Source organism: Algoriphagus locisalis, from assembly GCF_900116615.1.
Classification (GTDB): domain Bacteria; phylum Bacteroidota; class Bacteroidia; order Cytophagales; family Cyclobacteriaceae; genus Algoriphagus; species Algoriphagus locisalis.
Map to the genome: position 1 here is coordinate 346,028 of NZ_FPBF01000002.1, position 115,343 is coordinate 461,370.

General features: G+C 39.6%; 108 protein-coding genes, 1 tRNA gene and 1 pseudogene (1 of these 110 cut by a window edge). 32 read left to right on the plus strand and 78 right to left on the minus strand.

What is annotated here, in order from left to right:
• Positions 1–61: 61 nt before the first annotated feature.
• The 9 genes from BM386_RS06425 (at position 62) to BM386_RS06465 (ending at position 6,615) form a co-directional block, all read left to right on the plus strand.
• A complete protein-coding gene (locus BM386_RS06425; RefSeq protein ID WP_091692246.1) occupies positions 62–754 on the plus strand; it encodes a formylglycine-generating enzyme family protein in 693 nt (230 codons plus the stop codon).
• A 2-nt stretch (positions 755–756) separates the two neighbouring features.
• The gene (locus BM386_RS06430; protein ID WP_211482887.1) at positions 757–1,458 is read left to right on the plus strand and encodes an SCO family protein; all 702 of its coding nucleotides are present in this window, start codon (positions 757–759) and stop codon (positions 1,456–1,458) included.
• Between the two features lie 224 nt (positions 1,459–1,682).
• The gene (locus tag BM386_RS06435) at positions 1,683–2,117 is read left to right on the plus strand and encodes an RrF2 family transcriptional regulator (RefSeq protein WP_091692247.1); all 435 of its coding nucleotides are present in this window, start codon (positions 1,683–1,685) and stop codon (positions 2,115–2,117) included.
• Positions 2,118–2,207: 90 nt separating this feature from the next.
• Positions 2,208–4,013 (plus strand): cbb3-type cytochrome c oxidase subunit I, encoded by a 1,806-nt coding sequence (locus BM386_RS06440; RefSeq protein ID WP_091692248.1) that lies wholly within the window; start codon positions 2,208–2,210, stop codon positions 4,011–4,013.
• Between the two features lie 11 nt (positions 4,014–4,024).
• The gene (locus tag BM386_RS06445; RefSeq protein ID WP_091692249.1) at positions 4,025–5,023 is read left to right on the plus strand and encodes a cbb3-type cytochrome c oxidase subunit II; all 999 of its coding nucleotides are present in this window, start codon (positions 4,025–4,027) and stop codon (positions 5,021–5,023) included.
• Positions 5,024–5,033: 10 nt separating this feature from the next.
• Positions 5,034–5,306, plus strand: a complete 273-nt coding sequence (locus BM386_RS06450; protein WP_091692250.1) for a hypothetical protein — start codon at positions 5,034–5,036, stop codon at positions 5,304–5,306.
• Positions 5,303–5,725: a cytochrome C gene (locus BM386_RS06455; RefSeq protein WP_091692251.1), complete on the plus strand. Its 423-nt coding sequence runs from the start codon at positions 5,303–5,305 to the stop codon at positions 5,723–5,725. The genes BM386_RS06450 and BM386_RS06455 overlap by 4 nt, the downstream gene beginning before the upstream one ends.
• Positions 5,725–6,117, plus strand: coding sequence for a group III truncated hemoglobin (locus BM386_RS06460; protein ID WP_091692252.1), 393 nt, complete (start codon positions 5,725–5,727; stop codon positions 6,115–6,117). The genes BM386_RS06455 and BM386_RS06460 overlap by 1 nt, the downstream gene beginning before the upstream one ends.
• Positions 6,118–6,138: 21 nt before the next feature.
• Entirely contained in the window at positions 6,139–6,615 is a 477-nt protein-coding gene (locus BM386_RS06465; RefSeq protein ID WP_091692253.1) for a hemerythrin domain-containing protein, read from the plus strand.
• On the opposite strand, the gene BM386_RS06470 is transcribed toward BM386_RS06465, so the two are convergent.
• From BM386_RS06470 to BM386_RS06545, 15 genes and pseudogenes are all read right to left on the minus strand, one after another.
• Positions 6,599–7,243, minus strand: coding sequence for an HPP family protein (locus tag BM386_RS06470; protein ID WP_091692254.1), 645 nt, complete (start codon positions 7,241–7,243; stop codon positions 6,599–6,601). The genes BM386_RS06465 and BM386_RS06470 overlap by 17 nt on opposite strands.
• A 48-nt stretch (positions 7,244–7,291) precedes the next feature.
• The gene (locus BM386_RS06475; RefSeq protein ID WP_091692255.1) at positions 7,292–8,575 is read right to left on the minus strand and encodes a chloride channel protein; all 1,284 of its coding nucleotides are present in this window, start codon (positions 8,573–8,575) and stop codon (positions 7,292–7,294) included.
• A 227-nt stretch (positions 8,576–8,802) separates the two neighbouring features.
• On the minus strand, positions 8,803–9,900 hold the full coding sequence (locus tag BM386_RS06480; protein ID WP_091692256.1) for a hypothetical protein: 1,098 nt from the start codon (positions 9,898–9,900) through the stop codon (positions 8,803–8,805).
• Complete coding sequence (locus tag BM386_RS06485) at positions 9,878–11,104, minus strand: hypothetical protein (protein WP_139235856.1); 1,227 nt, start codon at positions 11,102–11,104, stop codon at positions 9,878–9,880. Before BM386_RS06485 ends, BM386_RS06480 begins: the two co-directional genes overlap by 23 nt.
• A gap of 138 nt (positions 11,105–11,242) precedes the next feature.
• The gene (gene ric, locus BM386_RS06490; RefSeq protein WP_091692258.1) at positions 11,243–11,968 is read right to left on the minus strand and encodes an iron-sulfur cluster repair di-iron protein; all 726 of its coding nucleotides are present in this window, start codon (positions 11,966–11,968) and stop codon (positions 11,243–11,245) included.
• Between the two features lie 46 nt (positions 11,969–12,014).
• Entirely contained in the window at positions 12,015–12,440 is a 426-nt protein-coding gene (locus tag BM386_RS06495) for an RrF2 family transcriptional regulator (RefSeq protein WP_091692259.1), read from the minus strand.
• Positions 12,441–13,323: 883 nt separating this feature from the next.
• On the minus strand, positions 13,324–15,105 hold the full coding sequence (locus BM386_RS06505) for an efflux RND transporter periplasmic adaptor subunit (RefSeq protein WP_091692261.1): 1,782 nt from the start codon (positions 15,103–15,105) through the stop codon (positions 13,324–13,326).
• Positions 15,106–15,161: 56 nt separating this feature from the next.
• Positions 15,162–15,608: a heme-binding domain-containing protein gene (locus BM386_RS06510; protein WP_091692262.1), complete on the minus strand. Its 447-nt coding sequence runs from the start codon at positions 15,606–15,608 to the stop codon at positions 15,162–15,164.
• Positions 15,605–16,213 carry a DUF3347 domain-containing protein gene (locus BM386_RS06515; RefSeq protein ID WP_091692263.1) on the minus strand — a complete coding sequence of 203 codons (609 nt, stop codon included), beginning with the start codon at positions 16,211–16,213 and terminating at the stop codon, positions 15,605–15,607. Before BM386_RS06515 ends, BM386_RS06510 begins: the two co-directional genes overlap by 4 nt.
• A 72-nt stretch (positions 16,214–16,285) precedes the next feature.
• A pseudogene (locus BM386_RS06520) lies at positions 16,286–18,325 on the minus strand (copper-translocating P-type ATPase).
• Between the two features lie 30 nt (positions 18,326–18,355).
• The gene (locus BM386_RS06525; RefSeq protein WP_244545486.1) at positions 18,356–20,704 is read right to left on the minus strand and encodes a multicopper oxidase domain-containing protein; all 2,349 of its coding nucleotides are present in this window, start codon (positions 20,702–20,704) and stop codon (positions 18,356–18,358) included.
• Between the two features lie 54 nt (positions 20,705–20,758).
• The gene (locus BM386_RS06530) at positions 20,759–21,217 is read right to left on the minus strand and encodes a DUF305 domain-containing protein (protein WP_091692265.1); all 459 of its coding nucleotides are present in this window, start codon (positions 21,215–21,217) and stop codon (positions 20,759–20,761) included.
• Positions 21,218–21,219: 2 nt separating this feature from the next.
• A complete protein-coding gene (locus BM386_RS06535; RefSeq protein WP_091692266.1) occupies positions 21,220–22,449 on the minus strand; it encodes a TolC family protein in 1,230 nt (409 codons plus the stop codon).
• 2 nt (positions 22,450–22,451) lie between these two features.
• Entirely contained in the window at positions 22,452–26,270 is a 3,819-nt protein-coding gene (locus BM386_RS06540; RefSeq protein WP_091692267.1) for an efflux RND transporter permease subunit, read from the minus strand.
• 100 nt (positions 26,271–26,370) lie between these two features.
• Positions 26,371–26,787, minus strand: coding sequence for an HYC_CC_PP family protein (locus BM386_RS06545; RefSeq protein ID WP_139235857.1), 417 nt, complete (start codon positions 26,785–26,787; stop codon positions 26,371–26,373).
• 216 nt (positions 26,788–27,003) lie between these two features.
• Between BM386_RS06545 and BM386_RS06550 the strand changes: the two genes are divergently transcribed.
• The 10 genes from BM386_RS06550 to BM386_RS23910 all read left to right on the plus strand — a co-directional run bounded on the left by BM386_RS06550 (position 27,004) and on the right by BM386_RS23910 (position 38,671).
• A complete protein-coding gene (locus BM386_RS06550; RefSeq protein WP_139235858.1) occupies positions 27,004–27,396 on the plus strand; it encodes a hypothetical protein in 393 nt (130 codons plus the stop codon).
• Positions 27,397–27,528: 132 nt separating this feature from the next.
• On the plus strand, positions 27,529–31,899 hold the full coding sequence (locus BM386_RS06555; protein ID WP_091692270.1) for a CusA/CzcA family heavy metal efflux RND transporter: 4,371 nt from the start codon (positions 27,529–27,531) through the stop codon (positions 31,897–31,899).
• A 98-nt stretch (positions 31,900–31,997) separates the two neighbouring features.
• Entirely contained in the window at positions 31,998–33,188 is a 1,191-nt protein-coding gene (locus BM386_RS06560) for an efflux RND transporter periplasmic adaptor subunit (protein WP_091692271.1), read from the plus strand.
• 38 nt (positions 33,189–33,226) lie between these two features.
• The gene (locus BM386_RS06565) at positions 33,227–35,191 is read left to right on the plus strand and encodes a heavy metal translocating P-type ATPase (RefSeq protein ID WP_091692272.1); all 1,965 of its coding nucleotides are present in this window, start codon (positions 33,227–33,229) and stop codon (positions 35,189–35,191) included.
• A gap of 68 nt (positions 35,192–35,259) precedes the next feature.
• Complete coding sequence (locus BM386_RS06570; RefSeq protein ID WP_091692273.1) at positions 35,260–35,616, plus strand: SpoIIAA family protein; 357 nt, start codon at positions 35,260–35,262, stop codon at positions 35,614–35,616.
• A gap of 10 nt (positions 35,617–35,626) precedes the next feature.
• Positions 35,627–36,466 carry a cation diffusion facilitator family transporter gene (locus BM386_RS06575; protein ID WP_091692274.1) on the plus strand — a complete coding sequence of 280 codons (840 nt, stop codon included), beginning with the start codon at positions 35,627–35,629 and terminating at the stop codon, positions 36,464–36,466.
• Positions 36,467–36,519: 53 nt separating this feature from the next.
• Positions 36,520–37,314 (plus strand): cation efflux transmembrane domain-containing protein, encoded by a 795-nt coding sequence (locus BM386_RS06580; RefSeq protein ID WP_091692275.1) that lies wholly within the window; start codon positions 36,520–36,522, stop codon positions 37,312–37,314.
• 171 nt (positions 37,315–37,485) lie between these two features.
• Positions 37,486–37,860: an ArsR/SmtB family transcription factor gene (locus BM386_RS06585; RefSeq protein ID WP_057938480.1), complete on the plus strand. Its 375-nt coding sequence runs from the start codon at positions 37,486–37,488 to the stop codon at positions 37,858–37,860.
• A complete protein-coding gene (gene merTP / locus BM386_RS06590) occupies positions 37,857–38,456 on the plus strand; it encodes a mercuric transport protein MerTP (RefSeq protein ID WP_091692276.1) in 600 nt (199 codons plus the stop codon). The genes BM386_RS06585 and merTP overlap by 4 nt, the downstream gene beginning before the upstream one ends.
• Positions 38,457–38,461: 5 nt before the next feature.
• On the plus strand, positions 38,462–38,671 hold the full coding sequence (locus tag BM386_RS23910; RefSeq protein WP_091692277.1) for a GDCCVxC domain-containing (seleno)protein: 210 nt from the start codon (positions 38,462–38,464) through the stop codon (positions 38,669–38,671).
• Between the two features lie 227 nt (positions 38,672–38,898).
• Here the strand turns inward: BM386_RS23910 and BM386_RS06600 are convergent, their stop codons facing one another.
• The 10 genes from BM386_RS06600 to BM386_RS06645 form a co-directional block, all read right to left on the minus strand.
• Positions 38,899–40,095: an IS256 family transposase gene (locus tag BM386_RS06600; RefSeq protein ID WP_091692278.1), complete on the minus strand. Its 1,197-nt coding sequence runs from the start codon at positions 40,093–40,095 to the stop codon at positions 38,899–38,901.
• Between the two features lie 114 nt (positions 40,096–40,209).
• Positions 40,210–40,452, minus strand: coding sequence for an ankyrin repeat domain-containing protein (locus BM386_RS24115; RefSeq protein WP_091692279.1), 243 nt, complete (start codon positions 40,450–40,452; stop codon positions 40,210–40,212).
• Positions 40,453–40,461: 9 nt separating this feature from the next.
• On the minus strand, positions 40,462–40,767 hold the full coding sequence (locus tag BM386_RS06610; protein WP_091692280.1) for a hypothetical protein: 306 nt from the start codon (positions 40,765–40,767) through the stop codon (positions 40,462–40,464).
• 429 nt (positions 40,768–41,196) lie between these two features.
• On the minus strand, positions 41,197–41,634 hold the full coding sequence (locus BM386_RS06615; RefSeq protein WP_091692281.1) for a hypothetical protein: 438 nt from the start codon (positions 41,632–41,634) through the stop codon (positions 41,197–41,199).
• Positions 41,635–41,645: 11 nt separating this feature from the next.
• Positions 41,646–43,298, minus strand: a complete 1,653-nt coding sequence (locus BM386_RS06620) for a hypothetical protein (protein ID WP_091692282.1) — start codon at positions 43,296–43,298, stop codon at positions 41,646–41,648.
• 39 nt (positions 43,299–43,337) lie between these two features.
• On the minus strand, positions 43,338–44,441 hold the full coding sequence (locus BM386_RS06625) for a hypothetical protein (protein WP_091692283.1): 1,104 nt from the start codon (positions 44,439–44,441) through the stop codon (positions 43,338–43,340).
• A gap of 9 nt (positions 44,442–44,450) precedes the next feature.
• Positions 44,451–47,102, minus strand: coding sequence for a restriction endonuclease (locus BM386_RS06630; RefSeq protein ID WP_091692284.1), 2,652 nt, complete (start codon positions 47,100–47,102; stop codon positions 44,451–44,453).
• A complete protein-coding gene (locus BM386_RS06635) occupies positions 47,099–48,112 on the minus strand; it encodes a PDDEXK nuclease domain-containing protein (RefSeq protein WP_091692285.1) in 1,014 nt (337 codons plus the stop codon). The genes BM386_RS06630 and BM386_RS06635 overlap by 4 nt, the downstream gene beginning before the upstream one ends.
• A 3-nt stretch (positions 48,113–48,115) precedes the next feature.
• Positions 48,116–50,077, minus strand: coding sequence for a site-specific DNA-methyltransferase (locus BM386_RS06640; protein WP_211482888.1), 1,962 nt, complete (start codon positions 50,075–50,077; stop codon positions 48,116–48,118).
• Between the two features lie 24 nt (positions 50,078–50,101).
• A complete protein-coding gene (locus BM386_RS06645; protein ID WP_091692286.1) occupies positions 50,102–50,311 on the minus strand; it encodes a helix-turn-helix transcriptional regulator in 210 nt (69 codons plus the stop codon).
• 288 nt (positions 50,312–50,599) lie between these two features.
• On the opposite strand from BM386_RS06645, the gene BM386_RS06650 reads away from it, so the two are divergent.
• Entirely contained in the window at positions 50,600–51,367 is a 768-nt protein-coding gene (locus tag BM386_RS06650; protein WP_139235859.1) for a hypothetical protein, read from the plus strand.
• Between the two features lie 103 nt (positions 51,368–51,470).
• The gene (locus BM386_RS23440; protein WP_139235860.1) at positions 51,471–51,671 is read left to right on the plus strand and encodes a hypothetical protein; all 201 of its coding nucleotides are present in this window, start codon (positions 51,471–51,473) and stop codon (positions 51,669–51,671) included.
• A gap of 253 nt (positions 51,672–51,924) precedes the next feature.
• Here the strand turns inward: BM386_RS23440 and BM386_RS06660 are convergent, their stop codons facing one another.
• A complete protein-coding gene (locus tag BM386_RS06660; RefSeq protein WP_091692289.1) occupies positions 51,925–52,833 on the minus strand; it encodes an ArdC family protein in 909 nt (302 codons plus the stop codon).
• A gap of 800 nt (positions 52,834–53,633) precedes the next feature.
• Between BM386_RS06660 and BM386_RS06665 the strand changes: the two genes are divergently transcribed.
• Positions 53,634–54,200, plus strand: coding sequence for a DUF6933 domain-containing protein (locus tag BM386_RS06665; RefSeq protein WP_091692290.1), 567 nt, complete (start codon positions 53,634–53,636; stop codon positions 54,198–54,200).
• Positions 54,201–54,273: 73 nt separating this feature from the next.
• On the opposite strand, the gene BM386_RS06670 is transcribed toward BM386_RS06665, so the two are convergent.
• The 28 genes from BM386_RS06670 to BM386_RS06805 form a co-directional block, all read right to left on the minus strand.
• A complete protein-coding gene (locus tag BM386_RS06670; protein ID WP_091692291.1) occupies positions 54,274–54,744 on the minus strand; it encodes a JAB domain-containing protein in 471 nt (156 codons plus the stop codon).
• Positions 54,745–55,044: 300 nt separating this feature from the next.
• Positions 55,045–58,797, minus strand: a complete 3,753-nt coding sequence (locus tag BM386_RS06675; protein WP_091692292.1) for a hypothetical protein — start codon at positions 58,795–58,797, stop codon at positions 55,045–55,047.
• Positions 58,798–59,045: 248 nt separating this feature from the next.
• Positions 59,046–59,267, minus strand: a complete 222-nt coding sequence (locus BM386_RS06680) for a hypothetical protein (protein ID WP_091692293.1) — start codon at positions 59,265–59,267, stop codon at positions 59,046–59,048.
• Between the two features lie 254 nt (positions 59,268–59,521).
• On the minus strand, positions 59,522–60,016 hold the full coding sequence (locus BM386_RS06685) for a hypothetical protein (protein WP_091692294.1): 495 nt from the start codon (positions 60,014–60,016) through the stop codon (positions 59,522–59,524).
• A 57-nt stretch (positions 60,017–60,073) separates the two neighbouring features.
• On the minus strand, positions 60,074–60,733 hold the full coding sequence (locus BM386_RS06690) for a hypothetical protein (RefSeq protein ID WP_139235861.1): 660 nt from the start codon (positions 60,731–60,733) through the stop codon (positions 60,074–60,076).
• The gene (locus BM386_RS06695; RefSeq protein WP_091692296.1) at positions 60,711–61,640 is read right to left on the minus strand and encodes a DUF4099 domain-containing protein; all 930 of its coding nucleotides are present in this window, start codon (positions 61,638–61,640) and stop codon (positions 60,711–60,713) included. Before BM386_RS06695 ends, BM386_RS06690 begins: the two co-directional genes overlap by 23 nt.
• Positions 61,641–61,644: 4 nt before the next feature.
• Positions 61,645–62,274, minus strand: coding sequence for a M23 family metallopeptidase (locus tag BM386_RS06700; RefSeq protein WP_091692297.1), 630 nt, complete (start codon positions 62,272–62,274; stop codon positions 61,645–61,647).
• A gap of 12 nt (positions 62,275–62,286) precedes the next feature.
• On the minus strand, positions 62,287–64,278 hold the full coding sequence (locus tag BM386_RS06705; RefSeq protein WP_091692857.1) for a type IV secretory system conjugative DNA transfer family protein: 1,992 nt from the start codon (positions 64,276–64,278) through the stop codon (positions 62,287–62,289).
• Positions 64,279–64,287: 9 nt separating this feature from the next.
• Positions 64,288–65,124, minus strand: coding sequence for a conjugative transposon protein TraN (traN, locus tag BM386_RS06710; RefSeq protein ID WP_244545470.1), 837 nt, complete (start codon positions 65,122–65,124; stop codon positions 64,288–64,290).
• A gap of 6 nt (positions 65,125–65,130) precedes the next feature.
• Positions 65,131–66,354 (minus strand): conjugative transposon protein TraM, encoded by a 1,224-nt coding sequence (traM, locus tag BM386_RS06715; RefSeq protein ID WP_091692298.1) that lies wholly within the window; start codon positions 66,352–66,354, stop codon positions 65,131–65,133.
• Positions 66,344–66,781: a hypothetical protein gene (locus BM386_RS06720; RefSeq protein WP_139235862.1), complete on the minus strand. Its 438-nt coding sequence runs from the start codon at positions 66,779–66,781 to the stop codon at positions 66,344–66,346. The genes traM and BM386_RS06720 overlap by 11 nt, the downstream gene beginning before the upstream one ends.
• Positions 66,759–67,367, minus strand: a complete 609-nt coding sequence (gene traK, locus BM386_RS06725; protein ID WP_091692300.1) for a conjugative transposon protein TraK — start codon at positions 67,365–67,367, stop codon at positions 66,759–66,761. The genes BM386_RS06720 and traK overlap by 23 nt, the downstream gene beginning before the upstream one ends.
• A gap of 2 nt (positions 67,368–67,369) precedes the next feature.
• On the minus strand, positions 67,370–68,524 hold the full coding sequence (locus BM386_RS06730) for a TraJ family protein (RefSeq protein WP_091692301.1): 1,155 nt from the start codon (positions 68,522–68,524) through the stop codon (positions 67,370–67,372).
• On the minus strand, positions 68,521–69,303 hold the full coding sequence (locus BM386_RS06735; RefSeq protein ID WP_091692302.1) for a TroA family protein: 783 nt from the start codon (positions 69,301–69,303) through the stop codon (positions 68,521–68,523). The genes BM386_RS06730 and BM386_RS06735 overlap by 4 nt, the downstream gene beginning before the upstream one ends.
• Entirely contained in the window at positions 69,300–69,968 is a 669-nt protein-coding gene (locus tag BM386_RS06740; protein WP_091692303.1) for a hypothetical protein, read from the minus strand. Before BM386_RS06740 ends, BM386_RS06735 begins: the two co-directional genes overlap by 4 nt.
• Entirely contained in the window at positions 69,965–70,618 is a 654-nt protein-coding gene (locus BM386_RS06745) for a hypothetical protein (RefSeq protein ID WP_091692304.1), read from the minus strand. Before BM386_RS06745 ends, BM386_RS06740 begins: the two co-directional genes overlap by 4 nt.
• Positions 70,615–71,280 carry a hypothetical protein gene (locus BM386_RS06750; RefSeq protein ID WP_091692305.1) on the minus strand — a complete coding sequence of 222 codons (666 nt, stop codon included), beginning with the start codon at positions 71,278–71,280 and terminating at the stop codon, positions 70,615–70,617. Before BM386_RS06750 ends, BM386_RS06745 begins: the two co-directional genes overlap by 4 nt.
• Entirely contained in the window at positions 71,277–73,784 is a 2,508-nt protein-coding gene (locus BM386_RS06755) for a TraG family conjugative transposon ATPase (RefSeq protein WP_244545471.1), read from the minus strand. Before BM386_RS06755 ends, BM386_RS06750 begins: the two co-directional genes overlap by 4 nt.
• Positions 73,781–74,065 carry a DUF4133 domain-containing protein gene (locus BM386_RS06760; protein WP_091692306.1) on the minus strand — a complete coding sequence of 95 codons (285 nt, stop codon included), beginning with the start codon at positions 74,063–74,065 and terminating at the stop codon, positions 73,781–73,783. The genes BM386_RS06755 and BM386_RS06760 overlap by 4 nt, the downstream gene beginning before the upstream one ends.
• Entirely contained in the window at positions 74,065–74,370 is a 306-nt protein-coding gene (locus BM386_RS06765) for a DUF4134 domain-containing protein (protein ID WP_091692863.1), read from the minus strand. The genes BM386_RS06760 and BM386_RS06765 overlap by 1 nt, the downstream gene beginning before the upstream one ends.
• Before the next feature lie 60 nt (positions 74,371–74,430).
• A complete protein-coding gene (locus BM386_RS06770) occupies positions 74,431–74,751 on the minus strand; it encodes a DUF4134 family protein (RefSeq protein ID WP_091692307.1) in 321 nt (106 codons plus the stop codon).
• The gene (locus BM386_RS06775; RefSeq protein WP_091692308.1) at positions 74,748–75,119 is read right to left on the minus strand and encodes a hypothetical protein; all 372 of its coding nucleotides are present in this window, start codon (positions 75,117–75,119) and stop codon (positions 74,748–74,750) included. The genes BM386_RS06770 and BM386_RS06775 overlap by 4 nt, the downstream gene beginning before the upstream one ends.
• Positions 75,116–75,466 (minus strand): hypothetical protein, encoded by a 351-nt coding sequence (locus BM386_RS06780; RefSeq protein WP_091692309.1) that lies wholly within the window; start codon positions 75,464–75,466, stop codon positions 75,116–75,118. The genes BM386_RS06775 and BM386_RS06780 overlap by 4 nt, the downstream gene beginning before the upstream one ends.
• Positions 75,445–76,092 carry a ParA family protein gene (locus BM386_RS06785; protein WP_091692865.1) on the minus strand — a complete coding sequence of 216 codons (648 nt, stop codon included), beginning with the start codon at positions 76,090–76,092 and terminating at the stop codon, positions 75,445–75,447. Before BM386_RS06785 ends, BM386_RS06780 begins: the two co-directional genes overlap by 22 nt.
• A 10-nt stretch (positions 76,093–76,102) precedes the next feature.
• Entirely contained in the window at positions 76,103–77,422 is a 1,320-nt protein-coding gene (locus tag BM386_RS06790; RefSeq protein WP_091692310.1) for a relaxase/mobilization nuclease domain-containing protein, read from the minus strand.
• Positions 77,419–77,784, minus strand: a complete 366-nt coding sequence (locus tag BM386_RS06795; protein ID WP_091692311.1) for a plasmid mobilization relaxosome protein MobC — start codon at positions 77,782–77,784, stop codon at positions 77,419–77,421. The genes BM386_RS06790 and BM386_RS06795 overlap by 4 nt, the downstream gene beginning before the upstream one ends.
• A 152-nt stretch (positions 77,785–77,936) precedes the next feature.
• On the minus strand, positions 77,937–78,857 hold the full coding sequence (locus BM386_RS06800) for a helix-turn-helix domain-containing protein (protein ID WP_091692312.1): 921 nt from the start codon (positions 78,855–78,857) through the stop codon (positions 77,937–77,939).
• A complete protein-coding gene (locus BM386_RS06805) occupies positions 78,854–79,423 on the minus strand; it encodes a GNAT family N-acetyltransferase (protein ID WP_091692313.1) in 570 nt (189 codons plus the stop codon). Before BM386_RS06805 ends, BM386_RS06800 begins: the two co-directional genes overlap by 4 nt.
• A 622-nt stretch (positions 79,424–80,045) precedes the next feature.
• Between BM386_RS06805 and BM386_RS06810 the strand changes: the two genes are divergently transcribed.
• Positions 80,046–80,432, plus strand: coding sequence for a helix-turn-helix domain-containing protein (locus BM386_RS06810; protein WP_091692314.1), 387 nt, complete (start codon positions 80,046–80,048; stop codon positions 80,430–80,432).
• Positions 80,433–80,572: 140 nt separating this feature from the next.
• Here BM386_RS06810 and BM386_RS06815 read toward each other — a convergent pair whose 3' ends face one another.
• The 11 genes from BM386_RS06815 to BM386_RS06865 all read right to left on the minus strand — a co-directional run bounded on the left by BM386_RS06815 (position 80,573) and on the right by BM386_RS06865 (position 94,270).
• The gene (locus BM386_RS06815) at positions 80,573–82,345 is read right to left on the minus strand and encodes an ATP-dependent nuclease (RefSeq protein ID WP_211482889.1); all 1,773 of its coding nucleotides are present in this window, start codon (positions 82,343–82,345) and stop codon (positions 80,573–80,575) included.
• A 73-nt stretch (positions 82,346–82,418) separates the two neighbouring features.
• A complete protein-coding gene (locus BM386_RS06820) occupies positions 82,419–85,775 on the minus strand; it encodes a DEAD/DEAH box helicase (protein WP_091692315.1) in 3,357 nt (1,118 codons plus the stop codon).
• On the minus strand, positions 85,772–86,602 hold the full coding sequence (locus BM386_RS06825) for a Hachiman antiphage defense system protein HamA (protein ID WP_091692316.1): 831 nt from the start codon (positions 86,600–86,602) through the stop codon (positions 85,772–85,774). The genes BM386_RS06820 and BM386_RS06825 overlap by 4 nt, the downstream gene beginning before the upstream one ends.
• Before the next feature lie 162 nt (positions 86,603–86,764).
• Positions 86,765–87,763 carry a hypothetical protein gene (locus BM386_RS06830; RefSeq protein WP_091692317.1) on the minus strand — a complete coding sequence of 333 codons (999 nt, stop codon included), beginning with the start codon at positions 87,761–87,763 and terminating at the stop codon, positions 86,765–86,767.
• A gap of 244 nt (positions 87,764–88,007) precedes the next feature.
• Positions 88,008–89,021 carry a toprim domain-containing protein gene (locus tag BM386_RS06835; protein WP_091692318.1) on the minus strand — a complete coding sequence of 338 codons (1,014 nt, stop codon included), beginning with the start codon at positions 89,019–89,021 and terminating at the stop codon, positions 88,008–88,010.
• A 199-nt stretch (positions 89,022–89,220) separates the two neighbouring features.
• Positions 89,221–90,243 carry an AAA family ATPase gene (locus tag BM386_RS06840; protein ID WP_170857050.1) on the minus strand — a complete coding sequence of 341 codons (1,023 nt, stop codon included), beginning with the start codon at positions 90,241–90,243 and terminating at the stop codon, positions 89,221–89,223.
• A 268-nt stretch (positions 90,244–90,511) separates the two neighbouring features.
• A complete protein-coding gene (locus BM386_RS06845) occupies positions 90,512–90,820 on the minus strand; it encodes a hypothetical protein (protein ID WP_091692320.1) in 309 nt (102 codons plus the stop codon).
• A 148-nt stretch (positions 90,821–90,968) separates the two neighbouring features.
• Positions 90,969–92,027: an alpha/beta fold hydrolase gene (locus tag BM386_RS06850; RefSeq protein WP_091692321.1), complete on the minus strand. Its 1,059-nt coding sequence runs from the start codon at positions 92,025–92,027 to the stop codon at positions 90,969–90,971.
• Positions 92,028–92,063: 36 nt separating this feature from the next.
• Positions 92,064–92,753, minus strand: a complete 690-nt coding sequence (locus BM386_RS06855) for a hypothetical protein (RefSeq protein ID WP_091692322.1) — start codon at positions 92,751–92,753, stop codon at positions 92,064–92,066.
• A 2-nt stretch (positions 92,754–92,755) separates the two neighbouring features.
• Positions 92,756–94,012, minus strand: coding sequence for a tyrosine-type recombinase/integrase (locus tag BM386_RS06860; protein WP_170857051.1), 1,257 nt, complete (start codon positions 94,010–94,012; stop codon positions 92,756–92,758).
• Between the two features lie 185 nt (positions 94,013–94,197).
• Positions 94,198–94,270: transfer RNA gene (locus BM386_RS06865), tRNA-Met, on the minus strand.
• Between the two features lie 330 nt (positions 94,271–94,600).
• Between BM386_RS06865 and era the strand changes: the two genes are divergently transcribed.
• The 4 genes from era (at position 94,601) to BM386_RS06885 (ending at position 97,774) form a co-directional block, all read left to right on the plus strand.
• The gene (era, locus tag BM386_RS06870) at positions 94,601–95,494 is read left to right on the plus strand and encodes a GTPase Era (RefSeq protein WP_091692324.1); all 894 of its coding nucleotides are present in this window, start codon (positions 94,601–94,603) and stop codon (positions 95,492–95,494) included.
• A gap of 2 nt (positions 95,495–95,496) precedes the next feature.
• Complete coding sequence (gene der, locus BM386_RS06875) at positions 95,497–96,810, plus strand: ribosome biogenesis GTPase Der (protein WP_091692325.1); 1,314 nt, start codon at positions 95,497–95,499, stop codon at positions 96,808–96,810.
• A gap of 77 nt (positions 96,811–96,887) precedes the next feature.
• Entirely contained in the window at positions 96,888–97,085 is a 198-nt protein-coding gene (locus BM386_RS06880) for a hypothetical protein (protein WP_091692326.1), read from the plus strand.
• A 65-nt stretch (positions 97,086–97,150) separates the two neighbouring features.
• Positions 97,151–97,774 carry a SprT-like domain-containing protein gene (locus BM386_RS06885; RefSeq protein WP_091692327.1) on the plus strand — a complete coding sequence of 208 codons (624 nt, stop codon included), beginning with the start codon at positions 97,151–97,153 and terminating at the stop codon, positions 97,772–97,774.
• Here the strand turns inward: BM386_RS06885 and scpB are convergent.
• From scpB to BM386_RS06900, 4 genes are all read right to left on the minus strand, one after another.
• Positions 97,771–98,331 (minus strand): SMC-Scp complex subunit ScpB, encoded by a 561-nt coding sequence (gene scpB / locus BM386_RS06890; protein WP_091692328.1) that lies wholly within the window; start codon positions 98,329–98,331, stop codon positions 97,771–97,773. The genes BM386_RS06885 and scpB overlap by 4 nt on opposite strands.
• Before the next feature lie 3 nt (positions 98,332–98,334).
• On the minus strand, positions 98,335–98,718 hold the full coding sequence (locus tag BM386_RS06895; RefSeq protein WP_091692329.1) for a TraR/DksA family transcriptional regulator: 384 nt from the start codon (positions 98,716–98,718) through the stop codon (positions 98,335–98,337).
• Positions 98,719–99,085: 367 nt separating this feature from the next.
• Positions 99,086–99,256 (minus strand): hypothetical protein, encoded by a 171-nt coding sequence (locus tag BM386_RS23600; RefSeq protein ID WP_170857052.1) that lies wholly within the window; start codon positions 99,254–99,256, stop codon positions 99,086–99,088.
• A gap of 70 nt (positions 99,257–99,326) precedes the next feature.
• The gene (locus tag BM386_RS06900) at positions 99,327–101,822 is read right to left on the minus strand and encodes a lamin tail domain-containing protein (RefSeq protein WP_170857053.1); all 2,496 of its coding nucleotides are present in this window, start codon (positions 101,820–101,822) and stop codon (positions 99,327–99,329) included.
• A 201-nt stretch (positions 101,823–102,023) separates the two neighbouring features.
• Between BM386_RS06900 and BM386_RS06905 the strand changes: the two genes are divergently transcribed.
• Together BM386_RS06905 and BM386_RS06910 are read left to right on the plus strand one after the other, a co-directional pair.
• Positions 102,024–103,013: an aspartate-semialdehyde dehydrogenase gene (locus tag BM386_RS06905; protein WP_091692331.1), complete on the plus strand. Its 990-nt coding sequence runs from the start codon at positions 102,024–102,026 to the stop codon at positions 103,011–103,013.
• The gene (locus tag BM386_RS06910) at positions 103,013–104,206 is read left to right on the plus strand and encodes a class I SAM-dependent methyltransferase (RefSeq protein WP_091692332.1); all 1,194 of its coding nucleotides are present in this window, start codon (positions 103,013–103,015) and stop codon (positions 104,204–104,206) included. The genes BM386_RS06905 and BM386_RS06910 overlap by 1 nt, the downstream gene beginning before the upstream one ends.
• A gap of 81 nt (positions 104,207–104,287) precedes the next feature.
• On the opposite strand, the gene BM386_RS06915 is transcribed toward BM386_RS06910, so the two are convergent.
• Both BM386_RS06915 and carB read right to left on the minus strand, forming a co-directional pair.
• Positions 104,288–104,554 (minus strand): DUF4834 family protein, encoded by a 267-nt coding sequence (locus BM386_RS06915; RefSeq protein ID WP_091692333.1) that lies wholly within the window; start codon positions 104,552–104,554, stop codon positions 104,288–104,290.
• Positions 104,555–104,577: 23 nt separating this feature from the next.
• Positions 104,578–107,397, minus strand: coding sequence for a carbamoyl-phosphate synthase large subunit (carB, locus tag BM386_RS06920; RefSeq protein ID WP_091692334.1), 2,820 nt, complete (start codon positions 107,395–107,397; stop codon positions 104,578–104,580).
• A 282-nt stretch (positions 107,398–107,679) separates the two neighbouring features.
• Between carB and BM386_RS06925 the strand changes: the two genes are divergently transcribed.
• Both BM386_RS06925 and BM386_RS06930 read left to right on the plus strand, forming a co-directional pair.
• Entirely contained in the window at positions 107,680–108,675 is a 996-nt protein-coding gene (locus BM386_RS06925) for a sugar kinase (RefSeq protein WP_091692335.1), read from the plus strand.
• A gap of 28 nt (positions 108,676–108,703) precedes the next feature.
• A complete protein-coding gene (locus tag BM386_RS06930) occupies positions 108,704–109,339 on the plus strand; it encodes a beta/alpha barrel domain-containing protein (protein WP_244545472.1) in 636 nt (211 codons plus the stop codon).
• 86 nt (positions 109,340–109,425) lie between these two features.
• Here BM386_RS06930 and BM386_RS06935 read toward each other — a convergent pair whose 3' ends face one another.
• From BM386_RS06935 to BM386_RS06950, 4 genes are all read right to left on the minus strand, one after another.
• A complete protein-coding gene (locus BM386_RS06935) occupies positions 109,426–109,932 on the minus strand; it encodes a GNAT family N-acetyltransferase (protein WP_091692337.1) in 507 nt (168 codons plus the stop codon).
• 81 nt (positions 109,933–110,013) lie between these two features.
• Entirely contained in the window at positions 110,014–110,451 is a 438-nt protein-coding gene (locus BM386_RS06940) for a UPF0158 family protein (protein ID WP_091692338.1), read from the minus strand.
• Between the two features lie 95 nt (positions 110,452–110,546).
• Positions 110,547–111,194 carry an alpha/beta hydrolase gene (locus BM386_RS06945; protein ID WP_091692339.1) on the minus strand — a complete coding sequence of 216 codons (648 nt, stop codon included), beginning with the start codon at positions 111,192–111,194 and terminating at the stop codon, positions 110,547–110,549.
• A 166-nt stretch (positions 111,195–111,360) separates the two neighbouring features.
• The gene (locus tag BM386_RS06950) at positions 111,361–111,843 is read right to left on the minus strand and encodes a cytidine deaminase (protein WP_091692340.1); all 483 of its coding nucleotides are present in this window, start codon (positions 111,841–111,843) and stop codon (positions 111,361–111,363) included.
• Between the two features lie 120 nt (positions 111,844–111,963).
• On the opposite strand from BM386_RS06950, the gene BM386_RS06955 reads away from it, so the two are divergent.
• Complete coding sequence (locus BM386_RS06955; RefSeq protein ID WP_091692341.1) at positions 111,964–113,295, plus strand: saccharopine dehydrogenase family protein; 1,332 nt, start codon at positions 111,964–111,966, stop codon at positions 113,293–113,295.
• A 124-nt stretch (positions 113,296–113,419) separates the two neighbouring features.
• On the opposite strand, the gene BM386_RS06960 is transcribed toward BM386_RS06955, so the two are convergent.
• From BM386_RS06960 to BM386_RS06970, 3 genes are all read right to left on the minus strand, one after another.
• Positions 113,420–114,127 carry a tRNA1(Val) (adenine(37)-N6)-methyltransferase gene (locus BM386_RS06960; RefSeq protein ID WP_091692342.1) on the minus strand — a complete coding sequence of 236 codons (708 nt, stop codon included), beginning with the start codon at positions 114,125–114,127 and terminating at the stop codon, positions 113,420–113,422.
• On the minus strand, positions 114,127–114,729 hold the full coding sequence (locus tag BM386_RS06965; protein WP_091692343.1) for a DUF2179 domain-containing protein: 603 nt from the start codon (positions 114,727–114,729) through the stop codon (positions 114,127–114,129). The genes BM386_RS06960 and BM386_RS06965 overlap by 1 nt, the downstream gene beginning before the upstream one ends.
• Positions 114,730–114,798: 69 nt before the next feature.
• Positions 114,799–115,343: the final stretch of a CynX/NimT family MFS transporter gene (locus tag BM386_RS06970; RefSeq protein ID WP_091692344.1), read on the minus strand. Its footprint extends 622 nt past the window's final position; only the last 545 of its 1,167 coding nucleotides appear in the window; the start codon falls outside the window, past its right edge — the gene reads right to left on this strand; it ends in the stop codon at positions 114,799–114,801.

The window sequence follows — 115,343 nt, forward strand, 5'->3', positions numbered from 1 at the left end:
ATATTGGACACTCGTTCTATGCCTATTTTCAAGCTGCATTACCTTATGTGCTCAAAATGCCATGAAAACTGTAAAAGGGGGCTATATCCGTCCCCTTTACAGCCTGGATAGCAGTCAAGTATATGTGGATGATTTTTTATTGGACGAACATGCTGTAACTCAGGAGGAGTACTTGGCTTTTGTCAAAAACTATCCAGAGTGGCAAAGAGAAAACGTCAAATCCATTTATGCTGATGAAGCTTACTTACGGACTTGGGAAAACTCAACAAAACTAGGGGCAACAATTAATCCCCAAGCACCAGTCACAAATATTTCCTGGTTTGCAGCTAAGGCTTATTGTGCATGCATAGACAAAAGACTCCCAACTGTAGACGAATGGGAACTAGCAGCAAGAGCTGATGAAACCAAACCAAACGCTCAAAATGACAGCTTGTTTAATCAGCGAATCATTCAAAGCTATGAAACCCCCAAAACCTATTTATTGCCGGTAAAAAGCACCTACAAAAATTACTGGGGAATCTATGATATGCACGGACTGGTCTGGGAATGGACCAGCGATTTCAACAGTGTCCTGATCAGTGGTGAGTCGCGACAGGATGGAGAGGCAAATAGAGACTTGTATTGTGCCGGAGCTGCAATCAACGCTACCAATCTACGAGATTATGCTTCATTTATGCGCTATGCATTTCGGGGCTCTATTAAAGCAATCTATTCCATTCAAAATCTTGGCTTTAGATGTGCTAAAACCCTTTAACTATGAACAGGCTTCTATCAAATATCTTCTATCTATTGCTTATCCTTTTTGTAGTCAGCTGTTCCCAATCTGCCAAAGATTCCCACGAAGATCACTATGTATGCCCTATGAGATGCGAGGGTTCTAAAACTTATGAACAGGCAGGGACCTGTCCTATTTGCAAAATGGAACTTGTAAAAACAAGTGATCTAGAAGTTCCTCTAATGGCAGAAGGGGAAGTATCTGAAGCATCTATTTTCAATTTAGAATCTCAATGGGTCACTCAAAATGAGGACACCCTCCAATTAAAGGATTTTAAAGGCAAACCCTTTGTTGCTGTGATGGTATATACTAGTTGCCAGGCTGCATGTCCCCGATTGGTAGCTGATATGAGAAATATCAAGTCAGCTGTGAATCAATCAAATGTACAGTATGTCCTCATCAGTATTGATCCTGAGACTGACACGCCAGAAAGACTCCGGGAATTTGCCCAAGAAGAGCAATTAGATGGTGATCAATGGACACTTCTCCAGGGTCAACTGGACGATGTGCGGGAGTTCTCCAATGTAGTGTCGGTCAAATACAAAAAAATATCACCTATAGACTTCGCACATACCAATATCATTTCAGTATTCGATCAGGAAGGCGTTCTTCAATTCCAACAAGAAGGCTTAGGAGCAGATTATTCACAATTTATTGAAGAGGTAAAATCTTTAGTTAATTAAAGTCGCATAAACCTTCAGGGCCTTATTTAAGTCAATCAAAATAAGGACTTTTCAATAGCCCAACTTTGTGTTAGGTCACATAAAATCTAACTTTTCTCTTTATTCGTCATTGAGGCAAAGGAAAATGGCCATCTAGTTTACGGCTACTTCAATCATATTTTTTATTTCCGATATATTTGTCGGAAATAAATTTTCTCATACTTTTACTCCCACATACTTTCAAGATGTTTTCTAAGGCGTGCGAATATGGAATTAAAGCAATGATCTACATTGCAACCCAATCCCTTAAAGGAGATCGGGTTAAAATCGGTGATATCGTAGAAAAGGTTGGATCACCAGAGGCATTTACAGCCAAAACCCTTAGCATACTGGTAAAGAATAACCTAGTCGAATCTTTAAAGGGACCCTATGGAGGATTCTTTATCCAACCAGAAAATATGAAAAGCATCAAAGTCATCCACATCTTATCTGTAATTGATGGCGACTCTATTTTCAAAGGATGTGGTTTGGGATTAAGTGAATGTAATGCCAAACAACCTTGCCCCATGCACTCAAAATTTGTCAAAATCCGTGCTGAGCTAAAATCTGCTTTAGAATCAACCAACTTACTGGAATTAGCTAAAGGAATCAAATCAGGTGAGACCTTCCTCCTGCGTTGATCCCTTTTTTTGAATCTATTTCCGATAATTTTATCGGAAATAGATTCAAATATAATTTAAATGATCTAACACTTAGTTATTGATATTCAAATGAATCGAACTGTTTACATCACTCTTGGGCTTCTATTACTTTCCATGAAAGTTGAAGCTCAAACTGTTCCAAATCCGAATATCGACCAATGGTGGTCAAGCCCCGGAGTCATAGGAACTGCATTATTAATAGCTATTATCGCATTTGTCGCCTTGCTGATAATTGGCTCAAAACTTTCAGCATTCATCCAGCGAATTCAAAGTCATACCAATCGAAAAGAAAAAGAAGAGATAAAATCTGATTTGATCAATTGGGAAGAGGAAGACTTAGACTGGATTTTGGAAAGACGTAAAGCTGCCAAAAAATATAAACTTTCAGGAACTGAACACTCTGGAACTAGTTCTTTTGAAGATCAGCGTGGCTTGGTGTCAAAAGTCACAAGAGATCCTGAGAACCCTATTGTAGATGAAAAGAAACACGAAACGATTCGGCTAGAAACTCCACAGCCACTCCGAAACATAATGATCTGGTATCTAGGGTCCGCCGTATTTTGGTTGGTCTTTGGGACCTTAATCGGTCAGTATGTCGGCATGAAATTTATATGGCCAGAAATGGATCAAAGCCCTTGGCTTTCATTTGGTCGCCTACGCCCTGTGCACACCAATACTGTCTTCTGGGGATGGGCTTCATTTGCAATGGTGGGATTAGGATATTTTGTCATTTCCCGGACTTCGAACACGAGGGTTTTCTCCTATTCCCTTGCCAAAACAGGCTGGTATTTGATGAATCTAGCTCTAGTTTCTGGCAATTTACTTCTAATGAATGGTGTTAATAACGGTGGCGGTGAATACCGTGAATACATTTGGCCAGTCATCGTATTATTTGGATCAGGTCTCATCCTCACTTTATACAATTTTTATAAAACTGTCGCAACCCGAAAAGTCTCCGAAATCTATATTTCGAATTGGTACCTCTTGGGAGGATTAATTTGGACAGTGACTTTGATCCTAATCAGCTACCTTCCCTCCTTCCAGGATGGACTTGGAGAAACAGTCATACAAGGGTATTACATGCATCAGGGTGTCGGGATGTGGTTTATGACCTTTACTCTTGGTCTCATATATTATTACCTCCCCACTTCACTGAACAAACCTATCTATTCCTACTCCTTGGGAGTTCTTGCCTTTTGGACGCAAATGCTGTTTTATACACTAATTGGCACTCATCATTTCGTGTTTAGTCCTTTGCCGTGGTGGTTACAGACGGTCGCCATTGTCTTTAGCGCGGGGATGTTTATTCCAGTGCTATCTGGCACGACCAACTTTTTGATGACGATGAAGGGAAGTTGGAGTGCCATATCCAAGAGCTATGTACTTCCTTTCTTTCTAGTCGGGGTAGTTTTCTACTTCGTTGGATCAACACAAGGCAGTCTCCAGGCATTCCGGTTGACCAATTTCATCTGGCATTTTACAGACTTCAATGTGGCTCATTCCCACATGACAATGTATGGTATCATCACCTTTATTCTATGGGCTTGCATCTACTCCATCCTTCCGAAAGTTACAGGTAACGAACCATCATCATTGGCTGTTGGCATCCACTTTTGGTTGGCCTTTATTGGGCTTTTCGCATACATGATTTCACTAATGACCGGAGGAACACTTCGAGGCCTAAGTTGGATTGAGGGCGAATCATTCATCAATTCCGTCATATTAATGCAACCCTATTGGGTTTGGAGAGCAATCGGAGGTTCACTGATGTTTGTATCACATTTAGTCTTCGCCTACAATTTCATGGTCATGGCTAAAAAGAAAAAAGTCAGCGCTAAGAAAATCTCACCCGCTTTTACCCCTGTTCACTCCTAATAGAATCTCTCATGTTTGACTTTCATAAAAACCACAAATTACTTGTAAGTACTGCATTCTTAGGTTTTGCGATACTCAGTACAGTGATCGCTATCATGCCAGCCATGAAACTTCAGGAAGTTCAACCTTTGCCCGGTATGGAGGAAATGAGTCAGGAAGAATTGAAAGGGCTACAGATTTATGTCTCAGAAAACTGCATGGCATGTCATACCCAGCAGGTAAGGAACATTGAAATGGATCAGGTATGGGGACAACGCCCCTCCTTGGCCTCAGATTATTTCTATAGCAAGCAACGTCTAGACCTTTGGCGACAATCCCCTTCTCTTCTTGGTAGTGAGCGGACGGGACCTGATTTGACCGAGGTCGGAAAAAGACAGCCAGGAAAAGAATGGCATCTGCTCCATCTATTCAATCCACGAATCGTTGTCAAGGAATCAATAATGCCAGGTTATCCATGGCTTTTTGAAGAAAAGTCTCCGGCCATGGTGACCAAAAAGGACATCATTGTACCTGTTGCAACCGAACTTCTAAAAAATCCTGATCATAAGCTCGTTGCAAAACCTGAAGCACTGGCTCTCGTGACCTATCTTCAGTCCCTTTCCCAGACTAATCTAGGAGCGGAACTGAGTCCCGGATTCATCCCATCGACTCGCAATAAATCTGATGACAAATCCGACAATATCTCATCAGAATTAGATGGACTACAATTGTACAGCGAGACATGCTCCGCTTGCCATCAGCCAAGAGGTGAAGGAATCACCGGGGCGTTCCCGCCATTAGCGGCAAGTGAAATAGTTAATGACCCCGACCCAAACATCCTTATCCAGATTATACTTTCCGGTTATGATGCAAGAGCAGAATTCGGAGTCATGCCAGCCTTCGGGGACATTTTAAATGATGAAGAAATCGCTGCCATAGCTACCCATGAAAGAAGTAACTGGGGCAATAATGCTTCGGAGGTAACAGCAGAGCAAGTGGCAGAAATCAGAAAGTTCATCCAAAACCAATAATCCAAATGCCATGAAAAAAGCATTTCTAATTCTCTTGGCCTTTTCTTTTTCGACCTTACAGGCATTGGCTTGTGATGTTTGCAAAAGAAATCAACCAGAACTCTTGCAGGACATCAGTCACGGAACTGGCCCTCAATCCAATGCTGAATATTACATCATTGGAGGAGCTATTCTAATTGTACTATTCACACTATTCTATAGTCTGAAATTTCTTATCAAACCAGGTGAAAGAAGCCCTGAACATATTAAAAAGCTAATCCTCAAACCTTATCTAGAAATATGAAAGACAATCGAAAAATCAGGGTATTTCTAGATGAAGACCCGGTCCCATTTGCTGAATTTAGTCCACCTGTCAAGTTTGTTCTCGACACCACCAAAATACCAGATGGTCAACATCAATTACGAATCGTAGCCCAATCCACTATAGGTAAAGAAGGCGTAAAAACGGTCCCTTTTGAAGTTAGAAATGGGCCGTCAATCGCAGTAGTCGGATTAAAAGAAGGAGACATCGTTACCGATCAGATTCCCGTGACGATCAATTCATATGGAAGTGAGCGCAATGACTTCTTCCTAATCCGTGGTTCAGAAACTCCCAAAGGAATCCCTGTTTGGGTATGGGCAACTCTGATCTCATTTGTAGGATTTGCCTTATTCTATATCACCATGTACTGGAATCCCGACAATTACCAATCTTTCTTCTAATGGAAAAAACAGACATAAAAAACCTGAAAGATATTCAACATTTAGTTGACACATTCTACAGCAAAATCAGAAAGGATAAACTGTTAAAAGGAATCTTTGAGGGGGTCATACAGGATCGCTGGCCGGAGCATCTGGAGAAGATGTACCGATTTTGGCAAACAGTGCTTTTGGATGCCCATACTTATCAGGGAAGCCCATTTGCACCACACGTCCATCTACCAGTTGAAAAAAAGCATTTTGATCGCTGGGTTCAACTTTTTTTTGAAACTGTCAACTCTAATTTCAGCGGAGAAAGAGCCGACCGAGCCAAATGGCAAGGCGAACGAATGGCCGAAATGTTTTATATTAAGATAAATTACTACAACAACTCCTCTGTCTCCCCTCTTGTTTAATCAATATAAACTCAAACAACCATGGAAAAGAAAAAGCCTCTCAAGCGTCACCCAGCACTTCAACCTCTTAGCCATGACCACCATCAAGGATTGCTACTATGTTGGAAGATCAGACAAGGATTTAAGCTGGGAATCGAGCCCTCTCGAATCAAAACTTATTGCGAATGGTTTTGGGAAAATCATCTGCAATCTCATTTTGAGGAGGAAGAAAAAGTTATTTTCCCTGTGCTGTCCGCACAAAACTCGTTGGTTAAGCAAGCACTGAGCGAACATAAACGTCTTCGTAATCTTTTTTCCAATTGGGAAAATCTGGAACTAACACTTGGACAGATCGAAGAAATACTGGAGAAGCATATCCGTTTTGAGGAGCGAATATTTTTTCCAGCTGTTCAGGAAATAGCCACACAATCGCAGTTAGAAGAAATAGCTGAATATGGTCAAAAGAACAAATTTGTGGAAAACGAAACAGATCCGTTTTGGATTAATTCCAGTCTTTAGTTCTTGACGAATCCAGACTTGCTTTTGAAGTCCGTTCCAATCTCCCCCATAGCTTTTTGGTTTTGAAGTATTTGGTAAATCTGGAATTGGTAGGATATACTCTATTTCTGGTCATGTTATTAAAAACCATAGCAACCAAAAGTAGGATGAGACTACCGCTCAATACCGGAGAAACAACATACAAAAATCCCAATGCCTTGATTTTTTCTGTTCCGATGACAGCGATTAGTGCTGTGGCACCTCCTGGAGGGTGAAGTGTCTTGGTCACTTGCATGAGCACTATGGAAAATGCAACCGCCAATGGGGCTGCAAGCCATAATATTTCAGGAAACAACTTATACATCACCACGCCGACAAACGCAGAAATCACATGCCCACCTACCAAATTTCTAGGCTGGGCAAGCGGACTCTGTATAGCTCCATAAACCAAAACTGAAGAGGCTCCAAATGACCCGATCAAAAAGATATTCTCCTCCCTTGTCAAAAAGCTCGTCTGATAAAATGCAATAGCACCAATCCCCACAAATGCCCCGAGAAAAGACCATAACTGTTCTTTAAAGTCGACAAGTGTTTCCCGATAAATAATATACTGAGAAATCCGAAACGCGCGCTGGATATGTTTTTTCAATACAGAATTGATTTAAAGCCAAAAACAATGTTTTCTAAATAGGATTGGTTAAGGCCGCTGGGATTCTATTTTTTCCATCTGCGAATGAATAAAGGGAATGCGAGGTGCTAAAAAGTAACCGGTCAAACTTGCTATCAAAATGGGCACAAAGTGACCGAAACCTGTCAATACACTCAAAAGAATTGTGGTGCTCACAGGTGTACGTGTCACACAGGCATTAACTGCCGCCATGCAGCTCACCCAAGTCAATGTTGGATTAAGTCCTGGAAACAATTCACAGAGAACCAACCCTAAGCAGGTACCAACAAAAAACAAGGGAATGATAAATCCACCCCTCCAACCGGAAGTCACGGTAATGGAAATGGCTATGACTTTCATAACCAATATCAAAAGCAATGCATCCCAGCTTAGGTTTAGACCAATCAATTCATTGATTTCATGATGCCCAAAATAACGGGTGATCGGAAACCCGAAGCTAATCACTCCCAAAATTAAGCCTCCAATTGTGGTTTTGACATAAATAGGCATGGGCACCAACTCAAAGACTTTTTTACATGTCTTGGTGCAATAGATAAAAATCCAGGCAATTGCAGATCCTACTACTGCGATTCCAAAAGCATATCCGAAATCAAATACCCCCTCGTAACTGTACTGTGGAAAATCCCATGTGGGTCCCAATCCTAAATGAATGATCAAAGCAAAAACAATGTAGCTAAAACAACTTGCTACCAAGGCAGGAATTACAGCCCGGTAGTATTCCAGCATATGTTTGTGATGAAGTATTTCCACTGCAAACAAGCTACCTCCCAGAGGAGCACCGAATAAAGCGGTGAATCCGGACGCCATTCCGGCAATACTGAATGTTCGCAATTTCTCTCCTTTGAGCCTGAATATCTTACCTAACCAGGTACCCGTAGATCCAGTCACTTGTACTAGAGGTGCCTCCGGCCCCAGACTTCCTCCTGCCGCTACGCAAAGAAGCGAGGATAAAATCATGGATGGATTATTCTTGGGGTTAAGCTTTCCTTTGTTGAATCGGATATTGTTGACAATGAGATGAATCTCTCCTGGATCTCCTATCCAATGAATAATCAAGCCAGCTGCCAAACCCGAAAAAGTCATCAAGGGGATAACCATCAATCCATCGAACCCTTTCATCCAGTGAATTATTGACTCTAATGAGATCCAATAAATCCCTGCAATTCCCCCTCCAATCAATCCCAATAGGGCCCATAACCAAAAGTCTCTCCCAAACAAAAAAGGATTAAAGCGGATTTGTTGATCCAAAAGGTTTGAATAACCTATAATTTTACGTTTCTGTTTGAGCTTCAAAACCCCTTCAATTTAATCAGGCTGGCAAAGTAACAGGATAAATAGGCCAAAATAAAGGAAAATCATCCTTATTTGTATACTGATGTCGCTTAGTATAATGGCATGTAAAACTGTGTCTCCTCGGCCAAGTGACACCAATTCAAAAACTGTCGTCACATCCGTTAATACGGTCTCATATCCCCTTTTTTAAATCATTTCTTCCAAAAAGAATGGCTCCAATAGAGTCTTCAATATTTGCGAATCTGTTTGGGAAATGATTTGATAGCTTTTTTCCTCTTCACATCTAAAAGCATCAGACCCATCACATTCAATATAAAAATCAAGATCACTACTCCATTGATAATCCCACCCAACTGTTTCCAATAGAAAAATGAAAGAAAATCCCCCAAGATTCGCACAACTAAAGACAGTTGAAAAATTCCAACCCAGATGTACAATATTGAATGATAAGGCTTTGAAGCCTGTCCCAAAACTCCTGGCAAAATAATCGGAGCGTGAGCAAAAATCATCGAAAACACAAAACCCAAAAAGAAGGTATGGATCAAAGCATCATAAGAGACTCCCCACATAGCATCCATCAAATAACAAAGTCCTGAAACCACCAGCCAAACATAACCACACCCCAATGTAACAGCAGTAAACCGATGGATTCCTGGCTTTTTGACTGACTTTCTTATCATATCAAAAAGCAACAGCCACAAAGCTGTTAAACACAAAGAGATCCCGGTCAACCACTGTCCTCCAAAATGAAATGGAAGCATGTAGGAAATCACAAAAAGAACAAGAAATAACACGAGAAAACTTCTAATTAACCGACTCAAGGGCAGGAATCTTGTCAACTCCAGCCTTTCACCTACTATGGTCAACAGTAAAAATCCCATCCACCAAAGAATGGAATTGGCATACATCTGAAAAATGAGAAGATGAACATTTCCGATCAGCCACATTGCGGCGCCTATCCACATCACTTGATGAGCCAAGTCTGATTGCTTCAGATTGATCAGATAAAAGACATAAACCAACCCCAAGGCTCCTACCACCAAGCAGTAGAGCGCAAATTGACCCCATCCGAGGTAAAAAAATAAGATACTGAAAGCATTAATTGCAGGAAAGACAAACAACCAATTCTTTTGAAAGGTGACAATACGCTCAATCAGAATGACGGTCCCTAAAAAGCTCCCGGTCATGATAGCACCGTGGTTCAGGTAGATTTTGGATACCGGAACATCATACCCCAATCGAAACCATCCGGTTGATATTCCCGATATAAGGCAAAAGAGTACCAAAACAAAGAAGGGAGCTTTATTGAGCCAATGCCTTTTCATGGGAAGTCATTTTTTCACTTTGAAATGAAATGAAACAAATTCCAGCGACTTGAATCAATGCCAATAAAAAAAGCATGAGATGCGATTGAGGCAACAAACTCTGGAGGACCAAAATCAACTCTGTCGCCACAAAAGCACTTAAAAATATCCCAAATCCAGCTTTAGATAGAGCTGTCAAACGAATTAATCCTAATTTCAGAAAATGAAAAAACAACCAAGAAGATATAAAACCGATCAATACCAAATGCAAATAGGCGATGACTATCGGTCTGGAAAAGGCCAAATCACCGACATTGGGAATCGACGACAAACACAGTAAAATATGCTGAACAATAACTGCCAAGGTTCCACACCAAAAAAGAAGCTTTTGCCAGACCAAATCACTAGTAACGAGCGAATCCAAATGGCGAAGTATAAACACCAAGAAACAGCCCAACCCGACTAGCTGAATAATCGCTGCGACACTAGCTAGGAAATACCAAATAGACTCTGGCTCCATCCATAAAGTTGAAAGAACATATGCAGGAAAAACTGCCACTAATTTGAGATAAAAACCATACTTCACTAAAGTTGTTTGAGTTTTCACCCCATTTCTCTCCAAATGCCATAGCAGCAGTCCCATTGTTGCAAAAATAAACCAACCGTTATATTGGAAATGCAGGTAAAAATATATCAACGAATGGTAAAGGTCTGACTTTCCATAAATTGATGAAACAGGCCCCAAAGCAAATGGCGCAAGATTAGATATCAACATCAGTATCAGAGCACATTTCACAAAAAGGAAAGAAGCTCGATGCGCATCAGGCAAATCAGGCTTCACCTCGCGAATAAACACCCACGAAAAGTACATCGCAGAAAGAGCGTGAATGGCAGTAAAAATGATTGACCAAAGTGCGTAACCAGTCAGGGGAAATGCCACCAGCATTCCTAAATTGGCAAACTGTAACACAAAAAACAGCCGTACATATTTTCCTGATTTATATCGATTAGCAGGCAAATAAGTATAGACAAGCAGACTGAACAGTCCCATAAAAACCCATCCCAAAAATGCTAAATGGGAATGTCCATGAAGGACAAACAAGTAGTTGAAACCAGGTATGGGTTGCAAAAAATGGAAACGCAATAAACTGCCAATCACCCCAACGATCAGCAAATTGAATAATGCTATTTGAGCTCCCCTCCTCAAGTCCAATTCATTTTTCATGTGAATCCAGTTTACAACCAATATTTCCAGATATGGGCCTATAACCTTCTGTTGAATATTAATACTTACTACCAGTTTTGGAATCATAAAAGGTAATCCAGACACAATTCTGGACTACCTTTTCAAGCAATTCTTATATCAATCTTGAAATTGAATTTCGTCAAATAACTTTTTGGCAGATGGGAACAAGATATTGTTTTCCAGATGGATATGCTTGTGAAGATCAGCTTCAAACTCCTGCAAAATAGCGTAAGTGACTTTAAAAGTCTGACATCCGTCTGGAGGGCATAGGTAGCCATTAGTGAGCTCCGCTATTTTGGCAAATCTTTCACCCTCAGCCTCATGATCATCCTCCATCATAGCAATTGGGTTTGCAATATCATTGAAATGAGGTTTGGAAATCGGAAGTCCAGAATTCTTGGATTCCACCATTGTCTTGATATATGGGAACAAAATCAATTCCTCTTTTTTCATGTGGACAGTCAAAGCCCCTGCACCTTCCAAAAACAATTGTTTAATCTCAAATAGCTCTGGATGTCTATCCCCATGTACATTACAAAGTTTCTCTAAATAGAGTTTTAGAGTAGGAATTGTCGCTTCCACATACTGATGATGAACCTGGATAATCAACGCTATCAGCTGATCTAATTCCATAGCTTCCCAATTTTGGCTGTCTTTGATTTTGAAGGTTTCCTCCAACTCAGCGATAACCACTTCCAAATTTTGGTTCTTGTTTTTGCACGCCTCTTCCAGGGTGATTCCACCCCCACAACAAAAATCAATCTGATGTGAGGTAAAAACAGCTGATGTTTTAAAATTGGAAGCTACAATTTTTCCGACTTTGGTTTGCGCTAGATTTTTCATATTTAAGATATTAAGACCTTTTTATCCTTTATTAAATTGTTTTTTTTTACACTTTTAAGAAACTATTTCCGGAAATCACACCATCCTTCAAATCAGCCAGTTGGGTATTGACCAGAACTCCTTTTAACTGTTCTCGAATTACAACGAAATTATTATGAGCAGGGCATGGATGTACAGAACTACATTCATCCAAACCTAAAACACAACCTCTGATTATCCTGTCACCATCAATTGCATTGACTACTTCCAGCATTGTGATAGGCCTATCCACTACCCTAAAGCCACCATTAGGACCTCTCAATGACTGCAATAGGTTAGCCCTTACAAGTTGCTGTAAAATTTTGGCAGTAAAAGCTTCGGGAGAATCAATGGAACTTGCCACTTCTTTCAGCCCCGCAAGCCTCCCTTCACTCTGTACTGAGCTTAAATAAATCATGATTTTTAAGGCGTACTCACAAGCCTTTGAGAACATAACTTTTGTCTTTTGTTATGTAAAAATACGAAAATGAAATATTTTCGGACAATTTTATCCTTATTTATTTTTTTACCGAACTGTTGATCTTCCAAAGCCTGGAAGGCTTGCCAAGAGTTCACCTGTAACAAGGACTAAGGGGATAACGCAGATTTGATCAATTCCCTTTAATTTTTACCCGCCTATTATTGCTTACATTTCATCAAATTCGAATCGATTTGAGTGCTTTCGAATTTGTTTTCGCATCTGTCAACATCCAAAAAGTACAAATATCCAACCCATGCCCTTCAAAAATTGGAGGACAAATTAGCCTTGAAACTGGGACAAAAAGGGGGACAGAAAGAGGGACAAATTTGAGTTATTTGGGAGTGATTGGAATCGATTTGAATTGACAACCTGCAACAGTACCCATATAAAACACAAAAAGTTGACCGTAAAACTATCAACTAATTGCTTAGTAGCGGGAACAGCGCTACAAACTTAGTCTGTTTTTCAGTCAGTTATAGAAAAACTGGGACAAAAACTGGGACAGGTTCATTTTGCTTTTACTATTTTAAATTTATTTGAATCGTATCATTTTGAACCCCTTCAAATGTAGCCCTAATCGCCGTATAACCCCATTTTGTGTTTTTGGTTTTTGAATGATCTTTTTTCTTTTTGATGTGAAAAGCAGAAAACGAACCTGTTTTCTGTATGGTCTAAATCAGAAAATGAACCTTTGAAATTTCTGCATATTTGAATGTTTTAGCGTTTTTCAGAATTGAATTCATTTGAATGGTTTTGACTCTCATTTCCACCTCGTAAAATTCGTACGGTTCGAGGGGTACGAGGTGTACGAGGTGTACGAATAAAAATTGATTTTTAACAAGTTGGATTCGTGCAATTAGTCGATTATTTTAATTACTTCCCCACAGCTAAGCATGGAAGGGCCGAAATATGGGTTGACTACTTTATCCTGGAGACTTAACCAATCTGCGCCTCTATTACTATCTGCCATAGGACAATGTTGAACATATATTTTTGAAGGATAGGGATGGAATTTCTCTGCCATTGATACCATTTCATCAGAAATATTAAGGAAGTTTTTTCTCACCTCATCAAGTGATTTTTGCTCAACAAACTTATCAAGATGGGTTTTAAGATTGTTTTCATATTTCATCCAACTCATATGGGATTCACCTTTGAATTTGCTCATGTTTACTTTTGAAATGATCGATTTCATTTTCCTTGCGGAGTTCAAAGAGGCTGTTAACTTATCTTGGGTCAAGGCATCTTTTAACTCAAAATAGCTATCAAAAAGAGGCTTTAACACATTTTTAGCATCTTGAGATATGAATTCGGGATTTGCAGTAGCTGAGGTAATTGAAACAGGCATTGCCATACCGCCATGATTATGCCCAGACATTGCTGAACCTCCATCAGGACTCATCATGCTTGGTTTTCCTGCCAATTGGGCAGCGGCATCTATACTGAATGTGCCATTCACTGCTATTTCTTCTCCTGGCAACAACCCCGATTCTATTTGATAATGATCCCCCAGAGCCGGGCCTAGAGTCACTTCTCTCAGTTGGAAGGTTACGGACTGATTGGTAGCTGTCTTAACGTATACTACTGAACGGGTTCCAGTCCACATTACCGCAGTTTTTGGCACCACAATGCTATTATCCTTTGAGGAACCTTCACTCTCAACTTTTCCTGAAACAAACATCTCCGGCTTGAACTTCAGGTTAGAATTGCTCAGTTCCAGCCTTGCTTTCGCAACTCTAGTCTGAGGATTGACCATGGGGTCTATGTAGCTAACCTTTCCTGTAAAAGTCTCTCCTGGAAGTGACTGCACAGTAAATTCAATCTCATCACCTTTATTAATCCATTGTAATTCTGACTCATAGACATCAAATAGCACCCAAACTTTGCTGAGATCAGCGATCTGATAGATAGGCTCTCCACGGTTTACATAATCACCCAGATTCACCATTTTCTCAGTTACGTATCCAGAAACATTAGCTAAAATTGGTACCTGTTCAGTTACTTTTCCTGTTGCCAGAATTTGATCAATTTGACCATCTGTTAATTTCCAGTTTTTCAGTTTTGATTTTGCAGCAGCGAAAAGTGCAGGCTGAGAATCCTTAATTTTCTGAGCCTGAAACAATTCCTCCTGAGCTGTAGCCAATTCCGGAGAATAGAGTTGTCCTAAAGTCTGACCTTTTTTAACATACTCTCCTGTAAAGTTGACTGTCAGATTTTCTATTCTCCCAGAAATATGGGCTGACTGGGTATAGTTTTGGCGTTCATCAGTTTGGATCTTTCCATTGAGCCTTATTGACTTGTCACTTGAAGAATTTCCAACGACCAATGATTGGATTCCTGCCAATTGCATAGCAGTAGGAGACATTGTGATAGCCATTGGGTCAGCTTCTGCATTTTCATTTTCCAGAGGGATCAAATCCATTCCACAGATAGGGCAATCACCTGGTTCATTCTGTCTTATCTGAGGATGCATGGAGCATGTGTACGTAATAGGGATTCCTGCAATCGATTCTACATGATCATGTTCATCCGCTTCCATGTTCGGAGCTGTATCTGGTTTAGTCAGCCAGCCTACAGCTATTCCTACCACCAATACGGTGACAAGCATTACAAGCTTGTTGTTGAGTATATTTTTCATTTTTGCGATCTATTTTTAATCTACCCAAGAGGCCTCTCCATATGTAGATTTTAGGGTTAATTCAGAGTTTTTAAATAAGTTGTAAGCTCATTCCGTTCAGAATCAGACAATATTGCCTCTCTGTGAATCAGTGTATAAGAAGGGATAGGCATTTTTTCTTGCTCAATTTGTTTGATCATACTTTCCAATTTCATCTTTTTCATCCGCCCAGATAGACTACCAAATTCTGAGAAATTTAACTCTGCCATTCCCTCTCGGATATGCTTATCTAATAGCCAGCCTGCTGGCTGAAAATTACTGTACCAAGGGTAGTTGATCTGTTCACTATGACAGTTGTAGCACGATGTTTTAAGCATCTTTCCTATCTGGACTGGGGTATTATTTAGAATCAGAAAGTCATCGGGACCTGCAGGTAGGTTTGGATTGTGGTTGGTGGGAATGAATTGAATTCCCACCAATACAATTATGAGTATAAACAAGGAAACCCAGATTACCTTTTTCACCCGACTTCAATTACTTTTTTGACAGAACCACAGGTTTGCATCTTTCCAGCAAACAAAGGATTAACAATTTCTTCTGAATCACTCAGCCACATGCCCCCCTCATTATTATTGTACATTGGGCAGTATTGCTCATAAAGTTTTCTGTCCGAACCTACAATGGCCAGTAGCTCTTCAAAATCCTTACCCATGGCCTGAAAATGTTCAATCTGATGATCCATTTCGCTTTTAGCAATGTGCTCGCTGTGTTCTTGAATAACTTCAAGAATTTCAATCACAGTTGTTTTATTATCCGTAGATACCTGATCGAAAGAGATCATTTTGGCGTTTTCAGCAAGTTTGGAGGCTGCTTTGGCAGCATCCTCTTTGTTGTTGGCACTTAGAGCTTTCTTAATTTCCAAGTATTCGTTAATAAGTTCTGTTTTAGAAGCAGTTCCGGCCATGGTCATTTCTTGATCCATATTTTCCATAGTTTCAGACATAGCCTCATGATCATGTTCTTCTGATCCTTCAGCGTGGTCATCTAGTTTTTTCTCTCCACAGGCGATAAGGGAAATTGCCAGTCCGGCAATGAGTGCCAGCGATAAAATTGATTTTTGAGTTTTCATAATTTTGAATTTTAAATTGGTTACTTAATTGATTTAGATGCTCACAGGGAATTATAAGTAAAGCACGTTTATTTAGGATTTAATTTGTCTTTTTAATAATTGTGCGTTAAGTGCTACGATCACAGTACTGAGGCTCATCAAAGCTGCACCGATTGCAGGGCTAAGAATAATTCCTACACCTGCTAATACTCCTGCAGCCAGAGGTACTGCCACGATATTGTAGCCTGCCGCCCACCAGATATTCTGCATCATTTTTCTGTAAGTGGCCGTCCCGAAAAGGATTAAATTGGCAATGTCTTTTGGATTACTATTGACCAAAATGATATCGGCAGTTTCAGCAGCAACGTCAGTTCCTGAGCCCACTGCGATTCCCACATCTGCCTGAGCCAAAGCAGGTGCATCATTCACTCCATCTCCGGTCATTGCGACGAATTCACCTTTCCCCTGAAGGTTTTTAATAATCTTTTGCTTGTCTTCTGGCATTACCTCGGCATAGTAGCCATCCAAACCCAGCGTTTCACTTACAGCCTTTGCAACTATTTCATTGTCCCCTGTTGCCATAAGAACTTTTATCCCTTGCTTTTTGAGGGTATCTATTGCCTCTTTGGATTCCTCTCGAATTTCATCTGCCAATGCGATGAAGCCGATTAGTTTTTCATCCGAAAGAACAAAAACCACAGTTTCGTCTTCTGTTTTAAAAGCTCCTTCTGGTTGTTCGATTCCTTTTTGTTTTAATCCTCCAGGGCTTAAAATGCTGATTTCTTTTTCATTGAGATTAGCTTCTATACCCATTCCAGTGATATTCTAGAAGTTTTCTGCCTTGTCAAGTTTCAGATCTAGTTCTTTGGATTTCCTAACTATTCCAGCAGCTATAGGATGCTCAGAATTATTTTCAAGAGCAGCTGCGATGGCAAGTAATTCTTGATCGTCAGTTTCTGCATTTACACTTTTGAATCGAGTCACTCCAAATTCCCCCTTTGTCAAGGTTCCAGTCTTATCAAATATGATGGTGGTCAGTTTTCTAGAGTTTTCAAAAGCTGTCCTGTTGCGAATCAATAAGCCATGCTTGGCCGATACAGAGGTGGAAATCGCAACGACCAATGGTACTGCCAGTCCCAATGCGTGGGGACAGGAGATTATCATAACAGTTACCATTCGCTCCAGCGCATAATTGAAGTCTTTTTCTAAACTTAACCATACTACCAGCGTGATAATCCCTGCTGCCAAAGCGATGTAAAATAACCATCCCGCTGCTTTATCTGCTAAATTTTGGGTGTTTGACTTTGTCTTTTGCGCTTCTGTCACCAACCCGATTACTTTGGACAGATACGAATCTTCACCGGTGTGCTTCACCATTATTTTCAGCGCACCGTTGTCATTTACTGACCCACCTATTACTTCATCGTCTTTTTGCTTGGCTACAGGCTTGGACTCCCCGGTAAGCATGGATTCATTTACATGACTGCTTCCTTCGAGAACCTGTCCGTCAGCTGGGATTTTCTCACCTGGCCTCACCAGAATGGTGTCTCCAGACTTTAGCTCTGCAATGGGTACATCTTCGGATTCTCCATTGTCCTTAATTCTCCTTGCTTCGGAGGGCATCATCTTTGCAAGTTCTTGCAAGGCATTTGATGCGCCCATAACAGATTTCATTTCTATCCAATGCCCCAGCAACATGATGTCGATTAAACTGACGAGCTCCCAAAAGAACATTTTTCCTGATAAGCCAAATACCACTGCGGAGCTATAGAAGTAGGCTACCGAAATAGCCAATGCTATCAGGGTCATCATACCTGGTTTCCTCTTTTTCAATTCATCGACCATGCCGATTAAGAAAGGCCAGCCACCGTAAAAAAAGACTATTGATGAAAGTGCAAACTGTAGGTATCTATCACCGTCAAATCTGAATTCATACCCTACAAGGCTCTGAATCATCGGTGCAAGGACTACTATTGGTAAGGTGATCACTAATGAAATCCAAAATCGTTTTTTGAAATCTTCGATCATATGCATATGATGCATGCTGTGATCATGTCCTTCCATTCCTTTCATTTCTTGCTTTTCCTTATGAGGAGAGGCATGTTGCGTACTGCTGTGATGTGAATGATCCATAGTGTAGCTCTTTTAGTTTTAATTGAATGCTTAAAATCTGACAGTTAAGCCCCCACCAGCACCGAAACGGTTATCATAAAGTCCCATCAATGAGAAATTTCTGGAAAGGATATAGCTAGCTCCGGCAGACCAAGTAGTTTCTCCCTTATAATTTGAGTTTTCTCCGGATTCAGGAAGGGTATCAGTCCACCCAAAATCCATTTGATATTCATAATTTGCGAAGATGGTGGTGCGAGGGAAGACCATAATCTCTCTGCTTATCCGGAATTCTGGTCTCAGCTTACTGTCCATTCTTACATCGAGATTGAATAGGTATGGAGTTAGGAATCGAATACCGATCACGGCCGTTGTGCTGATTTCATCCAGGCTTTTTTCGATTTCATTTTCCATGTTTACCCCGGCAAAGACTCTGAAATAATCATAGAGGTATCGCTCGTAACTTACTTCTGCCTCAAAATTCTGGTTGTATCCATATTCTAAGTTCAGGTTCAGTTGATTTCTGATATTGGATGACATCAGGTTCAGTCCGAGCATTTGAGAAGAAACTTCTGCCGTCCCCCAATTAAATAGGTCGTCTGTTTCATGGAGGAGTTTTTTTAAAGGAAAGCCTTTCAATCTTGGATCACGTGGGGTGTCGTAAGAGAACACGCGTGCCATACCACCCATCATGTGATAGAGAACATGACAATGGAAAAACCAATCACCTTCCTCAGTCCCTTCAAATTCTATAGTGATCTTTTGCATTGGAGGTACATTTACGGTATGCTTTAGCGGTGAATATTCTCCTTTATCATTGATCACCCGGAAGAAATGCCCGTGTAGGTGCATGGGATGATGCATCATCGTAAGATTGTTTAAAGTAATTCGAGTTACTTTTCCACTTTCAATTTTGATCTTATCAGCTTCTGAAAGAGGGACTCCATTCATACTCCATATATATCTCCACATATTTCCTGTAAGATTCAGTAGTACTTCATTAACAGGTCGGCCGGTGGGAAAGCTGGTCTTCTCAGGGGACTTGAGGTAGTCATAATTGTACTCAGCAAACATGTCCATGCCCGGTGTTTTATCCATTGATGTCCCCATTTCTATCTTGTCATTCATCTGCATCGAATTATCCATGGGATCATTATGGTTCATGTTGGAATGGTCCATGCTTTTCGTAGAAGGTTTACTAGTAGAATCAGTGCGATTTTTCTTGTCCATCATTTGGGAATGATCCGTGCCCATGTCTGTGGAATTCATTTTTGAATGATCCATTTCACCCATATTCATTTCATCACCCATCTGCATTCCCCACTTGTCCATCATTTCTTTGGGATCCTCCTCAGATGGCTTAAATTTCATAGCAGGAGCACCCATTTTCATGTCCATTTTCGCCATTTTCATCATCATATCTATTTTATCGGGTCGGGGAACATCAGGAGCAGAAATAATATCTCCCTTTCCTAAGAAGGTGGAAGTTTGTCCAGAACCATCTTGCACAGTAGCACGGATTTCCAATTTGCCCTGCTGTGGGATCGTAACTATAAAATCATAGGTTTCTGCTATAGCGATAAAAGTTTTATTGTGAGCGATAGGCACCACGTCCAGGCCATCGGCTGAGACAAGTAATGGATCCTTACCTCCGAAAGTCAGCCAGAACTGAGAGGAAGCTGAACCATTGATGAAACGCACACGCACTTTTTCTCCAGGGCTAAAATCTGGATATTCAGTAGTGGTTTCCCCATTATTCAAGAATGCATTGTAATAGATATCTGCGATATCCGCACTTTCCATTCGTTGTTTCCAAAAATTAAGCTGGGCACCAAATCCGCCTCGACTAATCACCTGATTCAAAGGAGTTGCAGTTCCTTTTTTGATATTGTACCATTCGTTACCGCGCTTGAGATTCCGTAATACGTTTTGGGGTTTTTGATTAGTCCAATCAGAAAGAACAATCACTAATTCTGAATCATAGGATAATGTTTCCTCCTTAGGTTCAATCACAATAGAACCATACACTCCACTTTGTTCCTGGAGCATGGTATGGGAATGATACCAATAGGTGCCAGCTTGTTTCAGTGGGAACTCATATTTCTGAGTTTCACCCGGCTTGATGGGGGGTGTTGTCAAATAGGGTACTCCATCGAAGAAATTTGGCAATAAGATGCCATGCCAATGCACAGAAGTCTCTTCGTCCATTTCATTCTTGACATAGATTACAGCATAGCCTCCTTCTTTAAATCGCAGAGTTGGCCCGGGAATTCCATCATTTACCGTCATTGCAGCGACAGGCTTTCCTGCCTTCGAGACCATTGCTTGCTTTAAAGTAAGTGTATAGGTCGAAGTATCCGTCGGTATCTCTTGGGAATAACCAGTCGCAATGGTTACAACCATAAGGGAAAGCAATGTGATTAGATGAGGTAATTGGTTTAGCTTTATCATATCTTATTACTTTTTAGCCTCCAGTCTTTTGATCATATCCTGCATCTGGGCTATTTCCCGCTTTTGGGCCTCAATGATATCTTGCGCCAGTTTCTGAGCCTCTGGATCTTGAAGATTCGCTTTTTGGCTTACCATGATTGCTGAAGAGTGATGTGGGATCATTGCTTTCATCCACTGCACATCTGCGATCAAAGTCTGATTTCTTAGCATAGTCAATGTGCCTATGAAGATGATCAGCGCGGAGCCTAGGATCAGGTAGTTGACTTTTTTGTTCTCGTACATTCCCCACATAAATAACATCATAGAGATGGCCATGGGCGCCACCATCAAAATAGTCATGTAGGTTCTGGTGGTGCTGAGCATCACATGCTCGAAAAGATCTGCATTCAAAAACATGACTGCATACATAATGACGAATGAAACTGCCATCATTGCTGCGAATTTTACATAGCTTTTGCTTTTCATAATTAGTAGGTTTTAGCGGTTAGATAATTGATTTGTGCCAGGGAAGTCTTGTATGTCACTATGGCTTTTAATTTCATTTTTTGGAATTCCAGCAGCTGCTGCTGTACTCGTAATACCTCTTCGAAGTCCTTTCCAGAATTGCTATAGCCATTGTAAAGCAGCTCCAGTGTTTGTTCAGAAGTCACCACTTGCTTACCATAGAGGCTGATTAAATCTTTCTGGATTTGCATATCGGAAGAATAGCGGTAATAAGAACCATAGAGCTTGTTGCTCAGCTCTGCCATTTCCAGTTTGTAAGATTCCTGCATAAGTTCTGCCTCCTTCTGAGCTCCCTTGTATTTTGCTCTGAAAATCGGAAGACTCATCGTGATCATAGGCATCAAGACATTCTTGCCATTATCTGCCATAACGACATCTGTTCTTTCTCCGACCAGGACATAATCCACTCCAGCTCCCAGCTTCGGCATTCCTTGTTTTTGGGCAACCAACACAGAGGCTTCACTGGCTTGAATTTTCAGATCAATGCTTTCCAGCAATGGATTTGTTTGAATAGAATCAGGGGAAAGCATCTCGTCAGCATCCCATATTTCCAGCTTTTCTGAAATCTCTACCGGAGAATCATGAGACCTGGCAAGAAGGGAATTGAGCCAGGAATTGCTTCCTTTTATTTTCATCTTAAGTACCTCCACGTTTGTTTTTGATGCCTGAATCATGATATCTACTCGTAGTGCATCGGCTAGCGAACCTTGTCCATTTTCAAATTTTGAAGTAGCAAGTGAATAGTAGGTTTCTAAAATTCTCAGATTTTCTTCCTCAATAGCTATTAACTCGTGGGTCTCAAGCAGAGGATAATAGACTGCCGCCAATTGATTGTATAGCTGGTTTTTAGCATCCAAGAATTCCTGATACTTCGCTTCAGCCATTAAGGATGCTACATCTTCTTGTGCACGTAAGGTGCCAAACCAAGGGAACATCTGAGTTAAGGAAAAACGGGCTTGTTGCGGCCCCACACGGGTTTCCACTGGTGATACAAAATATCCAAATGACAGATTAAGATCTTGTAATGAGCCAACTTGTGATATTTTTTCCATGGCAGCTTCGAATGCCTTGTATTTGGCTTGAAGCCCTGGATTGTTTTCGGCTGCCACTAGAAAATAGTCTTCTAAGCTTTGCGAAGCAGCTGAGAAACTCATCCCCAGAAGCAAAAGAAAGGAAAGTGTGAAAGTTCTCATGTTCAGCTTTTTTTAAGTTTTCGTTCTTCCCGAATGGAGTAAAGAACTGGTACAATAAAGTAGGTGATAGCTGCTACGATCATTCCTCCAAAGGCTGGAATAGCCATAGGAATCATGATGTCCGATCCCCTTCCAGAAGAGGTTAAAATCGGAAGCAATGCAATGATTGTGGTAGCTGAAGTCATCACGGCGGGCTTGATTCTTCGCTGACCAGCTTCCACAATAGCCATTCGTATTCCTTGTGGAGTATCAGTTTTATTTCGTTCAAAACTTTGATCCAGATATGTGGCCATTAACACTCCATCATCAGTGGCAATACCAAATAGTGCAATGAATCCCACCCAGACTGCTACACTTAGATTGATCTGGTGAACTTGGAACAGGTCTCGCATATTGGTACCGAAGAGATCAAAATCAGCAAACCATCCTTGTCCATAAAACCAAAGTGTGATAAATGCACCACTGAATGCCATGGCTATTCCAGTGAATACCATCAGGGAAGTAGTGACTGATTTGAATTGGAAATACAGAATCAAAAAGATAATAGCCAATACTGCCGGAACGATGATACTCAGCCGTTTCTCAGCACGAACCTGATTTTCATAGCTACCAGAAAACTTGTAGGTGATTCCTGCGGGCACATCCAGCTCCCCTGAATCAATTTTGCTTTGAATCAATTGTCGTGCATCTTCAACCACAGTCACCTCAGAGTTCCCATCTCTTTTGTCAAAAAGCACATAACCTACCAAGAAAGTCTCCTCGCTTTTGATGGCTTGTGGGCCACGTTTGTACTCAAAATCCACGAGTTGTCCTAAAGGGATTTGAGCTCCGGTAGGAGTTGGAACAAAGATCTTAGCCAAACTTTCGGGGTCATCGCGCAATTCTCTTGGATAGCGGACACGCACAGGAAAACGCTCTCTGCCTTCCACTGTAGTGGTTATGTTCATTCCACCAATAGCTGTTTCTATAGTCTGCTGCACATTTTCTATAGTCAGTCCAAATCGCGCGATTTTTTCCCGGTTGATATTAAGGTGCAGGTAAGGTTTTCCAACGATTCTATCTGCGAAAACTGCTTCCTCTTTGACGGATGGAACTTGCTTCAGGATGTTTTCCAGTTGTATTCCAAAGTTCTCGATAGTCTGCAAATCAGGGCCATATACTTTAATACCCATAGGTGCTCGCATGCCGGTTTGAAGCATGACTAGTCGAGTTTCAATAGGCTGCAATTTAGGAGCGGAGGTGATACCCGGTATTTTGGTAACTGCGATGATTTCTTTCCATATATCATCAGGAGATTTGATATGTTCCCGCCAGTTTCTGAAATACATGCCATCCTCGTCAGGAATTAAGTTTTTGGCAGGCTCATTTTGTGCGATTGCGTCTTGGTTGGAAAGGGTGTCTCCCGTAGTAAAAATGAATCGGTCTTCCTTGTCAATTTTAAACCGCTGTTTATGGCCCTTTGCATTGAGAAGATATTCTGGTTTATAATTAATAATATTCTCATACATAGAGATCGGTGCCGGATCCAAAGCTGATTCAGCTCTACCAAGTTTTCCGACCGTGAGATCTACTTCAGGAATATTGGTCAGCAGCATATCCAGTTGGCCGATGATTTTTCTGTTATAAGCAATGCCGGAATGCGGCATGGCGGTTGGCATCAGCAGGAAGCTACCTTCATTCAGGGAAGGCATAAATTCCTTTTGCATACCTGGGAAAGTATGCGTTAGACTAGACCAAGGCTTACTGGATTGAATATCCCAGCCAACCAGATTGGTGGTCTTTGGGATTAATCCAAAAGTGGTATTAAACCCAAGCCAAACCGTAGCTCCAAAGAGAATCAAGACTGCCGGTATAGTCAGGAAGATTGCTTTGTGATCCAGGCACCAGGTTAATACACGTTTGTAATTGTTTTCCAAAAGGGTGAATGCCCCCAATATCAAACTCACTAGAATGGCGACGAACAAGACATTGGAGAATAGAGAACGTGAAGCACCAAGTGGCAACCAATACGTCGCTAATAACCAAACCACACCACCTATTGCCAGAATAATTTCCAGTTGGTTATATATAGGACGGATGCGCTTTGGAAACACTATCGCCTCTTTCTCTACATATAATTTGGCGAAGGAAATAATGCCAAATAGTAACAAAATAATTCCTGCCCAAGTGTAGCCGTAAATCAGTGCGCCTACTCCTAGAATTAGTAATAATCCATTTCCTAGAAGCTTATATCGCTGATTTTTGATTTTGAAACCAAAGAACACATGAGCCAACATGGGCAGAATAAACAAGGATACGATCAATGCTGCTATAAGTGCAAAAGTCTTGGTATAGGCTAAAGGTCCAAATAATTTCCCCTCGGCAGCCTCCATTGTGAAAACCGGAATAAAACTCACAATAGTGGTGGACACAGCGGTAAGGATTGCAGTGGCTACTTCTGATGATCCTTTGTAAATGGTCGTGACCAACTTCTGCTCTGGAGGAGCTTCATCGATGTGCTTGATAATGTTTTCTGAAAGGATTATCCCCAAATCCACCATCGTACCGATGGCGATAGCTATTCCAGAAAGAGCTACAATATTTGCATCTACCCCAAAATAGCGCATCGCTATAAAAACCATCAGAATTGCAATTGGTAATAAGCTTGAAATCAGAATAGATGCTCGCAGGTTATAGACCATCACAATCACAACCAGAATAGTAATCAGAATCTCCAAAGAAAGCGCCTCCTCCAAGGTGCCTAGGGTTTCCTGAATCAGTGTAGATCTATCGTAAAATGGAACAATGGTCAGCTGGCTAATACGACCATCGGCTAAGGTCTTTTTTGGGAGGCCAGGAGCTATTTCTGTGATTTTCTCTTTCAGATTGTTGATGACCTGAAGAGGATTAGATCCGTATCGCGCGACTACTACACCGCCGACTACCTCAGCTCCGTCTTTATCTAAAAGTCCTCTTCTGTTGGCTGGTCCTAGGCTTACCACGCCAATGTCTTTTATCCGGATCGGAACGTTTTGTTCCACGGCAACCACCGCCTCTTCTAAGTCCTCTACCTTTTTGATATAGCCCAAACCGCGCACTAAATATTCTGCTTGGTTGATTTCTATGGTTTTGGCACCTACGTCCCTATTGGATTGCTTAACTGCCTCCATGACTTTCATCAAGGGAATATTATAGGCTTTAAGCGCGTCGGGATTTACATCTACCTGATATTCCTGTACAAATCCACCGATTGAAGCCACTTCCGAAACGCCTTCCACGGCGTTTAAGCCATACTTAACAAAGAAGTCCTGAACAGTCCTTATCTCGTGAAGATCCCATCCTCCGGTCGGATTGCCTTGCTCATCTCTTCCTTCCAGTGTGTACCAATATACCTGGCCTAAAGCAGTGGCGTCAGGACCCAGTCCCGGCTGAACTGCCTCTGGAAGCAATCCTGCAGGTAATGAACTGAGTTTTTCCAGGATTCTTGATCTAGACCAATAGAATTCTGTGTCTTCATTGAAGATGATGTATATGCTGGAAAAGCCGAAAATAGAAGAGCTACGGATGGACTTTACTCCAGGAATTCCTAATAGATAGGTAGTAAGTGGGTAGGAGATTTGATCCTCAATATCCTGTGGAGATCTACCTGGCCATTGGGTGAAAACAATTTGTTGGTTTTCGCCAATGTCAGGAATGGCATCAACGGGGACAGGATCTGATGGAAGAGAACCTACTTTCCAACCGAAGGGAGCTGTCACAATTCCCCAAGCTATCAAAGCGATAAGCAAAAGAACTGTAACTAATTTGTTTTCAAGAAAATACTTGATAATTGAGTTAAGCATGAAATAATCCTAAGAAAATGGAATACTGGATAAACTTTGCTACAAGCAATTGAGCTCATAGAAAAAGGCGGTCTGTAAGACCTAAGTTTACCTATCCGGATTAAATCAAGAAAGATTGAAAAAAAACAGTATAGTCCTTATCAATCGCAGGGGGAGAAATAAATACGTTGGAATATTCAGTTGTAGGAACTGGATCTATTCCAAAAATGAATGTTTGTGTGAAAGCTGCTACAAAAATAAGTTGGGCAGCGTCGAGGTTTATTACTTTAAGATTCTGATCACTGTCATTGTGAATGAGTTCAAAACTATTTTGGCAGCATTCATCAGCATTGCTTAAATCTCCTTGATCACTCGAAGGAGATTCCGATTGATGTTTCATTCCGCAATCCAAATTTTTTGCTGAAAGGCCAATTGCATTTAACATCTCAGATCCCATGCATATATGGCTGCTCTTCGCCAAACCGATGTTTGCGAAAAGAAGTAAGAATGCTAAAACTATGGAAAATGATTTCTTCACTATTACAATTATAGGCTTTTCACATGAGAATGAAAATAAATCCAATTGAATTCTAGGACACGTAATAATCCAGATAAGGTTACCGCTTATAAAAAAAGACAAAAAAAATTCCTCCCTTGCTCAGATTGGGTCGTAGCTATACCTCATCACTTGAATCTGGGATTAGCGATTTTGTGCAATAGCCTTGCACTACTTTATTTCATAGATTTGCAGAATATGAAACTGATAAGAAACAGATCTTTTATTGCTTTGCTCCTTTTGGGGATGCTATCGATGAATTTCGATCTATGTTGTCAGATTCAGAAAATCCCGTTTTTGCTTTCACATTTTGGAGAGCATAAAGTTTTGCATGACGACTCCGTATTTGAATTCGTAGTAGAAGATTATATTGATCATGGATCAAACAATACCAGCCATGATGAAGAAAGTCATGAAAATTTACCTTTTCATGGCAATCATACCTGTTCACACGCTCCCATCTATTTCTCTTCAATAAATGATTTTTCTGTAGTCCGGACTTTTAATGAGAAAGTAGAGCCAGAAACTTACTATACCTTTCTTTTTACTTCACCAGTTTTAGGTGAACTCTTTCAACCTCCTCGGAGCTAAATTTCCCGCTTTACACCATATTTACCCTTTTCGTTCAGCTCTTTTCACTAAACTGATTAGGTCTGTTGTGCGCGGTTTTTTCTAAGGGCCCCTGAGCCCATTTCCATTTTATTACATAAAAATTAATTCCTTATGCTGGATAATATAATCCGGTTTTCAGTTAAAAATAAACTGATTATCGGGCTACTTACCATAGGATTGGTCATTGTGGGAGTGTATTCACTCACCAAGCTTCCCATCGATGCAGTTCCTGATATTACCAATAATCAAGTACAGGTAATCACCACCTCTCCCTCACTGGCTGCTGAGGAGGTAGAGCGTTTAATTACCTTCCCCATTGAAATCACGATGGCCACAATTCCTGATATCGAAGAGATCCGAAGCTTTTCCCGTTTCGGGCTTTCTGTAGTTACTATCGTATTTGAGGAAAATGTGGATGTCTATTGGGCAAGACAACAGGTCAATGAACGAATGTCCGAAGTCAAAGAGCAGATTCCTCCGGATATTGGAGCTCCCGGGATGGCTCCTATCACTACAGGTCTTGGTGAGATTTATCAATACGTAGTCGGTGTAGAACCTGGCTATGAGGATAAGTACGATGCACGAGAGCTCCGGACTATTCAGGATTGGATAGTAAGAAGACAGCTGCTTGGGACACCTGGTGTTGCAGATGTGAGCAGTTTCGGGGGATACCTCAAGCAATACGAAATAGCGATTGAACCTGATAGATTGAAATCTTTGAATGTCTCGATAGCTGATATTTTTAAGGCGCTTGAAGATAACAATGAAAATACCGGAGGTGCATACATTGAGAAAAACCTAACAGCCCTATTCATACGAAGTGAAGGCCTTGTTGGATCTTTTGAAGATATCAATAATATCCCAGTGCGAGTGAACGAAAACGGTATTCCCGTCCTGATAAAAGATGTAGCTAAAGTACAGCTAGGGAATGCTGTCCGCTATGGAGCGACTACCAGAAATGGTGAAGGTGAAGTAGTCAGTGCCATAGTAATGATGCTGAAAGGTGAAAATTCTGCAGAAGTCATTGATAATGTTAAAGCTAAAATTGATGAGATCAGAAAAACACTTCCTGAGGGGGTTACCATTGAGCCTTTCCTAGACCGTTCCAAGCTGGTTATTAACGCAATAGGTACTGTGAGCAAGAACCTCATCGAAGGGGCACTGATCGTTATTTTTGTCCTTTTGCTGTTACTGGGCAATCTGAGGGCGGGTTTGATTGTGGCTTCAGTAATTCCTTTAGCCTTATTATTTGCTTTCACCCTGATGAATTTGTTTGGGGTTTCAGGAAACTTAATGAGTCTGGGTGCTATAGATTTCGGGCTGATTGTGGATGGGGCTGTTATCATTGTTGAGGCGACGATGCATCATCTTGGGTTAGTCAAAAAGGAAAGAAAACTGACACAGTTAGAGATGGACGATGAGGTATTTCTTTCGGCCAGCAAGATCCGAAATTCTGCCGCTTTTGGGGAGATCATCATCCTCATTGTTTACTTGCCCATCTTGGCATTAGTTGGCACAGAAGGAAAAATGTTCAGGCCTATGGCGCAGACAGTAGCCTTTGCTATATTGGGTGCTTTTATTCTGTCTCTTACCTATGTACCGATGATCTCAGCTCTTTTTCTGAGTAAAAAGCTGAGTAACAAGCCGAATATTTCTGACAAAATCATGAGTTTTTTCCATGGTTTTTATGATCCTTCTATCCGTTGGGCTATGCATCATAGAGGGGTTGTACTAAGTGTGGCACTGGTATTATTGGTGGTATCAGGTTGGGTTTTTTCAAGATTGGGAGGTGAGTTTATTCCTACCCTGGAAGAAGGGGATTTTGCAGTGGAAACCCGTGTGGTTACCGGTTCCTCCCTTCAGAATACCATTAAGGCAACCACCCAGGCTGAAAAGATACTTTTGGATCAGTTTCCTGAAGTAGTAGAGGTAGTCTCCAAAATAGGAGCTGGTGAAATTCCAACAGATCCAATGCCTGTAGAGGCAGCTGATATGATGATTATCCTAAAAGATAAAGGCGAATGGACATCTGCCACGAACCGGGAAGATCTGGCGAATAAAATGTCTGAAGCATTAGCTGTTTTGCCGGGAGTGAACTTTGGGTTTCAACAGCCAATACAAATGCGGTTCAATGAATTGATGTCCGGTGTCCGGCAAGATGTTGCCATAAAAATTTATGGGGAGGAATTAGACCAGCTTTCTCAATATGCCAATCAGATAGGTCAGATAGCCAGAGGAGTGGAAGGAGCAGAAGATATTTACATAGAGGAAGTGACAGGTGTGCCCCAGATTGTCATCGACTATAAACGGGCACAATTGGCAAAATATGGCTTAAGCATCAAAGAAGTAAACCGCTCGATCCAGGCAGCTTTTGCCGGGGCTTCCGCTGGGAAAGTTTACGAAGGCGAAAAGAGATTTGATTTAGTGATCAGACTTGACCAGAACAAAAGAAATGAACTGGAGGATGTCCGGAACCTATTTATAGCCCGGGCAAATGGGGATCAGATCCCGTTATATCAAGTTGCAGAAGTCTCCGTGAAAGAAGGACCTTACCAGATTCAGCGGGACGATACCCAGCGGAGAATTGTGGTGGCATTCAATGTGAGAAATAGGGATGTGGAAAGTATCGTCGACGAAATTGAAAGCAAAATAGCAAATGCTGTTACTTTTGAATCTGGTTATTTTGTGACGTTCGGTGGGCAGTTTGAGAATCTGATTGAAGCGAAAGAGCGGTTGGGGGTTGCGGTTCCACTGGCACTATTGCTGATCTTTGTATTGTTATTTTTCACCTTCGGGTCAATAAAGCAAAGTATTCTGATTTTTACTGCGATACCGCTTTCTGCCATTGGGGGAATTTTTGCTTTGACGTTGCGAGGGATGCCTTTTAGTATTTCAGCAGGAATAGGATTTATCGCACTTTTCGGTGTAGCGGTACTCAATGGTATTGTGCTGATAGCTGAGTTTAACCATCTGAAAAAAGAAGGCATCACGGACGTATTTGAGCGGATCTATTCAGGTACACGCACCAGACTGAGACCCGTGATTATGACTGCTTCTGTAGCATCCTTAGGCTTTTTGCCTATGGCGCTCTCTTCTTCAAGTGGGGCAGAGGTTCAGAAACCATTGGCTACAGTAGTTATCGGAGGACTGATCACTGCCACGATTCTGACTTTGGTGGTTCTGCCTGTTTTGTATTACTATTTTGAAAAAGGATTCAGGAAATCCACCCGAAAGATAGGATTGCTCACTATCACCTTGCTAGCTTTTATAAGTATCCCAACTTTAGCACAGGAAATCCAACAGGTTTCTTCCCTGGATCAGGCAATAGATCTGGCGCTTGAAAATAATCCCAACGTAAAAGCAGAAGCACTAAGGCTGGAGCAGAAGCGGGCTTTAAAGGGCGCTAGCTGGAATATTGGCAAAACTGCTGTGGATATAGAGTATGGTCAGACTAACAGTGCATTTACCAACGATTCCCGCTTTTCAGTTTCACAAACCTTTGAATTTCCGACTACTTATAGCAGACAAAATGGACTGGCTGAGGCCAAAGTAACTTCAGGTGAATTGGCCGTTGAAATGAGTAAAAATGAACTCATCAGAGCTGTAAAGTCAACTTGGTATGCGTTATGGGCAGCAAAGGAAAAGGGAATTCTGCTCCTTAGACAGGATAGTATTTATTCCCGGTTTGCATCAGCTGCCACCTTACGCTTTGAGGCAGGGGAAACCAACCTGCTTGAAAAGGCAACTGCTGAAGCACAGGTGGCTGAAATTGAAGCATTATTGGCACAGAATCAGGCAGATGTTGAGATCAACTTGAGAAGGCTGAAAATGCTTTTAAACTCAGATGCTGCTATCGAACCTAATTTGGGTAAGCTTGAGCAAAAGCTTTCTGAGGTGTCCTTAACTTCATTAAGCGTGGATGGTAATCCAACACTAACCTGGGTTCAGCAACAGATTGCAATTGCAGAAAAGGAAAAGTCAGTGGAAAAATCACAGTTTATGCCTGATATTAAACTGGGGTATTTCAATCAATCCTTTAATGGCCCGGGTGAAACTATGGCCGGTAATCCGGAATTTTTCACCTCTAAAGATCGATTCGATGGTTTTCAGGTTGGGTTGGCAATTCCGATTTTCAGCCTGAAATCGCAGTCCGCAACCATTAAATCCAAATCCATAAGGATAGCTGAAGCTGAACAGGAGGAAGCGGCATTTACCAACGAGCTTGAAAATCACTTGGCCTCTTTACTTCTGGATTACGAAAAATACCAGACAAGTTTGGCTTTTTATGAAGCCAATGCTCTGCCCCAGGCCGAACTCATTCTAAATCAATCTCAAAGAGGCTTCCAAAGCGGTGCAATCGGTTATGTGGAATATACTCAAGGGTTAAACAGAAGTTTATCAGTAAGTTTTGATTATCTGGATTTGCTCGACAAATCCAATCAGACACTTATTCAGATTGAATTCATATCTGGTATCAATTAAAATGAAAAATATGAAATCGAGCATGACTAAAAAGTCACATAGAAGAATGAGTTTAACCTTTCACGATTCCATAATACCATTTCTAAAAATCTTATAAAATGAAAAAATATATCATAAACAGCCTATTTGCCTTAACAATAGCAGGCTTTATAGCTTCCTGTAATTCAAAAGTTGAAAGTGTTGAAATTCAGGGAGAGCACGAAGAAAATGAATCCAGGGTAGAACTGTCTCAAGCGCAATATGAGGTGACAGGGATCGAGCTGGGTAAATTGGAATTCAAGGAAATTGGAAGTGAACTTATGGTGAATGGGGTGATTGATGTCCCACCGCAAAATAACATTTCCATTACCATGCCTTATGGAGGTTTTGTGAAAAACACCACACTTCTTCCGGGCGATGCTGTCAAAAAAGGGCAACTGCTTGTATCCATTGAAAACCCTGAATTCATTCAGTTTCAGCAGGACTATTTAGAGAGCCTGGCTAACAGCTCCTATTTAAAGTCTGAGTACGAGCGTCAGGAGAAATTGTATGGTGAACAAGTGGCTTCCGGAAAAACCTTTGAAGAATCAAGAAGTAATTTTCTGGCCAATGAAGCCAGGATAAAGACATCCAGGGCAAAATTAAAAATGATCGGATTTGATCCCGAGAAAGTGGAAACAGGAGAGATTAAATCCGTGGTAAACATCTATTCCCCTGTATCCGGATCGGTATTGGATGTTTTTACCAATATTGGCAAATACGTTAGTCCGCAGGATGTAATCATGGATTTAACCAATTCAGATGATTTGCATGTGGAGCTTTCTGTCTATGAAAATGATATTCCTAAAATTAAGAAGGATCAACGCATCAAATTCAACATTGCCAATACGGATGAAGAATGGAGAGAGGCGCATGTGTTTTTGGTAGGTAAGGGAGTGAGAAAAGATAGATCAGTGACGGTTCATGGTCATTTTGACAGCAAGAATACTGATTTGCTCCCAGGAATGTATGTGACTGCCAAAATAGAAATCGCTACGGAAAAAGCGTTGGTAGCACCAGATGATGCTGTAGTACGTTTTGGTGAGAAGCATTTTATTTTTTCCTACTTGGGGGAGCGGGATGAAAATGGACAGCCAGCTTATGATTATGAGATGATAGAGGTAATGATGGGAAATAAAGAAGATGGGTTCACTCAGGTAACATTATTGGATTCCGCTAGAAACTATGAAGATATCAAGCTGGTGACTGAAGGAGCTTTTACGCTGCTTTCAAAAGCTAAAAACAGCGAAGAAGAAGGTGGGCATCATTGAAAAACAAAGGAAAAATACGCTAACTGGTATATGAAATCATGGAAAAGGAAAAAGTAGAACATTCAGGGATATTCGGAAAAAACAGTGAATTGATTTTCTCTATTTGCTGCGGTGTTTTGTTGGGAATCGGGTTTGGTCTCAGTTTTATGGAGTCCGTTCCTCAGTGGGTTAGTCTTGGGTTTTATATAGGAGCCTATTTTTTTGGAGGCTTCTATACTGCCAAGGAAGCAATTGAGACTATTCTTAAAGGAGGGTTTGAAATTGATTTCCTCATGTTGGTCGCAGCCATTGGTGCTGCGATCCTTGGGGAATGGGCAGAAGGTGCGTTGCTGTTGTTTTTATTTAGCCTAGGGCATTCATTGGAGCACTACGCTATGGGAAAAGCACATAAATCGATTGAGTCCCTAGCTACTCTGGCTCCCAAAACCGCCTTGAAAAAAGATGAGAATACTACCACAGAAGTTGGTATTGAAGAATTGAAAATTGGGGATATTATTTTAGTCAAGCCCAACACCCGCATTGCAGCCGATGGAGTAGTAATCAAAGGTAGTAGCGCCGTTGATCAGGCACCCATCACAGGTGAGAGTATTCCGGTGGACAAAGTTGCTATGCAAAATGCTGATTCAAATGAATTATCTCTTAAAGATGTTCCTGAGGAAAGCCGTGCATTTTCAGGGACTATAAATGGAAATGGAACCTTGGAAATAAAGGTGTTAAAATTAGCCACGGACTCCACCGTATCAAGATTGATCACTTTAGTCAACGAAGCAAAGGCACAAAAGTCTCCTACTCAGTTACTCACTGATAAGTTCGAAAAGTATTTTGTCCCTTCAGTGTTGGTTTTGGTGGTGATACTATGCTTTGCCTTTTTGGTCATTGATGAGTCTTTTAGCCAAAGCTTTTATAGAGCGATGGCAGTTTTGGTAGCTGCGAGTCCATGTGCATTGGCCATTGCTACACCCAGTGCTGTATTAAGCGGTATAGCCCGTGCTGCCAAAAAAGGAGTGTTGATCAAAGGGGGGAGACCCTTGGAAGATTTAGGCGTTTTGACTGCAATCGCTTTTGATAAAACAGGAACACTCACTGAAGGAAAACCCAAAATCACAGAGGTGATTGCCCTGGAAGGAATTTCCAACGAAGAATTACTTGCAGATGCTATAGCGGTGGAAGAGCTGAGCGATCACCCACTTGCCAAAGCGGTAGTTAGAGACGGCAAAGAGCGAATGGATGGCAAAGAAATTCCCAAAGCGGATTCATTGGAAGCAGTGTTGGGTAAAGGAATTAAGGCCAATGTGGGTTCGGATAAAATCTATATCGGAAACCTGGATTTGTATGAAGCTCTGGATGATAAAAAACCTTCTGATGAGATAGTCAAAAAAATTGAAGAGTTGGAGTCCAACGGCAACACTACTATCCTTATCAGAAAAAATGAGAACTATCTTGGAATCATTGGGCTGATGGACACTCCTAGGGAATCAGCCAAAGCTACCTTAAGTGAACTGAAGGCGATTGGGATTGAAAAAATGATCATGCTCAGCGGAGATAACCAGAAAGTCGCCGATGCAATTGCCAATGAAGTCGGACTGACTGGTGCAAGAGGAAGCTTACTGCCTGAAGAAAAAGTGGAAGCTATCAAACAATTAAAGCAGTCAGAATCCAAAATCGCCATGGTGGGTGACGGGGTAAATGATGCTCCGGCTATGGCTGCAAGTACCGTAGGTATTGCCATGGGAGCAGCAGGGTCTGATGTCGCTTTGGAAACTGCCGATATTGCGTTGATGGCTGATAAACTTGAAGTATTGCCTTTTGCAATTGGGCTAAGTAGAAAAGCCAAGGGGATTATCAAGCAAAACCTATGGATCAGTTTAGGTGTAGTCGGCGTATTGATTCCTGCTACGATCTTTGGATTCGCCTCTATAGGCATTGCAGTGCTAATTCATGAAGGTTCAACAATAGTCGTTGTAGTAAATGCTTTAAGGCTGTTGGCATACCAGCGAAAATGAATAAGCCACAGTAATGAAATAGAATAAATACTTATACAGAGAGGATATTTTAACTTAAAAACAATAGTATGCTACAGATACTAGAGCAAACGGAAAACAATATCATAGCAACAAAAGCCTCAGGAAAATTAACTGAAGTTGATTACAAAAAGCTATTACCATTATTGAAGAACGCGCTCGGCAAACATTCTAAGATTCGATGGTATTTTGAAATGGTTGATTTTGAGGGATGGGAACTGAAAGCCTTTTGGGAAGATGTGAAATCTGATACAAAACATGCCAATGACTTTGATAAAGTGGCCATGGTAGGCGAAAAAAAGTGGGAAGAAAAAATGTCTGACCTAATGGGTTTTTTCAGTTCAGGTGAAGTTAAATACTTTGATATTTCAGAAAAAGAAACTGCATTCAAGTGGATTAAAAAATAACAGCTAGTCAGTGGCAAAAAAAGATAACAATATCAGGACAGCCTTTTTCCTGAATTTAGCCTTTACCGTGTTAGAAGTCACAGGTGGTTTGATTTCAGGCAGTATCGCTATTTTAGCAGACTCACTCCATGATTTTGCTGACAGCCTTTCACTGGGTGCAGGCTGGTACTTCGAAAAGAAATCCAGGAAAGGAAGTACGGATAATTATTCTTATGGATATGCCCGGTTTTCTTTATTGGGTGCGATGATAAACGCGGTGACATTATTACTCGGATCAATCTATATAGTTTATGCATCTGTTGAGCGAATAATAAATCCACAGAACCCTGATGCATATTGGATGCTTGGCATTTCATTTTTGGGTATAGCCTTAAATGGAATCGGTGTTTGGAAGTTGAAATCCGGTAAATCGATGAACAAACAGGTTATGATGATTCATCTTTTAGAGGATGCTCTTGGATGGGTTGCTGTTCTTGTTGGGAGCATTGTCATGTTGCTATTTGATGTTCCAATATTGGATCCTATTCTGGCCATTGTTATTAACCTTACTGTTCTTGTATTTGCTATGCATAAACTGGTACAGGCACTAAAAATACTGCTTCAAAAAGTTCCGAAGAACATCAATCTCCCTGAACTTCGTCAAAAAATACTTTGCTTGGACAAAGTTAAAGAGGTTGAGCATTTACATATATGGTCGCTAACAGAGGAAAAAGCTGTGGTCACTGCACATGTTATAGTTTCAGACATTCGATTATTATCGGATTCAAGTGCTATAAAAGAGAAGATTCATGCAATTTTAAGCGATATAGATACCGAACATATCAACATTGATCTGAAGAGTTCTGATTGATAATATATATTTAAATCTTAAAAATCTTGCTGTCAAAAGATAAGCTAGTCAACATGCAAAAAACAATCTTTGAGATAACCAAAATGGACTGCCCTTCGGAGGAGAACCTTATCAGGATGAATTTGGACGGTATTTCCAGTATTGAAAATTTGGAATTTGATATCCCAAACCGGAAACTGACAGTTTTTCATCAAGGGGAAATTGAAGCCATCGAAAAGTCTGTTGTGGACTTAAATTTAGGAGGGAGGAAAATTTCCACCGAGAAGACTGACCAATCGGTCTTTAAAGAACACACTCACCAAAAAAAGTTACTATGGTCTGTCCTTGCAATAAATTTTGCGTTTTTTCTAATCGAAATGACCACAGGAATTATTTCCAAATCTATGGGGCTGGTTGCCGATAGCTTGGATATGCTTGCGGATAGCTTTGTGTATGGGATAAGTTTATTTGCAGTGGGGGGAACAATATATAGGAAAAAGCGGATTGCTAAATGGGCTGGATATTTTCAGATCATACTTGCGATCATCGGATTTGTAGAGGTATTAAGAAGATTTTTTGGAGTCGAGAAGCTTCCGGATTTTTCAACAATGATTATTGTCTCAATTCTTGCCCTCATGGCGAATGGAATTTGTCTTTATCTGTTGCAAAAATCGAAAAGCAAAGAAGAGGCTCATATGAAAGCAAGTATGATTTTTACTTCAAATGATGTGATTATTAATTTAGGTGTAATTGCCGCAGGCCTATTAGTTCATTGGCTAGAATCCAGTACGCCAGATCTGGTTATAGGAACAATTGTTTTTGTCTTGGTTGTTCAAGGGGCATTTAGAATTTTAAAAGTGAGCAAATAGAAAAACATGAAGTGATTTTATTCGAAATAACGGTAGGTAAGGATAATTTCAGACTAAGTAAAAATATTTGATTTTAGGATATTGACGTTGCAGAGTATTGGATTTTTAAAACAAAAGTAAAAATGTATTTAAGCATTTGCTTAAATAAGAAGTTTTCTTATTTTTGTATTCATGGATATCATTTCTTGTATTAGGCAACAAGCGGACGTTGAACAACTAAACCGCTGCAAAAGCCGAGTTTTTGAGCTTCACGAATCCTTCGACTATTTATCAAAGGGACTTGAGCTGGCTGGGAATAAGGTCAGGTTGAAAATTCTTTTCCTGCTTTATGAAGAGAAACAACTATGTGTATGTGATTTGAGTGATATTCTAGGAATGACCATATCGGCAATTTCTCAACATCTCAGGAAACTCAAAAATCAGAAGGTCATCGAAGCTGAAAGACAAGCGCAAACTATTTTCTACTCCTTAGCTGAAGAGTATAAAATCCTGCTTAAACCGATATTCACATTAATTGAGGAAAATAAAGTTTTCGAAACTGTATGAAGAAAGATAATACACTAATCGGCGCAGGAGTTCTATCATCCTTTACGGCTTCCATATGTTGCATTACTCCTGTTTTTGCTCTTGTCGCGGGAACAAGCGGGATCGCATCCACTTTTTCCTGGCTTGAATCAGCAAGACCTTACTTTATTGCTTTTACAATTTTGACTCTTGGTTTTGCTTGGTATCAGATTTTGAAACCTAAAAGAGAAGCGGATTGCCATTGCGAAACGCCGGCTAAACCGAAGTTGATTGAAACTAAAACATTTTTGGGTATTTTGACTGCATTTGCTATGCTCATGCTTGCCTTTCCAAGTTACTCGCACATCTTCTACCCCAAGACAGGAAGCCAGACGGAACTGGTTGACAATGAAAATCTTCAGACCGTAGAGTTTTCTATCAATGGGATGACATGCACAAGTTGTGAAGAACATGTAAACCATGAAGTGAATAAACTTTCTGGAATAATCAGCTCGACCACATCATATGATAACGGCAATGCTGTTATACAGTTTGACAGCTTAAAAACGAATGTTTCTGAAATTGAAACAGCAATAAATAGCACAGGATACAAAGTAACAGAAAGAAAGGAAAAGTAATTAGCATGAATGCCCTACTTAAATCAATAATCACCTGCCCTGAGTGCGGAAATCAAAAAGAAGAAACCATGCCGACAGACGCCTGTCAATTCTTTTATGAATGTGAGAATTGTAAAGTGATATTAAAACCTAAGAAGGGAGATTGCTGTGTTTATTGCTCCTATGGAACAGTGCCTTGTCCTCCTATTCAAGATAACAAGCCTTGTTGTTCTTAAACATTGAAAAAATATAAATATTGATAGCCCCTATTTATCTTCATAGAGTAATATCTGGCGTTACAAATTTTTCAATTCATTAGGGTTTGCAATTCTAAATCATTTTTAGCCATCAATTGCAAGTAGTCATTTTTCCCTTTATCCAGCTTTTTTGCCTCTGCACCGTGTTGTAAGAGCAGTTTTATGGACACTATCCCGAAAAGTGTGTAAATGAATTTTAAGGTTGGTTAGAATTTTAGACGGTTTTCAAACATAATCATAAATTGGTTTAGGATTGTTCCCCAATCCCGGATTGGCATTGTCCATTTTTTGGTGGATTCGTTGACAGCCAGGAATACGGACTTCATCACTGCTTCGTCGGTTGGATAGGAAAGTTTATTCTTGGTGTATTTTCTGATTTTCCCATTCAGGTTTTCGATGATATTGGTCGTGTAGATGATCTTTCTGATTTCCATGGGAAAAGCCAGGAATGCAGTCAGTTCCTCCCAGTTATCCCTCCAGCTTTTGATCGCATAGCCGTATTTCTGACTCCATACGGACTCTAACTGATCCAATGCAAGGGCTGCTGCTTCACGGTTTGGAGCCGTGTAGATTTCCTTCATATCAGCTGTAAATGCCTTCCTGTCCTTCCATACCACATAACGACAGGCATTCCGGATCTGATGGACAATGCAGATTTGCTTCGTGGACTCGGGAAAAACTGATCTGATTGCATCTGTAAAGCCTTTCAGGTTATCCGTGGCGGTGATCAGGATATCCTGGACGCCTCTGGATCTCAAATCTGTCAATACACTCAGCCAGAAGGCTGCCGATTCGTTCTTTCCCAACCAAAGACCGAGAACTTCCTTTTTGCCATCCGTGCGTAGGCCTATGGCTATATAAATGGTTTTGTCGATCACTCTGGAGTTCTCTCTGACTTTAAACACAATCCCATCCATCCAAACGATGCAATAGACTGATTCGAGTGGTCTGTTTTGCCACAGGGTAATATCCTGGGAAACACGCTCGGTGATCCGCGATATGGCGGAGGTGGAAAGTTCGATGTTATAGAGTTCCCTGATCTGTTCCTCGATATCGCTCACACTCATGCCCTTGGCATACAGGGAGATGATGATGTTTTCTACTCCCTGGGCCATGTTTTTACGCTTGGGCACAAGAGCAGGAGTAAAAGATGCGTCTCTGTCGCGGGGAACCTGAATCTCGGATACCCCAAACTGGTTTTTGATTTTTTTCTTACTGTGGCCGTTTCGGGTGTTGTCACCGGCAGAAGTCTGGTGCTTATCGTATCCCAGATGGGAATCCAGTTCACCTTCCAGGATCTGTTCGACCCCACGCTTCTGGATCTGGGCAAGGAAAGAGTACAACTCTTCACCTGTTTTAAACTGCTTGAGGAATTCCTCGCTTAGGACATCTTCTTTTTTCATAGCTTTAAATGTGTAAAGTTACCCCGAAAAGTTATTTCCGTAATTTTTCCAGGCCTTTCAATGGGCCGAAAAATTCCAGAATAACTTTCCTACACTTACACACTTAATGGGATGCTACCGTTTTATGCAATCGACTTGGTGGAATTTATTTACTGTATCGTTTGATTGTAATGAATGGATTGCCCAGCCAAGTGGGGTGCTGTTATAAGTCTTGTCTTGTCCATCAATTTTGGTCCCAGACCTTATTAGCCGGTCGACTAATTTATCCCTACCACAAAATGCTGCCCAGTGCAATGCAGTTTCACCATTGTTCTGATACGTATAATGAATGTCAGCACCTCTTTCAATATAAAATATTCCGAGTTTTTAAGCGTGAAGACTGGCTGCAGCAAGAATGGGAGTTCCACCACCATTAATTTTGTTGCCATCTATTTTTGCTCCATTTTCCAAGAAAATCTTTGCAAATATGATTCCATCATCATCCGAAATTTTTCTCGCAAAAATAGCATCGCAAATCCTATGAAGTGGGTGTTCTTTTTGTCTACAAAAAAATTCGAAAGGAATCGTAATTCCTTCGTTTGCCAGATTAGGATTTTCTGAAAGTAATTTAGCCAGCACCTGAAAATCTTTTCTCTCAATCAATTTTTTGACCTTTTGTGTAAATATTTTCATTTTAATCAGGGTTATGGCTTCAAATTAAAGTCTTAATAAATAGTTTCCAGATTGTTTTCAGCATGAAAATAATCATTTTTCATTGCATCAAACTCCATATTTCCCTTTTTAGGAGCAACTCAAATTTACTACTTTTCTGAAAAAGGAATATGGCTTATTAGAGCTTCTATATCAGACTACCTTTATTTACCGCTATCTTGAAACAGTATATTAGATAGCCTATACTTTTGATATAGCTAGATGAATTTTGGAGAATTAAAAAGGGCAACAATCTGAGAGTATTAATTATATAAATACATCTTTACTCTTTTACTTTTTTTTAAAAACAACTCTGAAAATCAATCAAATTATCTAATTATCTGGTCAGCAATAAAATTTTCGGGAACTGCCCTCATATAGGGAGGAACTTGCTAGTTTAAATTGTCACTATTATTCTTGATTTGATGCCTCCAAAATATTTATAGCCAAAAAAGAGAATGCATGGACAATTTTAGTTCTTTGAGTAAACTTGGTGTATTTTTCACCTTCAAAATTAAGATGGATATGCTCTGACCAGCTGTGGAACTCGCCATTTTTTGCATCGTATTTAAATTCATGAGCTAATTTGTTTCTCAATCTATTTAGCTCTGTCAAAGAATAAATTATAGAATCTGAATGTGGTGATTGCCCCAACAGGTGTTTCAATCTGATTACTTTTGAGTAAAAGGACAACTTCTCTGGATCAGGGTCTCCCATTCTCTTTAAGGCTATCTCAATTATCTTTTCAAGAAAAACATGACCATTTAATAGTATTAAGGAATAGTCGGAAAATCTGTCCAAATTGCCCCAGACAGCTAATTCTAATAAAGGATCTACTTTATCTCCCATATTCTAGTATATCATCTAAGAAACTTTAAGAATCGTTCTGCAAAACCGTAGGGAATACGCCTGTGAGAAGGAATGAGTTTATTTATAGTATTTGAGAATGCTGGAACAAATTTTTTATCCCGGAAATGATTATCAAACATTCCCCAAATCCTTTTTGGAGATTCAGTTAGGTAAGCCTCTGAATTTTCCCAATCCGAAACATGAGTTAACAACATCCTTTTAACACATACCTTCTTGTTAATCAATCCCTTAGTTAATTCTTCAAATCGGTCACTAAAAACATCTGCAAATAATGCTGTTTGAAAAACCTTCTCATTAACAACTAACAAAGGGAAAACATGGATCTGTTTACCTACCGGAAATCCTTTGTCAAACAAAGGTGCCTTTTCCAATAGGTTTGAAACAGAATTATAAACTTGGTCTACTCCAAAACGATCAAAAAATTCATCTCTACCTAATTTATATAAATCCTCAATATCTCCACCATATTTTGAATTATCATTGACACTCCCTCCCTTAATTTGACCCACAATAATTTTGTTATTGTATCGAAAATAAAAATCCGAAAATTCACTTCCACCCTTCGAATCTGGAGTAATTAGCTGATTAAGAGTTAAAAAAATAGAGTGGCGATATTCTTTGAATATTCTTGAAAGAATACCACAACAATATTGCTCGAAAAACCTACCAAAATGGCCTCCTAATTCTTCTATAGCTTTATCTTGTTCTGATCTATCCTTGCAACCTTCTTTTAGGCAATCAAACCAAAAGTCATTTATAAACTGTGAATAGCATTTTTCTACTAAAAAAACAGAATCTGAAAGAAGATAGTCATTATCATTTACCTTTATCAATGGAGATTTTCTTATTCCAATAAACTTATATAGATCTTTATTCTTAGTCCTTTCACTTAAGGCCTCTAAAAATGAATCTATCTCTTTAGAAGGATAACAAAAACCAAATTTTTTATCCTCATAGGATTCATGCATTAATACCCTTTGGACTCTTTGTAGAAATTCATTGGGTAAGCATCCATAGTTATTCTTGAAATATTGGATCAACTTCTTTGAATACTTTTCCACTTTTGAAAAGTATTCTATCAACAGAAACCCTCTATAAATAGTAAAAACAGGATTGGACTCAATGGATAATTCATTGATAGGCAATAATGCCGGATTCAAATTTTCGAAACTTGGATTCTTTAAAGTTTCCTCCGAACTGTCACCGATTTTTATTAACTCAGAATTTACAGCTAAAATATATTTAAAGAGATTCTCCCATTGATCAGCATTCTCAAATTCAAAATCATCAATAGGTAGAATCTCTTGACTTTGTGTAACTTCTTCCATCGCAAACAAAAACGTACCTCTGTGAAAAATTGCAGGTATTGCCAATCCTACAAAGTGGGTAGTTAAAACTCGAAAACATGATTTGAAGTGCAGATCTGACTTTAGAAGATATCGCAAAATCTTTATTTGCGTTTCAAAACTATGATCAAACTGAGTTTGATTTTTCGGCTTTAACAAGTAGTTCAAATATGCCAACTCAAATAAAATAGCATCTTTCGACAACCCTTCTAAAAAAGATATACGAGACGTCGGATCTTCATTGAAAAAGGAAGAGTATTCTAAAATTACTGTAGCTTTTGGAGCTAATCTTGACATTACGACTAAATGTATTTTTTGCAACAGCTATCAATAGAATCAAAATCCAATGTACAGTGTGAACTCTTCATCTTGCGGGCAAAATAAATCTTCAACTAGTGCTATTAAATCCTCTCCAAAATATATCGTGTCTTCTGAAATTCGGAAGGGCTTTTTCCATTCATCGAAAATCATACCCACAATTGGCTTTTCAGTGTTGTAAAATATGTAGTATTCCGCTTTGTGCTCATCACAGTTTCGATTCACTTCACTTCCCCACTTAACTGACCATGCTAACCTTTCAATATACCATTCTTCACTACCAATAATTTGAGGTGGTTGAAAATTACCAAATGGCCTTCTTGCGTGCTTAATATCCTCAATAAAAGGTGAGCATGAAAACAAAACAGATTCTCTTACCTGAATCAATACTCTTTTTGCCTCCCCAAAAATTTCTGCAAGCTGATTTGAATTAATTTCTTCACCATTGTAAGAAAAAGGAACAAACATTATGTCTGGCTGCCATGTAACTCCATTTTTATTTATCCTTATCCCAGAAAAGAAGCCTCCAACACCTTGTCTAATGATTTCCTCCTGAACCCCATATGATTGGGTAACAGCTATGATCGAAGCCAATATTTGCTCATCCGACCATCCTTTCACCTCAATTTGAGCGAAAAAATTTTCGGTCTGATTAATAAAAGACTCACCTATCGAACCAGAATGCGCTACTTCAAAGAAGTCATGCTGTATAATTCGTGAATTATTTTTGCCGTTATATGAAATCAACCTTGGAACATTTTCATCCATATAACCTATCAATACCTTAACATCTTTATCACTAAATGAATTTTCAACAGCTTTCAGAATATCTATCACATTTTGAATCTCCAAGTACATTTTAAAATGCTTTATTCCCTCATGAGCCTCCTCTATTGTACCTGAAATTGCAAGAATGACCTTATTTTCTAAGTCGTATAGCTTAAGCCACTTTTCTGAAATAGTCTTCCCTTTCTCAAAAATTTGCTGTTCTCCAAAAGATGTTAAAGGTCTATTCGATTCGTAGGTTTTATCTGAATACGAACCTGGATAGTCTATGGTGACAACACTGTCCCCAACTAAGAAAACCGAGTTGTAATTTTTCCAACCTAAAATATATGTCATAATAAAAGTTTAAATCAACTGTCCCACTCTACTGACTACCCTATATTCCAGATCTTTAAATTCTTCGAAATGAGCTTTGCCGCATTTAATTTTCATTTGTTCATCGGGACTTAATCTATAAACATCAACGACAGGCGTTCCTGTATCCTTGGTTTCGGCGACGAAATAGATCTTTTCCTCATTTTCAAATACTACCGCCCAGTCTGGATTATAATTTCCTATTGGCGTTGGGATTTTGAACCAGTTAGGCAATTTGAAATAAAACTTTACTTGTTCGCTGCTTTCGCAATCCTGGGCAAATTGACTCTCAACACCTGAATCCAGAGGGATATATTCTTCATAAATGGTTTTTGAAGAGTCCTTTACCTTGTAGGAAAAGGTATTCAAATATATTTCCAGTTCCTGAGATTCAAAAAGGGACATTTCATATTCCTTGGTACCAATCTTTTGATATTTAATTCCATCTATCATCAGGTAATGTAGAACCCTCTTGATAGTCTGAATGGATAAATCCAAAAACAATTGCGGATTAATCAAGATATCTTCTATCCTTCCAGACTGAACTAGGATTTGCTCAATAGTGGTTCTTGTCAGTTCAGTTTTACTTTGGATATAGCCCAAAACATCTGGAATCTTCCAGGAATAACCACCATATGATTCCAGTTTGTCACCAGCATATTCTGTTTCTACTCCCGCTGTACCCATATTGATCCTAACTTTAGTAGATCGAATAGATGGGGCGTTGATTTTTGGAAGGTCTTTAAGTTGCTTTGCTGCTTTGTCAATCAGATCCTCCGTTTTATAATCCACTTTGTACGTGGTGCGTTTTTTGAGCTTTTCCCAGATATCCAAAAATGCCGGATCCGCCTCAAAGCCCTTCCTGTATTTGATTGCCATGCGGGTTTGTTTGTTCTTGACTCGTCCGGCAAATGACACACCGCATTCATCCTCGATTTCCTGTTGAAGACTATTGGCAAAATCTTCATAGGATTCATTCGCAATTACCGTCAGTCTATTGATATTCCGGTCATAGGTTCTTTTTCCGTCCTGATCTACAGCAAGTCTGAGACCTCTTCCGATTTCCTGGCGCTTCTTGATTTCGGATTTTGTTTCATTTAAGGTACATATCTGAAATACATTGGGATTGTCCCAACCTTCCCTCAAAGCAGAATGTGAGAAAATAAATCGAAGCGGATTGGTCAGTCCAAGCAATTTTTCCTTGTCCTTCATGATCAGACTGTAGGTATCATCATCCGCTTTGGTTTCACCCGAGGTATCCTTTATCCTTCCCTTATTGTCTTGGGAAAAGTAGCCATTATGCACATCCTTCAGTGGAAATTTATCCAACTCTTTAAATGTAGGCTTAGTCATAAAATCCAAATAGATCTCCTCAAACCATTGTGCAAACTTTCCTTGGGTAGGAATACCGGAAGCATCATACTGCCTATAGTTAGCAACTTTATCAATAAAAAATAGTGAGAGCACTTTGATGCCCTGCTTGTTGAGAAGCTTCTCCTTTTTTAGATGCTCTTCAACAGTTTTACGGATTTGGAACTTCATCACTTCTTCAGTCAAACCACCCTGGCTATCTCCTTTATAAATGATATTCCCATTGGAAATTGTGATACAGTTATTCGCTGCATCTATTTCTTCAATCAGATATCCATCAGCGTAAACCTCTCTCTCATTAGAAAGCTCGTATAAATCATCTCCTACTGCGACAGTTACAGATTTCTTTCTCACCCCGCCTTTTTCATTGCTATTTATAGCAAGCTTTGCAGTGACTTTTGTTTTGGTTGCTTTGACCGCTTCTACGGATATAAATGCATTATTAAAGGCATTTTCTTCCATCACTGAATCAACTTCGATTTGCTTCACTAATCCCAAATCATAGGCTTTCACAGGGTTTAAACTATAGCAAAGATTGTATTGATTTCGATGGGTAGCAGAATATCTGAGAGTACACAAACCTTGCAAATTTTCAATTGCTACAGTTCTTTTCTCTGTCTCCATGTTTTGTGGCTCATCTACAATCACCACTGGATGAGTTGATTGGATAAACTCCAATGGTTTTTGGCCATTCAACTTGTCATTGGGCTTATTGATGATGTTTTCATCCTTTGAAAAGGAATCAATATTGATCACCAGAACTTCAATCGTGTTTGTGGTCGCAAAGCCTCTCAAGGATGAAACCTTTGAACTGTCATAAACTTGGAAATTGAGCGGAGTATTGTCATAGAGCGTTTGAAAATGCTCGTGGGTAATTTCCAGATTTTTCAAAACTCCTTCTCTGATTGGCACAGAGGGCACCACGATGACGAATTTCTTAAAACCGTATAGTTTGTTCAATTCATAAATAGATCTCAGATAAACGTATGTTTTACCCGTTCCTGTCTCCATTTCCACGGAAAAGTGCATGCCGTCCAACTTCTTAGAGAGAGGCAAGTCATTATCTGATTGTACTTGTTTCAGATTAGCCAGAATTTGCTCTTCGGAAAGAACAAGGTTATTGCTGACCCCATTGATCAAGTTCAGTGTTCCTTCTTCCTTGAGGTTGAACTCTACCAATGAATCCTCTAAAGGTTGGCCTTCAAAAATATCTGTTATGGACTTGACAGCTTTTAGCTGATGGTCTAGGTTTGACTCAAAGCTTAACTTCATTTCTTCATCTTATCAAATTCCACTTCAATTTCTTCAATAGTCGGAAGACTGCTCTTGAGATTATCGGGTAAGTTTTCCACCAATTTAAGCTCACTCACTCCCATGGGCTTATTGATGTCCCTTAGGGCAAATTCCACCTCAATATTACTTTTGTCTTTGCATAGCAATATCCCGATCGTAGGATTATCGGCAACATCCTTAACCAAGCTATCTACTGCCGACAAATAGAAATTTAACTTTCCTGCATACTCAGGGATAAATCGCGTGTTTTTCAGCTCTATTACCACATAGCATTTCAGGCGGGTATGATAAAAAAGCAGGTCCAGGTAATAATCGCTTTCTGCAACTTTTAAGTGATACTGGTTTCCTATAAAGGCAAAACCCTTCCCAAGCTCCAATAGGAATTGGGTGATGTGCTGGATCAATTGTTTCTCAATATCACGCTCTCGATGTTGTGCGTCCAGTGTAAGAAAATCAAAAATATAGGGATCTTTCAGTGTTTGATTTGCAAGATCTGAAAGTGGCGCAGGCAAGGTTTCTTCAAAGTTATTGACTGAATTACCTATCCGACCAAACAAATTGGTTTTGACCTGGGTATCCAATATATCTCTGCTCCAATTGTTGGCGATGCATTGTTCCGCATACCAAAACCGGAGTTCCTTTTCTTTGATTTTCTCGATCAGGAGGATATTGTGACCCCAAGGCAATTTTGCCACAAGCTGTGGCAAAATTGAAGCTTCTGGATATTCCCTGTAAAAGGCCAACATCCTACCTAAATTTCTTTCTGAAAAACCCTTGGTGCCAGGAAGGTCCTTTTGCAAGTCTTTGGACAATTGAGGTATCACACCGGCAGACCAACCCTCTTGGCTTTGCTTTTCAGCGATGGATTTACCAATCTCCCAATACAATAGAATCATCTCAGAATTGACTGCTACAGCTGCCTTGACCTGAGATCTTTGGATTTTTTGTTTGATGTCACTAAAAAGTGACTGATAAGCAAGTAACTCCATGGATTAAATCGTCTTGAATTCTATCCCCGCATCTCTCATTTGCAGGACGGTATTGGTTTTCAGCTGATCATTCTCCTTAAAGATCCTATCCAAAGCAATGACCTTGGTGGGCTTTGCATCGATCACTTCTTTGATCGTGTCTTCGGGAACTTTGTTCAAGATCAAAACCAGCTCTTTTCCATTGATCCAGTAGGCATCTGATCTTTTCTCAATTTGGCTATTGAGGTCTTTTCCGCTCTTAAGGAGGAGTTCATAGACCATGCTTTCTTCAGTGGCAGTCTCAGCCACGGGATCAACAAAGAGCTTGATCTGCTCGGCCAAAGCCTGGGCATTGTGACCGGAAAGCTGCTTCCATTGCTTGAAGTTGCTATCATCCAACTTAAGTACCTTGAAACCCAGATCCTGGGTTTGTAGCGATTGGATTTTTTCTTGGAGGCTTGCAATTTCTGTTTTTGCCTCGTCAGTCGGAATCTCTCCTTCCAGCTTTTTAATTTTTTGTCCAAGCGAATTGACTTCCTCATCAATTTCACTTTGGATCTTATTTCCTGCCCTTCTGATTCGCTCTTTAGAAATATCAACAATGGAAAAATAACCTGCCTTAAAAGCCTCACTTTTTTCCTCACAAAGCTCGGGAAGCTGCACGCAGACATATTTTCGGTTGCCTCCATCCTGCCTGTTTAATTCCATAACGGCCTGAGCAGTTGTGCAAGAACCAGCAAAAAAATCCAAAATAAGATCCGATTTACCAGAAGTTTGATTGATAAGGTCACTTATTAATTTGCTTGACTTTGGGAAGTCAAAATATCTTTTGTCAAATAGATCATCTATTTCTTTTGTTCCATCTCTAGTGAATAAATCATTACCAACAATAGAAGAAAAGCCTGGCAAAACTTCACTAATATCAGAGAGGAAAACTTTCCGTCTAGGCCTCCCTTCTTCTGACTCAGGCCATATAATTCTATCTTCAGAAATAAGTTTAGTCATGGTTTTTATATCATATCTCCATCCCATTTTTGGGCGACCGTAGTTAATTGAAGTCTTAGGATTTATCAAATCATAATGAAGATTTGGACGACTGGCTTCATCCTTAAGCCCAACCATATTTGAACTAGCCCAAGAACCTCTTGGGTCATTATCAGGATTTGTATAACTATTAGTCTTGCGAGGTGTACCAATAAAGTGTCTCAAACTATTTGTTTTCGAAAAAACAAGGATATACTCATGATCGATAGAGACACCAGTAACAGTTCTATTGTCCTTATTTTGCCTACTTTTCCAAATAAATTCTGCAACAAAATTTTCCTCCCCAAATACCTCATTCATTAGCAATCGAAGGTTATGGACTTCATTATCATCAATGGAAACACAGATCACTCCATCCTGTCGAAGTAGGTTTTTGGCCAGATAGAGTCTTGGCATCATCATATTAAGCCAGTTACTATGATACTGCCCATTTTCCTTGCTGTTCTTTTTGAACATACCATCCTTCGTCATGTAGCCATCCTCGTCCTTATCGCCTACCCGCTTCTCATATTCAGCTTTAGTTTCTGAAAACTTGTCAGGGTAGATGAAAGAGTCATTACCGGTATTATAGGGAGGGTCGATGTAGATCATTTTGACCTTGCCAAAGTAGCTCTTCTGGAGCACCTTCAGCACTTCCAAGTTCTCACCTTCTATGAATATGTTTTGGGTTTCATCAAAGTTTACGCTTTCATCTTTGGCAGGAACCAGAGTTTTAGTGGAAGGGATTTGCAAAATTTTAAAAGCAGCACTTTTTCCCGCCCAGTTGAGCACATAGCGTTCATTTGAAAAATTGATGTTCTCACCTAAAGTGGCTTTGAGCTTTTCCCAATCGATCTGATTTTCAGTAAAAACCTCAGGAAGCACTTCCCTCAAAGCTTTCAATTTTTCTTCAGTGGGTGAAAGGCTCTTTCCATCCATTTCTTGTGTAGTACGATCTGACATTCGTCTTTTATCTTTTGCTGTTTTTCAATTGGACTGATTTGCAGGATTTTGATCCACCAGGAGATCTTTGGCGCTTACTTGGAGGATTTTGGCTATTTCAAAAAGAATTTCCAAACGGGGCTGTTGACGATTTTGGACGTAGCTATTGACCATATTGTAGCTTTTCCCCAGCTGCTCTGCCAGCCAAGTTTGGGTAATACCCTTTTCCTCAAGCACTTCTTTAATCCTGTTCATCTCTTTAATAAGTCCGAAACTAAAAATAGAGAAAAAAACCAATTATCTCATTTTTTGAGATAGGCCTTTTAATACAAACTTCATATTTAATGAGTACTAAGAATCGGTTCAAGAGAATTGGTGAGCAAAGATCTGATTGACTATACTCTCTTTAAACTGACAAATTGTGTCATCCTTTCAAAAATATCTGTTAGAGGTAAGTATCTGGGAATCTGAGAAAAGAAGAAATAAGTTAATTTTAGCCGATTTGAAATATTCATCCTTCATTGTCCCTAAAACTTCCTCTCAATGACAAGAATTATTTGTGACACCATGATTTGGTATGAATTGAGCAAAAATACAATTCAGGTTCCCGACCCAAAACAATACACTCTAGTATGCACAAAGCTTTCATTAATGGAATTGGCATTTTCGCCAAACAACCTAATAAAACTAGCAGAGGTACAAGCAGCAATACGAGAAATTGTTAAAGTTAAACCACAAATCATTTTGCATTACCCTTGGGATCATGCTACCTCATTAATTGATAAGGATTTTGAGTTCGATTTTGAAATTGAGGAAGATTTGGCAATTGGGTATCTAAATTTTCTTCTTAATCATCCAAAAGAAGAATTGTTTCCAGATAGTTTTAAAGAAAACCTTGAAGATATTTCTTCCACCCGGAGAAAAAATTTTCAGGAGTGGGCTGATTTCCTTAATAATCTTTACGGTCGTAACAATGAAATCAAAAGAACCCTAAAAAAATATTCAGATGCGAATCGGCATTTACTTGATTTTAAAAAGTGGTTTATACACAAATTGAACGAAAGGGAATTGGGCACATATTCCGTTGACACATTTCCTTGGGAGCAATTTGAATTCTATACCTCAATTGGGGCATCCTATATGAGAAAAATGATGTTTTCTAGGATGAAGGCGGATGGAAACGATGAAAATGATCTAAGAAATATGATTTACGCCCAGCCTGGAGATAAATATTGGACTCTGGAGAAAAGGTGGAACAACCTTGCTAAAGAAGCAAATATGACGAAATATTTATATCAGCACAATGAATAATATTTTTATATAAAAACATCTTTACTTATTTACATTTTTAAGAACTCTCTATAAAAATTAATCGTAAACTAATACTATAGACCATCAAGTAAACTATCTGGTTATGTGGCCAATAATAAAATTTTTAGGAACATTATTCATCAGCTTCATTGCAATGATTGGGGCATTGGGAGCAGAAAATCCTTTTCCACTTTTTGCAGTTGCCTGGGGAGTGTGGATCCTTTATATCCTGAGCCTACGAGCAAAAAGAAAAAAGGAACTAGACAGAGAAAGGCTAATCAGAGAAATTCTGGATAAACTCTAGAATCCAAAAAGGAATTTCATAGAAGCGAAAGATCCCAACAGAAAAAAACAAAACGAACCAACGCTAACCAATGTAAAGCCCATTCTGGAAAGAAAGGGCTTTTTTAGGTGCGCATCTTGGATCAGGGAAAGGGCAAATCCAGTTCCAAGAAATAATATCACGATTAGCAAAGGTTCCGACATATTGGTTTAAGTGATTTAGCCTAAGAAAAGTTAAGTTAGTAAAAACCGAAGCATAAGAAAAAGAGGGGGAATTACTCCTCCCCCTCAGCTTGAATTCCAAGTATGTAATTGGCTGCTTGGTGTGCCTTTTGTGCTGCATAGATCAGCATTTTTGGATCATCTTTTAGAGGCTTGAGCCATCCTTTGAGGTAAGCCAAGGAATTTTTAAAATTGACTTCCTTAATTCCAGCGTAAGCATTTAGAAAGCTTGCTCCCATTTCCGCAACTAATTCTTCCTTAGAATATTCTGCAGATTGGTACCCCACCAAAGCAGGTCTTTCTGAAAATCTACCTAATCTTCTTGAATGACCCGTAGAATGGATTGCCTCATGAAAAAGCACGGAATAAAATTGCTCCTCCCCTTGGAAAGCTTCTTTCTCGGGCATATTGATATAATCATTGACAGGGCTGTAATAAGCTTCATTGCCTTGATAAACGATATTTGGGCAATCACTGTAACCTGAAATAATAGCCTCGCAGGTTTCAATTGGCGAAAAAACTCGCTCCTCCTCGGTGTTTTGTATTGAAAAATCGATCCCTTCTATTTGATCGATGTTGAAAACCGTCCAGATAAAGGGGGTAAACTTCCTGCCCAAAACATCCTCGTTTTCGCCTTCTTCATTAGTAGTCTTTTCCTTGACAAACTTGGAGATCTTCCAGAATACAACCTTTGTTCCTTTTTCATCCTTTTTTACATTTCCACCCAATTGCTTTGCTTGTTTGAAGGTTAGGAAATAAGGAGTACTAAATTTCTTTGAAGTTGTCACCCAGGCAAGCCACAGTGCATTAAAACCTGTATAAACTCTGTCTGAAGCATAATTTTTCGGCCCATTTCTAGGGTTCCAAACTTGCTCCCAAGTAAGGTTTTCATTTTGGATTCCCTCGATGATTTCATTGGTGACAGTCTCCGCTAGTTTGTTGAAGTTTTCCCAAGCTTTCATTTTGATTGATTTTTAAGTGATAAAAAGGAATTTGTCCTAGCCAAAGCATCCACACTCATATCCAAGGATGTTAGGAAACTCGACCCGACAACTACTGAGCTTTTCCCGAAAGTCAGGACAGCATTGTTTTTTTGGGAGAGCGGGGATATTTGACTGAGAAGTGACATTTTTTTTATCCACTGGTGTTGAGGTACCGACCGACAAGCGTCTATGGAAAACTGGGTTCTGGGCATGGCAAAAACCTGAATGAAAAAGTCGGAGGCAGTCCGTAGGAAACAGTCTTTTTCACATCAGGGCGAAGCGAATTTTTGACGATCCCAGATTCTGGTTTTCATCTTTGCTTGATTGGGCGGACTTAACGCCAGTAAAAACCCGGAACGGATCAGACAACCCGCTTGGAAGAAAAACGCTCCCTGACGTTCGAAAAGAAAAGCGGACAACGGCTTGCCCCCCAAAAGGAGGCTTGGGCTACTGCTTCACCAATAGGACTTCCCAATTAACAGGCTTGACGGGAAATGAGTAAAGGCTGAGTGAAGTGAAGCGGTAGCCTTGGGGAGTGAAAGCTCTCTCCGGAAATGAGGAGTAAGGAGCATTCATTTAAAAAATGTCGTGAAAGAATCTGAATAGAGGGAGTGAGCGAAACGAAGAATAGGCTTAGGGATAGAAGTGGAAATCCTTTCTCAGCGAAGGCCTGGGGCTCACAGAGAAAGATTGAGAGCGGATAGCCTGACCGAAAGGAAGCCCCTATAAATCGATAGTATTCTTAAAAATCCCCACCTTTACACTTCAAATTCATAACCATGTCCACTCCTATCCACGTCAGCAAAAAGCTAGAGAAATTGATCCAAAAGGATATCACGCCTTCGGTTGGTGATGAGAATACAGCGATCTTGGGAAAATGGAATGCTACGGTATTTTATGTCAACCGAAGGAAAAACTGGTTGCTATACAACCCCAAAACCCACTATTCTCTGATACTGGAAAACCTCACTGCCAAAGATCTTCCAAACATTCGTGAGAAAATCAGCCAAGAGCTTCAACTACAGCTAACGGTCGATGGAATCAATGCAACTCAAGAACAAGTCAATTGGCTCTTGGACGAAATTAGATTCCACTCCACAGATGGAGATCGCAGTGCCTTGGGATACATAAACCAGATTATGTTCACTCTTGAATGCCATCTGGACGGAGCATTCTATCGAAGCCTAGCCCAAATTAACGCCTACCTAAACGACAGTATCTTCAGTCTGGACGGTGTTTCCAAATACACCAACATAACCAAACCGAGGAAGGAAATGGAAAAAATTCTAAAAAACTATCTAGCCTCAAGTTTGGAAAAGCCCATTGATCCTGGTCTTTTGGATTGATTGGTTATTTCCGGTATCATTCATAGGACGTTCTAACTAAAAATCAGCCCAATTACGAAATAAAAAGAGAGCCCTAAAGCTCTCCCTCATCTGCAAAGGAATAATATCCTTCTGATGTCATGATCAAATGATCCAACACTGGAATATCCAGAATATTTCCAGCTTGCTTGATTCTCTGAGTCAATCTTTTATCCTGTTCTGATGGCAGTAAATTTCCAGAGGGATGATTGTGGGCAAGCACGATTGATTGGGCAGCACTTTTAATAGCAGCTGCATAGACCAGTTTTACATCTACTACTGTTCCGGCTGTTCCTCCAGAGCTAATGGTTACAATTCCCAGCACTCGATTGGCTCTTGATAGCAGCATTACTTTAAAATCCTCAACAAACTCAATTCTATCATCTTCCCAGGCTTTAGCAAACACTTCATATACTTGTCTTGATGTTCCCACCTTAGGACGAAGTGAGTTTTTAACTTTTGTACTGTAGCTCAGCTTAATCTCAGCTACTTCAAACAAATCAATTTTTCTTTCGGAAGCCTCCATAATCTTTTTCGTTTTTGTGGAACAATGAATTATGAAGCACCATCAGGCCGAGGGCGACAAAGACCGAAAGGAAAAGGAATAAAAAGCGCAGCGCAGCAAGCGGCTTTATGCCGGAAGCTTACGGTCGCCCAGAGCCCAAAGGACTAACTTGGCGAGGAATTCTAGGTGCAAAAAAATATTAAATATCAATGACCTTGAACGATTAAAGTTACTGGGAAATAGAATAAATGAAAGGATAGTGTCGGACTCCTCCCATTCCATTACCTAGTTTTACCTAAGTAAGTATACTTTAAATCAAAATTACCAATCTGGCGTCGAGAATTTTCTTTCTCTCTCATATTCAGCAAATTTATATTCTGATTCGATCCTCTTCTTCAAAAAATTTTTGATTGGGATCATGGCTAATTTATCATCAAACTTATTAACTAACTCCAAAATATTCGCCCACCGTTTGGCATTAATTTCACCAAAACTGACATCTCCCCACATAACACCGGCATTCCCAATCCAATCAATTGATTTAAATAACTCTAAATCCGAATTGATAGCTAGAAAATCTAAAAATGCAACATCAAAATTCTCTTTAAAGCAACTTCTAATTGTTTGAAAATAGACTTGAATTTTTTTTGAATCCTTACAATGCTTTTCAATTTCCTTTTGAACAAAGCTATATCCCTTCTTGCTCGATTCTTGATCCAACTCTTTAAAGAGTATAGAATGCGCATGATATCTATAACCTAAGTATCTGTCATTCTCAACGAGAAAATCGCTTACCTCTGTTATAATTTCATCAACTCCTTCATATTTCCAAACAAATCCGAAGCTAATATCCTTTCCTCCTCTCCCATTTCTTTCAATTTCTTCTAATTGATGAACAAAATCCATAAGAAATCCAGGATACGATTGAAAAATTGCCTCGATCCCCTTACCCTTAAAGTCAAATATTTGAGAATGGTTTATTCGAAACTGTTGAAAATAAGACTTGCTTATCAACACATAATCCGCATCGAATAAATCTAGATTTTTTTCAAAGACATCATCCTCAAAGGCAATTACTAGACCTAAATCATCATTCTTCTTAGATATTTTTGACAAAACTGTTTTTGAAAAATCCTTATCAATCAAATTGAATCGAGAAAAGTCCTCAACATATAAGTAGGTATATCTATCAATACTTTCAATTAAATCAAGTAAGCGATCACAATAAAACTTGTCAATAAAATCTGTTGGAAGGAGTCTAAAAAAACAAATCTTCCAATAAAGACTATTCTCATTCTCCCATTGCTCAAGCTCAGACCAAATCTTCAGACACCAGCTAGGTGAACATCTAGCAATAGCACTTATTCCTCTATGCGGAAACTGTAGCCCTTTAGGGAATTCTCCCAAAATTTTTTGAAATAATAGAAATCCTAATTCATTATTCTTTTTGAAATTCTCTTCAATAATAATATCTACAGATTGTCCAGCTGGAAAATAATCCCTCACTTTAACGCATTGAATATTTTCAATAGCAGTAAACAGTTTAGGGAATTCAGATTCATCACCAAATAAGAAATAGCTCTTCAATTCCTCCGATTTAAGAGCACCATACTCTTCCCAGTTATCGAACTCAAATTCTTCTTTGTCCCGGAATTTATCCCAATCCAACTTTCGATAAGACAAATAATCCTCTGTTAGGAATTTTTGCTTTAGTTCCCTATATGATCTGTTGGTAATCCTATCCTCTCTATCAAAGCGATAAATCATCTCTTGCACACAGTGTGCATACTTAAAAATCATTGGCGAGAAATTTTCAGAAACGAAGGGAACAAGTAGCCCCAAATCAAAATCCATGACTTCTGGCTCCAATTCATGGTAACTAGGCCGAAAATCCTTTATAACCTCGTAAACCTCATGAGGAAATTCATCAAAACTTAGAAAAAGTTTCCTCCAAATACTAGCTCTCAAATCCTCTGTAACTCGATAAAACGGTAGCGGATACTCATACCAAGAAATAGAATGATTTCTTCCTCCCTCAGTTACATGAAATGATTGCTTCAAGAAGAATTTTGAAAGATCAAAAAAAGCAGCCAAATAATGGGCATTACCATTATTTGCTTTCTCGATAAGGATTTTTATAAAGTCAACCTGTCTTTTAAAACCTAACCTTTCATCCTGGTGGGAAAAAATTAAAGTTTCTTTAATACGCCGGATAAATTCTGGAAGATGCTCGGGTTTCTTTCTAATAAATTCAAAGCCTAAAAGAACGGCTGTATCAAAACAACTAGTAATATGATTGAAGAATCTCGAAATAAAATCTAATGTCCTCTCCTTCTCAAAAACAAAGTCATTAATCTCATATTTAGTCATATAATCCAAAGAGTCTGGCTCTGGCAATTCAGAGATCTTAGTGTGAAAATATGCCAATGTGTCTTCTGGTAAATAAAACCAAAACAAGTCGAGAAAATCGAGAGCTGCATCTTCATCTTCTGATTTTCGCTGAAGATAAATATTCAAGTCTTGGTGTATTTTTGTAAAAACATTTTCATAACCAAATGAATTGTTAGCTGGGATGATTGAATCCTTGAATCTGGATTTCATGGCAGGAAAAAAATTATTTATCAGGATGTTAAATGATAAAATCTGGTCCTTAATAAATACTTTATAAAAAAAATAGGTTGCCATTACTTGTTCTGAAATCCGAACCCTATTGAACTGAACCTCAATTAATTCTCGTTTATGCAACTCTTCAATCGCCTCATTAAAATCATAGTAACCAATTTCAAAAAGCTGAAATATTGACTCTAAAAGGCTCTTGTCATTCCGATTAATTGAAAAGAAAAAAGATATTATCCCTAATACCTTCAAAACTTTTCTGTCATTAAACAGATCAAAATCAGACATGAAAGTACCAAAGTAAGAATCAAATAAATCCGAAACATCCCCGATCAAAAATTCCTCATGTTTCATATTTGCAAGTCTGGAGGCCATTACTGCTAATCGGGCATTTCCATCGCTTAATACGACAATTCTTTTTTGGTATTCGTGATTATGAATTTTAAATGAGTCGCTTGAAATAATCTGGATAATCTCCTCATCAGAAAATTTCTTTAAATCAATCACCTCCTTTTCAAGATCAAAGGTTAAATTTTTAACGTCATCGAGTGCATAATTTCTAACTGTGACTAGGATTTTAATTCTCCCTTTCCTTCCTTCTTTAAAAACTCCCAAAATTTGAGTAAAATTCGAAAGCTGTCTGTTGGCATCATCAATAAGCAAAATATAATCCCTATCAACTTTGAGTTGAATTTTTAAATCATCAAGTATGTCCACACCCTTTTTAGCAATCGCAAAAGAAACGTAAGAAGGATTTAGCTCGATAAACTCTTGAATCACCTTTACCCCAATTTTGGTTTTTCCAATTCCTGGAGCTCCAGATACTATTAGTAAATCCGTACTCTCCAAAGATCCAAGTAACTCTTGAAGCTCCTTTTCTCGATGAAGGAATTCATTATCTAAAGGGGTAGATAATTGATGAGCCTTGTTATTATATTCAGAAATAAACTTATCAAAAGGCAAAATTTGCCCCGTCTCTATCGGAATACCTAAAAAATCTCTAGACAAAAGGAGATATTTTGATTGAATTTCAATTGCTAAAGTATCAATACCTATTAGATCAATTCTCTTTCCTAATTGTTGAGCATAGCCTTGTATTTCTACTTCTTCTTCCATAGTCAAGCGAGAATTGAAGCATATTACAATTTGATCCAATTTTTCAGCGGGCACTCCTGTTTTTTCCTCATCTAGGCATTTTTCGATATCTGCTTTGATTTTTAAAACTTTAGATTCTGCCTGCGTTGTATACTCAATGCATGCAAGTTTATTATCATGAAGTCTCACAAAACTATCGGGTGTACCTATTTTTGTTTTTTGCTTACCGAGCTGGCTTCCAGTTCTATTGAAGCTTCGAACTCCTTCTTCCCGCATCATTAAATATGTATCACAAAGGTTTTGAAATCCTGCTGGGTCTATTGCAATTAATTTTTGTTCGATAAGTTGAAGTCTCCCTGTCATAGTCTAATTGTTCGAGTAAATCCCAAAAATCAATTATTGGCGAATTTGGTACAATACATTAAGCGTCAAAACTGGAACACTCCGTCAATTCGGGAGTTGATTTCTTGCCAGTTAATTCAAATTAAGGATTTGGTTTGTAGTAACAAGCAGCTACCATCGAATATTTGAAATACTCCTTAATTTGATATTATTAAAGTAAGTTTCACCTTGGATGATCATCACAAAAAAAGCCCCGAAGGGCTTTTTAATCAAGATTCATCCGATTCCGGCTCTTTGATAGAAAAATAAACCGTGTGGGTTTTTCCGTACTGATCTGGTTCTTTCAGTTTGGCGAGGTTGAATTTGACGTAGGTTTCTCCTTCGTATTCGAAGGTGTGGTTTTGAAGTTCAGCCATGTTGAGGCTTACTTCGACTATTTCCATGTTTTCGACTTTCTTGCCTTTTCCGATGTACTTTTTTGAGAATGCCATAGTATTTTGGTTTTAGTTAAAATTTATGCAGGTCATTTAGGACGGTCTGGAAAGTGATCAAAAATTAGAATTTAAAAACTGGGAGGTAGTCCGTAGGAAACCCTGTTTTTTGAAAAATTCTGCTAGAAGCTCCAATTTTTTGAAACTGACAAGCAGTTCGACCTTTGTGCATACAATTGGATAAAACCAGAATGGGGCATTAGAATTCATCGACATGAAAGGCAGTTGAATGGAAAATATGACTCGTAGCTAAATCAATCAATATTGATCTCATCTGCCAAAGGAACAGAAGTCTGATCTGAGGGCAATGCCTCATAATCATATTCTCTATATACTTCTCCATCTGCCAAAACTCGAATACTAGCAGACATCAGATCAAACGTATCATCAGTATTTCTATCCAATGGAACAGCATTAAATACAAATCCCAAGCTGTGGATATCGGAAGTGGATTGAACCTCAAGAGAACTCGCTGAAGGTTCATACGTAACGGTGTAAGAATTCCCTTGTTCAATTATCTGAGTCCACTCCAAAGCAGAAGGTTCAATCAATTGGGGAGTGACAAAAGTGGATGTGCCGCTCAGCATGGTATGAACTGTAAAAGTCACCAGGTAATCAGAATAATCTCCTCCCATTTCGACTTCAATGGTCACGTCTTTTTCCACCAATTTGGGTTCTTCATCTTCGGAGGAACAGGCGAAGAATAGGCTGGCAAGAACAAAAAGTAAAAGGTAATTCAGTTTTTTCATTGTGGAATTGGTTTAGTAATCGTAAGGATGCTGATTGCTAAATATAGCAAAACCATATTATTTAACCACATCCCAAGCCTGTTGATTGAGTCCGTAAAAAGACTCAACTGCTTTCTTTTTGGGCTTGAAAGTCCGTACTGTTTGCCTCACTCCTTGCGATATGCAATAGGTTCGTAGCGAAAATGATTGAATGGATTCTGAAGAAACTTTCTTCGCATTTTCGAACTTAACAAGATCATTGCTCAAACGGTAGGAACAATATCGATCATGGATTAAGTCCTGAACTTTGCAATCCATCACTCTACCCAAAACCGATGAACCGAATACCGTATTGATTTTGGCTCTTTTGGCGATTTCCTCGAATGATTTTTTCAAAAGGCACTCATCAAAAGCTGCACCCACAACCATAAAACCCGCCTCCTCAAATGAAATCCTAGCCCTAAACTGGTTGGTAAAAAAAATCAAGGAAGCATAGGAATCCGAGACAAAAACCGAGCGTGTGGTCTCGGAAAAATTTAGACTTGAAATCCCATAGGAAGCTCGTTTATTATGATAAAGACTGAGAACCTCTTGATCGACAAGCTTACCGTTTTGATCAAAAAAATCAAATAGGACCTGCCCATTCTCATCTTGAACGGCATGCATGGAAAAAAGGCGCTGAATATCCTTTTCAACGCCCTTGTAAGTCAAAATATCAAATGTCCCGTTCCTGGTCATTGTCTTGCTCTCCACTTTTCTTTCTTGGATTTCTTCCTTCTTCAGTGTCGATACTGTTTAGCCGCTTGATTTTGTTGATATCAAAATCATCTCGGACTTCTTTTGGGAGATTATCATCAGCGGAAATTTTGGAATATTCCTCCTTGATATTGTTTAAGTCACGGACTGCATCTTTGTCATTAGGATTTCTGGAAATTCTACGTTCTACTTGTTTTTGAACCTGTTTGACAGCTTGCAAATAGCCTTTACTATAAGCCTTTTCTTCCTGGCTTTCCTTACCCAACATCTTTTGCACACCTGTGATCAGCAAGTAAGATATCCCTCCATCAAGCAATACCGATAGGACTAAACCCCGATTGTTGGACCGAATGCCTTTGGGTGCAGAAGGTGAAAGTTGAAATTCGGTACCGTCTCCTAATGCCACGACTTCTCCTTCCTTGTATTTCTTTTTTTGCTGCGGACTAAGCGCTTCCCCATTGACCTCTTGATGAGCTGTAATATCCCTGGGATTGTAAGACAGAAATTGCTTGGTTCGATGATCGTACTCTATGATTTCTGACTGAATATTCCCATCCTTATCCACGTAGCTTTTCTTCAAGTTTGCCAATTTCTTCTTGACCAATTGATTTCGTTCTGATTCGCTCAAATCTGGATGAGGGTTCGCTTCTCTATAGACAGGATCAATTCGTAAGGACGGGTTCCCATCTTCTCCTCGAACTATGGAAAGTCTTGCCGGCAGCTTATCTATCTGGATCTCTTTCCCCTTCAAATCTTTCAATTCGACGATATCAGTCATTTTCCCATTTTTCAAGGCATGGACTTCTTTTTCCGGAATGGTAAAATTTCCGTCTTTGACGATTCCGAAAATCTCCAAATCCCTCATTGGTAATGCACTTTGATTTTTCATATTGTTATTGGTTTGATATATAGGTTAATAGCTCTTCTTTACTCGAAATCCTGGAAATCATCTGGATGAAAAGCGTAGGGCTGATGTACTTCTGCCCCTTTTTGATGGTCAAATGAAGATGATCCCCTGTTGACCTTCCTGTACTTCCAGAAATTCCGAGCACAGAACCTGGTAAAACACTTTCGCCTTTCGATACAGACACATAGGATAGATGACCGTAAACAGCCTCGTACTTTCCGTGCTGTACTTTGACAAAGTTTCCCAAAAGTGGATCTGTTCCTACCGATTCAACTCTACCGTGCAGCATAGAATAGACTTTGGATCTATTGGTTTTAAGATCAATTCCTCGATGAAAGGAGCGATCCTTAGTAATCGGGTCAATCCGATGTCCATACCTCGATGTCACGGAAAAGCTATCCAATGGGAGAGAGGCGAGCAAAACCTTATTCTCTTTTTCAATCGGCTGAATCAGTTGGGAATAATTGCCCAAATTATCCGGGACTGTTTCTAGGGAAACTGCCTGTCGCATCACTTTTACTTTAGGAATTCCCTTTTGGAATTGATGGGTATTGAATTGTGCAAATCCATTCTGAGAGGCAAGAAGAAAAAGAGCCATACCTATAGTCCAATTCATAGAAGTTTTGATTTAATCTACAGTAGCCATTTCTCGATGTCTTTCAATGATTTCAGTTACTTGACAGTGAATTTTCTCAAAGTTCTTTTCTAATATTTCCTCCTTTTTCCCTTTGAAATCATAGTATTTCGGAGTAGTTCGATAAGAGCTTTCCTCCTGCTTTATTTCCTTCATGTCAAGATTTACCCGACAATGCACGTTGGAGGTTTTATATTTTCCGTCGAATTCAGTTCCCTCTGTAGCGATTATCCCGGCAATCTCCCCTGTATGCATGGAGGCAATTTTTCCTGCAGGAATAAGCGGTTCGTACTTTTCGCTGTAGGACACCGACGTTCTTTCTCGATCAATGGAAACACTCTGTCCTAATTGCTTTCGCTTGCCAAACATCATTTCCAACCAAGACAAAGTATCCTTATGCCGAACTGAGCCACAAAGGACATTTCCGATTACCGAAGTCATGGTAGAAGCCGTTTCTTTCCCCTGTAACTGGTTCAACTGAGGCAATTCTTGGAGCCCCAGCAACACAGCTACTTTATTACTTCTTGCAGTTGAAATCAGATTTTCGATTTTGTGGATGTAAAAGGTCGGTGCCTCATCCGCAATCAGGGCAGTTGGCAGATTCCCTTTGGTGTTGATCAAACGAGTGAGTCTATTAATTACAACCGAATAGCATGTCCCGGTAATACTTTGTGTTTCGGTACTATTGGCCAGGACCAAAACAGATGGTGAGTTGGGGTCTGAGATTTTGAGGTCAAAATCATCTCCACTGAATACCCAGGCTGTTTCCTTGTTGTTAAGTCTGGATAGGAAAATTTTCAGGGTTCCGACCTGACCTTCCAGTTGCTTGAAAACCTTCTTTTCGTAGGCACTTCGAAAAGGAGAAATCATTGACCTGAGCTCTGGGTATTTGGTTAGGCAGTCGAAAATATCCTCATAGTCTCTATTGAGGAAATCCAGCACATGGGCAAACGTCGAGTACTTTCCTTCCTCATACCTGGACACAAAGAATATACAAGCGGAAAGAAAGTTGATGGCCGATTGTTCAAAGAATTTGTCAGCTCCTCCCGAGGAATCGGATTTTTGAAGAGACTGGAAAATTGCCTCTGCAGTTTCGGATGCATTAGCAACTGTTTTCAGATAACGTCTATTGATTGGATTAATCCGTCTGGAGTACTCTACCTCATCCAAGTTAATTACATGGAATTTGAAATTTGAATTTCTCTTTTTGTCTTGAGCTTTCAGGTAATGGAAATAAGCGATCTGCGCCAAATCAGGAAACTTGAAATCATACAGACACATCGTAAATCCTTTTCCGATCATCTGTCGGATAAAGGGATTGATCACCCCAAAAGACTTTCCGGAACCAGGTGTTCCGATCACAAAGGTTCCACGGAATGGATTGACTAAATTGATCCAACCGTTACGGACTTTTCCCTTGTAATAGAATTTCATGGGGATATTGACCGAATAGGGATTTTCGATCTTCTTTTTATCCTGCATAAAGGATTCTCCCTCGATATTCCATTCATCCTTGCCCAGTCCGGATTTGATCATTTTGGACACATTGTCCAATGATGTATGAATTAGGACAGCCCCAATGAATGTACTCAAGATGTAACCGACATTTTCAATGGAAGTATAGTCGATTACCAAAAAAGAGTTTTCCAAGGTGTAGATATAGACCGATCCAAAAAAAAGGATCAGCCCAAACGCCAAGGGAAAAATGATTTGGTTTTTCGGATTTAGATCCAGGTTCTTTTTGGATTTTGTACCGATGGTAGCAAGGCAAATCGCAAATAGGATGGCGATCTTCCCAATTAAGACATTTTGATAGATTTTCAGATTAAGGAGTCTATCAAAAAGCGGAAAAAGAAATTTCCCTATCTCTTCCATTTCCATCAGCTTCGGAGCATAGACAAACATTAGAATGTCCATGAACACCATCAGATAAACGATGAATTGGAATGTACCATGAAGGCTTTTTAACTCTCTTTTCTCATTCATGCCCATTTTTTAAAGTGTGTCTGCATTTAGAAGATCGGAGTATTTGACCCGCATCTTGAGTGATCTCCCACTGATTTGGGATTCTGTCAATTCGATAGTAAACACCTTGGAATTGGGGAAAGTCACCTTTTTGAAGACATAGATATTTCGATATTTCTTATCAAAGCTCTCTGTCGAAAACAGTTGGTATTCGGGTTCAATCTCTATGGACTGAACATTGGTAGCCTTGAGAATTCTCTTATCCTCAATCTTAAACCTGAGCTGGTCCAGGTCAAACTTTAGGTTTGTTTTGTTTTTGAAGGAGATGTCCAAAAAGATATAATCATCAACCGTATAGATCTTGTTGACTTTCCCCGTGATGCCGTACTGAGTGCTTTGAGTGATTTTATTCTTTTTTTTATCCTTGAAAGCTTCAGTTGCAAAAAATCGAAGTTCCTGATCACTCATGGGAATCTCCCCTACCTCCAATGGATTCGTATTGATAGGAAGGATTTCAATCTGAGTTTTCAGTTGGCGTTCGTCATGTGAATACCAAAGATCATATTGGGCAATAAACTTCTGGCCTATTATGGTCACCACTCCAAGGGATTTATTATATCCGTTCAAATCAGAAACACTGTCCCGGACTGCCTTCACTCGAAACACATTTTCCAAGGGAATATCCCCGATCATATCGTTTGTGGAAATATCTACATACTGGATCGGTTCCGGAGAAAGGAAATGGAGGGATATTTCCTCGTCAATGTAAACTCTGGGAAGCTGTGTTTTCAACAAGGTTCCATTCTGTTGTGCAACTACCGAGATGGAAATAGACAAGAATAGAAGAGTTATCAGTTTAAGTTTCATCGCAAATCAATTTTGGTTTTGGATCATTTTTTCATTGTCCTGAAGCTCGTTTGGATCGATCAGGTAAACAGAGGTTCCATACTTAATATTAGCCTTGTTCTTCTTGATGGTTTTGGAAACAGCCTGGGAAGTTGAAGTGAACATTCGTTGAAGCGCAGACATATACAGCTGGCTCAAATCATCTGAGTTTTGCTGCATATTGATATTCATTCCACCGGTGGTATTGCTTCCGAGTTCCTTGGAAAACTCCCGAAATGCAGAGGCAGGAACATACAGCCCTTCCATTCCATCTACGTCATGAATAGATAGCTTGATTGGGAATATCTGATCACCGAGCATAACCGAAGAAATAGTCAATTTCACCCGCTGAGCTTCATAGCCAGTGATCAGGGCATAGAGGTAAGTGCCTTTGCTGACTATGGCATTCCCGATTAGAATATCATCCAAAAGCCTGATTCTTAATCTTGCTCCTAGTGTCCCATTTTTAATATCCTGGTCAATGATCGCCTCAATAAACCTCCCCCTTTTCTCACGAGTGACGGTATTGAACATTGTGGCCGAACCTGTGGTCTTTTGGACTCGATAAACCTCCCTTTCGGTTTCCTGCTTTGGTGCTTCTGACTCTTTCTCTTTTTGCTGTTGTTCCTGAAAGGACGGATCATTGGCTTTGGAGATGGAGTCTATCACAGCCATCTGAGCCTTGAAGAGATCCATCGGATCTTCGTATTTATTTGCTGGGCTAGTTGTTTTTGCTCCCTCCAATTGGTTGATAGCCTGCAACAGTTCTTCATCTTCTTCAGAAAAGCTTTTCTGCCTGGAACTTCCTTGGGAAACTGGTGGAACCGGGTCGCTGGATTTAGATGGGTTTGAATAAAAGCTTGAGTTTTTTAGGGCATTGTCAATGGAATCCAATAGCCTCTTTTCCTCTTCGTTGTATAGGCTCTTGATCTGACTGGATTCCTCGATATCGAGTTCCAATCCTTTGATGGCAGTGTAGCCGTCATTCTTCCTTTTATAAGTTTCCCGCGACGCATCCAGTTTTGTGTCAATCGGTTTGTTTTGGATCTTTTCTGAAACTTTCCCTATCTGAGCCTGGATACCGCTTGTTCCCTGAATGGGTTGGTTTGGGCTGTCCTTGCTGAATGATTTATAGCCGTAAAACAGCAAACACAAAAAGGGAAGCATGATAATCGGCAGAATGTATTTTGGCTGTTTAAAGTCAATGTTCATCTTCTTTCGGTTGATTGTTAAAGTATTGCAATTGTTCAATCGCTTTTTCTAGGTAAATGGAATCTTCTTTTGAAATGGATTCCTGGGATATGATCCGTTCAATCTGAGTCTTCAATTCGTTCATCTGAATTGCCCGAGAAGAGAGTTCTTGCAGGGCTGAAAGTTCACCGCCCAAATCACTGGGAATGGCATTCAGTCCTTTTTTATTGCCTTGGGACTGATCGCCCGATGTGGGCTTAAGGACAAAAAAGGTCAGAATGAAAGAAGCCACAATAAGAAGGATCATAACGCTAAAAATTACTTTCGCATGCCGGTCCAGAAAGGCCCTGGCCAGCCCCTCGAGTACTTTTACCTGTGGCGAGAATTCATTTTTGAATTCTTGGAACACGGTCGTGTCTCTTACTTTAGAAGGTATTTTTCGAAACATTGGAGAGGTCTTTATTTTCTATGGTTTTCCAGTTCGTGATCAATACCCCATGGCTGTTGTTTTCGCTCCTGGGTATATCGATCAAATCACCCTCAGTGACAATAGATCTGGTGATCGTTGCGCTTCTTCGGTCGATCTTCTGCTTGCCGTAATAGCGGAACCTGTTTTGGTCAATTACAATCGAATCTGTCTGAATAGACAAAACTGAACTTGATGAAAGGATGGAATTGAAATAACCTTTCTCTTTCAGGTTGTTGTATTGGCCTACTCCGGTTTCATCCACAAAGTACATGGCCTTTTCCATCTGATATTCGATGTGTTTATCATCGGGAGCCAGGTTAAAAAAGAGGCTGTGGAACAAGTCCACTGCTGCTTTGTACTCTGCTGGTCGGTTCATTTGCATATTGGTCTGCTTCGCCAAAATGGGAATGTCGTTATCCAGGATATAGATGGACTGTCTCGCGTTAGCTACCTGTTGATAGGCATAGGCTGATACAAACCCGCAAATGATGATGGAGGTCAAAAAACTTCCAATAGAAAGTATGGTTGCCAACCTGATTTTTGATTCTATGTTTTTGATGATCATGCTTAGATTACTTTAGCTCTGGAAATGGTTTTGGTTGCGGATGATCCCATTCTTCCTGCAGTGGTTGCAGCTGATGAAATACCTGAAGTAGATATGATCCAAGTGGATATGGAGGGAACTGTCAGAATTGCAATGGCACTGACGAAAAAAGCGACGATGACCAGCCCGAAGCTCAGCAAGCCATTTCCTGCAAACCAAGCCATCTTTTCAAGCCTATCCACTCCGCCTCCTGTGGAAAGTAAATACTCATACTTATCGATTTCAACTTCCAAAGCATATTGCTGGAGCCTTCCAGTGATATATAGGATCAAAAAAGCGACACCTACATAAAGATTGACCGAGACGAAACGGGCTATCCAGGTAGTAAAAGCATCTCGAAAAGCCGGTAGGATACTGACCACCACCGCAAAAGGACCAAGAATGACCAGCACAGTAGAATAAATGATCTGGATCATGAAAATGATATAGACGCAAATCCTCAGAATCCACATTGCAATCAGTTCAATAATCTGAGTTACCAGCAGTTGAAGACTGGTTTGCATTCTGATCCGCATTTGCATAATCGGTGAAAGGATTTGGTCTGAAAAGAACCCTTTTACACCGTCCACGATCACAGTTCCCAAATCCTCATCTGAATCCTCAGCCTGATCCGAAGCCATTTCAGTTACTGCTTGGTATTCTACCAGCTGATCACCCATCTCCACCATATAAGCGGCACGGTCAAGACGAAGAGAATTATTAGTGTCGTTCTGCGTACTGAATAGAGCTTCTGTCTTGGCCGCAATTAAATCAGTGGGAAAAGCAATGATCTGACAGAAAATTGGCCACCACATGAGCAGGATCACCAAGGCGAAGGGTCTTAAAAGCGGCATGATTTCCAACCTCTTGTCCCCTGCCATCATTTCGTAGCACTTTAGACTGAAAAAAATCAGCATGAAAATACAGGCCAAGGTCTGCGCATCCCTGATAAAAGGGTCGGAATGAGCAAATCCATAATCTCTCATTTCTTCGAAAAAGGTCATCACACCTCTATCGTAAATACTGTTTCCCTGCAAGTAGCTGATAGTCTCCTTGTACTCGTCATGGTTGACAGACTGGGCAAATCCCGTGATCGAAAAGCCCAGGAACATTAAAATTCCGGTGAAAAGCTTCTTCATTTCAGGACTTGGGTTTGGTTGGCGATTTTTTTGGCTATGTCCACTTCATCTTGCGAATTAGAAATAGTGATTTCACCATTTTCTTTTCGCTCATGGAGCTTCCGGAAGGCTAGCATATTGGCTGACATATCCAGCTTATATTGCCATTTTTCAAGGATATCCCTCATTTCAAGCATAATCCTGTGGTACATCAGGATTCGCTGACCTCGCTCCATATCTAGGGTCTTTGAAAAACCGTACCGCTCTGAAAGAGAAGCCATGTTATCTAAATACCATTGATAGGCTCCATGGTCGGTGATGTACTCCACCACCTCTGGGGCACTTCCCTGAAAAGCTGAGGAAACTGGATCTTCCAAAGGCTTGAGTTCCTTCTTATAATAGAGTTGATACAGAGGATCCGAGGCCGAAAGTGCACCTGAAATCCGAGCCATTTCTGCATTAGCCAAATTCTTAACGGTATCCGAATGCTGTTTATAGTAGTCGGAAGAGATCTGCATCGCAGCAGCCAACCCAAGCCTCTGGGTCTGCTCTCCTGTGGGTGATAAAGGTCTTCTGTCCAGGTCAGGATAATTGGGATGCAATGCCCATGTTGAGTACCACAGGTAGTTAATAGGGATCCCTAAAACTTTGATGGGCTTTGGATAAAACTTGTCTTCATCCCATTGCTTGAAAACCATTCTTTCCTGTTGGGCTATGATGGCCTTATCCTTAATTAGAGTTTGTCCATGACTCTTGAGACTAATGCAAAAAATGATTGAAATTGTAAGTAAGATTCTCATCGTGTTAGAGTTTTCTTCTTGATGATAATTTCATTGACTAGCCCTAAATCCTTATTGATATAGGATTGATAGGGATTAAGTGATCGGATTACACCATTGGCTTTCGCCCAATAGATGCTGTTTTTTGCGGAAAGCATCAGAGCACGGATTACCTGCAGTTCCTTCTGGACAGTATCTAAAAGTTCGTCCCGGACATTGTAATTGATCAGCAGATTTTCACCTTCTTTTAAGATCAAGCTCGACACTTCGCTAGCAAGGTTGATGCTTCTGGATTTAGCTTGAGCAGTATATTCTTCGACAAAAAGAAATAGGAGTGGATTATCAGTGGCAAGCTCGAATGCCTCAGCTGAAATTGATTTGATATCAAGAACAGTCTCTGCAATCATCTTTACCTGAATTGCATCCTTAAATCCCTCATTGACCTGGGTCAGAGACTTAACTATCATTGTCTGAACCATCGCCAAACTGGATGAATTGACAACGATATCATCAGTATTTTGCTTGATGACATCCAGCGTTTGGTGATACCCTATTTCGCTGACATTCCTCATAGCAGCATTGGCATTGACAATCGCAAAATGGTTTCTGTCAAATACCACTGTCACTGATTGAGAATATGCCTGGGCGACATTGATAAACAGCAAAAAGAAAATGAGCTTTTTCATCTGGAAAGTGTTTTGGCGTTCTGAATGATTTCGTCTACCAGTCCCATTTCTGTTGCCACATATCCCAAATAAGGATTGACCCCTAGTTTTTCCTGCAAATGATGCTTTAGAGATTGGGAAGCGTTGTAAGAAATACCATTGATGTCTCTCAGCTCCTCAATAATGTACTGAAAAAGAATCCTTCGATCTGAGACTTTCATTTGGTTGACTACTCCTATGCTGGCCGAAAGACCGAGGAGGTAGTTCATCAATGAATAGGATCTTTGGACAAAGAGCTTTTCCGTCTTGACGGCAAAAAGGAGTAGAGCAGGATCTTGCCTGCAGTAATAGAGGATCTGCTGTTGGTTGTCAATGATGGAATTGACCAAGGGCCCAGCCGTTGTACCTATTCCGATTGCATCGATGACAATAGAAAGCTTGGCAAAGCGTTCCTGAACCGTTCTGTATTTTTCTTTGACCGTTTTAACCAGGTTGTTATTGACCTCCTCATTGACAGCATTTTTTCCCTGATTTGTTTTTGCCTCCTTTTGCAAATTGTACTCGGACTTAGATTCCTCTACCAACTGATGAAGTAAGGCTACATTCGTTTGCGCAAGACTTGTCCCGATATTGGCAAACAGAATAATTAAGCTTAGAATCAAGGTTTTCATGGCTGCAAGGTTTTGGCTTTTCTGGCGATATCCTGGGCGAGTTGGATATCCAAATTGATGTATCCCTGGAAAGGATTCAGGGCTTTGAAAACTCCCTTCATTTGGGCAAAGTACATTGATCGGTACATGCCGTAAGTGTAGGACCTCAGGATTACCATTTCGTTCAAGATTTGGTTGATCAACTTGGATCTTTCTCCGGCATCCATGAGGTTATTTTCTCCACCTTTCAGGACAAAAGAACTGACCTCCAAGGCAAGTGAAGTTGCCCTTTGTTGAAACATGGTAGCGTTTCGCTCGGCAAACAGAAGTAAAGCAGGATTCTCACCCGCCAGTTCCATCACATCATTTAAATCTCCTGAAATAGCGGTTGCCATTCGTGCAATTTCCTTGACATTGGAAAGATTGGTCAAAATGGAACTGACTTCAGAAAGACCCTTGTAGATTTTATCCTGCATCGTATTGACAATGGTCAGGTTTCCAGTGATTGCCAGCTGGCCCCGTTCAATCAAAGTCAACCTTTCATTAGTCGCCTCAAGTTGTGAGTCAATTACTAAAGCATGGGCGGCAGTGGCAGCTGAAACAGCCGGGTCCACATAAACAGTCTGACTAAAGGTTGATCCTGAGAAAAGCAGCAATATGAGTAGTTGAAGATACCTAATCATGCTATGCGGTAATTCGGTGAAAGAAATGTATCAGTGAGCGGACATCCTTCTTTGTTGACCTTCTCGAAAAATCTATGAAGAGTCAGATTAGAAGTAGTAAAATCCTCTACAAATGCGTCCAACCCCATTTTATAGCCTCCAAATGCATTGGCATAAATTTCTACTGCCGATTTTTCTGGCTTTTCGGTGGTGTAGGTTAGGTATTGGAAGAGTGACACCTCTACCCCATATACTTCGCCTGTAGCCCCTCTTCTGATGTAAACTTCCTTGAATCTGCCGCGCCCTTCCTGGTTGTCCAGTTGGTTAATGGTAAAAATCTTCCTTCGCTCCTTCTCACTGATGGAAAGCAAAGAAGCAATCTGTGAATAGTTGTCTTTGAACTTGGTTTGGTCCAGGAGACAAATCGTATCCGAATTGTTGATGATACTGTCCTTCACCACTTCATTTCCGATGATATCACCAAGTTCCTGGGTGACTACAATCGCCTCCCCCCAAAACTTCCGCACCGTTTTATACAGATATAGAATATACCCAGCCATCAAAGGAGAAGCGATGGCTTTCCATGCCTCCTCAATGATCAGGGCTTTTCGGTATTTTGAACGAAATCTCATTTTCTGGATAAATACATCCATGATGATGAGCGTCACAATTGGAAAAAGAACCTTATGCTCCTTGATACTGTCAATTTCAAAAACCACAAATGATTCGGTGAATAAGGATTGGTCAACCTCTTCGTTTAGCAGATTTTCAAACTCTCCACCTTGATAGAATTTTTTGAGCACAAATCGGAATTCATCCAGTTCAAATGTGATTCGCTCACGCTCCATAATTTCCGGAATTGTCTCTAGGGCAAAGTCATAAAAGCTATTGAAGCAAAGCCGATCAATTTTGCCTTTATCAGAGAAAAATGAAGAATAATAAGCTGAAATGGTGTACGAGATCACATCGGCTTCCACCTGTGAAACGGTACCTTCAGCTGTCTTCCATAGAAGTGAAACAAGCGTCAGGAGATAGTCTTTTTTCTCGATGTTGTATTCCTCTTCAGCAATGGCAAAAGGATTGGTGGTAATGGGCTTTTCTTCGGTGTAGGTAATGTATTTGCCATTGTAATATTGACACAGTCCTGAATAGGAATGTCCCGTATCCACGATCACCACATCCATCAACCACTTAGGATCAGGCTGCTTGTTCCACATGCAATACTGCTCCACCAGCGCATTCATAAAGAATGATTTGCCCGACCCGGAAGGCCCCAATACAAATTTGTTTCTATTGTTGATCCGATTAGTCTGCATGGGCAAATCTGAGGGATCAATTTTCAAGGGGATTCCCTGTCTATCGGTGAATCGAATCTGAAAACCACTTTTTTCATCTTGATTCAGTGATTCTTTAAAGAAAAAGCACAATGCAGCATCTGCAGTGGTCAAAAAATAATCGTAAACTTTCAGTTCAGCTGTATTGCATGGAAGGACAGTCCTGAACAACTCCAATTGGTTGTAAGAATTTTTATTGGCAATAATCCCCTGCTGAAATAAGGATGACTCTACATAGTTGCAAGCGCCCTGAATATGCTCCTTCTGAGCCGAAACCAAGACATTGAAATGACAATTGACTAAAAGCTGATTGTTCCTTGTCACATCCTCCAATAGCCTATTAATGTCCTGGACACACATATCATTGGCAGGGTCTGGGATTCCCGAATGCCTCTTTCGCTTGACCTCAAGTTTGTGTTGGGTTGGTCTTTGCTCTACGATCTCGATGACCTGATTGTAAACAATGGTCTGGAAATTTGGGACATCAAATAGAAAACCCATGTTATCAATTGGAAATCCTTTGAGGCTATCCTTGTCACTTCTTTCTGAATGTGATGCTATCGTTTCGGGAAGCTCTACCTTATCGGTGTCAACCAACGAAATAGATCGGAATGCCCTGGCGCCACTTTCCACTTGGTTTTCTACTGGAACCAAATTGTCCAAGACAATTCTATCCTGATAGAAATTCATACTGAGAATCCTTTTCACATATCGGTCAATCTCGGTTTTATTCAGAGCATTAGATTTAATCCCTGATCGCTCAAAAAGATCTGTTACCTTTCCGATGGATTGAATAAAATCATTCACTGATTTTTCACTATACCTTCCTTTTGACCGCTTGGTGATGACCAAATAGGTATTGTGGGAAACATATTCTCTACCCTGAAAATGTTCATCATATTTCCGCTGCAGGTACTCCTTTGAATTATCTTCATGATAGCTTTCAGTGGAAAAAACATCCTGCTTTTGGATCAAATGACCTTCTCCTAATATTTTGATGACATTCGTATATAGCTGGTGAAAAAAGTCGTACCTGGAAGGATCGGCTGAATATTGGACTACAGGGTTTTCAAGTTTCAGAATCAATCCGAAATCCCCATTTAGATTAAAAAGTAGATGGAATCCTTTGAATTCAGTTTCAATGCCCGCATAGGGCAACTTAAATTCATTCCTTTTATTCTTCAATATCATTTTTTAGGTTTTAAGGATGTTGCGATTTGGAATACTCCTACATGCCTTGTTTTGCTATGCAGCCCTTTTTTTTGTTGCTGAGAAGTAAACAAAAGGCCAATTACTATTGCTGAAATTGTGATTACACCACCTGCGATCATGCTGGTCAAACTCCCGATAACTCCACCCAGCACGACTCCGATGATCAATGAGGAAATTCCCCATCCGATAAATTTTCCTTGAAATCCACGATATATAAGGGGCTTTTGAAGCCCCTTATATATTGGAAATTGCTTAGCCATTAGACACCGAAAAATGCCTTGATGACAACACTCACCAGCACTAGGAAAATGCAGGAACCCAGCCATCCCATCAACTCTTTGTTGATATCTTGATCGCCTTGATTCCACTTACTGTATACTCGGAAACCTCCTATAATCCCGACCACTGCACCGATCACCAAGCAAAGACTTGCGACGGGATCCACATAAGTCAATAGAGAGGATTCAGCGGCTGTAATTCCCTGTACTCCTTGGGCATGTGCAGAAATTGAAACAATGGCCATTGCTAAGGCACTTGAGATCTTTTTTGTGGTTCTGTTGAACATGATTTTTATGGTTTTAGTAAGAAAATATTTCATGGACTATTTTGAATTGGTTGTAAAGTTTTAGGTAAGTGGAACTCCGTAAAGTCCGCTAAGAAAAAAGCCGATAGTTGCGAGAAACAAGCATGCTCCAAACCAGCTGATCACCTGGACATCAATATGATGACGTCCCATCTGCCAATTGTTGTAAACCCGCAGGCCTCCAAGCAATCCTGAGATGGCACCGGAAACAAGAGATAGTCTTGACAATGCGACGTAAAAAGATTCCATATCTGATTCTACCTCTTGGAATTCTTCCACTCCTGGAGGAGTCTGCGCCAACATTTCCATGCTAGTCAAGGAGAGAATTAACAGGGAGCACAGAAGAAAATGACTTGCCTTCATGAGAACACTACTTTCTTTTTCATTTCGATTGTGTTCTCTTTGGCCAGAGCAAAAAGGGAATCTAAATTGGTCACTCCGCCCGTTGACTTGATTGGATTTGTCTCCTTGAATTCCATTTTCTCCTCTTGTCCCTCTGTGTTAGTTGAAGCAGCTTTTTCAGGTTTTGGAGTTGATTTGTTTACTAAATCTTCCTCCTCAACGACCATTGGCTTTTCGTCAAATTCTGATAGATCTGACTGGAATGCATAAGAAGGCCTTTCCTGAGATTTGGCACGATGCGGTGTCCTTAACACATCAATGACGACGTTGACCGCATAGTACACTACATAGAAAAGGGCTAGGTATAGAAAGAAATCTGTCCAATTCATAGCTTTAGTTGGTTTAGTGATTTTTTAATTTCGTTGACCAGTTCAGGATTGTTTTCTAGAAAATCCCAGCATACATAATTCACGAGAGAGGTGACCTTGATCCCAAACAGGTAATTCACATGTTTGAAGACATCCTCTATTTTAGAATCCATCCGGATAAGTCTGCGGTTTTCTCCGTTTACTTTATAGTCCCGAATCCGCTCTAATAGCTCATCCACTTCTGAATTCCTCTCTTCACTACCGAAATTCTCGCTGTAGGTGGACTCTGCCTTTTTTTCTTCGCCAGGAGTAGGGATTTCGCCACGAACTCCTTGTACTAGTTTGTTTATATAGTTTCCACTTCCCATGAGGATTCGTCTATGTAGTCATTGAATATTTTGTTGAAAATTGGGTCGAGAATTGGATCCAGTGTTTTTGGAGAGTAGGAAGTAGTTATTCTTTGAAAATCAATCCTATCAGAAACCGGCGAGGTCAATTCTCCAAACTTGCTGAGTGCCTGATTTACACTGTCCAGCGTTTCATATTTCACGGAAGTTTTCACTCGGTTTGGGATCAAAATAATTTTGCTCTCCGGGTTTATCTTTTTGACCACATAGCAAAATTCAAAAGTGCTTGTCACGCTGTATTCATCGTAACAAAAGGGACATATGATCAACCCTGAATCTTTAAAAACCTGGACCAGATTGTCGTCTGCCATAGTTCCTGCAAGGTCAATTACAGTAAGTAGATTTGGCACTTGGGCTGCTTCCTTGCGGATGTTCCTGAATCCAGAAATCTTAGAAAGCTCCACCTCGTATAGCTTCTCATTTTCCAACAAATCCGAATTAAGGTGCTTGTTATAAAGTGACTGCTGAAAATCCATATCGACGACTTTCACCTTCCTATTCTTCTTTTGGACTGAAAAATTGGAAAAGAGTACCGCCAACGTACTTTTACCGACGCCTCCTTTCTGATTGGCAAATAGAATGATCATGGTTATTTTTTTATCTGGTAATTTCATTGTCTCCTCTGCGTTTTTTCCTTCTTTTCCTTCCATGGATAGCCTCATCATCTTCGTCATTGGCTGCATGTAGTATGGGTATCAAGTCGAATTCGTCCTGGTCTTGTCCTAAAGAATGCTCTTCGGATAGGTCTAAATAATCTTCCAAAGCTTGCTGTTGATTTGGCTGTAAAATATCCTTGGTGGAAACAGCTCCTTGTGAGGTCCTCAGGTAAGTCCACCCTTCTCTTAGCTCAAACCTTAATGAATGATGTTCTAATCCTTGCCGGATAGTTGAAAAGTCGTTGAATGCTGATCTTAGCTTAACTTTACCTCCAATGAAATCAATGGTCTTGGACTTGTCCGTATGATAAGGTTGTTGCTTACCTTCAGCTTCAAGCAAGCGCTTGATTGGAAATACCTCACTTCCTTTGAACACATTCTTATTGGAGCTGTCTATAAGAGAAAAGCCGTAAGGTGTCTTTGCATCCTTTCCATGAAAAATCAATTGAACTCCAAACTTGGCCGAGAGGAAATCCCCTAAATCTGAGCGGTACCCGATATGCTTATTTGATTTACTCCTGTATTTCGGTTCAAATAGTGGGGTTGGGTCAGTTTTGTAGATTCTCGAATACTTATCCAGAATTGCTTTTAGCTGATTAGCTCTAGTATTATCCAGTTCATAGGATTGGAGATTTTGATTGATCTCAGAAATAGGGATTCGTCCCTGGACTGATCCGTACTTGATCAAAATTAGTTGTTGATCCTTTTCTTTGAGCTTGTATCCAAGATTCTCCAATAGCAACATTCCCTGAGCCTTAGTACTGAAACTGAATTCCCGAAGCGTATCAGAAGCTTTATTGGCCTCCTGCTTCGGATTCAATCTCATGATCTCATTGATCGCTTCCTGTGCTCTTATTCTTTCAAAAGAATCGTTGATCTTCCTGCCTTCCTTATCAATTCTTGAGGACACTATATGGACATGGTTATTGGCCGTATCCTTATGGAAAACAATCAAAAATGGATTTTTTCCATACCCCATTTTATCTACCCACTCATGTGCAATATCAGTCAGCTCCTCTTTTGTATATTCTCTCTCCTTGCAGCTGATCATCGCATGAAACTGCTTGTCCCTGACTATGGAATTTCGATTGGAATGAGCAATCAGAAAGTTCTTCACCTCATTAGGACCTATTTCTTTGGTGTCCTGGAGATACCCAAAATTGCGCAACCTCATCAGTTCCCCTTTTTCATTTTGGGTTTTGTTGGTGTTGTAGGTCACGCCCTTGAAGCTGCTAGTACTTGAAAGAATTTTAGCCCTCATCTGATTACCTTATAGATTTGTTTCAAAAGCTTATTCATAAAATCTCGATGCTCGATATGTTTTGACATTAGCATAGTATGATCCTTAAAAACCGAGGGAGAAATTTTGTCCCTATAGGTATTTGCATGTTTAGCCAATTGGTTGATATTATTATTCACCCGAGCCTGTTCAGAGACCAGTTTTTCAATGGAATTCAAAAGCCCACTGAGGTCAATGATTTTGGTTTCTTCACTGCTCAGCTTCATCCTGATCAATTGACTCAAAGACATCTTTAGTGACTGACTTTCCTCTTTTAATTGGGTATAGATCTCCGGTTTTAACCTGACAGAAACCCAAGAAAGATTCTCTCTTTTCTCTTCCATGGCTGCGTGTTAGCAGGAGTAAAGAATTGGAATTGTGCGGTGAAAAAAAATACCTAGAAATGCGCAAAAATGACAAATAGGCATATATGCGTATATAGAAATATATATACGCATATATGCCTAGAGGGCGGCTTTACACCCAAAAATTTGAATTATGAATAGGAGTTTAGAGAGTTGATCAGTTCCACCCGGTTTTTACTCTCAGATTTTTTGTAAATCGTCTGAAGGTGCTTGTTGACCGTTCTTTCAGAGATACAAAGTACATCAGCGATCTCTTTACTGGTCAGACCTTGCGAGACTTGCTCTGCAACTTCACACTCCCTTTTAGTCAATCCTAATTCAGAACACCTTTGGGAGAAAAAAGTGGTAGAATCTATGTGCTGCTTTAGGTCAATATCATCCAGCTTTTCGAAGACCTTTCTGTTTTCATAAATCATCTTTCGGATGAACAGAAAAGTAATGAATATGAAACCTCCATTGGTACACAATACTTCGACTAACTGGCTAGCATCCACATAGCTGAAAAGTGGTAGCAATACCCACGGAAGAGCTGCCGAATAAGTCAGAATAGCATCTAAAGAATGTTGATACCCTTTGAATTTTTTTCGAATACTCAGGAAAATCCTAATGACCAAATAGATGGCATAGCCCAAAGGAATAGCCAATCCATACCAAAGGATAGTAGGCAGGTCATCTAATAAAGTAAGTCCGACACAAAAGAACAGAAAGAAGGGAGCAAAAAGAAAAAGCCAAATACCGATTCTTGCATCCCACCTTAAATCCTCTAAATCAAAAACCTTGTAGAAATAGAATGGGAAATATGCACCCATTGCAAAACCAGCACCATAGGCCAAATTGATCTGTAGCTTGAGAGAAAGGGCAAGATCAGGATCCGGAAACAGCCCTCCTGCGATGTTATAAATGATCAACAGGGCTAAGAGTATCAGATAATACTTTCTATTCTCCTCAGAAGGTTTTTGCAGGTATAGGACCAACTGTGAGACAAAAAAAAGCAACTCGCAAACGACAAAAATAAATGTTACCAGATGCATTTCAGTTCCAAAAATTGTCATGGCATATCCTTTCTGTAGAAATAAAATGGGAATCCAAATTCATTGGATGATCTATATACTGAGAATCCAAAGCTTTCATACCATTTGAAATTACGTGCTGTGGAAGTCTCCAAGCAGACAGGAAGATTCTTACGCTTTGCAATGTCCAGCACTGAATTCATAAGGCTAGACCCCTCTCCTTTTCCCTGGCTTTCCGGCTCGACACCAATGAACCACAGGTATAGAAATGGCTCTTTCGGCTGAGCAGTTTCTATGCTTGATTCTCTCTTCAGAACTTTTGGAATCTTGGGAATTCCTATGCCTTTCAGAGCAAGCTTCAAATCCCAAAGCCATAAGCTCAATGGCTTTTGCTTTTGGGTAGAATATTTGATCAGTACACAGGATTTTCCAGAATCCGATATGAAGACTTCTCCATTTCTTAGACAGTTCTCCAAGCTATATTCCATTAAGACTTCTCTTCCTTTTGATGAATTCCCTACCACAAAGTCAACAGATTTATTCCCCTCAAAGGAATCCACTAACACTTGAATGACTTTTGCCCTATCTGCTTCTAAGAATTTTCTCATGTTTTAGTCTCTTAAAATTTAACCGAGTTGCGAGGTGAAATCCCTCCATTTTGGATGATTCTGCTAGGAATCTCTAAAAGGGCAAGTGCGTGTTTGGGAGAAAAATTCGTCAGAATTTGTGTCACAAATACACAACTTGCAAGGCACACGCAAAGGATGCTATACCCCCTCATTTCTACAAAAAACCGTTCACTATTCAACGGTTCAAAAGCTGTCACCGTATCGCAAAACCATAAAAGTTTAAAATTAAATTCTAACTCTTAACCTTGAAGACTAGAAGATTTGCTCTTACTTCATGATATATCTAGATATTCCTATATCTGGATATATATCTGTATATACGCATATACCAAATCCCAGAAATACAGTAGAACAGTTTTGAAATACACTTATAAGCATATATTTGTCAAATAATGCCATTTAGAAAACTGGCGGGAAGGAAGAAAACCTGTTCTTTTCTCCAATTTCAAATGGATTCTGATCATGATAAATCACAGAAATTGGATAATTTGTAGATGCAGACTTGACTATTCCGTGTGAATATATCTACATATACAAATATATGGTTTTGCGATATTTTTGAAAATTATATAGCTTTAAAAAAAGTGAAAACTGACTACTAGTGACTGAAAATCAGCGATTAAAAATCATCCGGAAATTTTTAGGTATGACCCAAGTGGATTTTGGGACATCCATAGGATTGACACAGGCTGGATATTCAGATATAGAAAGAGGCAAGAACAATGTCTCCGGCAAAATAAAAATCATGCTGAAGCAGGTGCACCAGGTGAACTTGGCCTGGCTGGAAAGCGGTGAAGGAGAAATGATAGACACCATCATCCCAAATGAGAAATGGAGTCCAGAAAGATTTGCTGATGACCAAAAACAGATCGAAAACCTAAAATTAGAAATCGACCGACTCAACGCTGAAAACAAGCTTTACCGTGACCTCCTAGATTCAAAACTCAAGATGATAGCTACGCTTGAGGAAAGGTTTGGAAAGGGATAACTGGATCAGTATTTAAGATAACGTCTCGGTTAAGAAAAGTAGGGCTTTAGAAGCAATAAACTGTCCACCGAAACCAAAGTTGGTTAAATGAACAACCCTTTCTGAAAGTCATGTTACATTGGTAGCAACTGGCTTTTCTTTTAATATGCTAATTCCCATACTCTCCGTAATGTTTCAAAGACGATTGGCATCTCATTTTCAAATTGGGCTTGACTTATGTTATCTCCAACATGTTTAGCGAGTTGTCTTTTTTTCTTTCCCGTAAAAGTCTTTTTATCTGTTTCATTAACTGCATCAAGTTCAGCTTGTGTTTTTTTCCAATTACCGTATGTAGCATCTACTTGGTTGGGATAATATTGTTCTAAATCTCTATGTGGAATCTGGAAAAATTGATTGTTGCGGTTTAATTCAGGGTTTCGTTGTAAAAAGTCTGTTACACCACCTTGAGTTTGAGCACTAGGTGTGTCAATTAATATAACCTGCTTGGTATTGTAAATGCTTGTATTTAGCGGTGTAAAAGCTTTTTCGATAGCATTAATTGTTCTTTCAGCTTGGTCAATATCACCGTTTGCTTTGATTATTTGAATTTTAGGTCTGTCTGAATAAAATCTTCGTATAACTCTTGTTAAGAATTCAAACTCACTTAATCCTTCCACAATTAAAAAGTTCCTTGGAAGTAATAAATCTGAAGGACTACCCCCGAGTAGTTCAAATACTATATATGGTTTAGATAGGTCGTCTGTTGGCTCTATTTCTGTCGCCCCTTCATTTTTCTCAGCTTTAAATATTTTTTGATTGGGATAATTATCCGCTACAAAAACTGACGAATGGGTATTGATAAAAACTTGGTCTGTCGATTCAGAAAGCTCGTGAAGAACGTTCTTTAAATTTCTTTGTGCTGTTGGGTGCAAGTGCAATTCCGCTTCGTCAATGAAAAATAGGAATGACTTTCCTTCATCTTCGCTCTCTTTTCGGAACTCTGCAAATGTTTGAATAATTGCGAGCATTAAAGCTCTTTGCATTCCATCTCCTTTTTCTTCTGCGGATGTTTCGATACCATCGTCAACAGTAGTTTCGAAGTTTTTTAGAAGATCATCAAAAACTGGTGCTGTAACTTCAAAATTCACTTTACTGGTATCTGGAAATTGCTTTTCTAAATTGACTTTAACTTTTCCACCTATTAAATCAAATTGAGTTTTTATTTCTGAATCATCTCCTTCAAATAATTCTTTGAATTTATTTTGAAAATCTTGGTATTGTTGATTGGATTCCAGAATTGCAGATAAAACACCCGAAAGCATTATACCTATTGGTGTAGTCTTGCCATATTTTGCAACTGAATCATAATATTGTTTGGTATTGATATACTCGAATTTTGGTAAAAAATCATTTAGCGCTGCATCAAACCCGGTTCCTGGATTTACTTCTGCTCCGTTAACAAATACTTTTCTTTTATTAGGAGTTGTGCTGTTGCGAGAAATTGTAACAAAATCCGATTCTCCCAAGACATTAAGTATTTTGGTTTTGTTTCCTTCGTGTCTCATTTTGTCCGCTCCATTCTGTGCTCCTGAAAATTCTATCTCAACCAAAATTTCAAGGTCAGACTGCCGCTTAAACTTTAAATCATTAGAAAGTCCGCCACGACCTGCTCCATTAAAAAAGAATTCAACAGCTTCAAAGAAATTAGTTTTTCCACAGTTGTTTTGGCCAACGACAATATTGAAATTATCCGTTTTGAACTCAGTCGATTTAATTGACCTAAAATTTTCAATTTTTATTTTGGATATTTTCATTTGTTCGTTTTTTTTAATTTGTTGCCGGCGGTTTGTGTATGGTGCGTATCCCGCAGGGTATGCACACCTTGTTGTGTTTTCGTGCTTTATTTTTTCATTTCTATCCTTTGGCTTAGACATACTCTTTGACAATCTTTCGCTTGTGCGCCTGCCTTCAGCGAATTGGCAATGTGTATGGATTTTAGTATCTGGCTCATTCCTTAAATGTTAAATATGGATTTAGATTAGTCATTTTCCATACCTCATCTTCTTCGTCAAAATCAAAATAAACTCCAATCGTATCATTAACTGAGGAGAAATCGATATCCGATTCGCTAACATCTTCAATTATTTTAAAGTCAAGGCTTATTAAATATTGTTTACCATTAATTATTTTGGCAACTAGCCTCTTAGTATAATTATGCTGGTCACCAAATGTAAAATTGGATATTGGTTTTAAAACGGTTGTTTCTCTCTTAGAGAATTTAGATAATAATACCAGCCATTGGTGAGCTTCTGGGGATAATGAAGGTTGATATTCTTCAATATTTTTAATTAAATCATTCTTGTAGAATTTGATGCTTTTATCCCATAATTCTTCATCATACAACCCACTAATTTCATAAGCGGAGGATCTTGATCTAACGCCTGATTGATAAATCTTCACACTTACTAAATTTGGTAAACCAAGTTCAGCTAAAATGGATAATTCCTCTATAGTTTCTGCCTCTTCAACAAGCTCTCTGTTCTTCAATTTTTTTGAGATACCATTTAAAACCCAGGGAAGACTATAAGAATAATATTTTGTAACAATACTTGTTGCATGGTCTAGTGAAGCAATTTCTGCCAAAGGAATTGCCTTTAACCATCTTTCTCTTATTTCAGCTCGATTTGTACTTTCAATCAATTCATTAGACAAAACATTGATTTCATTGATTTCGTCTTCAATATCTTTTAGTAGCTTAATTTTTGTGTCAATGTTTATTTCATTTGATAGATATTCTCGAATAATATATATCAACAAGTCTAATTTATCCTCAATTTGAAGGTCGCTATTTAGTGGTATTCCAGATTTGATTATTGAATTCCATTTTTCCCTGTCATCACCTACTTTGGTAATAATTCCCTTTGTTCTGGCTTTTAAAAATTGAATTACTTCATTACCAGTAATTCCCTCAGTTTGTTCGGCTTGAATAAAAGCCAATGAACTTCTAAAATAGTCATCAGTCCAGTCGAAGTTATTATCGGTACTGTTTATATTGTGTAAAGAGAGCAATCCATCATCAATCCAATCCAGAGCATTATTTATTGCTTCAGTATTTTCATGAATTTCCGATATTCTATTATCTGCTATCAGTTCAATTAGATTTTCGAACGAAATATCATTAGAGGTTGCAACCGATTTCAAAATTTTAATTAACTCCAAGCAGCCACTTTGAGCCTTGTCAATTTTTGCTTTATCAAAGTAACTAGATATCAAATTTAGTTCTTTTGAAATTGTTCTATTCGTTTTACCTACTGTATCTAGAGTTACCAAAATTTTGCCTTCGTGATCTATAAATGCTCGACCTGCCCTGCCAGCAATGTTCCAAAAATCTCTTGATGTAATAAGGTCACCTGCTTGATATAAAGTTGAAAATATTACTGTTGAAATGCCCAAATTAACACCTTGACCCAAAGTGGATGTAGCAATTATAACTCTAGGTTTTTCTCTACTCATTAGTCGCTCAAGTGGCAATCTAACATCAGACAAAAGATCACTGTTATGACATAGGATGCCTTTTCTTGCAAAATACAGCCATTCAGATTCTTCTCCATAAGACTCAATACATGCCAATTCAAATGCTTTCCAATCATTATGATTTTTAAAAATAAATTCACTTTCATCTGAAAGGCATTTGTCATATTCTCTTGCCATTACAAAAACAGATGCTTTCAACCCAACAAAAATTAAGACAGGCCCGAAGGTTCTTAGCTTATAAGCTGTGCTTGCTATAGCTTGATTTTTGTTTTCAGGAAAAAACCTTACTTTTCTCTGCCTTGGTTTTAAAGGTTGCTCTTCACTTATTACAAATCTTGGGTTAAAAGAATTTCTCTCTGTATCCGTACTTCTCCAATTAAGATCAACTGAGCTACCATTCCACTGAAGAATACCTAGCCTCTCATCTGAGGGTCTCCAATTTTCTCTAAATACGCTGTCGTGTGAGTTGGTGAGCCATTCTGCTAAATCTTCAGCATTTGGTAAAACTGCTGATAATATTAAGAACCGTCCATTATTTTGTTTAATAAAATATCTTAGTTCTTCGTAGAAAATCTCATTTACAATTAGTCTTTTATCAGCCCCTAATAAATGACCTTCATCAATAACCACAAGCTTTATTTGATTCAGGATTTCATTATTTCCTCTCAGCATTGCTTTTGCTTTTTCAGGAGTTGCTATAATTACATCAGATTCATCTATTAATTTCTCATCTAGTTTGCTGAATAAGCTGCCACCATATAAATGCGATACGGAAACTCCGATATTATGAAATATTTCGTCCAAAGAGTTTTCAATTTCGTAAGCCAATGACTTAAAAGGAGCAATATATAAGACTTTGCCTTCTTCGTTTTTTGTAATACAGTCTAATATGGCAATTTCTGCAATTCTTGTCTTTCCACTACTTGTGGGAATACTTACTACACACCCTGTGTTTTCCTCATTTAGTACTTTTGGTAATGACTTGCGTTGAGTAATGAATAACTCATAAATTCCCCCGTACTTTTTGTATGTTAATGACTGAATGTAATCACGAGCAAGTCCAGAACTTATCTCAAAATGTCTTTCAAGTGAGTTCCATAAAGAGGCTTCTGAAATACCATCTGTTATTATTATCAATAACCTAATAATCCACCAAACATCTGGTTCGTTTTTGATTTCAGCTATCTCTTTTAAAGTTGTAAGGTTTGATTTAGCCAATTCCAAAAGACGTTTATCGCCTGTATAGAAGTATTTGATAAAATTGTTTAGGGATTTTGAAATAGTTATTTCATAGATGTATTTACTAGACTCTAATTCATTTTCATTTTGAGATAAATTCTCATCCAAATAATTTTCATCAACCATCATGTTATTAATTATTTCTATGATTTGATGATAATTACGTGCGAGAAATAAAGAAACTATTTTTGAAATAATAGTGTCATTTTCAACCTTCTTAATAAGAATGAATGCTTTGGAATATTGAAAACAGACGTAATAAGATAGAGCAGAAATAAGCCCATAGTAATTACCTAATTTGGTTCTTACTTCTGGTGAACCGTGAACATTTTCTAATATGGAGGCTCCTTTTTCTAAAGGGTAAAGACCATCTTTTAAATTCTCTTTTTCAATAAATCTACAACCAATATTTAAATAGTGGAATGCTAAAAGATTTAATTTATCATCTTTAATGGTGTATTTTGGGAAATTCTCAACCTTTTCCGAAGTGTTGTATAAGATATATCTTGCGTTCGCTTGAGCAATTAAATTTTGAAGTGTTGAATCTTTTTCAATCCTATCTAATTTTTTTTGAATTTGATCAATCGTCATAATGCTGAAGGATTAGCAATTAGTTGGTTTGCCTTCTCAAAAACCAGATTTATAAAGTTTTCAGGATTTTTAATACCAATTGAAATAAAAATTAATTCAGGATTATCATTATTTAAATTGCTCTCTACGAACCTAGAAGTATCCTTATTACTAAATAAAAGTCCTGTGTAAATTAATTGTCCCTTGTCTTTTATATCTTGTACAATAAAATCATCAAGTTTTAAGGCTAGTTCAACATCACTCTTAGCAATTTCTTCAACTAAGAAAGAATATGAAAGAGGCATTTTCTCTTTTTCTAATGAAGCAGAAACATCATTAACGACCTGTCTTGAAGGTTTTTTTCTAAATTTTGATTCTCCTAGATAAATTTTCAAATCATTGCCACCTTCAGATTCAAATAAGTCAACCATCAAAGTGTCATCACCTTTAATAGCTTGATCCACATTAGGATTATACTTTAGTTTAAAAACTTTAATTAGTTCACGATTTAACGTGCTTTGGATATATTCAGTTAGTAGTATTTCTGTTGCGTTTCCTTTCTTTACCTTATCTACTATTGGCAGTTTTCTATATTGTTCTGCATATTTTTCAAAACCTAACTCTTTGTATTTTTTCTTGAGTTGTTCTAACCGAAATGTTGAATAATGATGTTTTACTAATGTATTTGCCATCCATAAAATTAAATCTTCATTTTCTTCTTCATTTTTCTCGGTTAATTCTCTATGGCATTTGGTTGCCGTAGCAGGTATATCATTTGCATCCAACCAAGATCCAAAAGGGTGGTCTTCTTTCGGATGGTTTCCTATTAGTTCTATCTGTTTAGTCATTTTATTATTTTACCTAGCGTTTGCTAAAAAATAGCTCTTTTAGTTTTCAGGACCTGACATTGTATTTGGCAAAAAACCATAGGTGCTATTTGTGTTGGGGCTCTTTTTCGCATGAAACACAAAGGTTTGGCTAAACTGCGTTTTAATGCTGTTTAGGTTTTGTTAGGCACTTTTTATTTTTCTTTCAAATTTCTCTAATAGATGCTTGTCATTCACTTGAGCATGTAGAAGTTTTAAAGCTTCATCCGTTGGCTCTGCAAGTGGGTGCTGACCATTTCCATAAATCCCAATACTTTTCTCAAATTGCTCATCTTCAATGTCTCTCATAATGAGTCTCACCTTTTCACAAGCAGATTCGTATCTATATGCAATTTCAAAAAGTTGGTTCGTCTTAAATTCAGAGATTATATATCTATGAACCATTTTGTTCCTTTCAAGATATAGAGACTCGAGTTCTTTGAAAATTTCGTCATTTAATATTCTCCTCTCCTTTGCCAACGAATAGACTTTTCTTTCCATTATTGGTCTGTCCGTTGGAGATTGATAAAAGTATTTAATGTCCATTTCATCCGTAGAATCATCCAACTGTTCTCTCATAACTATTGAAAGTCTCAGATAAGCATCTATCTGGTTGGCAACTACAATTGAAAATTCAATCATAGATTCGTTTTCTAGTGCGGTATTTTTTATGTCGAATGAGGCAGCTAAAGAAGCCATGAATTTTTCATACTTATCAAGGTCAAATGCCAATTTTCTCTTATCTGGACTTAAAAGTTGAATGGTTGATAAAGCATTTTTGACTCTTTCAAGTTCTTTGAGAATTTCTTTATCAAATTCCTTGGCAGAATCGTAGATATACTTTGCCATCAATGTATGGTCTTCTACGGTTGCTCCCCAGATGCGCATATTAAATCCATCATCGTCCATTCTGAACTCCTTAAAATCGAGTTCTGATGTGTTGTATTTTTGAATTTCGACATTCGGGTTTAAGGGCTTTTCCTCTTTGGAATAACAACTGATTTGAAATGACCAATCAGGGTTATTATATGGCTGAAAACTAAATGGTGATTTTTCTTCATAGCCAGCTCCAACGTTGGCATATCTCCATTCTGTTGGTACTTTTATTACAAACTTACCTGAAGGCTCTGTAAACCATTTCATATTATTCTAATTGTACCTAACGATTGTATTTCCCCAATTAGGGTAGATATCCTTAAGTAATTGGTGATATTCCCCATTTATTTGACATTCATACTTATCTCATTTCTGCCTTAAAAAGACATTTTAGATAAATGGCACCGTCAAGAAAAGGATTAATCCAAACAAAAAAAATACCCTGTACAGGGTAATTTTATGTATAAAACCCGGAAAATTGGATGTTTCGCTTCTTTAAATGCCACTGATTTTATATGATACTACCCTTTAAAAAATCATTCAAATCCTCAAACCCCTTATATCGATACCTTTGATCGGTGACTTCTGTTTGAAATCTCCATATTCCTTCAACATCTCTTGAGCTGATTTTAAGAGTTGATATCAGCTTTTCAAATTTATTTCGGCTACCTTTTAGCATCTTCAAGTCCCAATCAGTAGAAATAGAATTCCTTCGACAATAATGATACAGTTGGGCAGCTTTCATAAAAAAGTTCGTGTACTTTTCACCGGTGGCATCGTCATCCAAGTAAAGGTCCACCACTTCACACTCTACCAAAACATCCAGGATCAGACTTAATTTCAAATTGGCAGTACTGTTTAAAATAATAGCTTTGAAATCAGTTGCTCCAGACAACTTCAGATAACTCAGAAAGTCAAACCAGCCTTCGAAGATTTTTATCCTATTAGGAGTTCCAAGGATTTGTATAGAAATACCTCCTCCTAGAATATTCACTTTGAAAATGGAAGATCTAAGCACCCATCCACCAGATTCATTGGGAAAACCAACAGCGAAGTACTTCCTCCCTTTATTTCCCCAATGTACTTCCTTAGCGAAATCCGAAATCTCATTAGGCTCTAGCCCCCTGGTTCGTATATAATTCACCAAAGCCGGATGAGAAACCCTCTTTACACTTTCAATCTTAATCTTCGGTGCGGCCTTTGGCTTATTCGTTGGTATCACGGTTCTCTCTGTTGGAAAATCAGAAAGTTGCTCAACTGACTGGGCAAAGGTTTTATTTTCGAAAACCTGGACAGCTTCTAAAACATCCCCTCCTCTTCCTGCAGCATGGTCATACCACACATTGGTTCTATGATCCACTGCGATGGAACCAGTCCGCTGTGAGAGAAACCCAAAGAAATGCTCCTTCCCTTGCATACCTTCATATTTCAGTGCTCCAACACTCACTAAGCCCTGGAAATAATCTATTATAGAGAAGTCCCTTTTGATTCGACTCGCTTCATGTTTTAAATCAGTATAATTCATGGTTGGTTTTGTGTTAAAGTGTTTTCACTAATTAAAAAAGACAGTTGATTTACAGCCACTTGAAATCAGTAGCTATTTTTCTCTTTTGCTGACATTTGATAGAAATACATCAAAAAGAAAAAGAAGGGTAAGAGGTATAAAAATTCGTACGGTTCGTACACCTCGTACCCCTCGTACAGTACGATTCGTTCGAATCTGACTATTCCTCGAACTCAGTCTGTTTAAGCCACTTTCGCACCGCACCTTCTGACACACCTAATTCCAGGGCGATTTTCACATTCGAATAGCCACTCTTTTTCAGTTCAAAAGCTTTATTCTTTACCAGGGCTTTATCAGCTGCATCGAAGTGCTTGAGATGCTCTGACTCTTTTCCATATTCTAAAAATTTGAAGGAGCTGAAATTAGACTCTTTACCGATTTTGCATACCACTACATTCTCTGAAGGAAATTGAAATGCCCCGTACCGGACTTTAATCTGTTTCAGATATTTAATCGAAGGATCTTTTTGACTCTCCCCTACTGCGAAGCAGGAATCGATAAGATTGATAAAGCTCTTACTCCCCTGAATGTCATTCCTACTGATGGGAGCAAATAAATTCCTCTTGGGAGTATGGGCAATTAACAAGATCGACCATCCATACATCTTCTTTAGATTATTAAGCCGAATGAGAAATGGAGTAGTATTTTTTGCTTTCTCGTTGTCAGAAATGACACAGGACAGATTATCGATCACCAGGATCTTTGCTCCGGACTCAGTGGTTTGGCTTTCAATCTCACGAAAGAGGAAGGATTCGTAATCATCTACCGATACATCATAACCATAAGGATTGATTTCAGCTCTTAAAAATTGTTCACTGAATTCGAAATGGTCAAACAAGATTTCTTTATCCTTATCGTGTTGAGCATATCGCATTTCAAATTGCTTGGCTGTCAATTCAAGGTCAAAGTAAATCACCTTGGATTCAGGAAGCTCCATTTCCAGGTCTAGCGTCGAAATTCCCTTTGTCACACTATCAATGATTTGAACAGCTAGCAGAGATTTACCCTGATTTGTATCGGCAAAGAGGATACAAAGCTCTTCTTCATACCAAAATGGGCCAAATATCTTTTTGGGGATTGGTTTGCTTTTGGCTTCATCGATCCACTGGTTAGCGGATTTGATGGTTAAAAATTCACCATTTCTGGGTGCATTAGAATTAGATTCTTGATTTAATAAGGTCATACTTTTTGGCATTAATATTCCAGGCAACATTATTTCCCAATGCTGCAATTAATTGTTTAAGAATAAATTGATTAGATCAGTTGATCACCAAGGATTGGTGCTGAATGGAGAGAGATGAAAAAGTTGGGAGATCAGTCTTGCCTAAGTTGACTTTGATTGAAAGTTTTACCAATTTAGTACACACTTTTAATTACAGAAGGTTAAAAGACAACTTGGAACTGCCCACTGGCTTTTTCAATAAAAGGAAAGGATGGCCGTCCTTTCCTTTTTAATTTTCAAACTCTCCAGCGTAAAATCTTTCCACCTCTCTCTGGTGGATAAAGCGTCTTTTACCTCTGAACATGGAGCGGAATTCCTCTCCCCTAGATTCAGAAACGGACTCCATTTTGGAAATGGAGTAATGGGATTTCACACCTGTAGCCTCCATGAATTCTTGAAGCGAAAGCCATTCATTTTTGATGGACTTGTCGGAGTCCCCCGAACTCATGTTTGCGATTTTCTCTTCCAGCTTGTTAAACTTTTCTTCAAGCCATTTTTGGCTAACAGCTGAAAACGGAATAAAAGTGTCTTGATTCATCTTGTTTTGAGTTTGATTTACTCAAATATAGGCAAAAAATATAAAATCGGTCACTCGTGTCCGATTTATTTAGCAAAAAGAATTACTGTTACAAATTTTAATCAGAGATTAAGGCATTCCCTCTATTCCATAGTCTTAAATCTTGACTTCACTCAATGGCACTTAAAAAGCCCAAAATATCCTTTAGAAATTCTTCAGGCCTTTCGTAGTGAATATTATGCTCAGTATCTCTGTAAATTTTGTGGGTTATTAAATCTGGATGCAAGTTTTTCAACAGCTCATTTTCAAGTTGAAAAGGAAATAAATCATCTTCGCTAACTGGATCTAAAATCAACATTGGCACTTTCAAATTCCTAAATAAAATTAACGGCTCAATCATAACCATAGACCTAGCAAATAATGGAATTTGAGAAGGCTTTCGAATATTCATTAAAAACTGTTCACTTGAGGCCATGTGGAACAACTTCTCAACTCCAGAACCAATAGTCCAAAGGCTATCTTTATCTTGATTAATCCAAGCCAATAATTCAAACTGTAATCCGCTGTCTTCAGGATCTTGATACTCTCTATATACCTCAAATTCAGTCTCCAATCGTTTATAAGCTACGCGATCTTTAAACAGGTTATCGACTAAAACATTCAATTCTTCGTCTTCAAGGGATTGATAAAAAGTGTTAGCTGCTACAGATCCACCATCTTCCAAAATCAGTGCTTTGACCCTATCTGGATAGGAATCATAAAAAGCTGAAGCGATATACCCACCTCTTGACCAACCTCCAATGACCGCATTTTTTAACTGTAAATGGTCCATCAAATCCAAAATATCATCAGCCACATGATAGTGAGAAACTTCATGATGTGGAATAGGCGTCAATCCATGACCATAATAGTCTATTGCTATAAGATAGTATCCTTGTGCGGTTATCTTATCAGCTAAATCCTTGATTTCATAAGAATTGGTAAAACTTCCATGAATCCAAATGACAGGCATATCCTCGTCATTTCCCCAAGTCAAATAATGCATATTGGTATTTCTTGTTCTTAAAAAATGCCCATGTTGCTTCTCAAACTTTTCGAATTCATTTTTAGCCAGACTATACTTATCAAATATTTCGTCTGAGCTAGAAGACTGGGCAAAACATTCCAGACTTAAGAGAAAAGCTAATCCACCTATAAAAATCAGATTGCAAAAAGCTATCTTCCACATATTTCTTCAGAAGTAAAATCTCATACCTAAATAAATTTAACCTAATCCAAACGAGATTGGCTTGAGCTCAATATAATGGCGCATTTCTGCATCAAATTTCTCATTCAGCCATTTTTTTAATTTAGAAGAAACTCCTTCTCCCTCCTCATCTGTCATCCTTAATTGCAACCTAGTTACTTCAGGCCAATTAAGAGACTTGTACTCCAAATAATAATCAAAGACTTCCTTGATGGCAGGAACATTCATAATCCTACTAAAAAGCTCCGTATCCAGATGACGTAAAGCAGACAAGAACCGAACTGGTCCAGCCACTTCATACAACTCAGCTAAATCCTGATTGATACTCCAAAGGATTTCCTTTATCTCTCTATCCTCAAAGATGGAGTCAAAATAGTCAACCACCCTTTCCAAGGTGACCTTTTCATAGGCTTCATTCACTATCATAGACGGCGTAAATTCTACTTCCAAAGAATCCTCAAAGTAATCCCGAAGCATCTCAATATACTTAACTTCCTCCTCAATGATTCTGGATACTTCTCGATTTAAAGTACTAAGATCACCATCATGATCCTTTACAAATTTCATCCCGATTCTAGAAGCAAATTTGGTCTTGACATTCTTGTATCGAACCATGACGTACAGCGGAAATCCAGTGGCAGATTTGCCTATCTTTTCCAGCTCATTGCCATGATAATGTTTGATAGCCAGCTTGCTCTTCTTTTGCATAATCACCTTTGAATGAAAGAAAGAATTCTGTTGTAGGATTCAACCGTCCTTCGTTCAGTATAATACTTTTTTAAAACCGATCCCGGCGAGTGACCAAAAATCATCCTAATATCATTATCATCCATTCCCAATCGATCAGTCCAGGTACCAAAGGTCTTTCTTCCTACTTTATTGGAAAGCACATCTGTAAAGCCAATCATTTCTGCCAGGACTTTTAAATGCTGGTTGAACTTCTGTTCAGATATTGCAACACTCTTTGGGAAAATCATTTCATCATCCTCGACATAATACTTTTTGACGATCTTCTTAGCAGTGTCATTCAAAGGGATCCAGAATTCCTCACCATTTTTCTTTCGCTCACCCTGAAGCACAAGGTGGTTCGGATTTTCCTTCAGCAAATTACGGTCAAATCCCTTTTCATTACTAATTGCTATCAAATCATTGTAATAGAGAGCGGTATTACACAGCAAAATGAAAATATCTCTGGTGATTTCAAGCCTTCTTTCTTTTCGGTCGAATTTCAACTCTAACAGCTTCTTATACTGCTCGTCATTCACATAGATGATCTTTTCAGGTCTTTTATTGGAATCTATATCAATTCCTTCAAAAATTCTCTTTCTAAACGGGATTGCATACTGGTCACAGTATTCTCGATAGATAACCTTCAAGCGATCTATATACTTCGCTAACGTGGTATCTGAATTGATTTCTGTCTGATCACTTCTCATGAAATCCACAAACTCCAACACATAGTTTTCGTCAACATCTGCCATGACAGAGGTCTTTTTGTAAGATTCAATAAGTTTTCTCAGAGTTACATATACTTTCTTTGTTCCAGCTACCTTTTTGGAAGTAGCTCCAAAGTTGATCGAATAATCAATGAATTCGGAAACTTTATCACTAGCACCAGGAGCATGAACACCATTCACACCCTTCAACTTTTTCCCTTGATATTTTACCAGATAAATATTCTTCAACTTTTCCGCAGTCAGCAATTCATTTCTCATAAAAAAATCCTGGACAATCACTTTAAGCCTATGAATTTCACGTGCAATTGCCCGATTGTGAAACTCTGCATACTGATATTGGCTATTCACCCATTTGGTTGGTTTGCCTGACCAAGCATTTTTAGGAATTTTCTCAAGTTTGAGATTGATGTATTGTCTTCCTTTTCGATTTATGCACAAATAAATAGGTTCTCCTCCCAAGAATTTCTTCTTCTTCGGATTCAAGACTGCAGATATTTTAATGTCGATCATGCATGAAGATAACAACAAAAATAAAATCCAAAAAAGGAAGGGGGACAAAAAGGGGGACAAATTAGGGGACAAAAAGGGGGACAAAAACATCCGAATTAAACAGAATCAAATAGATTCGAAATAATGCTAAACCCCTGAAAAACAAAAAACTCCGAACAATTTTTACATTGTCCGGAGTTACCAAGTAGCGGGAACAGGACTCGAACCTGTGACCTTCGGGTTATGAGCCCGACGAGCTACCAACTGCTCCATCCCGCGATATATTTTTAAAGCTTAAAGCTTCATTATTCTTATCTAAATCTGCCCTTGTGGCTAATTGTGATACAAAAGTAGGATTTTATTTTTGTAATGCAAACTAGAGGCTAGAAAAATATTTTAATATCCGCTGTTAAATTGTATCATTTCAGACCAGGTTGTATGCCCTTAATAGTATTGAATACAAGAATAGTTATCTGTCTATTAATTGATTAGACCTATTGTAAGCTAGCCTTGGCTCATTATACTTAATAGCCAAATTTTATTTCGCCAATTCACTAAAAACGTCAGGAGTGTCTAAAAATCAAGTACCTTTGTAAAAAATTTCTACACATGGATACACCAAAACATCAGGCAGGCTTCGTCAACATCATAGGAAAACCAAATGTGGGCAAATCCACCTTGATGAATATCCTTGTGGGTGAGCGACTTTCGATCATCACTTCCAAAGCACAAACCACACGCCACCGAATTATCGGCTTGACAAATTCCGATAATTATCAAATCGTTTTTTCGGATACTCCGGGAATGCTTAAGCCTCAGTACGAGCTTCAGAAGAATATGATGAGCTTCGTTAATATCTCTCTGGAAGACGCCGACATCATTCTTTTTGTCACTGATTTATATGAAACTGATGCAGATATTGAGCATGTAATCGAGAAAATCAACGAGTCTGGCGTACCCGTTCTTTTGGTGATCAATAAGATTGACCTCGCCAAACCAGGTCAGCTAGAAGAAATAACTACTTACTGGACCTCTAGAATTAAGTCGGAATTGGTAATTCCTATTTCCGCAGGCGAGAAATTCAATACGGAGAAAATCCTACAGGAAATTCTGGACAGACTGCCTGAGCATCCTGCATTTTATGACAAAGCGGAACTTTCGGACCGATCCGAGCGGTTCTTTGCCTCTGAGATTATCCGCGAGAAAATCTTCGAAAATTATAAAAAGGAAATCCCCTACAGCTCTGAAGTCTCTATTGAGGATTTCAAAGTAAAGAAAAATATCATCAGTGTACGTGCCATTATCTATGTGGAGCGGGATAGCCAGAAAGGCATTATCATCGGCGACAAAGGTGCTGCACTAAAGAAAGTGGGAATACAAGCCCGTGAAGAACTCGAAAAGTTCTTCGGTAAAAAAGTCTTTCTAGAAACCTTCGTAAAGGTGGAGCAGGACTGGAGAAAAAATAAATTGAAACTGAAAAAATTTGGGTACGACCCAACCTGATCATGGCAAATATAGTAGCGATAGTAGGAAGACCTAACGTAGGTAAATCCACACTTTTCAACCGACTAGTAGAGGAAAGAAAGGCGATTGAAGACAATATGAGTGGAGTAACACGTGATCGCCATTACGGGCATGCCCAGTGGACCGGTAAATTCTTCTCGGTAATCGACACTGGAGGATACGTAACTGGCTCAGAAGATATGTACGATGCGGAGATTCGAAAGCAGGTAAAGCTTGCCATCGAAGAGGCTGACGTTATTCTTTTTGTGGTGGACTGCCATACCGGGCTGACTGACTTGGATAGCGAGTTTGCTAAGGAACTCAGAAGCAGCAAGAAGCCTATCTACGTAGTTGCCAATAAAGCTGATAATCAGGAGAAAAGCTTTGCTGCTCATGAATTTTATGCATTAGGAGTAAGTGACTTTGAGGTTTATCCTGTTGCTTCTGCCAGTGGCAGTGGAACTGGAGAGCTCCTTGACGCAGTGGTGACGCACTTTGAGGACGACGGAGAAGAAGATCCTGATGCGGATACGCCGAAGATTTCGATTCTCGGAAGACCAAATGCAGGAAAATCTTCTTTTTTGAATGCTTTAATTGGTAAAGATCGCTCCATCGTAACAGATGAAGCAGGAACTACCAGAGATTCCATTCACACCCGTTACCAACTTTACGGACAGGATTTCATCATTACTGATACTGCGGGAATCAGAAAGAAATCCAAGGTAACTGAAGATGTAGAATTCTACTCTGTGATGCGTTCTCTAAGAACATTGGAAGAATCCGATGTAGTTATGGTCATGGTGGATGCCACCAGAGGAATGGAAGCACAAGACATGAACTTGATCTCCCTTGCGATCAAAAACAATAAAGGGGTAATGATCATGGTGAACAAGTGGGATTTGATCGAAAAAGACCACAAGACCATGGGCAAGATCAAGGATGATATGTTGGAGAAATTAGGTGAAAACAAATGGATCCCAATCATCTTCACTTCGGTGTTGGAGAAGCAGCGTATCTTCCAGGCAATTGAGCTAGCCGTGAAAGTCTATGAAAATAAAACCCGTCGTATTCCTACTTCCAAATTGAACGATGTCATGCTTGCAGAAATCGAGCGATATCCCCCGCCAGCTTGGAAAGGAAAATATATTAAAATTAAATATTCTACGCAGCTGCCGACCAAAAACCCAGTCTTTGCATTCTTCTGTAACCTTCCTCAATACATCAAATCGCCCTATACTAGATATTTGGAAAACAGGCTTCGTGAAAACTTTGATTTCGAGGGAGTTCCCGTAAAAATTATTTATAAAAACAAATAAAATATATTTAAACGGTCTATTGTTTTATTGATCAAAACTGTAATACATTTGCAGTGTAATTAAGAAAACCACAAAAAATGAAAAAAGTATTTGCAATTTTCGCAATCGCTAGCATGTTCGCTGTAGCTTCATGCGGTAACAAAGAAGTTAAAGAAGAGACTGTTGAGACTATCGAGGTAGTTGAAGAGCCAGTTGTAGAGGAAGAAATCATCATCGAAGCTGATACTACAGTAGTAGTAGAAGAGACTGTTGAGGTTGTTGAGCCTGCTCAATAATTCTTCCCTTCCTAAATGTACTGAGTCCCGAATTTTCGGGACTCTTTTTTTTTGTACTTTTCACAATGACTTTAACTGAATCCCTGAGGCAAATTCTGGTAAAAAAAATCCCTGCATCTGCTGTCAATTATGCTGTGGATCTTTGGGAAAAAGAACCTTTTTCTTTCAAAACTACTGCTTCCCGAAAAACCAAACTGGGAGACTTTAGATTTCGCTCCGATAGACCGCTTCAAACTATCACCATCAACGCCGACCTCAACCCGTATCAGTTTCTCCTTACTTACATTCATGAAGTTGCGCATCTTCATGCATATGTGCAATATGGCCGAACTATTGCACCACACGGAATGGAATGGAAATCTACTTTTCAGCGATTAATGCTACCTATGCTGTCAACGGATGTTTTCCCAATCGATCTACTCATTCCTTTGCGCAAGCACATGAATAATCCCAAAGCCAGCTCATCCCGTGACCTATTTCTGATGAAGGAAATGAGTAAGTACGATGAAAAAAGTATCAATTCCGATATTATTTTCCTTTCTGATTTGAAGCCTGGGAGTCGGTTTTTGCTTTCTGGAAGAGAATTTGAAAAAGGAGAAACACGAAGAACTCGGGTATTGTGTGAGGAAGTGAACTCTGGCAGAAAATATTTGATCGCACAATTGGCGAAAGTTAAGCCCAGTAATTAATCTCTTTCCTCTCCTATCTGGTTATCTGGCTGAGAAAAATCCTTCGGCTGAGGCAAATCCGAAAGTGAATTTATCCCAAAGTATTCCATGAATTTTCTGGAAGTTCCATACAAAATGGGTTTTCCGAGCCCTTCAGATTTACCTTTGATATCCACTAATTCCTTTTCCAGAAGCTTCTGAACCGAATAATCACTATTCACTCCTCTGATTTGCTCGATATCTCCCTTAGTTACAGGCTGCTTGTAGGCAATAATTGATAGGGTTTCAAGCTGAGCCGTTGACAGCCTCTTCTGGGATTGCTGCCGCAAAAGAATCCCTATGGAAGTTTGGTAAGCTGGTTTAGTCAGAAATTGATACCCTCCACCAGACTGCTCCAACTGAAATGAAAACTCCTCTGACTGATATTTTTCAGTCAATTCACTAATAGCTTGATCAACATGCTCATCAGGAACCTCCGCCTGAAACATTTCTGAAAGGCACTTTATAATCTCCCCCTTGGGTAAAGGATCTGGAGCACAAAAAATCAACGCTTCAATATGCCTGTGGAGAAAATCCAAAACTTATTTTTTAGCGAGTTTTGCCTCGATAGAATGCATGGTATGCGGCACAGCCATCAATCTTTCTTTTGCGATCAGCTTACCAGTATCTACGCAAATACCGTAGGTGCCATTCTTGATACGGATCAGGGCATTTTCCAAATTATAAATAAACTTCTGCTGTCTTGCTGCCAATTGATTTTGGCTCTCCCGCTCTAAGGTATCAGCCCCATCTTCAAGGAGTTTTGAGGTAGAAGCAGTATAGTCAGTACCACTATCATTCTTCTTACTCAATGATTCTTTCAGCGCATACAATTCCTCTTTTGCACTCTGAAGCTTCTTTAATATTATCCCCTCAAATTCCTTCAATTCTTCCTGAGAGTATGCGGTCTTTTCTTCCTTGCTCATAGCCAACTAAAATTAAGTAATAGTATTGGGACGGTTCTTTTTTGAATTAGTTCCCTAAAATACATGTACGTGTTGGATTTCCAAGGAATCCAAGACACCCTTTTCGCCTAAAATTAAGTTCGATAGCCGATTTATCTTGTTGCTTGTTAAAATCAACCAAGCAAGGAAAACGCTTCCCTATTGACAAAAGAAAGCTAGCTACATTTCAAAAACCTGATAATCAATCCGCTAGAAACCCAAGAGATTATTGATTCTTTCAAACTAAAAAAAACTCTTATTAATCTGGACTTTTAAATGCCAAAAAAACTTATTTGAATCGAATAAACTGACTAAAGAAGGAGAAAACTAAGTCTAAAGAAAAAAGCCATCATGCGACGGCTTTTTCTTCAAGTAATATCTTCTTCAGTCGATTTTGGAGAACCAAGAGTTCGACTTCAATCCGATATTTCATAGTTAAGTATTGCGCAACCTCCTTGAGGTCTTTGCCATGTTGCAGGTGAATAGTCTGCAAGGCTTCATTGATTAGGTCTTTGTCCATGATTTTGGGGTGTTAAGCCTTTTAAGATACAATTTTCTTCTATTTAAACCCTCAGATGCGCCTAAAAAAATTAAAGCCTAGTCGCAACTACAACTGTTTTCCGAATAAACATCACCTGACCTGACAAGTCATAAAGTTCAACCAAAAGCACATAATAGCCTGGCCTGACGATTTTTCCCTGGCTATCGGTACCTGTCCAAGTAAATAAACCAGTCGAGCCCAAGAGCACATTTTCAGCCAAGGATTGAATCAATTGCCCAGAAGTACCATAAATTCTAAAACTTCCAATCCATCCCGGCTGGTCTAGCTCATACTTAATGGTGGTAAAAGTATTTCCATTACTTCCTTCCGGATCAAAAACTTCAGGCTCGATTTGAATTAATTCGCCTACAAACTCACCAGAAATCACCTGCGAGTTCTTTCGGCCAGGCGTTGCATATTCTTCAATTGATGATGCCGAATGCCAGTTGGAAGAAACATTCGCTGAAGACTCCGTAGAAAGTCGCTCAAGTGACACTCCTTTCGGATCTCTCAAAAGTGGGTGGTGAAGATCTTCAGAATAGGCAAATGACTCAGCAATTTCCTCAGCAGAATCCAATAAAACCACCGTTCCTCCGGCAATTGGATAGCTTGGAAGTGTAGCTATTTCCAAAAACCTTCCAAATGCAGACTTGGGGTAATCCATCTTTAGCATTTCCGTATTGGTAGAAATGGCCAAAAAACCCTTTGGAGGAATTATAATTGAAGTTTCGCTCAGTTGCTTCACTTGATCTACTTCTCCAGAGTCATTAAAATTTGCAAGTTTCCAATGACCAACCTCCAAGTAATTTTCTGTGACATTGATCAGCTCAACAAACTTTGGCGATCCAGTCCTTGGATTGAATAACACCTCATTAATCAACACATCTCCAATCACCGCCTGCTTTGGTAAAACCATTTGAAATGGCTCGGATTGCAATAATTCATTACCAGAGCAATCAGTAAGGCCATTGATCATCAAACTATACAATTTATTCTCAACAACTTCCTCAGAAAAGTTAATTTCAATCTGATTGGAAGCTGGCTGAAAGATCGTATCAACTTGCAAACTTGGTTCAAACACAAAATTTGTTTGATCAAAGCCAGCGAGAATAGGCTTCGAAAATGTCAGCACAAGAATTTTAGAAGATGTGAATTGATAAGAATCCAAAATTGGTGCAGTTGTATCTGGCGAAAGATCGAAGATTGAATTCTGTCTTCCAGGCGTACCGCGAAGCGGATCTACTGATGCCACTAACAAATTGGATTGTTCGCATGCATAAAAAGGATTTGCAACCTCTAGGCTATAGCCACCATTCGCAAACTCACTTCCTCCCCAACTGCTCGTAGAATATGAAATCATATCGATGAGATTTCCCAGATCATCTTTTAAACTGAGTTGATCTGCTGAGTTCAACAAAGTAGGCCAACTGCTAACAGGAATCACTTTTCCATATTCCTCCAACTGCGGCGCTTGAGTCTCTGGTGCCAAAATCAGAAATTCACCTGGCTGAATCCATTTACTTGGGAGACTTACCGTAGATCGAGAGTTTGACCAGGTAACTCCCTCCAGTCTCACAGGATAGTCACCCACATGTAAAAGCTCCACATATTCCACATTTGGCAGATCCAGATCGGCTTTTGGAGCTGGCATGATTTCATTGATCACAAGAGTCTTAGGAGGGATAGAAGTTGGATCAAAAAACTGAAAAGATACAAGCGTGTCCTTAAGGAAATTTCCCTCTAAATCAGGAATTTGAGACACCCCAAGTTCATAATTTCTCACCATTTCCAGCCTTTCTTTAAAAGTCAGATAAACTAGGGAATCAGCCACCAGTCTTGCCTCTGATGGTTCCACCCCATCCAAACTATAATTGAGCAAGAATTCAGAAAAGACCGGATCTAACGCCTCATCAAATTGAATTTCCACTTGGCTTTCATCAAATCCACGAACTCCAGTGACTTTCGGAGCAGTTTTATCCTCCACAAATTCCCCGAACTCAAAATCATCCATCAGCCATTTGGCACAAGTACCGGAGCCTGGTCCATACTGGATTTTCAGCCTGAGAAAAGCTTCAGAATTATCAGAAAGACTATCAGGAAGAGCTAACTCAAACAGCCTGAAATCTTGATCTTCATTACTAAACTCATTTGCATTTCCTACTATTTCCCATTCTGAATAATCTCCCTCCAATTGACTTCTCCAGGTGTAATAAACCAAAGCAGGTCTATCACCTGAGCCGTTTTTCGCAGACCTAGCCCAAAATCGTACTTTGGGGTCTTCAAATTCTTGGGGAGAAAGCCGAATGATCACTTCCCCGTCAAAAGTGGAAATCGGCTGAACTGCTAAAGCCTTGCTTCCATTTCTGCCTAAACCATTTGCCTGATAAATCCTCGAAGAAGTTCCCCTGACTTCATTCCCATACCATCCAGACATAAACTCATATGGATAGTTTTGAAAAGTAAATTCGCCCTCAAAATCCTGAATTTGATTTTCGATTGCAGCTTTTACTTCTTCAGCTTTTGCAAAAACTGAAACAAAGATCATTTGCCAAATAAAAATTACGCCAAACACCTGCATAGCAATTAAAAAGTCCTGATTAAATATACTTATCAAAATGATCTCAAACTATGATTTCTGGTGATTTTTATAGGAAAATGGCTAAAATATTTACACAACAGGTCTGAAAATGAATCCATAGCCCTTACTTTTGTGCTTCGAAAATTTTCAACAACTACTTAAAATCTGATGAAATTAGCAGTGGTAGGAGCTACCGGCTTGGTAGGCTCAGAAATCCTAGAGGTGCTAGCAGAGCACAACTTCCCTTTTGACGAACTTCTATTAGTCGCCAGCGAGCGATCAGTAGGTAAACAGATCGACTACAAAGGTAAACCTTACACTGTAATTGGGCTTGCAGAGGCTGTTTCATTGAAACCTGAAGTAGCTATATTTTCAGCTGGCGGAAGCACTTCTACAGAGTGGGCTCCAAAATTCGCTGAGGTTGGCACGATCGTTATCGATAATTCTTCTGCTTGGAGAATGGATCCGACCAAAAAACTGATCGTTCCAGAAATCAACGCTAAAGAACTGACTAAAGAAGATAAAATCATCGCTAACCCAAATTGCTCTACCATTCAAATGGTATTGGCGCTTGAGCCTTTGCGTAGCCGCTACGGCATTAAAAGAATTGTAGTGTCCACTTACCAGTCTGTGACCGGTACGGGCAAAGCAGCAGTGGATCAGATGATGGCAGAGCGTGCTGGAGAAAAAGCAGAAATGGTCTATCCGCACAAAATTGACTTGAACGTCCTTCCTCACATCGACGTGTTCCAAGAGAATGGCTACACGAAGGAGGAGATGAAAATGATCAAGGAAACGAAAAAAATCTTCAGCGACGATACAATCCAAGTAACTGCGACTACGGTGAGAATCCCAACCATGGGAGGCCATTCTGAAGCTGTGAACGTAGAGTTCAAAGAAGACTTTGATTTGGCTGAAGTACGTGAATTGCTTAGTGCTGCTCCTGGAGTAATAGTACAGGATGACCCAGCTAATAACGTTTATCCAATGCCGCTCAATGCTCATAAAAAAGACGAGGTGTTTGTAGGCCGGTTGAGAAGAGATGAATCTCAGGCCAACACATTAAATATGTGGATTGTTGCTGACAACCTGAGAAAAGGTGCTGCAACTAACGCCGTGCAAATCGCTGAATACGCGCTCGCAAACGGCTTGATTTAATGGATTTGACCCAATATCATCGGGCCGACTTCCAACAATTTGTGCAGGATCATCTTACGGAAGATCCTGCACTTTTGCTTTTTAGGTATCAGGGAAAAACTGATTTCGACTTAAAAGCAGCCGTGCAACAAATCTCTGCACGACAAAAAGCCACCAAGAAACTTCCTTCTTGGGCTTCCAATCCTCAATTGATTTTCCCAGCTTCTATTTCATTGGAGCAAAGCTCATCCGAGCAAACAGCCGAATACAAATCTAGAAACAGATCAGGTGCACTGATGATTGACCTCACAGGTGGCTTTGGCGTGGACAGTTACTTTTTAAGTAGAGACTTTGAAAAAGCCATTTACTGTGAGCAGCAGGAGGAACTGGCTGAAATAGTCGAGCAAAATCTAGAAGTATTTGCACCAAAGAAATTTGAAATTGTAAAAGGTGATGGATTAGCTTTTTTAGCGAAGACGGATAAGCATTTTGAACTGATCTATGCCGATCCAGCACGTAGGGGAAAAGGCAATCAAAAGCTCTACAAACTTCAGGACTGCGAGCCAGACGTAGTCAGTTCTTGGGAAATGATGAAAAGTAAGGCAGATTCGATTTTACTGAAAGTGTCACCGATGCTCGATATATCTCAGGCAATCTCTGAGCTCCCTGATATTCAAAAAGTCCAGGTGATTTCCGTCAAAAATGAAGTGAAAGAATTGCTTTTGCATTGGAAGAATGAAGCAACTGAAATTCCTGTAACAATTGAAGCTATTGACTTGGGAGCAAAAGAAAGCAGTTTTTCTTTTGAGCTAACTGAAGAAGTAAATAGCCAGTCTGAATATGGAGAAGTAGAAAAATATTTGGTTGAGCCTTTTTCCGGAGTATTGAAAGCAGGGGCTTTTAAGACTTTCGGAGCTCGATTCGAATTGAAAAAGCTAGACTCAAATAGCCATTTGTTCACCTCTTCCGATTTCCCGAAAGATATTCCTGCTAGAATATTCAATGTGATTCAGGAAGTGACACCTAAGAAAGGGGATATCAAAAAGCTTTTTCCAACCGGAAAGGCAAATGTGATCACTCGGAATTATGCTAGTGGCTCTGAAGTACTAAAGAAAAAACTCGGCGTAAAAGATGGAGGAGATGACTTTTTAATAGGAACTAAAACGCAGAATGGTTTTAAGGTTTTTTGGTGTAAGCTAGCTAAGTCAGAATAAGAACCTTTTGATTGGCATAGGGGTTGCGAACTCTGCGAAACCTTTGTGCACTTTATGGTTTAAAAGAAAAAAAGTGAAGGATCACTCCTTCACTTCTTCATAATCGACGTATTCTCCGCCTTTGATATCTTTATGTATCTTTTCTTGTTGTCGTTTTGGCACAAAGTCCACCACAACTTCATCCTTAGAAGCAGAAGCATGGCGCTGAGCGCGTTGCTCCTCTTTGGCTACTTCATTCACTTGCTGGGCAAACTTCGCTAATTTACTTCGAAGAAAATATCGGATCAGCTGGCCAAGAAGCCAGCCAATCCCTAATAGAATAACTACAAATTTTAATAATGAGCCCATCGGCTATAGTTTATGGTTCTAAATTATCTACTCAAATAGAGATTTCTCTCTGCGTAGATTTTCAAGAAATAATCATCCATCAGATCTTCGATAAAGTAAATCGCCTCACCTGTGGATTTCATTTCCGGTCCCAATTCTTTGTTCACTTTTGGGAATTTATGGAAAGAGAAAACTGGTTCCTTGATAGCATAACCCTTTTTGTAAGGCTTGAATTCAAAATCAGTTACTTTTTTCTCTCCCAACATTACCTTTACGGCATAGTTTACATAGGGTTCTCTGTAAGCTTTGCAAATAAATGGTACCGTACGAGAAGCTCTTGGGTTCGCCTCGATAATGTAAACCTTATCATTTTTGATCGCAAACTGTATGTTGATCAAACCTACAGTTCTGAGTGCAAGAGCGATTTTCTCCGTGTAAGTTTCGATCTGGCGAATCACCAAATCTCCCAAGTTATAAGGAGGAAGCACTGCATAAGAATCACCTGAGTGAATCCCAGCAGGCTCGATATGCTGCATGATTCCGATGATATACACATTTTCACCATCACAAATCGCATCAGCCTCGGCCTCGATAGCACCTTCCAAGAAGTGATCAAGCAAGATTTCATTGTTCGGAATATCTCTCAAGACATCCACTACATGCTGCTCTAACTCTTTTTCGTTGATCACAATCTTCATACCCTGGCCACCAAGCACATAACTTGGGCGAACCAACAATGGGAAACCAATCGTCTTGCAAAGCTCAAGCGCTTCGTCAGTATTATGTACAGTTCCAAATTCAGGGTAAGGAACGTCTAGGTCTTTCAATAAGCTGGAGAATCTTCCTCTATCTTCCGCCAGATCCAAAGCCTCAAAGCTGGTTCCAATGATTTTGATTCCGTATTTCTCCATCTTCTCAGCTAGTTTCAAGGCGGTCTGACCGCCCAACTGAACGATCACACCCTCAGGTTGCTCATGAAGAATGATTTCGTAGATATGCTCCCAGAAAACCGGTTCGAAGTATAACTTATCGGCGATATCAAAGTCTGTTGAAACTGTCTCTGGATTACAGTTGATCATGATGGTCTCGAAGCCACATTCTTTGGCCGCCAGGACTCCATGAACACAAGAGTAATCGAATTCAATTCCTTGACCTACTCTGTTTGGCCCAGAACCCAGAACAACTACTTTTTTACGGTCTGACTTTACAGACTCATTTTCAGTACCAAATGAAGAGTAATAATACGGGGTTTTCGCTTCGAACTCAGCCGCACAAGTATCCACCAGTTTATAAACTCGTTTGATACCCATTTCCTTATAACGCTTGTCGAAAACTTCGCTTTCCAAGCAATCCAACAAATGCGCAATCTGACGATCAGCATAACCTTTACGCTTAGCCAGATCCATCAGTTCCACAGGAATTGTATCCAATTTGAATTTCTCTATTTCCTTCTCTAAGTGGATCAATTCTTCGATTTGCTTCAAGAACCATTTGTCGATCTTGGTCAAATCCTGAATAGTCCTGAAAGAGATCCCAAGCTTGAATGCGTCATAGATATGGAACAATCTATTCCAGCTTGGATTAGCAAGAGAGTAAAGTATTTCGTCTTGATTGCGAAGTTCTTTGCCATCAGCACCTAGCCCATTTCTTTTGATCTCAAGTGACTGACACGCTTTTTGAAGTGCTTCCTGGAAGTTTCTACCGATTCCCATCACTTCACCCACAGACTTCATCGATAGACCGAGTCTTCTGTCAGCTCCTTTGAATTTATCAAAGTTCCAACGAGGAACTTTCACGATTACGTAATCTATAGAAGGCTCAAAAAATGCGGAAGTTGTCCCGGTAATTGAGTTTTTCAACTCATCCAAGTTATAACCTATCGCAAGCTTGGCAGCTACTTTTGCAATCGGGTAACCCGTTGCTTTAGATGCCAGAGCCGAAGAGCGGGACACCCGAGGGTTGATTTCGATGCCGATGATTTCAGAATTGTCAGGGCTCACTGAGAACTGCACATTACAGCCTCCGGCAAAGTTCCCGATGCTATTCATCATCGTGATCGCAAAGTTCCGCATGCGCTGATACGTGGTATCTGGCAAGGTCATCGCCGGCGCTACCGTGATGGAATCACCTGTATGCACACCCATCGGATCAAAGTTCTCAATAGAACAGATCACGATCATGTTGCCTATATTATCACGCATCACTTCCAGCTCGTATTCTTTCCAGCCTATGATACTTTGCTCGATCAAAACCTCATGAACCGGAGAGGCCTGAAGTCCAGCAGATAGCGCTTTTTCAAATTCTTCAGCTGTTTCTACGAATGCTCCACCAGCACCTCCTAGGGTGTAAGAAGCTCTGATGATCAATGGAAAACCAATTTCTTGGGCGATTTCTTTCCCCTGAAGGAAGGAGGTCGCTGTACCGCCTTTACAGACGCCAACACCGATTTTTTCCATCAGTGCCTTGAATTTCTCACGGTTTTCGGCAGTATCGATCGCATCGATATCTACCCCGATCATATTCACGCCATATTTTGCCCAGACTCCACCTTTTTCGCAGTCAATCGCGAGATTCAAGGCTGTCTGTCCACCCATGGTAGGAAGGACGGCATCGATGTCTGGATGGTCTTTGAGAATTTGTACGATGGATTTCTTTTCCAAAGGAAGCAAATACACATTATCGGCCGTGACCGGATCAGTCATGATCGTTGCAGGATTGGAATTGATCAGCGTGACAATGATGCCTTCTTCACGAAGAGACCTTGCTGCTTGGGAGCCTGCGTAATCAAATTCGCAAGCTTGACCAATAACGATGGGACCTGAACCAATGATGAGAACGTGCTTGATGCTGCTATCTTTAGGCATTAGAGAGGGAGATTGAAGAGAAAGTTTTGCTTAAGTCCAAATTGGGGCAAAATTAAAAAAATATTCTGAAGGGGCACGGTTAAATCGTAAAGAAATCAAATTAGCCCGTTGAATTGTCTGCAAAATACTTCCAGAATTATTTCGTTTATGGCAAAGAATTGAGTTGGTTTTATTGGTAAACCAACAAATGGCATTTATTATTGTCTAATCATAAAGATCAAAAGGAAGATAATTTCTCATTCCATTTTTTCGATAAATCCAAAACAGAAAACCAGTAGTTAGATGAACAAAAGAATAATCACCCTGGGAGAAATCATGCTCCGCCTTTCCACACCTGGACATGAACGATTCGTCAACGCTCAATCCTACGAGGTGAATTATGGTGGAGCAGAAGCAAATGTGGCAGTCTCTCTTGCTTACTGGGGGTTATCAGCAGCTCACGTCACTTCATTTCCAGATCATGATATCGGAAAAGCAGCCGTAAACACACTTAGATTTTCGGGTGTGGACACTTCTTTTATCCGGTATAATGAAGGAAGAATGGGCGTTTACTTTGTGGAAAACGGAGCTATGCAGCGTTCTTCAAAAATCATTTACGATCGCTTTGATTCTGCTTTTGCAAAAGTGAATGTAACCGATTTTGACTGGGAAAAGATATTTGAAGGAGCAGATTGGTTTCACTGGACGGGGATTACACCAGCAGTATCTCAATCTGCAGCCGACCTTTGTAAGGCTGCCGTGCAAGCCGCTTCAAGACTTGGAGTAAAAATCAGCGCAGACATAAACTATCGCCGTAATCTATGGCAATACGGCAAGGGTCCGATGGATATCATGCCGGAACTGATCAAACCTTCACACTTGATCATTGCGGGATTGACAGACTTCGAAAACTGCATGGGCATCACAGAAACAGATTACTTGCAAGCCTGTGAAAAAGCAAAGACCATTTGTCCTTCTCTGAAATATGTGTCAACCACGCATCGGGATTCTATCAGTACATCAGAAAATAACCTAAGCGGAGTTCTTTGGAATGGGGAATCTATCCTCGAATCAAAATCTTACGAGATGACTCATATCGTTGATAGAATCGGAGGCGGAGATGCCTACATGGCCGGTTTGATTTATGGCTTACTCAATTCAGACGATCAGAATGCACTGGATTTTGCAGTGGCAGCTTCTGTACTGAAGCACTCCATACCAGGTGATGCCAATTTCGTCTCTGTAGATGAAGTGAATCAGCTGGTGGAAGGAAAAAATGTAGGTAAACTTTTACGATAAAGTAAGTATGCGATTTTCAACTAATGAAATGTTAAAAGCAATGGCGGATACAAGAATGATTCCTGTATTCAATCATGTAGATATAGAAGTAGCCAAAGGTGTACTTGATGCATCTTATAAAGCTGGAATTCGGGTTTTTGAATTCACCAATAGAGCAACAAACTCACTCGAAGTTTTCAGGGAGCTTTATGAATATGCGGGTAAATATTCGGATATGGTGATGGGAATAGGGACCATTTTTACCACCGAAAACGCTAATGCATTTATAGAAGCCGGTGCAGATTTCATTGTGTCCCCAGCTTTGATCCCTGAGCTTGCTGTTTTTTGCAATTCAAAGGATGTCTTTTGGATTCCAGGATGTGCGACTATGTCTGAGATTTTTCAGGCTAAAAAACTTGGTGCGACCTTAGTGAAAGCTTTTCCGGGAAATGTGGTGGGTTCGGCATTTGTAGCTGCTGCCAAATCCGTTTATCCAACGCTTCACATTATGCCAACTGGTGGTGTAGAACCAACAAAAGAAAATCTGAAAGAATGGTTTGATGCTGGTGTGTATTGTGTAGGAATGGGATCTCAACTTTTCAAAAAAGACTGGATAAAAAATCAGCAATACGATCTCTTGGAGGATAAAATAGCGGAAACGCTGCAGGTTATCAAAAACTTGTAAGATGTAGATAGTGTAAGTGGTAATTGGTTTTTTGTGAACTATTTACCACTTACAAATTTTACTTGGAACGATGTAAATTTCATCCTTTACTTTTTCGGATGAGTAACCAGCTCATAATACTGCTCCAACAAAGGCAATCCAAAGTTTCTTGATTTCATTTCGCTGATCTTACGGAAGCCCATTTTTTGATACAGACTGGCGGCAGCATCTAGTCCAGCAGTGGTGTATAAATAAGCGGCATCGTAGTTAGACGCTGTGTAAAACTCCATCCACTCCTTCATTAACCTACTTCCGATTCCAAAACCACGAAATTCTTTTGCCAAGATAAAATACCGCAACTGGGCTCGATTAGCAGGGCGATGCATCAGTAATACAAAGCCGACCAACTTTCCTTCACTTTCTACCACCCACACTTTATCCCGTTTCAGATTATATGCGCGATAAAACTCCAGCAGACTTTCCATCACATAGGCTTCGAAACCTATCCCAAGATCATGTTCTTCTGAATAGACTTTGCCATGCAATGCCGCCACCTGCCCAAGGTCTCCTGGCTCAAGGGTATTTCGGATAAAAAATTCAGGCAGCTTTTGCATGCAATTAAAATATGAAATAATGGGGAAATCTCACTCAGTGGTGTGATAAAATAATAGCCACCCTTGTGAGGTGGCCATGTCTTAATCTTCGGTATAGTTGAAACTATCAACTTGTTCTTTGATCCAGTCGTAGTATTTTTCCTTACGAAATTCTATCCACTCCTTTTTGTATTTGGAGTCATCGATCAAAAACTTAAAAGCTGTATTTGCTTTTGGTTTGGTCAGTGAGCTGACTAGATCATCCGCTAGGTTCTTTTCTTTGACACGGCGGTCAATAAAATCCTGCATCATCTGATGCTCCTGAGCTGGCTCCATCTGAGTAAACTCGGCATAATTCTCCGGGTTTTCCTCGATCTCATCCAGTACATCCTCTTCCGCCTCTGTCAGATCATAATTGTAATAATCCTCGTCATCCGGCATCTGATGAATTCTTTTCTTGTCGATCTGATAGAAACAGATCATTCCTTTGAGTAATTGGGTTGAGATAAGGTCTATCTCCTTTTCAGTAAGCGAAAGCATTGATGGTTTACAAAATTTTCAGAAAAATAGTGAAAGTCGAATTCTGATCAAATTCTAGTGTTAATTAAGCAATTGAAGCACCAATATAATGGGATTTAATTACTTGAATCAAGAATTTTTGAAAGCATTTCAATATCAATCTCGTGACCTCCGGAAAAAGATAGCTTTTTCACTTCCTTACCCAGGTTTTTGACCAAATCCTGCTGTTTATCAATGCTTTCTGGAGTAATAAATTCATCCTGATCCCCGAGAACCAAGGTCAGTTTAGTCTTGTAAAATTTCTCACGCGCATCTTCCAAAATCAAATCTTCAGCAAACCCGCCTGCCCATAGCACCAATTGATCCACCTCACCTGTCCAGCGACTTGCCCAACGTGTGGCAGTTGCCGCTCCCTGAGAGAATCCCAACAGGTTAATTATTGGAGTTTCAGCGTACTGCGAAAGCAGCTTCTCCATCAACAGATCCAAGTAATTATGGTTGTTTTGAATAGCTATTTCCCGTTCATGTCTAGTCATCCAGTTTGCCCCAACTCTTCCGGAGAATCCATTGAGATAGCCGTAATTCGTTCCTTCAGGCGCAACAAAAAGTCTCTCGGCAGAATCAAATCCCTGAAATTTTCTCAGGAAAAATTCAGCCAACTGCCCATAGCCATGTAAAATTAGCCAGATTTCTTTCTCTTCGAAAGTAGGCTCATGAGAGACAGAATACTGTGCTTGAAACTGAAAATTGATACTTTTCTTCAAAACGTATAGTATAAAGATTCTAAGTTACTTCTTAGAAAAATAGATAAGGTGCAGATTCGGCTATTCCCCCTCTTCAAAGTGGGCAAGGGGGATTTCGACTTCGCTCCAATCTGACAAACGTCAGTTATAAAAAAGCCTAGATACTCCACAAGAAACTATCAAAACTCTAAGCGTTCAGATCGTCAAATTTAAATGGCAAAAGGGTCTGAATCCCAAGAAATCGGAGAACACTTCCATCAGGATTTTGAATTAGGATGGAGATTGGCTGGTTAAATCGCATCTCCATTTCATTGATCGTCTGCCTGCAAAGTCCGCAAGGCGACACTCCCGCCCAGATCTCCTCGCCTTTTCTTCTTGCTACAATTGCTATTTGCTTCACAGCCAGATCCGGAAAATTAGCTCCAGCATAACCTAGCACCAGTCGCTCAGCACAAACTCCCACGGGAAAACTTACGTTCTCCTGATTGCTCGATTGAAGAATCTCACCAGACTCAAGCCGGACAGCTGCGCCTACATGGAAATCAGAGTAAGGCGCATAGGCACCTTCAGACACTTTTCTCGCACGCATCATCAGTTGCTGCTCTTCAATATTCAGTTCCTCCCAAGCCAGCTCTTCAAACTCGGCTTCTATTTTTATTTTCTTGCTCATCGTTCCCTAATTGGAGTTTTCCTAACGATTAAGGTAGGGAAATGTTCCTTTTTATATTCTCTCCTCAATTTTTTACCCTAAAATATATTCTCCATTTTCGCTTCAATAACCCAACATCCAATGCATACCATTCTGATTTTAGGCGGCGGGAAATCTGCCATATTTCTGATCGATTTCCTCGCTGAAAGCTGCCAAACAAAAGACCGCAAATTGATTTTGGCGGACATAAATCTAGCTTCTGCTCAGAAAAAGCTTAGAAATCAGCTAAATACCGAAGCCCGTCAATTAGACATCGAAGATGCAGGTGCTAGACAATCTTTGATCAAGGAAGCCGATGTGGTGATTTCCATGCTTCCTGCTTTCATGCATCCCCTAGTGGCAAAAGATTGTTTGCAATTTGGTAAGCACTTTTTTTCTGCTTCCTATGAGTCAGAAGAAATGCGTGAAATGAAAGTGGAAATCGAGGCAAAAGGACTCTTTTTCCTTAATGAGTGCGGCCTAGACCCAGGTATCGATCACATGTCCGCCATGCAGATCATTGACTTCATTAAGTCAAAAGGAGAAGAAATCACCTCCTTCAAATCCTTTTGCGGTGGACTTCTAGCACCGGATTCTGAAGATAATCCCTGGAAATACAAATTCACCTGGAATCCAAGAAACGTGGTGCTCGCAGGTCAAGGCACTTCCCGCTACATAGAAAAAGGCGATTTGAAGTTTGTTCCTTACCACCAGCTTTTCAACCGGCTGGAAACGATTCAGTTCCCCGGATTGGGGGATTTTGATGGCTACCCAAACCGTGATTCCCTCAGCTACAGAAAGGTATATGGATTGGAAAATATCAGCACCATGCTCCGCGGCACGCTGCGAAGGGATGGATACTGCAAAGCCTGGAATGTATTTGTACAGTTAGGCATGTGCGATGATAGTTTTCAGATGAATTTACCTGAAGGGACTACCCTGAGACAGTTTTTAAATTCTTTTTTGCCTTACGACCCTGCACTTTCTGTGGAAGAAAAACTAGGGAGTCTAATCCCTGATTTTGATTTTCCAACTTGGGAGAAAATTCAATGGCTGGGGTTTTTCGGAAATGATCTACTTCCAAAAACAACGGGATCACCTGCAGCTATTTTGCAGGCTATTCTCGAGAAAAACTGGAAGCTTTACCCTGAAGACAAGGATATGATCGTGATGCAGCACCTTTTCGAAATCAAAAGTTCTGAAGGCATCAAGGAAATCAGGTCAAGTTTGGTTTGTGTCGGTGAAGACTCCACTTACACAGCAATGGCAAAGACGGTGGGGCTTCCCTTGGCTATTGCGGTTGATTTATTTCTGGATGAAAAGATCCATTTAAAAGGCCTTCACCTTCCAGTGCTTCCGGAGATTTATAATCCGATTTTGGCTGCGCTGAAAAGCCATGGAATCAGCTTCCGCGAAGAAGTAAGAATAATCTGATCAATATTCAAATCGCTTATGCTAGGATTGAAGTTCAAATTATGCAATTCCCCCTTTAAAGGGGGCAAGGGAGATTATCTAAATTTACTAATAGCTGGAATTCGTCATCTAATTCGATTCAAACTCAAAAACCCAGCAAAAATCCTGAAACTAATCTAGCATAGCTTTCATGAGGCGTTCCATCCTCATTTTTGATAAAAATGGCAGAGATTTCTAACTCCTTCTGCTTTCTGGAAAAACCACAAATCTCTCGTTGAATACTTTTCCCAGGTTTGTCTTGAAGGGTGAATTTAACTCTGGGAAACAAGCCATGGCTTGCTGCTTCCTTTTGGAAATCCTGCATTTGTCTTGGCGGAAGAATAACCCAGAATTGCCCGTTCTCAGCAAGAAGCTGTGTCACTTTTTCCAGTAAATCCTGAAAGGAAAGCTCGTCTGTATGCAAAGCCATGTTGCGCTGCGCATCGGATGATTTCAGATGATCAGGAAAATAAGGTGGATTACTAACGATCAGATCGTATTTCTGCTGAGATTCAAAGTCCTGAAATTTCCCCTCCCAAAGCTGCATGCGATCTGAAAAAGTATTTGTTTGAAAATTCTCCAAGGCTTGAGTTGCAGCTTGAGAATCTATCTCAACTGCCTGGATTTTCGCATTGGGAAATCGCTGAGCAAGCATCAAGGCTATTACCCCAGTACCGGTTCCTACATCCAATATTTGCCTCGGTGATTCGACTTCTGCCAAGGTTCCAAGCATCACTGCGTCTGTACTGATTTTCATCGCACAGCGATCCTGATTGACCCGAAACTGCTGAAACTGGAACCAGGAATTGGCCATTAAGTACGGGCTTTGCTGAAGAAGCTCATATTGAACCTCGGCTTGTCATCCATCACATTCAGATCATCCTCAGACACCCGCTTCACGCTCTCGATAGTATAGAATGCTTTCTCGTCTATGCTTTGCACTTTGTCCACAAACTCCTTCAAACTGTCTCTTTTCATCACGGTAAAAAGCAGATTTACTTTACCAAATCTTCCTTCTCCACCGACATTGGTAAACCTGAAATCCCGTTCCTTCATGTATTCAATCAGTTCAGGAAGTGGTTTCGGAGTGATCACCCGCACGAGTACTCTTCCCAGTGCCAATTTTTCCTCAAAATACATCCCCACATAGGTACCTGTTCCAAACCCACCCGCATAAGCCAGGTAAGACAATGGATTATCTATGTTTTGAAAAATCTGACCAATCGCGAGAAGCCAAATCAATGCTTCAAAAAACCCTAAAAACGGCGCTATATTCTTTTTCCCATTCATCATAAACATGATTCTTAGGGTGTTGATCGATACATCACCTACTCTTGCACAGAAGATAAGCAAAGGCATAATCAGGTAGTCGAACAATTGTTCTGACACGCCTAGGGATTGAAGGAATTCTTGCATAGCAAACAGGGTCTTAATTTGAGCGCAAAATTACACCCTATTCCCATGAGAGCGAAATAATATTTGGAATTAGATTTTACGGTCTCTCCCTGCTGACATGCCGAAAAAAGTGAATGCCAGAGCAAAGAATAACAAGAAGAAAATCAGCACATTCCAGTTATCAAAAAGATCTAGCGATACGCCAAAAAGAAAAGGCCCAAGCGCTGCCAAATAATACCCCGAGGACTGCACCATGGCCGAAAGTTTGGCAGTAGTCTGATCCTCAGCCGTACGCAAAGCGATCAAGGTATATGCGATACTCAAACTTGAACCCATGCAAAGCCCTACAATTCCCAACGAAGCATAGGTCACGAGCTCATTTTCTATAAATAAGCCCAAATACCCCAGCACATAAGCTATTCCCACGGCCAGTACCACTCCGCTTTGTTCTCTGAGTTTGATGAGAAAATTAGGAGCAAAATAAGACCCTACTAGAGAAACTACCTGCATCATGGAAGACACAAAACCAGCCTGAGCAGGAGTCCAACCTCGGGAAATCAACATATCCGGAAGCCAAGTCACCATGGTAAAATACATCACGGATTGACAGCCCATGAAAATAGTAATCTGCCAGG

Coding starts and splice junctions, on each gene's coding strand:
- BM386_RS06425 (WP_091692246.1), top strand. CDS start 62: ATGAAAACTGTAAAAGGGGGCTATATCCGTCCCCTTTACAGCCTGGAT.
- BM386_RS06430 (WP_211482887.1), top strand. CDS start 757: ATGAACAGGCTTCTATCAAATATCTTCTATCTATTGCTTATCCTTTTT.
- BM386_RS06435 (WP_091692247.1), top strand. CDS start 1,683: ATGTTTTCTAAGGCGTGCGAATATGGAATTAAAGCAATGATCTACATT.
- BM386_RS06440 (WP_091692248.1), top strand. CDS start 2,208: ATGAATCGAACTGTTTACATCACTCTTGGGCTTCTATTACTTTCCATG.
- BM386_RS06445 (WP_091692249.1), top strand. CDS start 4,025: ATGTTTGACTTTCATAAAAACCACAAATTACTTGTAAGTACTGCATTC.
- BM386_RS06450 (WP_091692250.1), top strand. CDS start 5,034: ATGAAAAAAGCATTTCTAATTCTCTTGGCCTTTTCTTTTTCGACCTTA.
- BM386_RS06455 (WP_091692251.1), top strand. CDS start 5,303: ATGAAAGACAATCGAAAAATCAGGGTATTTCTAGATGAAGACCCGGTC.
- BM386_RS06460 (WP_091692252.1), top strand. CDS start 5,725: ATGGAAAAAACAGACATAAAAAACCTGAAAGATATTCAACATTTAGTT.
- BM386_RS06465 (WP_091692253.1), top strand. CDS start 6,139: ATGGAAAAGAAAAAGCCTCTCAAGCGTCACCCAGCACTTCAACCTCTT.
- BM386_RS06480 (WP_091692256.1), bottom strand. CDS start 9,900: ATGAAAAGGCATTGGCTCAATAAAGCTCCCTTCTTTGTTTTGGTACTC.
- BM386_RS06485 (WP_139235856.1), bottom strand. CDS start 11,104: ATGAAAAATGAATTGGACTTGAGGAGGGGAGCTCAAATAGCATTATTC.
- ric (WP_091692258.1), bottom strand. CDS start 11,968: ATGAAAAATCTAGCGCAAACCAAAGTCGGAAAAATTGTAGCTTCCAAT.
- BM386_RS06495 (WP_091692259.1), bottom strand. CDS start 12,440: ATGTTCTCAAAGGCTTGTGAGTACGCCTTAAAAATCATGATTTATTTA.
- BM386_RS06505 (WP_091692261.1), bottom strand. CDS start 15,105: ATGAAAAATATACTCAACAACAAGCTTGTAATGCTTGTCACCGTATTG.
- BM386_RS06515 (WP_091692263.1), bottom strand. CDS start 16,213: ATGAAAACTCAAAAATCAATTTTATCGCTGGCACTCATTGCCGGACTG.
- BM386_RS06525 (WP_244545486.1), bottom strand. CDS start 20,704: ATGGTTGTAACCATTGCGACTGGTTATTCCCAAGAGATACCGACGGAT.
- BM386_RS06530 (WP_091692265.1), bottom strand. CDS start 21,217: ATGAAAAGCAAAAGCTATGTAAAATTCGCAGCAATGATGGCAGTTTCA.
- BM386_RS06535 (WP_091692266.1), bottom strand. CDS start 22,449: ATGAGAACTTTCACACTTTCCTTTCTTTTGCTTCTGGGGATGAGTTTC.
- BM386_RS06540 (WP_091692267.1), bottom strand. CDS start 26,270: ATGCTTAACTCAATTATCAAGTATTTTCTTGAAAACAAATTAGTTACA.
- BM386_RS06550 (WP_139235858.1), top strand. CDS start 27,004: ATGAAACTGATAAGAAACAGATCTTTTATTGCTTTGCTCCTTTTGGGG.
- BM386_RS06555 (WP_091692270.1), top strand. CDS start 27,529: ATGCTGGATAATATAATCCGGTTTTCAGTTAAAAATAAACTGATTATC.
- BM386_RS06560 (WP_091692271.1), top strand. CDS start 31,998: ATGAAAAAATATATCATAAACAGCCTATTTGCCTTAACAATAGCAGGC.
- BM386_RS06565 (WP_091692272.1), top strand. CDS start 33,227: ATGGAAAAGGAAAAAGTAGAACATTCAGGGATATTCGGAAAAAACAGT.
- BM386_RS06570 (WP_091692273.1), top strand. CDS start 35,260: ATGCTACAGATACTAGAGCAAACGGAAAACAATATCATAGCAACAAAA.
- BM386_RS06580 (WP_091692275.1), top strand. CDS start 36,520: ATGCAAAAAACAATCTTTGAGATAACCAAAATGGACTGCCCTTCGGAG.
- BM386_RS06585 (WP_057938480.1), top strand. CDS start 37,486: ATGGATATCATTTCTTGTATTAGGCAACAAGCGGACGTTGAACAACTA.
- merTP (WP_091692276.1), top strand. CDS start 37,857: ATGAAGAAAGATAATACACTAATCGGCGCAGGAGTTCTATCATCCTTT.
- BM386_RS23910 (WP_091692277.1), top strand. CDS start 38,462: ATGAATGCCCTACTTAAATCAATAATCACCTGCCCTGAGTGCGGAAAT.
- BM386_RS06600 (WP_091692278.1), bottom strand. CDS start 40,095: ATGAAAAAAGAAGATGTCCTAAGCGAGGAATTCCTCAAGCAGTTTAAA.
- BM386_RS06610 (WP_091692280.1), bottom strand. CDS start 40,767: ATGAAAATATTTACACAAAAGGTCAAAAAATTGATTGAGAGAAAAGAT.
- BM386_RS06615 (WP_091692281.1), bottom strand. CDS start 41,634: ATGGGAGATAAAGTAGATCCTTTATTAGAATTAGCTGTCTGGGGCAAT.
- BM386_RS06620 (WP_091692282.1), bottom strand. CDS start 43,298: ATGTCAAGATTAGCTCCAAAAGCTACAGTAATTTTAGAATACTCTTCC.
- BM386_RS06625 (WP_091692283.1), bottom strand. CDS start 44,441: ATGACATATATTTTAGGTTGGAAAAATTACAACTCGGTTTTCTTAGTT.
- BM386_RS06630 (WP_091692284.1), bottom strand. CDS start 47,102: ATGAAGTTAAGCTTTGAGTCAAACCTAGACCATCAGCTAAAAGCTGTC.
- BM386_RS06635 (WP_091692285.1), bottom strand. CDS start 48,112: ATGGAGTTACTTGCTTATCAGTCACTTTTTAGTGACATCAAACAAAAA.
- BM386_RS06640 (WP_211482888.1), bottom strand. CDS start 50,077: ATGTCAGATCGTACTACACAAGAAATGGATGGAAAGAGCCTTTCACCC.
- BM386_RS06645 (WP_091692286.1), bottom strand. CDS start 50,311: ATGAACAGGATTAAAGAAGTGCTTGAGGAAAAGGGTATTACCCAAACT.
- BM386_RS06650 (WP_139235859.1), top strand. CDS start 50,600: ATGACAAGAATTATTTGTGACACCATGATTTGGTATGAATTGAGCAAA.
- BM386_RS23440 (WP_139235860.1), top strand. CDS start 51,471: ATGTGGCCAATAATAAAATTTTTAGGAACATTATTCATCAGCTTCATT.
- BM386_RS06660 (WP_091692289.1), bottom strand. CDS start 52,833: ATGAAAGCTTGGGAAAACTTCAACAAACTAGCGGAGACTGTCACCAAT.
- BM386_RS06665 (WP_091692290.1), top strand. CDS start 53,634: ATGTCCACTCCTATCCACGTCAGCAAAAAGCTAGAGAAATTGATCCAA.
- BM386_RS06670 (WP_091692291.1), bottom strand. CDS start 54,744: ATGGAGGCTTCCGAAAGAAAAATTGATTTGTTTGAAGTAGCTGAGATT.
- BM386_RS06675 (WP_091692292.1), bottom strand. CDS start 58,797: ATGACAGGGAGACTTCAACTTATCGAACAAAAATTAATTGCAATAGAC.
- BM386_RS06680 (WP_091692293.1), bottom strand. CDS start 59,267: ATGGCATTCTCAAAAAAGTACATCGGAAAAGGCAAGAAAGTCGAAAAC.
- BM386_RS06685 (WP_091692294.1), bottom strand. CDS start 60,016: ATGAAAAAACTGAATTACCTTTTACTTTTTGTTCTTGCCAGCCTATTC.
- BM386_RS06690 (WP_139235861.1), bottom strand. CDS start 60,733: ATGACCAGGAACGGGACATTTGATATTTTGACTTACAAGGGCGTTGAA.
- BM386_RS06695 (WP_091692296.1), bottom strand. CDS start 61,640: ATGAAAAATCAAAGTGCATTACCAATGAGGGATTTGGAGATTTTCGGA.
- BM386_RS06700 (WP_091692297.1), bottom strand. CDS start 62,274: ATGAATTGGACTATAGGTATGGCTCTTTTTCTTCTTGCCTCTCAGAAT.
- BM386_RS06705 (WP_091692857.1), bottom strand. CDS start 64,278: ATGAATGAGAAAAGAGAGTTAAAAAGCCTTCATGGTACATTCCAATTC.
- traN (WP_244545470.1), bottom strand. CDS start 65,124: ATGAAACTTAAACTGATAACTCTTCTATTCTTGTCTATTTCCATCTCG.
- traM (WP_091692298.1), bottom strand. CDS start 66,354: ATGAACATTGACTTTAAACAGCCAAAATACATTCTGCCGATTATCATG.
- BM386_RS06720 (WP_139235862.1), bottom strand. CDS start 66,781: ATGTTTCGAAAAATACCTTCTAAAGTAAGAGACACGACCGTGTTCCAA.
- traK (WP_091692300.1), bottom strand. CDS start 67,367: ATGATCATCAAAAACATAGAATCAAAAATCAGGTTGGCAACCATACTT.
- BM386_RS06730 (WP_091692301.1), bottom strand. CDS start 68,524: ATGAAGAAGCTTTTCACCGGAATTTTAATGTTCCTGGGCTTTTCGATC.
- BM386_RS06735 (WP_091692302.1), bottom strand. CDS start 69,303: ATGAGAATCTTACTTACAATTTCAATCATTTTTTGCATTAGTCTCAAG.
- BM386_RS06740 (WP_091692303.1), bottom strand. CDS start 69,968: ATGAAAAAGCTCATTTTCTTTTTGCTGTTTATCAATGTCGCCCAGGCA.
- BM386_RS06745 (WP_091692304.1), bottom strand. CDS start 70,618: ATGAAAACCTTGATTCTAAGCTTAATTATTCTGTTTGCCAATATCGGG.
- BM386_RS06750 (WP_091692305.1), bottom strand. CDS start 71,280: ATGATTAGGTATCTTCAACTACTCATATTGCTGCTTTTCTCAGGATCA.
- BM386_RS06755 (WP_244545471.1), bottom strand. CDS start 73,784: ATGATATTGAAGAATAAAAGGAATGAATTTAAGTTGCCCTATGCGGGC.
- BM386_RS06760 (WP_091692306.1), bottom strand. CDS start 74,065: ATGGCTAAGCAATTTCCAATATATAAGGGGCTTCAAAAGCCCCTTATA.
- BM386_RS06765 (WP_091692863.1), bottom strand. CDS start 74,370: ATGTTCAACAGAACCACAAAAAAGATCTCAAGTGCCTTAGCAATGGCC.
- BM386_RS06770 (WP_091692307.1), bottom strand. CDS start 74,751: ATGAAGGCAAGTCATTTTCTTCTGTGCTCCCTGTTAATTCTCTCCTTG.
- BM386_RS06775 (WP_091692308.1), bottom strand. CDS start 75,119: ATGAATTGGACAGATTTCTTTCTATACCTAGCCCTTTTCTATGTAGTG.
- BM386_RS06780 (WP_091692309.1), bottom strand. CDS start 75,466: ATGGGAAGTGGAAACTATATAAACAAACTAGTACAAGGAGTTCGTGGC.
- BM386_RS06785 (WP_091692865.1), bottom strand. CDS start 76,092: ATGATCATTCTATTTGCCAATCAGAAAGGAGGCGTCGGTAAAAGTACG.
- BM386_RS06790 (WP_091692310.1), bottom strand. CDS start 77,422: ATGAGGGCTAAAATTCTTTCAAGTACTAGCAGCTTCAAGGGCGTGACC.
- BM386_RS06795 (WP_091692311.1), bottom strand. CDS start 77,784: ATGGAAGAGAAAAGAGAGAATCTTTCTTGGGTTTCTGTCAGGTTAAAA.
- BM386_RS06800 (WP_091692312.1), bottom strand. CDS start 78,857: ATGACAATTTTTGGAACTGAAATGCATCTGGTAACATTTATTTTTGTC.
- BM386_RS06805 (WP_091692313.1), bottom strand. CDS start 79,423: ATGAGAAAATTCTTAGAAGCAGATAGGGCAAAAGTCATTCAAGTGTTA.
- BM386_RS06815 (WP_211482889.1), bottom strand. CDS start 82,345: ATGTCTAAGCCAAAGGATAGAAATGAAAAAATAAAGCACGAAAACACA.
- BM386_RS06820 (WP_091692315.1), bottom strand. CDS start 85,775: ATGACGATTGATCAAATTCAAAAAAAATTAGATAGGATTGAAAAAGAT.
- BM386_RS06825 (WP_091692316.1), bottom strand. CDS start 86,602: ATGACTAAACAGATAGAACTAATAGGAAACCATCCGAAAGAAGACCAC.
- BM386_RS06830 (WP_091692317.1), bottom strand. CDS start 87,763: ATGAAATGGTTTACAGAGCCTTCAGGTAAGTTTGTAATAAAAGTACCA.
- BM386_RS06835 (WP_091692318.1), bottom strand. CDS start 89,021: ATGAATTATACTGATTTAAAACATGAAGCGAGTCGAATCAAAAGGGAC.
- BM386_RS06840 (WP_170857050.1), bottom strand. CDS start 90,243: ATGACCTTATTAAATCAAGAATCTAATTCTAATGCACCCAGAAATGGT.
- BM386_RS06845 (WP_091692320.1), bottom strand. CDS start 90,820: ATGAATCAAGACACTTTTATTCCGTTTTCAGCTGTTAGCCAAAAATGG.
- BM386_RS06850 (WP_091692321.1), bottom strand. CDS start 92,027: ATGTGGAAGATAGCTTTTTGCAATCTGATTTTTATAGGTGGATTAGCT.
- BM386_RS06855 (WP_091692322.1), bottom strand. CDS start 92,753: ATGCAAAAGAAGAGCAAGCTGGCTATCAAACATTATCATGGCAATGAG.
- BM386_RS06860 (WP_170857051.1), bottom strand. CDS start 94,012: ATGATCGACATTAAAATATCTGCAGTCTTGAATCCGAAGAAGAAGAAA.
- era (WP_091692324.1), top strand. CDS start 94,601: ATGGATACACCAAAACATCAGGCAGGCTTCGTCAACATCATAGGAAAA.
- der (WP_091692325.1), top strand. CDS start 95,497: ATGGCAAATATAGTAGCGATAGTAGGAAGACCTAACGTAGGTAAATCC.
- BM386_RS06880 (WP_091692326.1), top strand. CDS start 96,888: ATGAAAAAAGTATTTGCAATTTTCGCAATCGCTAGCATGTTCGCTGTA.
- BM386_RS06885 (WP_091692327.1), top strand. CDS start 97,151: ATGACTTTAACTGAATCCCTGAGGCAAATTCTGGTAAAAAAAATCCCT.
- BM386_RS06895 (WP_091692329.1), bottom strand. CDS start 98,718: ATGAGCAAGGAAGAAAAGACCGCATACTCTCAGGAAGAATTGAAGGAA.
- BM386_RS23600 (WP_170857052.1), bottom strand. CDS start 99,256: ATGGACAAAGACCTAATCAATGAAGCCTTGCAGACTATTCACCTGCAA.
- BM386_RS06900 (WP_170857053.1), bottom strand. CDS start 101,822: ATGATCTTTGTTTCAGTTTTTGCAAAAGCTGAAGAAGTAAAAGCTGCA.
- BM386_RS06905 (WP_091692331.1), top strand. CDS start 102,024: ATGAAATTAGCAGTGGTAGGAGCTACCGGCTTGGTAGGCTCAGAAATC.
- BM386_RS06910 (WP_091692332.1), top strand. CDS start 103,013: ATGGATTTGACCCAATATCATCGGGCCGACTTCCAACAATTTGTGCAG.
- BM386_RS06915 (WP_091692333.1), bottom strand. CDS start 104,554: ATGGGCTCATTATTAAAATTTGTAGTTATTCTATTAGGGATTGGCTGG.
- carB (WP_091692334.1), bottom strand. CDS start 107,397: ATGCCTAAAGATAGCAGCATCAAGCACGTTCTCATCATTGGTTCAGGT.
- BM386_RS06925 (WP_091692335.1), top strand. CDS start 107,680: ATGAACAAAAGAATAATCACCCTGGGAGAAATCATGCTCCGCCTTTCC.
- BM386_RS06930 (WP_244545472.1), top strand. CDS start 108,704: ATGTTAAAAGCAATGGCGGATACAAGAATGATTCCTGTATTCAATCAT.
- BM386_RS06935 (WP_091692337.1), bottom strand. CDS start 109,932: ATGCAAAAGCTGCCTGAATTTTTTATCCGAAATACCCTTGAGCCAGGA.
- BM386_RS06940 (WP_091692338.1), bottom strand. CDS start 110,451: ATGCTTTCGCTTACTGAAAAGGAGATAGACCTTATCTCAACCCAATTA.
- BM386_RS06950 (WP_091692340.1), bottom strand. CDS start 111,843: ATGAGCAAGAAAATAAAAATAGAAGCCGAGTTTGAAGAGCTGGCTTGG.
- BM386_RS06955 (WP_091692341.1), top strand. CDS start 111,964: ATGCATACCATTCTGATTTTAGGCGGCGGGAAATCTGCCATATTTCTG.
- BM386_RS06960 (WP_091692342.1), bottom strand. CDS start 114,127: ATGGCCAATTCCTGGTTCCAGTTTCAGCAGTTTCGGGTCAATCAGGAT.
- BM386_RS06965 (WP_091692343.1), bottom strand. CDS start 114,729: ATGCAAGAATTCCTTCAATCCCTAGGCGTGTCAGAACAATTGTTCGAC.